The 115,343-nt window shown below is 37.9% G+C and carries 109 protein-coding genes and 2 tRNA genes (2 of these 111 running past the window's edge); 45 read left to right on the top strand and 66 right to left on the bottom strand.

Annotated elements, in window-relative coordinates; all coding sequences use genetic code 11:
- The 8 genes from EG346_RS13300 to EG346_RS13265 form a co-directional block, all read right to left on the bottom strand.
- Positions 1-590 carry the 5' portion of a TPR repeat aerotolerance protein BatC gene (locus tag EG346_RS13300; RefSeq protein WP_083564042.1) on the bottom strand. The gene continues 160 nt to the left of window position 1, outside the view, so 590 of the gene's 750 nt are visible here — the first part of the coding sequence; it begins with the start codon at positions 588-590; its stop codon lies off the left edge, out of view.
- Between the two features lie 102 nt (positions 591-692).
- Positions 693-1,700, bottom strand: coding sequence for a vWA domain-containing protein (locus tag EG346_RS13295; protein WP_123879167.1), 1,008 nt, complete (start codon positions 1,698-1,700; stop codon positions 693-695).
- A complete protein-coding gene (locus tag EG346_RS13290; protein ID WP_123879165.1) occupies positions 1,700-2,692 on the bottom strand; it encodes a VWA domain-containing protein in 993 nt (330 codons plus the stop codon). The genes EG346_RS13295 and EG346_RS13290 overlap by 1 nt, the downstream gene beginning before the upstream one ends.
- Positions 2,685-3,581 (bottom strand): BatD family protein, encoded by an 897-nt coding sequence (locus tag EG346_RS13285; protein WP_123879163.1) that lies wholly within the window; start codon positions 3,579-3,581, stop codon positions 2,685-2,687. The genes EG346_RS13290 and EG346_RS13285 overlap by 8 nt, the downstream gene beginning before the upstream one ends.
- A 44-nt stretch (positions 3,582-3,625) precedes the next feature.
- A complete protein-coding gene (locus tag EG346_RS13280; RefSeq protein WP_073333090.1) occupies positions 3,626-4,489 on the bottom strand; it encodes a DUF58 domain-containing protein in 864 nt (287 codons plus the stop codon).
- Between the two features lie 67 nt (positions 4,490-4,556).
- Entirely contained in the window at positions 4,557-5,015 is a 459-nt protein-coding gene (locus tag EG346_RS13275) for a GNAT family N-acetyltransferase (RefSeq protein ID WP_073333092.1), read from the bottom strand.
- Positions 5,015-6,019 carry an AAA family ATPase gene (locus EG346_RS13270; RefSeq protein WP_073333095.1) on the bottom strand — a complete coding sequence of 335 codons (1,005 nt, stop codon included), beginning with the start codon at positions 6,017-6,019 and terminating at the stop codon, positions 5,015-5,017. Before EG346_RS13270 ends, EG346_RS13275 begins: the two co-directional genes overlap by 1 nt.
- Before the next feature lie 296 nt (positions 6,020-6,315).
- Positions 6,316-7,611, bottom strand: a complete 1,296-nt coding sequence (locus EG346_RS13265; RefSeq protein ID WP_123879161.1) for a hypothetical protein — start codon at positions 7,609-7,611, stop codon at positions 6,316-6,318.
- Between the two features lie 281 nt (positions 7,612-7,892).
- Between EG346_RS13265 and EG346_RS13260 the strand changes: the two genes are divergently transcribed.
- From EG346_RS13260 to EG346_RS13225, 8 genes are all read left to right on the top strand, one after another.
- Complete coding sequence (locus EG346_RS13260) at positions 7,893-9,230, top strand: peptide-N-glycosidase F-related protein (protein WP_164466127.1); 1,338 nt, start codon at positions 7,893-7,895, stop codon at positions 9,228-9,230.
- Positions 9,231-9,473: 243 nt separating this feature from the next.
- On the top strand, positions 9,474-9,944 hold the full coding sequence (locus tag EG346_RS13255; RefSeq protein WP_034728833.1) for a DinB family protein: 471 nt from the start codon (positions 9,474-9,476) through the stop codon (positions 9,942-9,944).
- Between the two features lie 7 nt (positions 9,945-9,951).
- Positions 9,952-10,521, top strand: a complete 570-nt coding sequence (locus EG346_RS13250; RefSeq protein WP_123879157.1) for a hypothetical protein — start codon at positions 9,952-9,954, stop codon at positions 10,519-10,521.
- Positions 10,522-10,545: 24 nt separating this feature from the next.
- Complete coding sequence (gene rlmB, locus EG346_RS13245) at positions 10,546-11,310, top strand: 23S rRNA (guanosine(2251)-2'-O)-methyltransferase RlmB (RefSeq protein ID WP_394343262.1); 765 nt, start codon at positions 10,546-10,548, stop codon at positions 11,308-11,310.
- Between the two features lie 101 nt (positions 11,311-11,411).
- The gene (locus EG346_RS13240) at positions 11,412-12,461 is read left to right on the top strand and encodes a DUF6263 family protein (protein WP_073333327.1); all 1,050 of its coding nucleotides are present in this window, start codon (positions 11,412-11,414) and stop codon (positions 12,459-12,461) included.
- Positions 12,462-12,608: 147 nt separating this feature from the next.
- Positions 12,609-12,839 (top strand): hypothetical protein, encoded by a 231-nt coding sequence (locus EG346_RS13235; RefSeq protein WP_073333111.1) that lies wholly within the window; start codon positions 12,609-12,611, stop codon positions 12,837-12,839.
- Between the two features lie 31 nt (positions 12,840-12,870).
- Entirely contained in the window at positions 12,871-15,411 is a 2,541-nt protein-coding gene (locus EG346_RS13230; RefSeq protein WP_123879155.1) for a YfhO family protein, read from the top strand.
- Positions 15,412-15,437: 26 nt separating this feature from the next.
- Complete coding sequence (locus EG346_RS13225; RefSeq protein WP_123879153.1) at positions 15,438-16,739, top strand: glycosyltransferase family protein; 1,302 nt, start codon at positions 15,438-15,440, stop codon at positions 16,737-16,739.
- 94 nt (positions 16,740-16,833) lie between these two features.
- On the opposite strand, the gene EG346_RS13220 is transcribed toward EG346_RS13225, so the two are convergent.
- The gene (locus tag EG346_RS13220; RefSeq protein ID WP_228429335.1) at positions 16,834-17,553 is read right to left on the bottom strand and encodes a hypothetical protein; all 720 of its coding nucleotides are present in this window, start codon (positions 17,551-17,553) and stop codon (positions 16,834-16,836) included.
- Positions 17,554-17,595: 42 nt separating this feature from the next.
- Between EG346_RS13220 and EG346_RS13215 the strand changes: the two genes are divergently transcribed.
- A complete protein-coding gene (locus EG346_RS13215) occupies positions 17,596-18,564 on the top strand; it encodes a YpdA family putative bacillithiol disulfide reductase (protein WP_123879149.1) in 969 nt (322 codons plus the stop codon).
- 279 nt (positions 18,565-18,843) lie between these two features.
- Here the strand turns inward: EG346_RS13215 and EG346_RS13210 are convergent, their stop codons facing one another.
- Complete coding sequence (locus tag EG346_RS13210; RefSeq protein WP_123882679.1) at positions 18,844-20,010, bottom strand: MFS transporter; 1,167 nt, start codon at positions 20,008-20,010, stop codon at positions 18,844-18,846.
- A 316-nt stretch (positions 20,011-20,326) separates the two neighbouring features.
- On the opposite strand from EG346_RS13210, the gene EG346_RS13205 reads away from it, so the two are divergent.
- Entirely contained in the window at positions 20,327-21,202 is an 876-nt protein-coding gene (locus tag EG346_RS13205) for an AraC family transcriptional regulator (protein ID WP_123879147.1), read from the top strand.
- Positions 21,203-21,293: 91 nt separating this feature from the next.
- Complete coding sequence (locus tag EG346_RS13200; RefSeq protein WP_123879145.1) at positions 21,294-23,234, top strand: oleate hydratase; 1,941 nt, start codon at positions 21,294-21,296, stop codon at positions 23,232-23,234.
- Positions 23,235-23,728: 494 nt separating this feature from the next.
- Here EG346_RS13200 and EG346_RS13195 read toward each other — a convergent pair whose 3' ends face one another.
- Positions 23,729-25,402 carry a glutamine--tRNA ligase/YqeY domain fusion protein gene (locus EG346_RS13195; protein WP_123879143.1) on the bottom strand — a complete coding sequence of 558 codons (1,674 nt, stop codon included), beginning with the start codon at positions 25,400-25,402 and terminating at the stop codon, positions 23,729-23,731.
- A 157-nt stretch (positions 25,403-25,559) separates the two neighbouring features.
- Here EG346_RS13195 and EG346_RS13190 point away from each other — a divergent pair, with 157 nt between their 5' ends.
- Both EG346_RS13190 and EG346_RS13185 read left to right on the top strand, forming a co-directional pair.
- Entirely contained in the window at positions 25,560-26,690 is a 1,131-nt protein-coding gene (locus tag EG346_RS13190; protein ID WP_123879141.1) for an alpha/beta hydrolase, read from the top strand.
- A gap of 451 nt (positions 26,691-27,141) precedes the next feature.
- A complete protein-coding gene (locus EG346_RS13185) occupies positions 27,142-27,321 on the top strand; it encodes a hypothetical protein (RefSeq protein WP_123879139.1) in 180 nt (59 codons plus the stop codon).
- A gap of 15 nt (positions 27,322-27,336) precedes the next feature.
- Here EG346_RS13185 and menC read toward each other — a convergent pair whose 3' ends face one another.
- Both menC and fbp read right to left on the bottom strand, forming a co-directional pair.
- Complete coding sequence (gene menC, locus EG346_RS13180; protein ID WP_123879137.1) at positions 27,337-28,341, bottom strand: o-succinylbenzoate synthase; 1,005 nt, start codon at positions 28,339-28,341, stop codon at positions 27,337-27,339.
- Entirely contained in the window at positions 28,341-29,357 is a 1,017-nt protein-coding gene (gene fbp / locus EG346_RS13175; protein ID WP_073333140.1) for a class 1 fructose-bisphosphatase, read from the bottom strand. Before fbp ends, menC begins: the two co-directional genes overlap by 1 nt.
- 325 nt (positions 29,358-29,682) lie before the next feature.
- On the opposite strand from fbp, the gene EG346_RS13170 reads away from it, so the two are divergent.
- The 8 genes from EG346_RS13170 to EG346_RS13135 all read left to right on the top strand — a co-directional run bounded on the left by EG346_RS13170 (position 29,683) and on the right by EG346_RS13135 (position 36,501).
- Complete coding sequence (locus tag EG346_RS13170) at positions 29,683-30,921, top strand: aspartate kinase (RefSeq protein ID WP_123879135.1); 1,239 nt, start codon at positions 29,683-29,685, stop codon at positions 30,919-30,921.
- A 22-nt stretch (positions 30,922-30,943) separates the two neighbouring features.
- Positions 30,944-32,785 (top strand): bifunctional lysophospholipid acyltransferase family protein/GNAT family N-acetyltransferase, encoded by a 1,842-nt coding sequence (locus tag EG346_RS13165; RefSeq protein WP_073333145.1) that lies wholly within the window; start codon positions 30,944-30,946, stop codon positions 32,783-32,785.
- Between the two features lie 108 nt (positions 32,786-32,893).
- A tRNA-Phe gene (locus EG346_RS13160) sits at positions 32,894-32,966 on the top strand.
- 287 nt (positions 32,967-33,253) lie between these two features.
- On the top strand, positions 33,254-34,138 hold the full coding sequence (locus EG346_RS13155; protein ID WP_123879132.1) for a tetratricopeptide repeat protein: 885 nt from the start codon (positions 33,254-33,256) through the stop codon (positions 34,136-34,138).
- Between the two features lie 128 nt (positions 34,139-34,266).
- Positions 34,267-34,339 (top strand) — tRNA-Phe (locus EG346_RS13150).
- A gap of 151 nt (positions 34,340-34,490) precedes the next feature.
- Positions 34,491-35,666 carry a thioredoxin family protein gene (locus EG346_RS13145; RefSeq protein WP_123879130.1) on the top strand — a complete coding sequence of 392 codons (1,176 nt, stop codon included), beginning with the start codon at positions 34,491-34,493 and terminating at the stop codon, positions 35,664-35,666.
- The gene (locus EG346_RS13140) at positions 35,667-36,290 is read left to right on the top strand and encodes a DUF3575 domain-containing protein (RefSeq protein ID WP_073333153.1); all 624 of its coding nucleotides are present in this window, start codon (positions 35,667-35,669) and stop codon (positions 36,288-36,290) included. It begins immediately after the preceding gene.
- A 4-nt stretch (positions 36,291-36,294) separates the two neighbouring features.
- Entirely contained in the window at positions 36,295-36,501 is a 207-nt protein-coding gene (locus EG346_RS13135) for a hypothetical protein (RefSeq protein WP_073333156.1), read from the top strand.
- Between the two features lie 101 nt (positions 36,502-36,602).
- Here EG346_RS13135 and EG346_RS13130 read toward each other — a convergent pair whose 3' ends face one another.
- Entirely contained in the window at positions 36,603-37,799 is a 1,197-nt protein-coding gene (locus EG346_RS13130) for an exo-beta-N-acetylmuramidase NamZ family protein (protein WP_123879128.1), read from the bottom strand.
- 4 nt (positions 37,800-37,803) lie between these two features.
- Here EG346_RS13130 and EG346_RS13125 point away from each other — a divergent pair, with 4 nt between their 5' ends.
- A complete protein-coding gene (locus tag EG346_RS13125) occupies positions 37,804-39,033 on the top strand; it encodes an ABC transporter permease (RefSeq protein WP_073333158.1) in 1,230 nt (409 codons plus the stop codon).
- Positions 39,034-39,270: 237 nt separating this feature from the next.
- A complete protein-coding gene (locus tag EG346_RS13120; RefSeq protein ID WP_123879126.1) occupies positions 39,271-40,254 on the top strand; it encodes a PLP-dependent cysteine synthase family protein in 984 nt (327 codons plus the stop codon).
- 63 nt (positions 40,255-40,317) lie between these two features.
- On the opposite strand, the gene EG346_RS13115 is transcribed toward EG346_RS13120, so the two are convergent.
- The 3 genes from EG346_RS13115 to EG346_RS13105 are packed head-to-tail and all read right to left on the bottom strand — an operon-like array spanning position 40,318 to position 42,116.
- Positions 40,318-40,845: a hypothetical protein gene (locus tag EG346_RS13115; RefSeq protein WP_123879124.1), complete on the bottom strand. Its 528-nt coding sequence runs from the start codon at positions 40,843-40,845 to the stop codon at positions 40,318-40,320.
- 44 nt (positions 40,846-40,889) lie between these two features.
- A complete protein-coding gene (locus tag EG346_RS13110) occupies positions 40,890-41,192 on the bottom strand; it encodes a chaperone modulator CbpM (RefSeq protein WP_123879123.1) in 303 nt (100 codons plus the stop codon).
- A gap of 3 nt (positions 41,193-41,195) precedes the next feature.
- Positions 41,196-42,116, bottom strand: a complete 921-nt coding sequence (locus EG346_RS13105) for a DnaJ C-terminal domain-containing protein (RefSeq protein WP_073333170.1) — start codon at positions 42,114-42,116, stop codon at positions 41,196-41,198.
- Between the two features lie 93 nt (positions 42,117-42,209).
- On the opposite strand from EG346_RS13105, the gene EG346_RS13100 reads away from it, so the two are divergent.
- Positions 42,210-43,409, top strand: a complete 1,200-nt coding sequence (locus tag EG346_RS13100; protein WP_123879121.1) for a dicarboxylate/amino acid:cation symporter — start codon at positions 42,210-42,212, stop codon at positions 43,407-43,409.
- A 195-nt stretch (positions 43,410-43,604) separates the two neighbouring features.
- On the opposite strand, the gene EG346_RS13095 is transcribed toward EG346_RS13100, so the two are convergent.
- From EG346_RS13095 to EG346_RS13085, 3 genes are all read right to left on the bottom strand, one after another.
- Entirely contained in the window at positions 43,605-43,988 is a 384-nt protein-coding gene (locus EG346_RS13095) for a DUF779 domain-containing protein (protein ID WP_073333175.1), read from the bottom strand.
- Between the two features lie 152 nt (positions 43,989-44,140).
- A complete protein-coding gene (adhP, locus tag EG346_RS13090) occupies positions 44,141-45,175 on the bottom strand; it encodes an alcohol dehydrogenase AdhP (RefSeq protein WP_123879119.1) in 1,035 nt (344 codons plus the stop codon).
- Positions 45,176-45,503: 328 nt separating this feature from the next.
- The gene (locus tag EG346_RS13085) at positions 45,504-47,033 is read right to left on the bottom strand and encodes an aldehyde dehydrogenase family protein (protein ID WP_123879117.1); all 1,530 of its coding nucleotides are present in this window, start codon (positions 47,031-47,033) and stop codon (positions 45,504-45,506) included.
- Positions 47,034-47,213: 180 nt separating this feature from the next.
- On the opposite strand from EG346_RS13085, the gene EG346_RS13080 reads away from it, so the two are divergent.
- Positions 47,214-48,140 (top strand): AraC family transcriptional regulator, encoded by a 927-nt coding sequence (locus tag EG346_RS13080; RefSeq protein WP_123879115.1) that lies wholly within the window; start codon positions 47,214-47,216, stop codon positions 48,138-48,140.
- A gap of 44 nt (positions 48,141-48,184) precedes the next feature.
- Here the strand turns inward: EG346_RS13080 and EG346_RS25115 are convergent, their stop codons facing one another.
- The 12 genes from EG346_RS25115 to EG346_RS13020 all read right to left on the bottom strand — a co-directional run bounded on the left by EG346_RS25115 (position 48,185) and on the right by EG346_RS13020 (position 61,216).
- Positions 48,185-49,219 (bottom strand): hypothetical protein, encoded by a 1,035-nt coding sequence (locus EG346_RS25115; protein WP_228429331.1) that lies wholly within the window; start codon positions 49,217-49,219, stop codon positions 48,185-48,187.
- 119 nt (positions 49,220-49,338) lie between these two features.
- Positions 49,339-50,667, bottom strand: coding sequence for a hydroxymethylglutaryl-CoA synthase family protein (locus EG346_RS13070; protein WP_123879113.1), 1,329 nt, complete (start codon positions 50,665-50,667; stop codon positions 49,339-49,341).
- 149 nt (positions 50,668-50,816) lie between these two features.
- Positions 50,817-53,327 carry a M1 family metallopeptidase gene (locus tag EG346_RS13065; RefSeq protein ID WP_123879111.1) on the bottom strand — a complete coding sequence of 837 codons (2,511 nt, stop codon included), beginning with the start codon at positions 53,325-53,327 and terminating at the stop codon, positions 50,817-50,819.
- 11 nt (positions 53,328-53,338) lie between these two features.
- Positions 53,339-53,569 carry a hypothetical protein gene (locus EG346_RS13060; protein ID WP_123879109.1) on the bottom strand — a complete coding sequence of 77 codons (231 nt, stop codon included), beginning with the start codon at positions 53,567-53,569 and terminating at the stop codon, positions 53,339-53,341.
- A 1-nt stretch (position 53,570) separates the two neighbouring features.
- On the bottom strand, positions 53,571-54,893 hold the full coding sequence (locus EG346_RS13055) for a serine hydrolase domain-containing protein (RefSeq protein ID WP_228425878.1): 1,323 nt from the start codon (positions 54,891-54,893) through the stop codon (positions 53,571-53,573).
- A 372-nt stretch (positions 54,894-55,265) separates the two neighbouring features.
- Complete coding sequence (locus EG346_RS13050) at positions 55,266-56,060, bottom strand: thymidylate synthase (RefSeq protein ID WP_073333200.1); 795 nt, start codon at positions 56,058-56,060, stop codon at positions 55,266-55,268.
- Between the two features lie 120 nt (positions 56,061-56,180).
- A complete protein-coding gene (locus EG346_RS13045; protein ID WP_394343261.1) occupies positions 56,181-56,315 on the bottom strand; it encodes an SDR family oxidoreductase in 135 nt (44 codons plus the stop codon).
- A gap of 204 nt (positions 56,316-56,519) precedes the next feature.
- Positions 56,520-56,960 (bottom strand): GreA/GreB family elongation factor, encoded by a 441-nt coding sequence (locus EG346_RS13040; RefSeq protein ID WP_123879107.1) that lies wholly within the window; start codon positions 56,958-56,960, stop codon positions 56,520-56,522.
- A gap of 189 nt (positions 56,961-57,149) precedes the next feature.
- Positions 57,150-58,496, bottom strand: a complete 1,347-nt coding sequence (locus EG346_RS13035; RefSeq protein ID WP_123879105.1) for an alpha-amylase family glycosyl hydrolase — start codon at positions 58,494-58,496, stop codon at positions 57,150-57,152.
- A 230-nt stretch (positions 58,497-58,726) separates the two neighbouring features.
- Positions 58,727-59,326, bottom strand: a complete 600-nt coding sequence (locus tag EG346_RS13030; RefSeq protein ID WP_123879103.1) for an IS1096 element passenger TnpR family protein — start codon at positions 59,324-59,326, stop codon at positions 58,727-58,729.
- A 134-nt stretch (positions 59,327-59,460) separates the two neighbouring features.
- The gene (locus EG346_RS13025) at positions 59,461-60,492 is read right to left on the bottom strand and encodes a sensor histidine kinase (RefSeq protein WP_123879101.1); all 1,032 of its coding nucleotides are present in this window, start codon (positions 60,490-60,492) and stop codon (positions 59,461-59,463) included.
- 43 nt (positions 60,493-60,535) lie between these two features.
- A complete protein-coding gene (locus EG346_RS13020) occupies positions 60,536-61,216 on the bottom strand; it encodes a response regulator transcription factor (RefSeq protein WP_073333215.1) in 681 nt (226 codons plus the stop codon).
- A 198-nt stretch (positions 61,217-61,414) separates the two neighbouring features.
- On the opposite strand from EG346_RS13020, the gene EG346_RS13015 reads away from it, so the two are divergent.
- The gene (locus tag EG346_RS13015; protein ID WP_123879099.1) at positions 61,415-64,054 is read left to right on the top strand and encodes a TonB-dependent receptor plug domain-containing protein; all 2,640 of its coding nucleotides are present in this window, start codon (positions 61,415-61,417) and stop codon (positions 64,052-64,054) included.
- Between the two features lie 35 nt (positions 64,055-64,089).
- Positions 64,090-65,313, top strand: a complete 1,224-nt coding sequence (locus EG346_RS13010; RefSeq protein WP_123879097.1) for a beta-helix domain-containing protein — start codon at positions 64,090-64,092, stop codon at positions 65,311-65,313.
- Between the two features lie 147 nt (positions 65,314-65,460).
- Here EG346_RS13010 and EG346_RS13005 read toward each other — a convergent pair whose 3' ends face one another.
- From EG346_RS13005 to EG346_RS12995, 3 genes are all read right to left on the bottom strand, one after another.
- Positions 65,461-66,699, bottom strand: coding sequence for an amidohydrolase (locus tag EG346_RS13005; protein ID WP_123879095.1), 1,239 nt, complete (start codon positions 66,697-66,699; stop codon positions 65,461-65,463).
- 82 nt (positions 66,700-66,781) lie between these two features.
- Positions 66,782-67,693 (bottom strand): helix-turn-helix domain-containing protein, encoded by a 912-nt coding sequence (locus EG346_RS13000; RefSeq protein ID WP_228429329.1) that lies wholly within the window; start codon positions 67,691-67,693, stop codon positions 66,782-66,784.
- Between the two features lie 264 nt (positions 67,694-67,957).
- On the bottom strand, positions 67,958-69,292 hold the full coding sequence (locus EG346_RS12995; RefSeq protein ID WP_123879093.1) for an amidohydrolase: 1,335 nt from the start codon (positions 69,290-69,292) through the stop codon (positions 67,958-67,960).
- Positions 69,293-69,797: 505 nt separating this feature from the next.
- Between EG346_RS12995 and EG346_RS12990 the strand changes: the two genes are divergently transcribed.
- The 9 genes from EG346_RS12990 (at position 69,798) to EG346_RS12950 (ending at position 77,998) form a co-directional block, all read left to right on the top strand.
- A complete protein-coding gene (locus EG346_RS12990) occupies positions 69,798-71,063 on the top strand; it encodes a site-specific integrase (protein ID WP_078704261.1) in 1,266 nt (421 codons plus the stop codon).
- Between the two features lie 665 nt (positions 71,064-71,728).
- The gene (locus EG346_RS12985; RefSeq protein ID WP_113264893.1) at positions 71,729-72,106 is read left to right on the top strand and encodes a single-stranded DNA-binding protein; all 378 of its coding nucleotides are present in this window, start codon (positions 71,729-71,731) and stop codon (positions 72,104-72,106) included.
- Positions 72,107-72,150: 44 nt separating this feature from the next.
- On the top strand, positions 72,151-73,224 hold the full coding sequence (locus EG346_RS12980) for a DUF932 domain-containing protein (protein ID WP_123879091.1): 1,074 nt from the start codon (positions 72,151-72,153) through the stop codon (positions 73,222-73,224).
- Positions 73,225-73,276: 52 nt separating this feature from the next.
- Entirely contained in the window at positions 73,277-73,876 is a 600-nt protein-coding gene (locus tag EG346_RS12975; protein WP_078704255.1) for a PRTRC system protein E, read from the top strand.
- Between the two features lie 27 nt (positions 73,877-73,903).
- Positions 73,904-74,122, top strand: a complete 219-nt coding sequence (locus EG346_RS12970; RefSeq protein WP_037438461.1) for a PRTRC system protein C — start codon at positions 73,904-73,906, stop codon at positions 74,120-74,122.
- Between the two features lie 17 nt (positions 74,123-74,139).
- Positions 74,140-75,303 carry a hypothetical protein gene (locus tag EG346_RS12965; RefSeq protein ID WP_123879089.1) on the top strand — a complete coding sequence of 388 codons (1,164 nt, stop codon included), beginning with the start codon at positions 74,140-74,142 and terminating at the stop codon, positions 75,301-75,303.
- Positions 75,300-76,019 (top strand): PRTRC system protein B, encoded by a 720-nt coding sequence (locus tag EG346_RS12960; protein WP_123879087.1) that lies wholly within the window; start codon positions 75,300-75,302, stop codon positions 76,017-76,019. The genes EG346_RS12965 and EG346_RS12960 overlap by 4 nt, the downstream gene beginning before the upstream one ends.
- On the top strand, positions 76,019-76,825 hold the full coding sequence (locus EG346_RS12955) for a PRTRC system ThiF family protein (protein WP_123879085.1): 807 nt from the start codon (positions 76,019-76,021) through the stop codon (positions 76,823-76,825). Before EG346_RS12960 ends, EG346_RS12955 begins: the two co-directional genes overlap by 1 nt.
- 321 nt (positions 76,826-77,146) lie before the next feature.
- Positions 77,147-77,998: a pPIWI-associating nuclease domain-containing protein gene (locus EG346_RS12950; protein ID WP_120181104.1), complete on the top strand. Its 852-nt coding sequence runs from the start codon at positions 77,147-77,149 to the stop codon at positions 77,996-77,998.
- A 2-nt stretch (positions 77,999-78,000) separates the two neighbouring features.
- Here EG346_RS12950 and EG346_RS12945 read toward each other — a convergent pair whose 3' ends face one another.
- From EG346_RS12945 to EG346_RS12845, 21 genes are all read right to left on the bottom strand, one after another.
- Entirely contained in the window at positions 78,001-78,384 is a 384-nt protein-coding gene (locus EG346_RS12945; protein WP_078704250.1) for a response regulator transcription factor, read from the bottom strand.
- 271 nt (positions 78,385-78,655) lie between these two features.
- Positions 78,656-78,955: a helix-turn-helix domain-containing protein gene (locus EG346_RS12940; RefSeq protein ID WP_078704249.1), complete on the bottom strand. Its 300-nt coding sequence runs from the start codon at positions 78,953-78,955 to the stop codon at positions 78,656-78,658.
- On the bottom strand, positions 78,936-79,247 hold the full coding sequence (locus EG346_RS12935) for a helix-turn-helix domain-containing protein (RefSeq protein ID WP_078704248.1): 312 nt from the start codon (positions 79,245-79,247) through the stop codon (positions 78,936-78,938). The genes EG346_RS12940 and EG346_RS12935 overlap by 20 nt, the downstream gene beginning before the upstream one ends.
- A gap of 131 nt (positions 79,248-79,378) precedes the next feature.
- Entirely contained in the window at positions 79,379-80,353 is a 975-nt protein-coding gene (locus tag EG346_RS12930) for an HNH endonuclease (protein WP_078704247.1), read from the bottom strand.
- A gap of 2 nt (positions 80,354-80,355) precedes the next feature.
- The gene (locus EG346_RS12925) at positions 80,356-80,793 is read right to left on the bottom strand and encodes a hypothetical protein (RefSeq protein ID WP_123879083.1); all 438 of its coding nucleotides are present in this window, start codon (positions 80,791-80,793) and stop codon (positions 80,356-80,358) included.
- A gap of 215 nt (positions 80,794-81,008) precedes the next feature.
- Positions 81,009-81,725 carry an IS21-like element helper ATPase IstB gene (istB, locus tag EG346_RS12920; RefSeq protein ID WP_076350964.1) on the bottom strand — a complete coding sequence of 239 codons (717 nt, stop codon included), beginning with the start codon at positions 81,723-81,725 and terminating at the stop codon, positions 81,009-81,011.
- A gap of 56 nt (positions 81,726-81,781) precedes the next feature.
- Positions 81,782-83,359: an IS21 family transposase gene (istA, locus tag EG346_RS12915; RefSeq protein ID WP_228429327.1), complete on the bottom strand. Its 1,578-nt coding sequence runs from the start codon at positions 83,357-83,359 to the stop codon at positions 81,782-81,784.
- 177 nt (positions 83,360-83,536) lie between these two features.
- On the bottom strand, positions 83,537-85,099 hold the full coding sequence (locus EG346_RS12910; protein WP_123879081.1) for a P-loop NTPase family protein: 1,563 nt from the start codon (positions 85,097-85,099) through the stop codon (positions 83,537-83,539).
- Between the two features lie 209 nt (positions 85,100-85,308).
- A complete protein-coding gene (locus EG346_RS12905; protein ID WP_113264901.1) occupies positions 85,309-85,581 on the bottom strand; it encodes a molybdenum ABC transporter permease in 273 nt (90 codons plus the stop codon).
- Between the two features lie 106 nt (positions 85,582-85,687).
- Positions 85,688-86,137, bottom strand: coding sequence for a DUF3872 domain-containing protein (locus EG346_RS12900; RefSeq protein WP_078704244.1), 450 nt, complete (start codon positions 86,135-86,137; stop codon positions 85,688-85,690).
- Positions 86,138-86,149: 12 nt separating this feature from the next.
- The gene (locus EG346_RS12895; RefSeq protein ID WP_123879079.1) at positions 86,150-86,710 is read right to left on the bottom strand and encodes a conjugal transfer protein TraO; all 561 of its coding nucleotides are present in this window, start codon (positions 86,708-86,710) and stop codon (positions 86,150-86,152) included.
- A 20-nt stretch (positions 86,711-86,730) separates the two neighbouring features.
- Positions 86,731-87,624: a conjugative transposon protein TraN gene (gene traN / locus EG346_RS12890; protein ID WP_078704242.1), complete on the bottom strand. Its 894-nt coding sequence runs from the start codon at positions 87,622-87,624 to the stop codon at positions 86,731-86,733.
- A gap of 24 nt (positions 87,625-87,648) precedes the next feature.
- Positions 87,649-88,989: a conjugative transposon protein TraM gene (gene traM / locus EG346_RS12885; RefSeq protein WP_123879077.1), complete on the bottom strand. Its 1,341-nt coding sequence runs from the start codon at positions 88,987-88,989 to the stop codon at positions 87,649-87,651.
- Positions 88,976-89,263 (bottom strand): hypothetical protein, encoded by a 288-nt coding sequence (locus tag EG346_RS12880; protein ID WP_019974903.1) that lies wholly within the window; start codon positions 89,261-89,263, stop codon positions 88,976-88,978. Before EG346_RS12880 ends, traM begins: the two co-directional genes overlap by 14 nt.
- Positions 89,264-89,282: 19 nt before the next feature.
- A complete protein-coding gene (locus EG346_RS12875; protein WP_055133013.1) occupies positions 89,283-89,711 on the bottom strand; it encodes a hypothetical protein in 429 nt (142 codons plus the stop codon).
- Positions 89,712-89,723: 12 nt separating this feature from the next.
- The gene (traK, locus tag EG346_RS12870; protein ID WP_026357463.1) at positions 89,724-90,347 is read right to left on the bottom strand and encodes a conjugative transposon protein TraK; all 624 of its coding nucleotides are present in this window, start codon (positions 90,345-90,347) and stop codon (positions 89,724-89,726) included.
- Between the two features lie 21 nt (positions 90,348-90,368).
- The gene (gene traJ / locus EG346_RS12865; RefSeq protein WP_055133012.1) at positions 90,369-91,364 is read right to left on the bottom strand and encodes a conjugative transposon protein TraJ; all 996 of its coding nucleotides are present in this window, start codon (positions 91,362-91,364) and stop codon (positions 90,369-90,371) included.
- Positions 91,365-91,366: 2 nt separating this feature from the next.
- On the bottom strand, positions 91,367-91,999 hold the full coding sequence (locus EG346_RS12860; RefSeq protein ID WP_019974899.1) for a DUF4141 domain-containing protein: 633 nt from the start codon (positions 91,997-91,999) through the stop codon (positions 91,367-91,369).
- Between the two features lie 26 nt (positions 92,000-92,025).
- The gene (locus EG346_RS12855) at positions 92,026-94,530 is read right to left on the bottom strand and encodes a TraG family conjugative transposon ATPase (RefSeq protein WP_123879075.1); all 2,505 of its coding nucleotides are present in this window, start codon (positions 94,528-94,530) and stop codon (positions 92,026-92,028) included.
- A complete protein-coding gene (locus EG346_RS12850) occupies positions 94,527-94,859 on the bottom strand; it encodes a DUF4133 domain-containing protein (RefSeq protein ID WP_078704236.1) in 333 nt (110 codons plus the stop codon). The genes EG346_RS12855 and EG346_RS12850 overlap by 4 nt, the downstream gene beginning before the upstream one ends.
- A gap of 11 nt (positions 94,860-94,870) precedes the next feature.
- Positions 94,871-95,176 (bottom strand): DUF4134 domain-containing protein, encoded by a 306-nt coding sequence (locus EG346_RS12845; RefSeq protein ID WP_026706465.1) that lies wholly within the window; start codon positions 95,174-95,176, stop codon positions 94,871-94,873.
- Positions 95,177-95,357: 181 nt separating this feature from the next.
- On the opposite strand from EG346_RS12845, the gene EG346_RS12840 reads away from it, so the two are divergent.
- Positions 95,358-96,494: a DUF3800 domain-containing protein gene (locus EG346_RS12840; protein ID WP_120181098.1), complete on the top strand. Its 1,137-nt coding sequence runs from the start codon at positions 95,358-95,360 to the stop codon at positions 96,492-96,494.
- An 86-nt stretch (positions 96,495-96,580) separates the two neighbouring features.
- Here the strand turns inward: EG346_RS12840 and EG346_RS12835 are convergent, their stop codons facing one another.
- From EG346_RS12835 to EG346_RS12790, 10 genes are all read right to left on the bottom strand, one after another.
- A complete protein-coding gene (locus tag EG346_RS12835; protein ID WP_228429325.1) occupies positions 96,581-96,997 on the bottom strand; it encodes a ubiquitination-like system serine protease family protein in 417 nt (138 codons plus the stop codon).
- Entirely contained in the window at positions 96,984-98,162 is a 1,179-nt protein-coding gene (locus EG346_RS12830) for a ThiF family adenylyltransferase (protein WP_055134006.1), read from the bottom strand. Before EG346_RS12830 ends, EG346_RS12835 begins: the two co-directional genes overlap by 14 nt.
- Positions 98,137-98,838, bottom strand: a complete 702-nt coding sequence (locus tag EG346_RS12825; protein WP_123879073.1) for a multiubiquitin domain-containing protein — start codon at positions 98,836-98,838, stop codon at positions 98,137-98,139. The genes EG346_RS12830 and EG346_RS12825 overlap by 26 nt, the downstream gene beginning before the upstream one ends.
- Before the next feature lie 316 nt (positions 98,839-99,154).
- Positions 99,155-99,400 carry a DUF2188 domain-containing protein gene (locus EG346_RS12820; protein ID WP_078704232.1) on the bottom strand — a complete coding sequence of 82 codons (246 nt, stop codon included), beginning with the start codon at positions 99,398-99,400 and terminating at the stop codon, positions 99,155-99,157.
- 27 nt (positions 99,401-99,427) lie between these two features.
- The gene (locus EG346_RS12815; protein WP_123879071.1) at positions 99,428-101,908 is read right to left on the bottom strand and encodes a S8 family peptidase; all 2,481 of its coding nucleotides are present in this window, start codon (positions 101,906-101,908) and stop codon (positions 99,428-99,430) included.
- Positions 101,909-101,911: 3 nt separating this feature from the next.
- Positions 101,912-103,054 carry an AAA family ATPase gene (locus tag EG346_RS12810; protein ID WP_228425870.1) on the bottom strand — a complete coding sequence of 381 codons (1,143 nt, stop codon included), beginning with the start codon at positions 103,052-103,054 and terminating at the stop codon, positions 101,912-101,914.
- A gap of 369 nt (positions 103,055-103,423) precedes the next feature.
- Positions 103,424-104,776, bottom strand: coding sequence for a hypothetical protein (locus EG346_RS12805; RefSeq protein ID WP_123879067.1), 1,353 nt, complete (start codon positions 104,774-104,776; stop codon positions 103,424-103,426).
- A gap of 30 nt (positions 104,777-104,806) precedes the next feature.
- Positions 104,807-105,442: a conjugal transfer protein TraD gene (locus EG346_RS12800; protein WP_123879065.1), complete on the bottom strand. Its 636-nt coding sequence runs from the start codon at positions 105,440-105,442 to the stop codon at positions 104,807-104,809.
- Between the two features lie 2 nt (positions 105,443-105,444).
- The gene (locus EG346_RS12795; RefSeq protein ID WP_045756166.1) at positions 105,445-105,849 is read right to left on the bottom strand and encodes a DUF3408 domain-containing protein; all 405 of its coding nucleotides are present in this window, start codon (positions 105,847-105,849) and stop codon (positions 105,445-105,447) included.
- Positions 105,850-105,861: 12 nt separating this feature from the next.
- Entirely contained in the window at positions 105,862-106,629 is a 768-nt protein-coding gene (locus EG346_RS12790; protein WP_123879063.1) for a ParA family protein, read from the bottom strand.
- A gap of 674 nt (positions 106,630-107,303) precedes the next feature.
- Here EG346_RS12790 and mobA point away from each other — a divergent pair.
- The 8 genes from mobA to EG346_RS12750 form a co-directional block, all read left to right on the top strand.
- Positions 107,304-107,741: a conjugal transfer protein MobA gene (mobA, locus tag EG346_RS12785; protein ID WP_050378358.1), complete on the top strand. Its 438-nt coding sequence runs from the start codon at positions 107,304-107,306 to the stop codon at positions 107,739-107,741.
- A 2-nt stretch (positions 107,742-107,743) separates the two neighbouring features.
- Positions 107,744-109,033 carry a conjugal transfer protein MobB gene (mobB, locus tag EG346_RS12780; RefSeq protein ID WP_050378357.1) on the top strand — a complete coding sequence of 430 codons (1,290 nt, stop codon included), beginning with the start codon at positions 107,744-107,746 and terminating at the stop codon, positions 109,031-109,033.
- A 100-nt stretch (positions 109,034-109,133) separates the two neighbouring features.
- The gene (gene mobC, locus EG346_RS12775) at positions 109,134-111,134 is read left to right on the top strand and encodes a conjugal transfer protein MobC (protein WP_074229978.1); all 2,001 of its coding nucleotides are present in this window, start codon (positions 109,134-109,136) and stop codon (positions 111,132-111,134) included.
- 74 nt (positions 111,135-111,208) lie between these two features.
- The gene (locus EG346_RS12770) at positions 111,209-111,673 is read left to right on the top strand and encodes a hypothetical protein (protein ID WP_228418650.1); all 465 of its coding nucleotides are present in this window, start codon (positions 111,209-111,211) and stop codon (positions 111,671-111,673) included.
- A gap of 85 nt (positions 111,674-111,758) precedes the next feature.
- The gene (locus EG346_RS12765) at positions 111,759-112,016 is read left to right on the top strand and encodes a hypothetical protein (RefSeq protein WP_074229980.1); all 258 of its coding nucleotides are present in this window, start codon (positions 111,759-111,761) and stop codon (positions 112,014-112,016) included.
- Positions 112,017-112,135: 119 nt separating this feature from the next.
- The gene (locus tag EG346_RS12760) at positions 112,136-112,819 is read left to right on the top strand and encodes a HupE/UreJ family protein (protein WP_074229981.1); all 684 of its coding nucleotides are present in this window, start codon (positions 112,136-112,138) and stop codon (positions 112,817-112,819) included.
- Between the two features lie 11 nt (positions 112,820-112,830).
- On the top strand, positions 112,831-113,439 hold the full coding sequence (locus EG346_RS12755) for a hypothetical protein (protein ID WP_074229982.1): 609 nt from the start codon (positions 112,831-112,833) through the stop codon (positions 113,437-113,439).
- Positions 113,440-113,460: 21 nt separating this feature from the next.
- A protein-coding gene (locus tag EG346_RS12750) for a CusA/CzcA family heavy metal efflux RND transporter (protein WP_078674559.1) crosses the window boundary here: on the top strand, positions 113,461-115,343 show its beginning. Its footprint extends 2,512 nt past the window's final position; only the first 1,883 of its 4,395 coding nucleotides appear in the window; the start codon lies at positions 113,461-113,463; its stop codon lies beyond the right edge, outside the window.

Here is a 115,343-nt window from a genome sequence, read left to right as displayed (position 1 = left end):
CCTTTTTCACTCTTCCCTTCTTCCTGCTGGCCACTGCCCTGATCATTCTTTTGATCTTTTTTATCGCCTTTCTGATCATCACTTTTATTCTGATCATCACCGCCACCGCCTTTTCCTGAGTTTTTCTGCTCATTTTTTTGCTGCTGCTCTTTTTCCTTTTCTTTCAGCTTGGCAATTTCGTAATTCTTTCGGGTTGCTTCATTGTAAGGATTCTGCTTCAGAGCCTGCTTATAATAATCAGCTGCTTTTTCAGGCTGGTTCATCTGCATATAGGTATTTCCAAGGTTATGAAGAGCGGCTGTTTTATCAGGCAATGTCTGCGAAAGCTTTTGTGCTTTGTCAAACTCTGCTTTAGCCTCTTCATATTTTTTGCTTTTATACAATGCGTTTCCAAGGTTATAATGCGCTGTGAAATCTTTATCGTTGGTTTTTACAGCCTCCATATACTTAGAGGAAGCTCCGTCATAGTCTTTACCATTGAATTTCTGATTACCTTCATACACTAAAGTTCTATAGTTTTCCTGCCCAAACACTACGCTTGAGAATGAGAAAGCAATAAGAAACGATAAAAAAATGATTTTAGTATTCATTAACTGCAAAATTATTCGTTTATATGTTAATAAACAGACCTCTATTTGTTAAAGTTCGGTTAAAGTATTTATTTAAAATCTTGATAGACAAAGTATCCGACATTATACATTGAAATCTTTTTTTGGGTTCAATATATAAATTAAAAAGAAGAAGAAAATAGATACGATCAAAAAATACTGATAATAGTGATTGGCATTCTGAGACCTTACCAAAGTCTGTGCAGACGAAGATTTTTTGTTCATGGCATCGATGATTTTGTCGGGAGCTTCATTGACATTATTTCCGTCGACATAATCTCCGCCTGTGGACTCTGCCATCTTTTTAAGGGCTTCCGTTTGTCTTTTGGAGATGACTGTTCCGCCATCCATATCCGTTTTGTACCCCATCAGCTGTCCGAAAACATATTCCGGTACCGGTGCTCCTTCATCTGTTCCTATTCCTACCGATGTTATGGAAATACCTTCTTTATTGGCAAGTCTGATGGCTGCATTGTCATTTCCTTCATTATCTTCACCATCACTTAGCAGAATCACCTTTCTTGAGCCTTTGCTAACATTTTTAAACTTATCTGCTGCTGCCTGCATTCCCTTGAGAAAATCTGTACCCTGGATCTTCATGGAATTGGTTTCTATAGCACTGATGTACGTTTCCGCGGTACCGTAATCTGTGGTAAGCGGCATAATAGAAACTGCTTCTCCGGCAAAGATCACGATCCCTATCTTATCATTTTTCATCTTCTGCATGGTATTCATCATCAGATTCTTCGCCTCTGCAAGACGGCTGGGATCAATATCCTCCGCATTCATAGAATTGGAGACATCGAGCATAAAGATAACATTGTTAAGCCTTTGATTGGTTTTCACTTCTTCCGAACCGTTCAGAAGATCGATAATAGAAAATATCAGAAACAGCGTTCCCAAAAGATATAAAGCAGGAAAGAACTTTGTAAATCCTGATCTTTTTTCAAATAAACTTTCATGAAAACGGCTCTCAGCAAAAATCTCCCTTTTCTTCTTTTTCCATTTTAAATAACGGATCATAAAGGAAGCCAGCAGCGGCAAAAGCAGCAGCAAAAGTAAATACCAGTAATTTCCTAAAGACCAATTCATCAGCTTAAAAATTTATATAACACCCATCGCAGCAGCGCATCAAAGAACAGCATTCCTAATGCGATCCAAAGGAAGATTTTAAAATATTCGTCATAATTGTACAGCTTGGAAACTTTGATATCTGATTTTTCCAAATGGTTGATCTCATCATAAACCTCCTCCAGACTGCTGTTGGAAGTCGCTCTGAAATATCTCCCGCCTGTAGTTTGTGCTACTTCTTTCAGTGTATTTTCATCGATCGTCACTTCTGTTTCAGTAAAAATTAAATCACCGAAAATATCCTGAGAGGTAGGCATCAGCGCAAAACCGTTTGTCCCGATTCCAATGGCATATACTTTTATATTATTATTCTTAGCCAGTTCTGCCGCCAGCTGTGGAGGTATCGCATTCTGAATATTGCTTACCCCGTCTGTCATCAGGATCACCACTTTACTTTTAGCTTTGCTTTTGATCAGATGATTGACTGCTACAGAAAGTCCTTCTCCGATGGCTGTTCCCGGTTCAAGACCTGCAGAATTAAGATTTTTAATTTCGTCAATCACCACCTGATGATCTGAAGTCACCGGTACCTTTGTAAATGCTTCCGCTGCATAAGCTACTACTCCTATTCTGTCATTCGGACGTTTCTGTACAAACTTCACAGCAATATCCTTTAATGCCGTAATACGGTCCGGATTGAGGTCTTTCGCAAGCATACTCAGGGAAACATCTATAGAAAGCATAATATCTACTCCTTTGGTATCATCCCTGTCCTGAGATATCGTAAATGTTCTCGGTCTGGCCATCGCAACAATAAGCGCAGAAAGAATGATGTATTTTGAGAGTTTAAGCAAAACAAGCACTGCACGGATGCCTCCGTTTTCTTCCATATTCTGGACCGTCGGAACTTTGATTCCCTTCTTTTTCTTTCCTCCGACATCTTTAATCAATAAAGGAATGAACAGCAAAAAGAGCAGCAGAAACCACGGACTGTAAAATTCAAAATTAAGCATCCTTTCTTAAGTTTTCAAATTCTAAATCTTTTGATGATCTCTTCACAAAATCGCGGATATCTGCAAAATCTTTTTCCATAGTCGCCTGATCAGGGAAGGTTTTGGCAAACTTCACCAGATCTCCTCTTAAAAATACATCTTCCACTATTTTTTCGTTTTCCTGGGAAATCGTGTTGTTCTTTTTCATGACGTCAATAAGATCGTCGGTAAGAAGAACATCCGCCGGCAGCCGGTACTGTGTGGTAATAAAGGTTCTTGATATTTCTATTAATTCCACATAGAAAGATCGGAAATTCCCTCCTTCGATGTATTTTTTCTTTTTCAGGGAATCCAGTTCTTTTAAGGTCTGGTTCGTAGCAACTGCAGGTGAGCTTTTCGATTTTCTACCCCATTTGATGAACATAATGATTGCAATAATCAAAGCGATAACGGCAAGCGCGGCCAGAATATAAAATTTATAAAGCTCCCAATAATCTTTTGTTTCAAGCTTTACCTCTTTATTGTTCATGATATCATTGATCTGATCGGCCTTTTGGGCGGTATTGATCACATCAATTTCATAAGGAATGGTTTTTAAGATCTTTCCTCCTACATTAAATTCCAGTTCAGGAATGGTAAATTTTCCCTCGTCATAGACTGAAAACTCAATTTTTCTTTCGTAAGAATTCTGATTTTGTCCTATGCTGTCCTTAATCTCTTCGAAATGGAAAGGAAGCAATTCGTTTTTAGGAGCAGCAACGACCTGAAGATCATGAACATTGTCAATTCTAATCATTAACCGATTGACTTCACCTAAAGCCAGCGTCTTCTTTTCAAGATTGGAAGACAGTATCTGTGAAAAAGCACTTCCACAAATTAAAAAAGACAGTATGAATAATATTTTTTTCAATTTCTAATAATAGTAGTTAAGGCCAAAGCCTTTGTTATTTTGGTTTACTTCTTCTGGAAATAATTATACAGTAATTTGGAATAATCAGCACCGGTGCTGACATTCATAAAACTGGCCGAACTGGTAGCAAAATCTTCTTCCAGAGCCCGGACTTTCTGTTTCTGGGCTTCCGCGAAGGTATATCTCCATCTCGCACTGGAAGTATTGGCCCAGACTTCTTTTCCTGTTTCAGCATCATGCAAAAGCACATAGCCTACATCGGGAATTTCGTTATCTTTTTCGTCATAAATTCTCAAGCCCAGCAACTGATGCTTCTTTGAAGCTACCCGAAGCATTTTAGAATCGTAGGTATCTTCAAAATCAGAGAACAGAAAAACCAGAGATTTTCTTTTGAAAATCCCCATCATGTATTCCATTGCCTTATCAATCCTGGACACTGCAGGCACATAATCTGCCGTCAGAATATTGCTGATAATGGAAAGAATATGCTTTCTGCCTTTCTGGGGCGGAATTACTTTATACACTTTATCTGCAAACAGAATCAGTCCTACTTTATCATTGTTTCCGGCAGCCGAAAATCCAAGGCTGGCAGCAATTTCTGCAACATATTCTCTTTTCAGCTGGCCTTTGGTTCCGTAATCCATAGACGCTGAAATATCTACGAGAATCATCATCGTCAACTCTCTTTCTTCTTCCATCACTTTGACGAAGGGTTCACGGAAACGGGCTGTTTTATTCCAGTCGATTCTGCGGATCTCATCGCCAAACTGATAGGGACGAACCTCAGAGAAAGTCATTCCCTGACCTTTAAAAGCACTGTGATACTGTCCCATAAGCGAAGCTTCCGTCTTCTTTCGGGTACGGATCTCAATCTGCTTTACTTTCTTTACAATATCTTTTATTTCCATAAATGTGTTGCGGGTTTCGAGATGCAGTGTTTCGGTTATTCCCGTCTTCCATTCTCACCTCTCACTTCTAATCTATCAATTCAATTGAAACATTCAGCCATTCATTATCAAATTTCGGGCTGTATTTCTTATAAAAATTAATCGCGGGTTCATTCCAGTTCAGTACCTGAAAAACCATTCCGCTATACTGGTTTGATTTTCCATAGTCTAAAGTGGCCTCAAACAAAAGTTTTCCGATCTGCTTTCCCCTCATTTTTTCTGTCACTACGAGATCTTCAAGATACAGTCTTCTTCCCTTCCAGGTTGAAAATCTGTCATAATATAATGATATTCCAACAATTTCATTGTTAAGCTCGGCAACAAAAGCTCCCCAAACAGGAGATTTCCCGAAGCCGTCTTCTATAAATTCATCCAAAGTTAAGGTCACTTCATGAAGTGCCTTTTCATATTCTGCAAGCTCTTTGATCAACTCCAACATTGGAGCACAATCTTCCTGAACCGCTTTTCTGATGATCACTCCACTCATTAGGGCGCCTGAATTTTTGCTAAAATTCTATTGATAATCTCTTCTGAAGTAATTTCTTCTGCTTCAGCCTCGAAAGTAAGACCAATTCTATGCCTTAATACATCCTGAGCCAAAGCTTTTACATCTTCAGGAATAACAAAAGCTCTCCCTTTAAGGAATGCATACGTTCTGGATGCTATGGCAAGGTTGATGGATGCTCTTGGTGACGCTCCGAAACCAATGTAATTTTTAAGTTCAGAAAGTCCGTAGTTTTCAGGATAACGGGTGGCAAAAACCATATCCAGAATATATTTTTCGATCTTTTCATCCAGATAAATCTGATTGATCAGTTCTTTAGCATCTACAATATCCTGTAATGAGATCACAGGTTTCACAACAGGCTGATGAGAGGTAGAAACCATTCTCATGACCGTTCTTTCATCCTCAAAACTTGGGTAATCAATTTTACACTTCAGCATAAAACGGTCGCTCTGGGCTTCCGGCAGCAGATAAGTTCCTTCCTGGTCGATCGGGTTTTGGGTAGCGAGTACCAAAAACGGTTTTGGAAGCTTCATGGTTTCATCACCAATGGTGACTTGCTTTTCCTGCATTACTTCCAATAGTGCCGACTGTACCTTAGCCGGCGCACGGTTGATCTCGTCCGCCAATACAAAATTGGCAAAAACAGGTCCTTTTTTTATGGAAAAATCATTGTCCTTGATATTGAAGATCATGGTTCCTACAACGTCTGCAGGGAGTAAATCCGGTGTAAACTGTATTCTGGAGAATTGTCCGTGAACAGCTTCTGCCAGGGTTTTGATCGCCAGAGTTTTTGCCAGTCCGGGTACCCCTTCCAAAAGAACGTGTCCATTCCCCAAAAGGCCAACCAAAAGGCGGTCTATCATGTATTCCTGTCCAATGATCACTTTGTTGATTTCCTGTCTCAGAAGGGAAAATAAGTAGTTTTTTTCTTTTACTTTTTCCGTCAACTGGCGGATATCTTCGGCTTGATATATCTCTGACATAGCTTTAATTAAAATAAGTGGTAAATTTCTGATAAATACTGGCAGTAATCAACATAATGAATGCCATTTTTGAGTTAAAGTTTGTTAAATATTCCGGGATTGGTAAAGCAGTATGATTAATATAAAACAACTTTCACTGTATAAAATCAATTCATACAGTGAAAGTTAAGATAATATTTTCTTATAAAACAGAGTATTAAATGAAGAGTTTTATAGTTAATGGATCAATTTTGCTTGGCAAATCAATGGTAAATGATTCCTACTAACAAAAATTCACCATTCACCATTCACCCCTATTAAAGTTTAATGATTTTAATGGTAAAAACATTTTCCGGCATATCGACTGTTTCTTCGTAAGCCCCTACATTGATAAAATATTCAGTTCCTGCTGTCGTTGTGAATGTATAGGTTTCTGCTGCACCACCGCCACCATTGTCTACTGCCTGAACGCATACCAAGCTACTGCATGTACCCCTGTAAATATCCATCTGAGGATCATAGGTACTGCCTGAAGGCATTGTTATCCCAACGGTAAACTGCCCACCGTCTCCTGTAAATTTAAACCACGTCCCGTCATTCATTGCGTCGGCACATGAGGTTATGAATCCATTATTATTAGTAGCAGATATTGCATCACTTTGAGTATATTCATAGGGGAAAGCAGCTGCTGGTAAGGCTCCAGAACAGGCATCATTGACTGGAATGGGAGGAATGGTTTTAAAGGTAATATCTGTACATCCTAAAGACTCAAGGCCGGCTGAAACAGCATTAACTTTTAAATAGTAGGTCGTATCACGGTTAAGGGGAGTTGATGGAGTAAAATTAACCCCTGTCACAACCTGCTGATTAATAATATCTGTCCCTCCCGGAGTTGTTCCCAGTGAAATTTTATAAGAATCCGCCCCTGAAACCACCAGCCATTTAATAGCAGGAAGCAAAGGTACAAACTGGGTTCCGTTTGTCGGATAATTGACAAAAGGGCATGAAGGACCTAACTTAGGCGTTAATCCTGAAATAGTAACTGCAGATTTGTAATCGGCTCTTATCCCTCCGGGTGGCGTTGCAGGATCAACTACCGCGCGGTCTCCCTTATAATAGAGAGTAGAATACAGAATATGCGGGTAAACGCGAAATGCTTCGTCAAAATTATTAATATCAATACTCTGAGAATTTTCTTTAGCAGCAATTACTAAATTATCGGTGTTATTATAAGCAAATGGAGTCGTGAAAATAACTTCCACCTTATTATTGGTTTTTGTCACAGTACCTGAAAAAACCTGAGTAAGCTGAGCAGCCGGAATCCAGTCGGTACCGGATGTAAATGCTGTTTTTGCAGTATGCCCTACATAGACGCTCCAGTCCGAGGAATCATTGATTGTGGCGGACGGATCCACATAAAATGTAAGACCTGTGATATTTCCTGCAGCTGTAGCATTTAACTCTTGTTTAGGATAGATCTGCTGAACATAAGAATAGGAAAAAAAACTGCTTACAGGCGCAGTGCCTACCGAAGTGCTTGTGATATTCAAATTGATCTGTGCATTAAATGCCGAAACTATCAATAACAGAGATAAAAGTAAAATTCTTTTCATAATTAATAAATTCATCAATAACAATGATGCTAATTTAACAATAAAGTTTTGATATTAATAACAAATATGATTATTTCACTGATCATATTAATTATTTAAACCATTATCAAGAAAACGATGTATAAAAACAATTCTATAAGTCTAATTAATAAAAACCATTCATCAGTATTTATAATTAATTTACGTATTTAATAAAGAAATCAATGTATGATTTAAAATTAATCAAACAACAAACTGCTTTAAATATATATTTTAATATATTTGTATCAAATGCCAATCATATGTATAAAAAGCTATTTTTTGCGGGTCTTTTTTTCGCAGGTCTTTTTAAATCACAGACAACCAATAGAATGAATCTGATTTCAGATGCAGTTTATTATGACGGCTATGCGGCTACAGTCTCTGACCCGGTTCCTGCTGGTCTTATCAGGCTGGGAAACACGAGATATGCAAGGAAACTGACAGATGCTGAGCTTAATTCCTTTAAAGCAAAAATTGCCATGAGAGTAAGCATAGGTGCCCTTTGTGATAACTATGACCGTCTGGGAAGTGTTTATTTAGCGATGGTTCCGAAAAACCAGCCTACCTATACAATGAATGACACTAATGTGAAAAGAATCGAAGTTGGAAGATACATTACTCCGTTTATGAGTAAAAACCGTACTCCTGGTGAGGTTCCTTACACGTATGACCTCAGTAATATGTACAATGTATTTCATGATGCTACCTTACGTACGACCTATGATCTCTACATGGAACTTGATGTTTTCGGTGTTCCTTATGCGGCACAGACACAGGTTGCCGGATGTGCCGGAAGGATTGATGTTTTCTCAGGAAATCTTACTTTCTTTTCAACGGATACAGGGGCCACCATCACAGATCAGAATTCTATTGTTCCTATACTAACCTATAAGACCTTAAACAACTATAACAATACGGATGTTCCTGGTGAAACTGTCAGAATTGTTAATTTCAATCTTCCCAATGCCATTACCAATGCCCGTTTCTATGTCATCTCCACTCCTCACGGCGCCAATACAGGCGGGGAAGAATACGTAAGAAGACAGAATTACACCTATATAGATGATGTCCAAATGCTTACTTACACTCCCGGAGGAATTTCCTGTGAACCGTTCAGAGTATACAATACACAAGGCAACGGAATTTACGGTGCAGCTCCGAAATCAGTTGCAGAATGGACGTCATGGAATAACTGGTGTCCGGGCAACTCTGTTCCGATCAGAGGATTCAGCATGCCCAATCTAAGCGCAGGAAATCATACTTTAAAACATACCATTCCAACGGCCGTTTTCAATCAGCAACAGGGTGATGTATACTTATCGGTCTATATGCAGGGTAAAAGCAGTGCAGTACTGGATGTAAAGGATATTAAGACTGTGGATGTAAGCATCTACCCCAATCCTACTTCAGATTTTGTGAATATAAGATCCAAGTCTGAGGTCGCTTCAATAAGTGTTTTCAGTGTTGATGGTAAAAAATTAGCCGAAACCCGCGGGGAAAACAAAATAGACATTTCAACATATCCTGCAGGAGTCTATTTGCTGAACATTATGTTAAAAGACGGAATAACATTCAAACATAAGATCATCAAAAAATAATCACCTTAAAAATATATTCAGATCTTACGATTTTGAAAAAACAACTCCTTTGAATACTTTTCAGAGGAGTTGGTTTTGTAATTGGCAAAAACAAAAGAGCATCTGATCATTTTACTTATCATGGAAATGATGACAATTAACACTTTTTTTCACGATTTAAGAACATTTAATTTAATCCTTGATCCAAAAAATTGTCACTTCCAGTTTATTAGACTATTTTTGGTGATTAAAAAATTTTGTAAAATGAATTATCATTTTCAAGCACACAGACAGGTGAGAAAGAACCTTTTAGGAATCCTGCAGAATACTTCACATGAAGATCTTTTGCTGATTCCTGACGGTTTCAACAACAATATGTACTGGAATATTGCGCATACAGTAGCTACTCAGCAACTCTTGCATTATTATCTGAGCGGAAATCCTTTCAGAATAGATAAATATTGGATCGAAACCTATAAAAAGGGGACTCTTCCCAACCTGAATGTACAAAAATCTGAAGTGGAAGATCTTGAGTTTTTGCTCACCGAAACTTCAAAGATTTTGATGAAAGATTATGACAGTGACTTCTTTTCAGACTACACCCCGTACACCACCAGTTTCGGAATGGATCTGAAAAGTATTCAGGATGCTATTATCTTTAACAATATGCATGAAAGTCTTCATTACGGCTACATCATGGCACAGAAAAGAGCAATATTGGGCGAGAAATATTAATATTTTGATGAAGAAAGTTTTTTTTCCACAGTTCTTCCTTTTAGGTGCACTCATCATTGTTTTGGTGAGTTGTTCCCCGAAAAGTGATGCTGTAAAAACATCTGCTGGTGACAGCCTTTCAAAAACATCAGAAAGTATCGTTCCAAAAAATCATCAGTCCGAAATAAAGAGCTCCGTTGCTTGGGAGGAAATTTTCAAATCTCTTCCAAAAGAATGGACGATGCTCACCAAAAAAGACTCGAAATACATCATTTATATTCCGTGTGATTATCAGAACCAGAAAATAATTCTGAGCAATAAGGGGAAATATGCATTAGAGCATATCATTGGGCAGGATGCCTATTATTTTCAGATCAAGAATATCAGAAAAGACGGAAATACGTACCTGTTTGAGCTGCAGGAGGAAAATACAGAAAAAGGACAAGAAAATGTAGTTTATACATTGGATATTAAAAAGAACAACCAGGCATTATGGGATGTTTATAATGATGAAAGAAAAATGGCAGGTATCACTACCACCGATTCTCGCTTTGAAAGCAGATACAAAACAGTAGAAGAGCCGCCCTGCCTTGAATAAGTTTAACAACAGAAAAAATAAATTTTGACAAACGAAAACAAAAAAGACGATTTCATTTTCGGACTTCGTCCAGTAATAGAAGCCATTGAAGCGGGAAAAACGATTGATAAGATCTTTGTGCAGAATGCACTTCAGGGTCCTATTTATGCTGAGCTGAAGACTATTTTAGCCCAACATAAAATCCGTCCCAACTATGTGCCGATTGAAAAACTGAACCGTTTTACAAGAAAAAACCACCAGGGTGTGGTTGCTTTTATTTCTGATGTTCCGTTTCACAGAGTGGAAGACATTGTTCCGCAGTTATTTGAAGAGGGAAAAACGCCTTTCTTGCTGATCCTGGACAGACTTACAGATGTGAGAAACTTCGGAGCGATATGCAGAACGGCAGAATGTGTAGGGGTAGATGCCATCATTATTCCTGAAAAAGGAGGAGCGCCTATCAATTCAGATGCCATCAAAACATCTGCGGGTGCCCTTTACAATATCAAAATCTGCAAGGAGCCGAATCTTGCCCACGCGGTAGATTTCCTTCAGCAGAGTGGTATTTCTGTGTTTGCAGCGACTGAAAAGGCTCAGAAACTGATCTATGATGTGAATTTCACAGAACCTTGTGCGATTGTCATGGGAAATGAGGAAACGGGAATTTCTAAAGAAGTAATGCACCATTCTGATGAAAAGATTAAACTTCCTATTGAAGGAAAGACCCAATCTCTAAACGTTTCTGTAGCATGTGGTGCGATTTTATATGAAGCGGTAAGACAAAAAATTGTGGCAGCGGCATCTCTTTAGTAAGTAGCCGGAACATAAGTATTTTATCGTGATGTTTTATGGTATCGTTATTGATGCACAGAACAAAAATATCAGTAAAATTTAAACTTAAAAAAATTAAAATGAAAAACGTAGCAGCATTCATGCTCATCTCATCTATAGCTCTTGTTTCTTGTAAAAAAGAAACGGCAACCATCACTAAAGTAGATCCCAAAACAGGAAAAACAGTGACTGTAGAAGTTCCTGCAGATTCTGTAGCCAAAGTAGCTGAAAATCCTGCAATCAAAGATTCTGCGGGAGTTTTTACTCAGACTTTTAAGCTGGAAAAAGGAAAAACATATCCTCTTACAACGTACCAGAGGGATGTAAAAACGATGGAAGATCCTCAGGGAAAAACAATCACGGCAACAAGTGAGTCTACAGATGAAATGAATTTCACCGTCAACGATATTAAAGGGAATGTATATGACATGACCCTTAATCTTGTGGGTAAAAGAAATTCACAAAGTGCACAGGGCAAAACAGTAATTGTAGATACCAAACAGGCTATTCCGAAAGAAGATGATCTGAAAATGATCTGGAATATCAACAAAGCGCTTACCGGAAACAAGCTGAACATGAAGATGGATACTAAAGGAAATGTAATTTCTATCACAGGTTTTGATGCTGTTTATACCAAAGTGACCAATGCCGTAGGAACGCTGATCAAAGATGCGAACCAAAAGGCAAGCGTTGTAGCGAGTCTTAAAGAAACTTTCAATGAAAAAGTATTGAAAGACCAGCTTAATAAAAACTTAACGATTATTCCTAAAAAAGGAGTAAAGATCGGTGAAAAGTGGACCACTTCTGAAAATGCTGATGCAAGCGGAAGCGTTAAGGTCACTTCCAACTATGTACTGAAAAGTGTAGGAAACGGAACGGCAGAAATTTCAGTAACGGGAGGAATTCCTAAAAAGACTGAAAAGAAAACCCAGGGACCGATCACGCACAGCCTTAGCAGCGAGCTTGCTCAGAACGGAACCATTAAGTTTGACCAAAGTACAGGGTGGATTGCCAACCAGAATATCGATGTAAAAACAACACAGGTTGAGACTATTTCAGACGGAAAACAGTCACAGTCTATGAAAAGCACGTCTAAATCTTCTGTCATGGTGAATCCTTCTGCAAAATAATTGAATTAAAGACGTTTTAGGGTAAGAGTGTTTGAAAATCAGAGAGGTTTGGGGTTTCATGGATCATAAGCATCAGGATACCCTTACCAAATTTGAATTTTAAACACTTAACTTTGAATCTTAAACTTTGAATTTAAATTAGAAATTATGAAGTACATTCTTGAGTTAGTACTCACAGCTATTATTATGTTCTTTGTCTGGAATATCCTGAGAAGGCTCTTTTTCAAAACTTTTTATAGTTACAGGTTTAACAATAATAAAGACAACATTAACAATCAGCAGGATCTTAACAGCTCGAATAAGAATAAACAGAACCTCAACTGGGATGCAGAAACCGTTGACTATGAAGAGGTGAAAGAAACCAAAGACAAAAGGTAAAAATTCCAAGAAATAAAAGATAGTAACCAGCATGGCTAAAAATAAAAACTTAATTTATATTGCAATTTCATTGATTGTCTTTATAGTTTTAGCATTTTTATACTCCACCCCTGTTTTTTCAGGGAAACAACTTTTTCAACATGATATCGTACAGTACAGAGGAGGCGCAAAAGAGCTTCTGGACTACAGAGCCGATACCGGAAACGAAACCTACTGGAGTGATTCCATGTTTGGCGGAATGCCTACCTATCAGATGGGAAGTCAGTTTAAAGGTGACATCATCAAAAAGATAGACAGCAATCTGAATTTCCTGCCAAGACCCGTTAATTATCTTTTCCTGCTTTTTGCAGGATTCTTCTTCCTTGGAATGGTAGCCGTCAGAAACTGGAAATACGCCTTACTAGGTGCCACATTCTTCGGTCTATCCACCTATTTTTATATTATTATTGCGGCCGGGCACAACGGAAAAGTCAATACCATTGAGTATTTCGCACCGCTGCTTGCCGGAATTATACTGGTCTATATCCGGAAACAGTACATCTGGGGATTTATTGCAACGACCCTGTTTATGGGGCTTCAGATTGCAGCCAACCACCCGCAGATGACGTATTACCTGTTTCTGGCTTTAGGATTTTTATTCCTCTCCGAATTGGTAAGAGCAATTCAGAAAAAGATCCCGATGAAGCATTTTCTTATTTCATCAGGAATTATTGCTGCTTCATGTGCCATTGGCGTGGGGATGAACTCTCAAAGGATTATGGCCAATTCCGAATACATTAAAGAAACCGTCCGTGGAAAACAGATCCTGACGAATGACAGTCATACTTCAGGAGAATCAGGATTGGATAAAACGAGTATTCTGATGTGGAGCTACGGAAAACTGGAAACATTGAATCTTTTCATTCCAAGGCTGATGGGTGGCGGAAGTCAGGAACCGGAGGCCAAAGAAATGATGAATAAGGTTCAGGAACTTATCCAGGAAAATGTAGGCTCGCAGGCAGAAATGGACAGGATTTCCAAAGGGTTCAACGGGGTTACCTACTGGGGAGATCAGCCCGGAACTTCAGGTCCTGCTTATCAGGGTGCCGTTGTATGCTTCCTTGCTTTATTAGGATTCTTCTTCGCCTGGAAAAAATACAGATACTGGATTCTCGGAGCTTCTATTCTGACCGTTTTACTGGCATGGGGAAGCAACTTTATGCCACTGTCTGACTTCTTTATCGACTATGTTCCTTTTTACAGCAAATTCAGAGCACCTTCTTCTATCCTCGTGGTGGTAGAGTTATTATTCCCTCTGATTGCCATTATTGGAATTTACCGATTCTTTACCGATGAAAAACTGACAGAGGAATACAAAAAGAAAATCCTTATGTATGTAAGTGGTGGAACTTTAGGACTCCTTCTTATTCTGCTGATTTTTGGAAAATCACTGCTTGGTTTTTATACCGATGGCGAAAAAACATATTTCCCCCCTTTCCTTTTGGATTATCTTGCTGATGAGAGATTCAAATTATTCAGAATTGATGCTATAAAGGCGCTGATCTACGTCGCTATAACGGCAGCTGTTCTTTTCTTAACGATGAAAAAGAAACTAAGCCAGAATGTGGCTTTGATTATCATTGGAGCAGTAAGCTTATTTGATCTCTGGACGGTTAACAAACGTTATCTGAATGATGAGAATTATGTAGACAAAATCTTCGCTGAAAATCCATTCCAGACTGAAGGTTCAGATCTTCTGGCTGAAAAAGTTCAGGGAAATCCGAATTTAGAATCTATCTTAGCGAATGTCAATGTGAATAAAACACTTGAAACGATTGCTGAAAAAGATAAAACACACTATAGAATTTTCAATAATATTTTAGGAACATTCAGTGAAACAAATACGTCTTATTTCAAATCTTCTATCGGAGGTTATCATGCAGTAAAGCTGAGAAGATATGACGACGTGATCAATGAATATTTCCAGGTGATGGATTCTGTAAAAGTACCTAACATTCTTAACCTTCTTAATGCAAAATACTGGGTGATGGGCGGACCGGAAAAACCTCAGGCCATGCCCAATGCAAAAGCTAACGGAAATGCATGGTTTGTAAGTGATCTGAAATTCGTGAATACCCCTGATGAAGAAATCAAGTCTATTGGGGTAATCAACAGTAAGAAAACAGCTGTTATTGCAGCATCAGATAAAGCCTATTTCAACAGTAAACCGGTTCAGGCAGATTCTACGGCATTTATCAGTTTAACGAAATATCAGCCGAATGAGCTTGAATTTAAATCTCAGTCTAAAACGCCTCAACTGGCTGTATTTTCTGAGATCTATTATCCTCATGGCTGGAAAATGTTTGTGGATGAAAAAGAAGTTCCTTACATCAAAGCTGATTATCTTCTGCGCGCTGTACATGTTCCTGCAGGAAACCACAACATCAGAATGATCTTTGAACCTGAAGTGATTGAAAAAGGTAAATGGCTGTCGCTTTTATGCTTCGGATTGTTTATCGCACTGAGTGGATTCGGGATTTTCTGGATGTATAAAAATAAGAAGAAGGAACAGCTTGTTGAAAAAACTGTTTAACGTTTAAAGTATATTGTTCAAACTTAATGGAACAAAAAAAAATACTGATCATCACCTATTACTGGCCTCCTGCGGGAGGTCCTGGTGTTCAAAGGTGGCTGAAGTTTGCCAAATACCTGCCGGAATTCGGCTGGAATCCTGTGATTTACACCCCGGAAAATCCAAGTTATCCCTTACTCGATGAAAGTCTTATGAAAGACATTCCTCAAGATCTGGAGATTATAAAAACCAACATATGGGAACCTTACCAACTGGCTGAAAAACTGAATAAGAGCAATAAAAAATTCAAAGCAGGGCAGTTTGATGTGGGCAAAAATCAGAGCTGGAAATCAAAGCTTTCAATCTGGGTAAGAGGAAACTTCTTCATTCCTGATGCCAGGATATTTTGGGTAAAACCTTCCATAAAATTCTTAGAGCAGTATTTAAAAGACAATAAAATCGATGTGGTAGTGACTTCCGGACCGCCCCACTCTCTTCACCTGATTGGTCTCGGACTGAAAGAGAAATTCCCGGATATGAAATGGATTGCCGATTTCCGTGATCCATGGACAGAGATTTCGTACTATAAACATTTAAAACTCACGAAAAGTTCAGACAGGAAGCACCGTCAGCTTGAAAGTGCGGTTTTTAAAACTGCGGATATCACATTAGCCACAAGCTATACAGATGCTGAAAATTTCAGAAAATCGGGAGCCAATGCGATTTGTATTACGAATGGTTTTGATGAAAGCGATGCTTCGGCTACACACAATGCGACAGGAGAAAACACTCAGGAAAAAGCCTTTACTTTAAGTTATATCGGAGTACTTGAGCAGTTGAGAAATCCTGAAAACCTTTGGAAAATCCTTAATGAGTTAGTAAAGGAAAATAAAGAGTTTACAAACCATTTCACCTTAAAATTTGCTGGCAGAATTGACGATAAAATTCTTCAGTCCTTCGATAATTCAAATCTGAAAAATCATATCCTGAACCTTGGTTATATTTCTCATGACAAAGCAGTACAGGAAATGGCCCAGTCAAATCTTTTACTGATCACGAATTTTCCCAATGAATCTTCTAAAGGAATTATTCCGGGAAAAATATTTGAATATCTTGCCACCGGAAAGCAAATCATTTCTTTTGGTCCCAATGAAGCTGATGTTTCAAGGATCCTTTCTGAAACGGCCTCAGGAAAACATTTCAGCTACGAAGATTCTGAAGTAATTAAAGATTATATTCTGGAACAATTTGAGCAATGGAAAAAAGGAAATCTTTTGGTAAACACTCAGAATATTGAGCAGTTTTCAAGAAGAAATCTGAGTAAAAAGCTTGCTGAGATTTTGGGTTAAACTAAAAATCCTTGTCAAGGTTTTGAACCTTGACAAGGGTAACCAGATTAATAACGTTCAGTCTTTAACTTTAATTCCCTTAGCACAGGTCAGATTAAATCGTCCATTGGTCATTAACAACAGCTATCAGATATTGCTTACCCTGAAATTCTTCAAATACAAAACGGATCGTTTTCCAGTCCATTTCGCTGTTCTTTTCTGTCCCTTTGATATAGTTTTCAGTAAAATCTTTACCGGGATATATTTCTTTTAAATTATTAAGTGAATTACCGCCACCCTGAAATTTGTTTAATGAATATTGTGAGGCTGTAAAATCTTTCGAAAATACCCATTTTGTAAAATAATCATTGATGGTTGCCTTGTAAGGATCTCCGGAACCATCTTGGGCTCCCCAGGTAAATAAAGTTTTTGTCGGCTGGAATTTCTCAAAATCTTCCTTCGAGAAATGTCTGTCTTCTTTCGGATCTACAAATCCATACATTGAAAAGCTGATTCCTTTTTCCGGATGAATTAATGAGGCAAACGTTTTATAATCTTTACCTTTTAAAGCCTGCAGTATTTCATCATTTGCTTTCTTTACCGCGGCTTCATCAGTCTTTTTCTGTTGTTTAGTATTCTCCAGATTTTTTTCCTTAGCCTGAGCCATAGAATCAATGACATTAGGAACAGGTTTTTCAGGATTTTTCTTACACGCAGTCAATAAGGTTAATGCAAATATGGGAATTATCAGGTTTTTCATCTTTTTAATTTTTAATGCATAAGAAACACCAAAACTGGTGCCAATACGATGCTGCTGATAGATAAGTTCTGTCATCAATTTCACGCTTAATCTCAAGGTTTTAAGTAAATTTGTACTATGGAAATTTTAGACATCCTGATCATCGGAGGCGGACCGATCGGCCTTAACTGTGCGCTTGAAGCTCAGAAAAACAATCTGACGTACATGATCATAGAAAAGGGAACCATCGTTAATTCTCTATACCACTATCCTTTATATATGCGTTTTTTCTCAACAGCTGAAAAACTGGAAATTGGAGGTATTCCTTTTATTTCTCCTGCTCCGAAACCCGGCAGACAGGAAGCTCTGGAGTATTATCAGGGAATAGCAAGACAAAAGGAAATCAATATTCGCCTGTATGAAAAGGTCCTCAAAGTTTCCAAAACAGGAGATATTTTTGATATTGAAACCTCAAAAGCAGTCTATAAAGCAAAGAATGTCATTATTTCAACAGGATTTTATGATATTCCCAATCTCATGGATGTTCCGGGAGAAAACCTTCTGAAAGTGAAACATTACTATACAGAACCCTATCCTTATGCCCAACAGAAAATAGTGGTCGTAGGATCAAGTAATTCCGCAGTGGATGCTGCGCTGGAAACTTACAGGAAAGGTTCTGATGTAACGATGATCGTCCGCCACTCTGAAATCTCAAAAAACGTAAAATATTGGGTAAAACCTGATATCGAAAACAGGATCGCAGAAGGAAGCATCAAAGCTTATTTTAATTCTGAAATAGTAGAGATCACAGAAAATACGGTCATTTTTAAAGATGAAAAAGGACAAATCAGTGAAATTGAAAATGATTTTGTACTGGCACTGACCGGTTATCTACCCGATTTTGATTTTCTGAGAAACTCAGGAATAGAATTGCAGGGCGACTGCCTGAATCCGTTGTACCATCCTGAAACTATGGAAACGAATGTTCCGAATTTATATCTTGCAGGCGTGGTTTGCGGAGGAAAGGATACCCATCTTTGGTTTATTGAAAACTCCAGGATTCATGCAGAGATGATTGTGAGGAATATTTTTGGGAGAGAATACTGATTGTAGTAGGTAGATTTCAGACATCAGATCGTAGACCTGAAATGTTCGGATGATAAAAATATGATGCTCTAAAGTCGCAAGGATTTTATCAAAGGTAAAATTGATTGGGGATAATTTATCCTGCACAATCTGCCCAATCTGTGAATCTGCGGGACTTAAAGTTATGAGATTTCAGACATCAGAAATCGTTTACAGGCTTCAATAACCCTCAGACTTTCACCTTCTATCCTAAAAACTCTCAAACCTCAGACTCTAAAAACCTGAAACTCCCGACCTGTACTAACTTCCAGCCTTCTTTTTCAGCATCCATGGAATCACAAAATAAAATCCTGCAGCAATACCTACAGCCAATACTCCTGTTCCGATCCACAAAGTACTGAAGCCTAATTGATCAGCGGTCATTGTTCCGACATAAGGAGTAATGATAAAAGCTAAAGCAACGGCTATCCCGTTCATTCCCATATAAGCTCCTTTATTGTTTTCTCCTGAACGCAGAGCGGTAATGGTCGACATAAAGGGAAGAGTCCAGATTTCACCAATACACAGCAACGTCATCGAAACAATAAGCGTAAGAATGGAATAATCAAAAGCCAGCATGGCATAAGAAATACCACATAATAGGGTTCCTATCAGTAAGGTAAAGGCCAGACTGAAATACTTTTCTGCGATCTGTACAAAACCCATTTCAAGCAGGACAATCAGGAAACCGCTGTATCCAAGGATATAACCGATATTCTGCTGGCTTAAATGAGCCGTATCTTTATAGAAAATAGTCAATGTACTGAATAATTGGAAAAAACAAATCGCGAATAGCATACAGAAGAAACTGTACATCAGAAATTTTCCGTCGCGGTATGGAGAATTTTCTTTTTTAACAGCAATAGCCTCTTTTACTTTTTTAGGTTTCAGTAATGCCTGTTTATTTCGTTTCCCGAAGAAACGGATATACATTAAACCCGCCAGCAATGCGGCTAAAGCATTGCTAAAAAATAAAAATTCATAAGAAATAGCAGATAATATCCCTCCCAGTGCCGGACCTATGGAAAACCCAAGATTAACGGCCATTCGGTTGAGTGAAAAAGCTCTGGTGATGTTTTCAGGTTTAGCATATTTTGTAATGGCTACTGAGTTGGCAGGTCGGAACGTTTCGCTTACAATACTCTGGATCAAAATAATTGCCGCCAGCCCAACTTCCGTTTTGAAAAGTGGAATCAGGCAGAATAAAGGCACACTCAGAAGCAGACTCAGGCTCTGAACGCGGTATTCTCCAATTTTATCTGTGATCAATCCACCCAGCCAAGAGCCCAAAACAGAACCTATTCCAAAAAAGCTCAGAATAATTCCTGAGTTTTCTATGCTGAAATGAAGATGTCCCGTCATGTAGACTCCCAGAAAAGGAAGTACCATAGAACCTGCACGATTGATGAGCATGACCAGCGCCAACATCCAACTTTCTTCCGAGAGTCCTTTAAAAGAACTCGTATATACGCTAATTAATTTCACACTGTTATTTTTTGGGGAGAAAATCCGGTAAGTTGCAAATTTAAGAAAAATGCCCCAGAACACCCTTCAAAAGGTCTTTTATTTATCAATAAGATCCATAGGAATAAAAACATAGGGTATCCGACCGGAATCAGCTGATATTTTAACTTCAACCAGACAATCAACTTTTATAATTTTCGTAAATTGCAGTAACAACGGGATATTTCAACTTGAAATTCTAAAATCATAAGCAAAAATTTAACCGAATCAATACACGCAAATGATAACCTACGAAAATTTACATGATACGCTATCGTTTTACAGTATTGATTGCCGGCAGTCTTACTATATCTCTTCCGGAAATCCTATTTTCGATTTTCCTGAGGCTCCCTTCAGGATGGATTATTATGCGCTGTGCATTTGTACCGCCGGAGAAATAAGTATTGAAATTGACAATCAAAAATACGATGTTGATGCTCACTGTTTCCTTGTTGCCGCCCCATCTACGATCGTGAAGTTTCTGGAGACCAGTAAAGATTTTAAAATGAAACTGCTTTTTTTTGACAAGAACTTTCTGATCAAAAACATATCCAATCCTTTCATTATCGAAAAGATGAACCTGTTCTCCAGCGGGTCTTACAGTATTGTCCGGACGGATGAAAAAAATTCAGCACTGCTGCAGAATCTGCTGGACTATTTAAGGAAGAAATCCAGGCAACAAGGGAAGTTCACAGAAGAAATTGTCCGGACCATTATTTTCAATCTGTTATTGGAAACCGCTGACATTATAGAAACAGAGAATAACAATGTCTTCGAAAAAGAGGAAGGCAAAAAAGATATTTTCTTAAAATTCAGCCAGATGATCCGTGACAATATAAGACAGCACCGGACCGTCCAGTTTTATGCTGACCAGCTTTTCGTTTCCGGCAAATACCTCATTGAAGTGATCAAAAAGGCAAGTGGCAAAACACCTCATCAGGTCATTGATGAAACTCTTCTTAAGGAAGCTTATATGATGCTCGGTAATCCTGACATTACCATTTCGGAGATCGCTTTTGAACTGCAGTTTAATTCTGCTTCTGCTTTCGGACGTTTTTTCAAAAAACACACGTCCATTTCCCCTTCAGAATACCGAAACAGAGAAAGTATTCAGTGATAAGAATTTGGGGACAGTAATTCTGACATTAGGGACATACCCTACATTCTGAATAGAGGTACCTTTATATTGTTAATTAAAACAATAAAAAATGAGTACGATCAATTCAAAATTCGACAAAGTTTTAAATGCTTCTGAGCAATTCGGAAATGTAAACCACGAACCGGATTCCAGTAAGGAAGTTCAGATTAACACTCCTGAAAAGACCATGCCTTTTTCAGATCAGATCGGAAACTATCAGCGTAATAAAGGAATTCCTTTAAAATCTTACGAAAACAGTAAAATCTATATTGTAGGAAGCGGAATTGCCGGAATGTCTGCGGCCTACTATTTCATCCGCGATGGTCATGTTCCGGGAAAAAATATTATTTTTCTTGATCAGCTTAATGTAGAAGGAGGCTCTCTGGACGGCGCCGGAAATGCAAAAGACGGTTACATCATCCGTGGAGGGAGAGAAATGGATATGACCTACGAAAATCTCTGGGACCTGTTCCAGGACATTCCTGCTCTTGAACTTCCTGCTCCATACAGTGTACTGGATGAATACCGTCTGATCAATGACAATGACCCGAATTATTCCAAGGCAAGACTGATTCACAATCAGGGAGAGATTCAGGATTTCAGTCAATTCGGACTTGAGAAAAAAGATCAGCTGGCGATCGTGAAATTGTTACTAAAGAAAAAAGAGGAACTTGATGACCTTACGATTGAAGATTATTTCGCGGAATCTTTCCTTAACAGTAATTTCTGGTTCTTCTGGCGTACTATGTTTGCTTTTGAAAACTGGCACAGCTTACTGGAACTGAAACTGTATATGCACAGATTCCTGCATGCTATCGACGGAATGAAAGACTTCTCTTGTCTCGTCTTCCCAAAATACAACCAATATGACACTTACGTTACGCCTTTAAAAAATTTCCTTGTTGAAAAAGGGGTTCAAATACAGTTCAATACTCTGGTAAAAGACCTGGATATTCATATCAATACGGAAGGGAAAACAGTAGAAGGCATTATCACGGAACAGGATGGTAAGGAAGTGAAAATCCCTGTTGGAAAAGAAGATTATGTAATTGTCACCACAGGATCTATGACTGAAAGTACATTCTATGCGGACAATAATACAGCTCCCGAAATCACACTGGATAACAGCAGTGCAGGACAAGGCCCGGGATGGATGCTTTGGAAAAATCTGGCCGCCAAATCAGAGGTCTTCGGAAAACCGGAAAAATTCTGCAGCAACATCGAAAAATCTTCATGGGAATCTGCTACGCTGACCTGCCGACCTTCTGCTTTTACTGAAAAATTAAAAGAACTGTGTGTCAATGATCCTTATTCCGGAAGAACGGCTACAGGTGGTATCATTACAATCACTGATTCTAACTGGGTGATGAGTTTCACCTGCAACAGACAGCCGCATTTCCCTACTCAGCCTGATGATATCCTCGTTGTATGGGTGTATTCTCTGCTGATGGATAAAGATGGAAATTACATAAAAAAAACAATGCCTGAGTGTACCGGGAACGAAATCCTTGCAGAACTTTGTTATCATTTAGGGATCATTGACCAGTTGGATAATGTCATAGAAAATACGATTGTCCGCATTTCATTTATGCCCTACATTACTTCTATGTTCATGCCGAGAGCTCATGGCGACCGTCCGAGAGTGGTGCCTGAAGGCTGTAAGAATTTAGGATTGGTAGGACAGTTCGTGGAAACGAATAATGATGTGGTATTTACCATGGAAAGTTCTGTGAGAACAGCCAGAATTGCGGTGTACAGTCTGCTAAACCTGAACAAACAGGTTCCGGACATCAATCCTCTGCAATATGATATCCGACATTTATTAAAGGCGACCCAGGCTCTGAACGACTACAAACCGTTCTTAGGCGAAGGTATTCTAAGAAAAGTACTGAAGGGAAGCTACTTTGAACATATTTTAGTAGACCGTCCCGAAGAAAAAGAAGAACATGAATCTTTCCTTATGGAACAGGTTGGCCGATTCCAGGACTGGATCAAAGGAGTGAAAGGATAAAAGGCTGAAAGTTGGAAGAGGGAGATTGAAAGCTATTATCTCACATTAATTTTCGATAGTTGCCGATCAATTCCAAAATAAAGGGAAGCAAATAGTTTTAAAATTTCACGCAGATGATGGAGATGATGCAGATTTTTACCTTTGCTAATCTATTTTTATGCGTACCAGATGCGTGAGCAAAAAATTAAACCATTAAGATTTCTGTTAAGTTTTTAAGAATATCAAGTTTTAGATTCGCTTTAAGACGTACAACTTAAAAAATCATTTGATTTTTTCTTAACTAACCTTACATTCTTCATTGATCTTAATGTTTTAAAAAGCATGAATTAAAATCTGTTCCATCAGCTAAATCTGCGAGAGTAATTATTTTTGTTGGGCCCACAAGTTTTGTAATTGATTCCGGTCACTCCAAAATTTGATCAAACAGTCTTAAACATTTAAAACAAAAAAGCAGGACTTTTTCAAGTCCTGCTTTTATATTGATTATTGTAAGATTATTCCGGTTTAAAAGAATCCTTTAATGTTACTGTACGGTTAAATACCAGTTGAGAATCCGTAGAATCCTGATCTTTTGTAAAGTACCCGATTCTCTGGAACTGAAGTGGCTCTCCTACCTCTACATCTTTTAAGCTTGGCTCAGCAAATCCTTTAATCGTAGTTACGGATTCAGGATTGATGAAGTTAAGGAAATCTACATCTTTCTCGGCATCAGGCTGCTCTACGGTAAAGAGTTTGTCATAAATCCTCACATCTACCGGAATAGCATGGGTAGCAGAAACCCAGTGAAGTGTTCCTTTTACTTTTCTCAAGCTTTCTTCCGTTCCGCTTCCGGACTTGCTCTTTTCATCATAGCTGGCATAGATCGTAGTGATCTCACCGTTTTCATCCTTCTCTACTCTTTCTGCTTTGATAATATACGCAGACTTTAAACGAACTTCTCCGCCTAATTTCAGTCTGAAGAATTTATTATTAGCCTCTTCTTTAAAGTCTTCTCTTTCAATATATAATTCTCTTGAGAAAGGAACTTCTCTTGTCCCTGCATTTTCCTGTTCAGGATTATTTTCAGTTTCAAGCCATTCTTCCTTCCCTTCAGGGTAGTTTTCAATGATTAGTTTTACCGGATCTACCACTGCCATGACACGTTTCGCAACCTTGTTCAGGTCTTCACGCACACAGAAATCAAGCAATTGGATCTCAATAAGGTTTTCTCTTTTGGCTACCCCTACCTTTTCAATGAAGTTTTTGATTGATGTAGGTGTGAAACCTTTTCTTCTCATTCCTGAGATGGTAGGCATTCTTGGATCATCCCAACCCGTCACTGCGTTTTCGGCTACCAGCCTCTGCAATTTTCTTTTGGAAGTGATCATATAAGAAACATTCATTCTTGCGAATTCTCTTTGCTTAGGTGCCACTTTAGATTCGTCATACACCTGCTCCAGATACCAGTTATACAATGGTCTGTGGTTTTCAAATTCCAATGAACAGAGTGAGTGAGACACCTGCTCCAGATAATCTGATTCCCCGTGTGCCCAATCGTACATCGGATAAATTTTCCAGGCTGTTCCTGTTCTGTGGTGAGGTCTCTTAAGGATTCTGTACATGACAGGGTCACGCAAATTCATATTGGGAGACACCATATCGATCTGAGCACGAAGAGACATTGAACCTTCTTCAAATTCTCCGTTTTTCATTCTTTCGAACAGGTCAAGAGACTCTTCTACCGGACGGTTTCTGTACGGTGACTCAATTCCCGGTTCTGCAGGATTCTTTCTCTGCTCGGTGATCACTTCAGATGGCTGCTCATCTACATAAGCTTTTCCATCTTTGATCATCTGTACAGCCCATTCATAAAGTTGCTGGAAGTAGTCAGATGCATACAGCTCTTTATCCCATTTGAAACCTAACCATTCAACGTCTTTCTTGATAGAATCTACGAATTCCTGTTCTTCTTTTTCAGGGTTCGTATCGTCAAAACGAAGGTTTACGGGAGCATTGTATTTTTCGCCAAGACCAAAGTTGATGCAAATGGCTTTTGTATGGCCAATATGCAGGTATCCATTAGGTTCAGGCGGAAAACGGAAACGGATCTGTTCTTTTTTCAGGCCGTTTGCGATATCATCTTCAATAATTTGCTCAATAAAATTGAGTGATTTTTTTTCTTCTTCCATTATTAAATTAGCTTTTATTGTATGCAAAAAAAGTTTGACAAAGTTACGGAAAATTTGGGGCTTACGGAAATGATAATTTAAAAGCTAAACTGATGATAATTCAATATTTTTTACTAATTTAGAGAAAACTAAAAACCGTTTACAAAAATTACTGAGTATGGCTGTTTATATCTTAAGCAATCGTAAAATCGTCCGACATAAGGGCGAAAAAGAAGATTCATTTTCTAATGATGAATACTCTATTCCCAATTTCAGGATTGCAAAATGTGATTTTGACACCTACAAAGAGTCCACTGCTGCAGCCAAAAAGAAGAAAGACTATACCAACCGAAACATTTTAAACTACAAATTATTTTCTGAACCTGAAAAACAAGGCTATCAGGAGGTTCTGGAAGTTCTTCAGAACGAAAAAGGTCTTAAAAAATCTACGCTCACCGCCAGCAATCTCGGTGGAACCCAAAGAATGTTCTATGAACTCTATAAGAATATGTCTTCCACCAAAGACCGGAGCGACGTCCTGATCTTCATTCATGGATATGCCTATGATTTTGATGATGAATTAAAAGCCATCATCGATCTTAAAAAACTATTTATTGATGATCCGGCATCGCCCGTAGAGCATATCTTATTTGTAAGCTGGCCCGCTTCAAGCAGCATTGTGCCACTTACTTATTTCGATGATAAGGCATCGAGTATCAATTCAGGATCATCGCTGATGAGACTCTTTTATTTTTACACCCAGTTTTTAAAAGATATTTTTTCAAACCGTGATCTGGCTCCGTGTAATCAGCGAATACATCTGATGGCCCACTCCATGGGAAACAGAGTACTGCAAAGTATGTTGTACAGTCTAAAAAAAGAAAATATACTGCGCGTTATCGATCAGGTACTTCTTTTAAATGCCGATGTGACTTATAAGGTTTTTGACGATTCTGAGGACTCATTCAATAAGCTTCCCCTGCTGGCCAACCGTGTTTCTATTTATCTAAACAGAAAAGATACTATTCTTGGAATTTCTCAATTTACCAAGAATATTCTGACCCCGCGGTTAGGTAAACATGGCCCAAGTGACATTGATCAATTTAAAGATATTGTTTCTGTGATCGACTGTACTTTCGTAGAAGATGATGTACTGAACAGTTTCAAATATGAAGTGGGAAATCATTGGGGATACCTTTCCAGTTCTAAGGTACAGAATGATATTTATCAAAATTTATATGGTGTAGACCGGAACTTAATAACTGGAAGATCAAAGGATAACGAAAATATTTTCACAATTATTTCTTAACACTCTATTAAAATACTACTATGACATGAATCATATGTTAAACTTTAAACCAATGTTTAAATTGGCATAAAGATTGTAAATTTTCATTAAACAGAGAAATACAAATTTTTTATTATGAAAAGAATTAAAAGCAGGTTTTCTTACATATTAAGTTATATTAAGAAAGCAATTTTCGTAAAAGATGTGATTTAAATTGATAGAATAACCCTTAAAATTGATAGTTTATCCGACCCTAATACTACATTAGCCCAATTTCTAATACCTGATATCTTCCATTATACTTAATGGAGGACTTGATCATTTACTATCTGTATCGTTTTCTGTATAGACAAAAAATATCACATGAATTTCAAATCCCAAGTAAGTGAATTTAGTTAAATTAAGTTAAATTCTTGTACAATAAAAAAAAGAGATTGATATTTACTTACCAAATAAATTAAAATCTTTTATTATGAAAAATCTAACTGACAACATGAGGAAACTCAAAAAGGGAGAATTAAAAACAATTAAAGGAGGAATAGTTCCGCTCGGCTGTAATAGCTGGGATCCCCGAAAAAGATGCTGCAGATCATGGGATTCTGAGCACTCAAGCAATCCAACCTGCGAAGATGCTCCTCCTCCATTTGCTTAATTAGCTATTTTTCTGTTATATTTTAAACCATAGCAACTCATTTTTGAGTTCCAGATCTGATTCAAAATTATTTACAAATAAAGATCCGGTGCCCAAACCTTGTGGCATCGGATTTTTTTTTGTGAAGGTATACTGTGCGATAGCATTCAGACCGATATTACTTTCGAGGGCTGAAGTAATCCACCAACCGATATTCAACTCTTCTGCAAGCGCAATCCATTCGTCTGAACCTGTAAAACCACCAACCAATGCCGGCTTTAGAATTATATATTGAGGCTTAATCGCTTCTAAAAGTTTTTTCTTTTCAATGGGATCTGTAATTCCGATCAGTTCTTCATCTAGAGCAATAGGAGTAGGCGTTTCGGCACACAATGATGCCATATCTTCCCAATGGCCGGCTTTTATGGGCTGTTCAATAGAGTGAATATGAAGATCTGCAAGCTGCTGTAAAACAATTTGCGCTTCTTCTCTATTAAATCCACCATTAGCATCAACCCGAAGTTCCAATTGATCTTTTGAAAATTTTTCTCTTAATTTTTGAAGGATTTTATGCTCAGATTTCCAATCAACTCCAATCTTCAGTTTGATACAGTGAAACCCTTTTTCAAGCTTCTCCCGGATCTGCTCTTCCATATAAGCAATCTCCCCCATCCAGATCAGTCCATTGATCATGATAGCCGATTTTCCTTCTGTAAATTCACTTGGAAAATAAAGATGATCTCCGTGCTTCAGATTCAAAATAGCTTGTTCATATCCAAACCATATGGATGGAAATTCTTTCAGCTCTTCTTTTAAATAATGGTGATCCCGGTTAATATTTTCACAGAGCCATTGTAGCTTTTCTTCATAATCCGGTCTGTCATCAAAACTTAATCCTCTGAAAACGGCACACTCTCCTGTTCCTTTTTTTCCGTTATCTTCAATTTCGAGAATAAAGGTCTCCTTTTCATGCAAAACGCCGCGAGACGTTCCGCTCGGGCGTTTGAATTCTAATAAATACCCAGAATATTTTGCTTTCATTATTTTACACTGTCGATCCGCATAAATTCCTCTGCTTTTTCCACCATCTGAATACTTCCGCAGAAAAATGGAATTCGCTGGTGCAGTTCTGTTGGCTCTACTTCAAGAATTCTCCTGAATCCGTCCGTAGCCTTTCCTCCAGCCTGTTCAGCAAGGAATGCCATAGGATTACATTCATACAATAATCTCAGCTTTCCATTGGGAGACTGGGAGTAAGATGGATAAATATAAATTCCTCCTTTCAGCATATTTCTATGGAAGTCTGCTACTAAAGAACCGATATATCTGGAGGTATAAGGACGGTCGCCTTCTTCCATCTGACAATATTTCAGGTAATTTTTAACGCCTTGCGGGAATTTGATATAGTTTCCTTCATTGATGGAATAAATTTTTCCCATCGCAGGAAATGTCATATTTGGGTGAGAAAGATAATAGGTTCCCAGTGAAGGATCCAAAGTAAATCCGTTCACTCCGTTTCCGGTTGTATAAACAATCATGGTAGAAGAACCGTAGATCACATATCCTGCTGCAATCTGATTGATCCCCTTTTGAAGGAAATCCTCCAACTGAACCGGAGTTCCTGGCTCTGTGACTCTTCTGTAAATAGAGAAAATAGTTCCCACAGACACATTCACGTCAATATTGGAAGAACCGTCTAAAGGATCGATCAGGACGACGTATTTACTTAGATGACCGTTTTCACCACATTTAATGTCAATAAAATCATCATTTTCCTCAGAAGCAATACCACAAACAACCTCTCTTTGAGACAAAGCCGTAATAAAAATTTCATTGGCAATTACATCCAGTTTCTGCTGTTCTTCCCCCTGAATATTCTGGTTTCCGGCAGCTCCTGTTATATCTACAATTCCGGCTTTATTTACTTCTCTGTTTACCACTTTCGAAGCCAATCTTATTGCACTTAGAAGACGAGAAAATTCCCCCGTAGAATATTGAAAATCTTCCTGTTTATCTATAAGAAATTCTCCTAAAGTCTGTAATGGTTGATTTGACATATTTTTCTTTTTACGTTTTCCCCAAATTTCGGAAAATTTATCGGAGAAAGAAAGCTTTTCTTACAAAAGACCTTAACCACTGTCTTCCAAAACGATACAAGGACAATCAAGCTATATACATAAAAATACTCTTCCATTATTAATCCCCATTTGATGACAATAAATCAATGAAATTCTGATAATTTTCATCAAGTCTCAATTTTAATGAAATCTTAATTCCTTCCAACCGTGAGACTCTTTCATATCTCGTTGTAAATTTATAATTTTGACCTCCGTAAAAAACTCATGTAATTTTTAATCTAACAATTTTATTTTAAACAAATTAATGAAAATTTTCAAGTTTGGTGGAGCATCTGTAAAAGATGCGGAGAGTGTAAAAAATGTGTCTATGGTTTTGCAAAGCCAGGGATTTACCAAGTGTTTGCTGGTTATTTCAGCAATGGGTAAGACGACGAATGAATTGGAAAAGGTTGTAGAACTTTATTTCAAGAAGGATAACTATCAAACTGAGATTGAAAAGATAAAACGAAAACACATCGAGATTGCGGAAGGCTTATTTCCTGAAAACCATGCAGTTTTTGCAGAGATTAATGTATTTTTCGATGATATCGATTCTTTTTTAAGAAGAAATAAATCTCCAAATTACAGTTTCGTATATGATCAGGTAGTAAGCTGTGGAGAAATGATCTCTACCAAGATCTTAAGTGAATATCTGAACGAAATCCAGTTTCCGAATCAATGGTTAGATGCCAGAGATTATATTAAAACGGATAATTCTTACAGAGACGGTAACGTAGACTGGGCAAAAACAGAAGAATTTATTTCAACCTTAAATAAAGAAATCTGTTATGTAACACAGGGTTTCATAGGTTCTGATGACAACAATTTTACAGTAACATTAGGAAGAGAAGGCTCTGATTACTCTGCTGCTATTTTTGCCTATTGCCTGAATGCTGATGCCATGACCATCTGGAAAGATGTTCCGGGAGTAATGACGGGAGATCCGAGAAAGTTCAGTGATGTGACTCTTCTTTCTAATATTTCTTATGAAGAAGCGATCGAACTGGCTTATTACGGAGCAAGTGTCATTCACCCGAAAACATTACAGCCGTTACAGCAGAAAGCCATTCCTTTTTATGTAAAATCTTTTGTAGATCCTACCAAAGAAGGAACTAAGGTGGGGGCTTCAGATAAAAACCAACATGAAGAATCTTATATTTTAAAAGAAAACCAGGTTCTTTTACAGATCTCAACCCGGGATTTCTCTTTCATTGCAGAAGATCATATGAGTCTTATATTCGGATACCTTTCGAAATATAAGATCAAGGTATCTCTGATGCAAAATTCTGCTATCTCACTGGCTCTGTGTCTGGAAGATAAATTCAATCAGGTTGACGAGCTTAATGATGAACTTCAAAAAATATTTAAAACCAAAGCGGTTAAAAATGTATCTTTATTCACAGTAAGAAATGCGAAGATGGATCATATTGATAAATTTTACCAGGAAAAAAATGTATTATTGGAACAGATTTCCAAAAATACGGTTCAAATGGTAACACAATAATTTTAACTGCGACTAAACACATATGAGTTTAATTTCGAAAAACGATCTTATCACAGCTTCCGGCTTAAGCAAAATCGGGTTCCTCAAGAACCCGGTTGCATCTGCCGTGATGAGCATTGCCAAAATAAATGAAGTTAATAGATTATACGATAAACTAAAAGACAAGGAAGGCAAAGACTTTTTCGACTCATTTGTAAGAGAAAGAAACTTAAGTTATATCGCTTTTGAAGAAGATCTTGCAAAAATTCCCAAAACAGGACCATTTATCCTTGTTTCCAATCATCCACTGGGTGCTATTGACGGAATTTTAATGTGTAAGATCCTTTCAGAAGTACGTCCGGATTTTAAAGTCATGGGTAATTTCCTTTTGGAAAAGATCAAACCTATGGAGCCGTATGTCATTTCTGTCAATCCTTTCGAAAACAGAAAAGAAGCCCACAGCAGTACTTCCGGAATGCGTGAAACATTGAAACACCTTCAAAACGGAGGTTGTGTAGGTATTTTTCCTGCTGGCGAGGTATCCAATAAAAATAATCCTTACGGTGAAATTCTGGATAAAGAATGGGAAAAGCCAGCGCTTAAGCTGATCAGAATGGCTAAAGTACCGGTGGTTCCTTTATATTTTCACGCTAAAAACAGCCGTATTTTTTATCAGGTCGCTAAACTTCATCCAAGTTTACAAACGCTCATGCTTCCAGCCGAAATGATGAACGACAGGGAAAAACCGATCAGAATCAGGATAGGAAAGCCGATTACTTTAAAGGCTATGGACGAGATGGAAACCATTGAAGAACTTGGTGAATTCCTGAAGCGTAAAGTGTACATGATGAAATCGTATTACGAGAAGAGAAAATCACTTGCGCAAAGCATCAATCTTAAAAATTTAACGGTAAAATTTCCTTTATTAAGAGAAGAAAATATCGTTCAGAATATCATCGATGAAACTCCAAAGGAGGATATCCTTAAAGACATCAACAGGCTGAGAGGTACAGATAAGATGCTGTTCAGTAATGGTAATTATGAGATTTATTTCACTACGTATGAGGAAATCCCTTCCGTAATGAGAGAAATCGGACGCCAGAGAGAACTCACCTTCCGTGCTGTAGGTGAAGGAAGTAATCTCCCGTTCGACCTTGACGAATATGATAAGCATTATCATCATCTTTTCCTTTGGGACAATAGCGCAGAGAAACTTGCCGGAGCCTACAGAATGGCTTTAGGAAAGGACGTTATGAAGAAATACGGCATCAAAGGATTTTATACCAGCTCTTTATTTGAATTTGAGCAGGACATTCATCCATTCTTTAAGAAAGTGATTGAAATGGGCCGTGCTTACATCAGTGAGGAATACCAGCAGAAACCTCTCCCACTCTTCCTTTTATGGAGAGGAATTGTACATGTCTGTTTAAGGAATTCTGATCATAAATTTTTGATGGGTGGCGTAAGTATTTCAAATAAATTTTCGGAATTCTCCAAATCTCTGATGATTGAATTTATGCGTTCGAATTATTTTGATTCAGCTGTAGCTCAATATATCACTCCTAAAAATGAGTATAAGGTAAAACTACGCGACAGGGATAAAAATATCTTTTTTGAAGAAATGGAGTCCGATCTGAATAAACTGGATAAGATTATTGATGATCTTGAACCGGAATTAAGACTGCCTGTTCTTATTAAAAAATATATTAAGCAAAATGCCAAAGTGATTGCTTTTAATGTGGACCCGAACTTCAATGATGCGATCGACGGATTGATGTATATCCGAATCAGTGATCTTCCCGAAAGTACGATAAAGCCTGTATTAGAAGAGATGAGCGATCATATAAGAAAAGAACAGGAAAATAATTCGGCTGAAAATCAGTAAGTTTTATTTTTATTTAAAAAAAGTATGGTTAATACTTGCTTCATATAAGAAAACTTACTACTTTTGCATCACTTTAAAACAACGAAGTAAGTCAAACAAAAATATAATGGTTTCTTAGCTCAGTTGGTAGAGCAATGGATTGAAAATCCATGTGTCCCTGGTTCGATTCCTGGAGAAACCACTTTAAAACCTCTAATTTATTTAGAGGTTTTTTTGTGCTCATAAAACTCACCTTTTTCTGAGTGAAAAGTATTTTCATCTTCATCACAGAGGCTTTTTGGGAAACATAGTTCATGAAAGTTAAATTTCCTGAATTAAAGAGGCGCCCATAAAATTTTTACTTCAAAATATTTTCATCAGTATCTATCTCCTGATATTTTCTATTTTCTATTTTCTATTCTTTATTCTTTATTCTTTATTCTTTAAACTATTTTTATAAATTTAAACACTAAACTAATTCATCAAAACATGAAAAAAATAATTCACTTTTTAACATTTCTTCCAGTTCTGTTTTCTATACAAATATTTTCACAGAGTCATGATAATAATGAACTTCAGAAAATGGCAGATGACGACCAAAATGCAAGAAAGTCTGATCAGATCAACTGGAAAATATTAAGCAGGGAAGACAGTTTAAGACGGGAAAGAATTTTTATTCTCCTGAAAGAAGATAAAATAAAAACAGCAAAGGATCATTTTAACTGCGGAATTGTTTTTCAGCATGGCGGAGACACTATTTCTTCGGGAATGGCCGTAAAAAGCTTTGAAAAAGCGCTAAAAATGGACCCAAGTCTTAACAGATGGTGGTACGCTGCTGCAGTAGACAGAGACCTTATGTACAAGAAGAAGCCACAAATCTACGGAACTCAGTTCATCAGAGACAAAACAACGAACGCCAAATGGGCCAGGTACAAATTAGATTCCTCAAAAATTACTGACGAACAAAGAAAATATTACGGTGTGGAAACACTTAAAGAACAGGAACAGAAAGAAAGAGAAATGAATCAGATTTCATTAAATGATGCTTACAGTTCTGAAAAGTCAATTGACGGGCTTATTAATCTTATTAATACAGAACACAGAAAAGGAGCACTCTCTTCTTACAATACGAGCGAAAATCAGATCAATAGTTTTGGCTACAGACTGGTCAGTGAGAATAAGATCAATGATGCTTTGAAAATATTTAAATTAAACACCCAGCTCTATCCGGACGCATGGAACACTTATGACAGCTATGGTGAAACGCTTTTAAAAAAAGGGCAAAAGAAGGAAGCTTTAGAAAATTATAAAAAATCATTGAAACTGAATCCGGAAAATGAAAATGCAAAAAAAATTTTAACCGAATCCAAATAACTGATGACCAAACTATTGAAAGTCAAAAACGCCCTAACCAAGGCGGATTATTAAAATAAATAGCAAAAAAACTTGCGAGGTATAAGAAAATATTATACTTTTGCCCCACGTTAAACAAACGAACAATTGGTTTCTTAGCTCAGTTGGTAGAGCAATGGATTGAAAATCCATGTGTCCCTGGTTCGATTCCTGGAGAAACCACAAACCGCCTTAATAAAGGCGGTTTTTTTATTTCATATGAACAGTTTTGCAATACTACATCTTAAAATTCGTTAATATAAAGCGTAACCCCACAAATTCGTCGCCTGTTTTTTAGAAAATAACTATCTTCGCCTACAAATCTAATTTGAAAATGAAGAAGATCATCTCCGGGGTATTTGTTTTCTGCTCTGTAGTTATAATGGCTCAGGAAGCTATACAATTTCAGGAATTACCACTCAAAGACGTTATAGCAAAAGCAAAAAAAGAAAAGAAGCTTGTTTTCGTTGATGCTTATACCTCATGGTGTGGACCTTGCAAGATGATGGAAAAAAATGTATTTACAAAGAAATCTGTCGGAGATTACTTCAACGCCAATTTCGTGAATGCAAGATTCGATATGGAAAAAGGGGAAGGACGGGAAATTGCAGCCAAATACGGTGTACGCTCCTATCCTACTTATCTGTTTCTGAACGGTGAAGGTGAACTGGTTTCTCAAAACACAGGATACATGGAAGAAAGCATGTTTGTAACGATGGCTCAGGATATCAATTCGCCGGGTAACAAAAAGGGCTCTCTGAAGGAACGTTTTGCAAAAGGAGATAAAGATCCGGAATTCCTGATCAATATTATGAAACTGAACTCTTCTTCAGATTATGATTTTGCTAAAAAAGCCTCTGAAAGATATTTTGAAAACAAAAAGAAGACGGAAGAAATTTCGAAAGAAGAAATAGGCCTTCTTTTATTCTTTGTAAAGTCTACAGAAGACGTCAATTATAAAACATTCACCTCAAGAAAGGCTGAAATTATCAAATACTTACCGGAAGCCACTTATACCGAATTTGATAACCAGCTCAAACTATCAAAAATAGTGGAACAGTCTATTGATGATAAAAATAAAAGAATCAACGAGGAGTATTTCAGGTCAACGGCAGAACCGTTAGTCGGAAAACAACTTGCCCAATCTAAACTAAACCAAACGAAACTCAGTTACTACGAGCAAAATGCCAATTTCCCCGAATTTGAAAAAGCAGCGCTAGACTATTACAAGAACTCCGATGCATTTGAACCTAATGAGCTACTCAGAGCTGCATGGGTTTTTAGCGATCACATCAAAAATCCTTCTTCATTGAAGAAAGCCGCAGAATGGGCTGAAAAATCTGTGATGCGTGGTGAAACACCGGAAAACACTTATATTCTTGCCAAGCTTTATTTTCTGACCGGAAACAAAGAAATGGCACTAAACTATGCTGAAATGTCTAAAAACATGGCAGTTCAGACAGGAAAAGATGCCCAACTCGCAGAAGAATTACTGAAACAAATAAAATAAATGCTAAAGCACAAATTTCTTACTACCTCTATCACACTCCTTTCTTTAGGAATGTTGACTGCACAAGAACAGGAACCGGAAAAAGGTCTATACATTAAAGGGAATGCACTTCTTGCAACAATTGGTGTTCTTAATGTCGGGTTAGAAAAACAGATCAGCCAAAAGTATACATTACAGGGAGATGTTTTCATTTCTCCTTGGAAATCTTTTGCTGGACATGAATTTCAATATTATTCTCTTTCTCTTGAAGGGCGATACTATTTCAATGAAGCATTCAGCCGCTGGTATATAGGAGCAAATATTGCAGCTTCGGCGTTTGTACTTCAAAAGTGGAACTATTGGAATGATACCCTGTATGTAAATGATAGAGATGAAGTATTCGTCTCGTCTAACTTATACCAAAAAGGTGTTTCATTTATATTAGGTGTTACAGGCGGATATCAATTTAAGGTATCAGACCGCTGGAATATTGATATATATGCAACAGTGGGTACATCCCAAGATTTCTACAAAGGATATGATCGTGTTACTGGACAGCGTTACGAGTTAGCACAGAAATATAACAAAAGTGGAGAAATTCTTCCTTACAGAGGAGGTATCATGATCTCTTATAAACTAAAATAGCAGCATGAAACTGTTTGGAAAAAATCATATTATCATCTCAGTGATTACTTTTGTGATCCTTTTTTTAATGAATTACATAGGAAATGACCTTCCCGACAAAACGGAGAGAGCATTAATGACTGCTTTTGCCGGAGTAATCGGATTATCACTGGGACTTTTCATTCTTAATAAAGGAAAAAACGACAAGAATCCTCCACAGAATTTTGATTGATAAAAAGTGAATTGTGAGTTTGACTTCGCCAGTGAATTTTATAACAGACGAATTCACTCATCATTGAATGGCGAAGCTAGATTGAGCATTGACGTAAAAAATCAATTTTCGTACATAATATATTTGCTGCGGATCTTCTCAAATTTCTCCAGATCCCCTTTCCAGGAATCTTTGATTTCCTGAGCTGATTTTCCGGCGATGATTTGTTTTCTGAATTCATCAGTTCCCGCCAGCTTATCAAAAAATAAATTATCAAGGAAGAAGCTTTGTTGTGGGTTTTTGTAGCTTTTATATGACTTGATCAGCCATTCAAGATTAAGTTCTTTTAAATTTTTTGAATATGATGAAAGGTCTTCACCGTAACACAATTTCCCGTTTAAGAAAGGATCTTTAGCTCCAAAATTGGGTTTAGGTGTAAATTGATAAGGTAATTCCTGCGTCCATGGAGATCCGTAAATCTGAAACGGCAAACTTGTTCCTCTCCCTACAGAAACCTGAGTTCCTTCAAAAAAGCACAAGCTTGGATATAAATTGATTGATTGATCATTGGGCAGATTTGGGGAAGGTTTGTCTAAAATCGGATAACGCTGTTTTTTGTGGTAATTTTTCATTGGAATCAGCGTATATTTTGCCTGAACTCCATTTTTTAGCCATTTTTCACCATTAACCATTTTACCATACTCACCTATCGTTAATCCGTAAACCACAGGAACTTCATGCATTCCTACAAAACTTGACCACTTTTTGTTTAAAACAGGTCCGTCTGTATATCCGTCATGAGGATTAGGACGGTCCAGCACCATGATCTCTACATTATTTTCCGCTCCGGCTTCCATTAAATATGCTAAAGTTGAAATATAAGTATAGAACCGCACCCCAACATCCTGAATATCAAAAACAACAATATCAATTCCTTTTAACTGTTCCGGTTTTGGTTTTTTATTGTTTCCGTATAAAGAAATAATTGGGATTCCAGTTTTGGTATCTACTCCATTTTTCACTTTTTCTCCGGCATCTGCATCTCCTCTGAAGCCGTGTTCAGGTGCGAAAATCGTTTTTATCTTGATATTATTTTTAACTAAAAAATCGACCACATACGTTTTATCGCTCATCAGCCCGGTCTGGTTCGTTACCACACCGATTGTTTTATTTTTTAACAGGGGCAAATAAAGTTCCGATTGGTCTGCACCGGTCTTGAAATCAGGTTGAACAAGGCCCTGAGAATAATATTGATTGAATACACCTAAAAAAATTAGGCAAATAAGAAGTAAATTTTTAATTTTGAAATCTAAATTCATAAGCTTGAAATTTCCTTTATATTTCTCTAGAAAAATAGCGTTTTCCAAAGATAACAAAAATAACCTTTCAAGAGTTATCATCTTCATCGGCAGGCTTTCTGTTGCTTTGGGGATCATTGTTTCTTTGATTACTGTATCTACGGGCTTCGGTTCAAAGAAAGCCATCAAAGAGAGACTGGCAGATTTCAGCGGACACATTACCGTACGGTCTACAAGGTCCAATTCCTCATACAATACTTCTGTCCTTGACAATCAGGGATTGAATATTCAGAAGATTAAAGAACTTCCTGATGTGGAAAGTGTTCAGAAATACGCTACGGTAACAGGAATTATGCGTAATGAACACAATTTTTCAGGGATTATATTTAAAGGAATCGGAAAGGATTTTGACAGTTTGAGATTCAAAAAATTTCTTGTAGCCGGAACGACTCCAAAAGTTACAGAGAAAGGCTTTAACAATGATGTGACAATCTCACAGAAGATCGCTAATGATCTCCATCTTAAAGTGAATGACAGCATTGTTACCGTATTTTCAAAAGCAGATCAGAAACCGATATACCGTAAATTCAGAATTATAGGAATTTATAAGACGGATATTAAAATGATTGATGAACAATTCGTGATCGGCGGCATCAATCATGTAAGAAAAATTCAGGAAATGAAACCTGATGAAATAGGCGGTATTGATATTTTTCTGAAAAACGTGAATGACATCGACAAAGATTTTCCGGAAATTGAGAAACTGATCGGTTACAAGAATTATGCTGAAAAAGCCACGGAAAAGTTCCCGCAGATCAATGACTGGATCAGTATTTTTGATACCAATATCGCATTGATTATCATTATTATGCTGGTTGTTGTAGTCATCAATATTATTATGGTGCTTCTTATCCTGATCATCGAAAGAACCAATTCTATCGGCCTTTTAAAAACGCTGGGAGCAAGCAATTCACAGATAAGGGCTACTTTCATCAATTATACCCTGATCATCATGATTCCGGGACTTTTGTATGGAAATGCAATTGGTCTGGGTCTGATTTTGCTTCAGAAATTTTTTGGCATTATTAAACTTAATCCAGAAAACTATTATGTAAGCACAGTTCCTGTAGATCTAAATCCGATTGCCATCATCTCTATTTCAGTAGGAATTCTTATTATTTCAGGATTGGCTCTGATTATTCCTAGCTACCTGATCAGCAAGATATCTCCGGTGAAAGCGATTAAGTATAACTAGAAGAAATGTGAAGGGTCAATTGTCAATGACATAAACAGTGATCAATTCTATTTTAGTTTAAAAAATTCATTATTCACTTTGAAAAATCAATAACGAACCGCAGACAATAAATCCATTTCTACGTCTGTAATTAAAAATTCATCAGTGCCCATTCACCATTCGCATTTATAAATCATAATCTTTAAATTACGTCGCTAATTTTTAAAGCATTATCTTTGCACCGCTTATAAACCATTTATGAAATACGCAAAAAATATTCTTGAAACGATAGGGAATACGCCTCTTGTAAAGCTTAATAAAGTATTAGGAGAAGACTTTCCTGCCTTAGTTTTAGCAAAAGTAGAGACATTCAATCCGGGAAATTCTGTAAAAGACAGAATGGCTCTTAAAATGATAGAAGATGCCGAAAAAGACGGCAGATTAAAACCTGGAGGGACCATTATTGAAGGAACTTCGGGAAATACAGGAATGGGGCTGGCTCTTGCTGCCATCATCAAAGGATACAAATGTATTTTTGTAACCAATTCCAAACAATCTAAAGAGAAATGTGATATCCTTCGTGCTGTGGGAGCAGAAGTTATTGTATGCCCTACCGATGTGAAGCCTACAGATCCGCGTTCTTATTATTCAGTTTCCAAGAGACTGGCTAAGGAAACAGAAAACGGATGGTACGTAAACCAATATGACAACCTATCCAACAGAACGGCTCATTACGAGTCTACCGCTCCTGAAATCTGGGAACAGACAGGCGGAAAGCTGACGCATTTTGTGGCTGGTGCAGGAACAGGAGGCACCGTTACAGGTTGTGGAACATTCTTCAAGGAAAAAAATCCGGATATCAAAGTAATCGGTGTGGATACGTACGGTTCTATTTTGAAGGAATTCCACGAGACAGGAGAACTTCATTACGATCATGCCTATACTTACATTACGGAGGGAATCGGGGAAGACATTATTCCTGAGAACTATGATATGTCAGTAATCGATCATTTTGAAAAGGTGACTGATAAAGATGGTGCTGTTTACGCAAGAAAACTGGCTAAAGAAGAAGGAATTTTCTGTGGATACTCTGCAGGAAGTGCTATTGCTTCTCTGATCCAAATGAAAGACCAGTTCACAAAAGATGATGTGATTGTGGTTCTTCTTCACGACCATGGTTCAAGATATGTAGGAAAAATCTACAATGACGAGTGGATGAAAGAAATGGGTTGGTTAGATTAATCAAACATAGAAGGTCAAAAGCCTTTTTACATAAATAAAAAATCAGAGCGTTGCTCTGATTTTTTATTGCTTGATATTTTTCTTTACTGCTTGCTTCAGAATTTCGTAATCTGCTTTACTCATTGATTTTTTGGGGAACATATAATTGAATTTCCCTTCTAAAGAAATAAATTCATCATTGACCTCAAAGTCCTTAAAATCTTCCCACTTACTCAGCTCTTCCTGATGATTAAGATTAACATTAAAAATTTCACTGTTAAATCTGATCTCATAGATCTCAGCATCTTCCAGTGACTTTAAATACCTGTTCACCTCTTTTTTCCATCGCGAAACCTTGTTGATGCTTAAAGAAAGATACACGGTACAAAGCAAAAACAGAAAGCTGACGAAATATAGAATTCCAAACTTTTCTTTGCTTAAATCATCTTTGAAAAAGAATAAAATCAACAGAATTAATCCTACAACGGCAGTAGTAACGGTTTTGCCTTTGGTCGTCTGTGAAAAAAAAAGGCTTCCCTGATTACCACTGAAATAAATTTCTTCAAAATCTTTTCTGCTTACATTTAATTTGATGACTTTATCTCCATTCATTTTTTAGAATTATTTAGTTTGTTTTTAAAGGTTACAAAACTAAATCAAATATCTTCATATTGATCACTTATTGCAGAAAGTTTATTCATCAGATCACGATTTCTTTGCTTTAAATCTTCCATTTTTCTGAGCATATTACTGATCACTTCTAAACCGGGAAGATTGATTTCCAGATCGTAATGCCAATTGGTGAATCTTTCAAAAACAGGCAGATCTTCGTACAATAAATAATGAATTTCATTCTCAGTTTCCACATTCAGTAAACCTCCATCTACCAGTTCATCAAAAAAAGTAATCTCTATATTGTAAATTTTTACGAGTTCTTCTCGCGATATTCTTTCACTCATGGCTTAGGAATTTTTAAGTTGTTCAAAAAGTTCTTTCTGCTTGTCTGTAAGATCTGTAGGTAATTTCACTTCATAAGTCACAAAAAGATCCCCGGACTGTCCTTCTTTTTTATACACCGGAAAGCCTTTTCCCTTTAGTCTGACTGTTGTTCCGTTCTGGGTTTCTGGTTTTACTTTAAGATTCACACTTCCATCAAGTGTATTTACTTTTACATCTCCCCCTAAAAGAGCCGTATAGAGGTCAATTGAAACTTTGGTTTTAAGATCATCACCTATTCTTTCAAAATCGGGATCAACCGGAATATTGAATGTGATGTACAGATCTCCGTTTGGTCCACCGTTAAAACCAGGACTTCCGTGTCCTTTCAGTTTGATCTGCTGCCCGTCATATACCCCTGCAGGAATAGTAATTCTCACTTTCTTACCATTGATTTCAAAAGTCTGCGGATGGGTTTGTGCAGCATCCTTTAAGTTTAAATTCAATTCCGCATGGACATCCTGGCCTTTGAACTTTCCTGAAGAACTTCCTCGTGAATTTTTACTAAAACCTCCACTTCCTCCTGCACCACCAAACATACTTTGAAAAAAATCAGAAAAATCTTCCCCTTCCCCGAAGTCTGCACCGGAAAACCCACCACCACCGTAATTCTGTTGCTGGTATTGCCTTTGTTGCTGTTGGGCTTTTTCGTATTCTTCACCATGTTTCCAGTTTTCTCCGTATTTGTCATACTTCGCCCGGTTTTCAGGATTACTGAGCACTTCATTGGCTTCATTCAGCTCTTTGAATTTTCTCTCTGCTTCTTTGTCGTCGGGATTGAGATCAGGATGCAGTTTTCTGGCCTGTTTTCGGTAGGCTTTTTTGATGTCATCCTGTTTTGCGCTTTTATCTACGCCTAAAATTTTATAGTAATCTATATAAGCCATAGAATCGATATTTACTCAAATTTATGAAATTTGCGCCTGAAATTTATATAAGAGAATGTTAAAAATAAGCCTATCTTTGATAAAAAGCGTTGAATGAAAGAGGTACTGAAAAACTACTCAGGAATTATACTTTTGCTCTTAGGAATTGCTATAGGAAGCATTATAGGAGTAACTGCTCCCGGTATTGTAGACTATATTAAACCTTTGGGAGATATCTTCCTGAATCTTCTTTTTGTAAGTGTAGTACCATTGGTATTCTTTGCTGTATCCAATTCTATTGCTTCCCTGGAACAAGGGTCTAAATTTGGGAAAATCATTTTAGTGATGTCCTTTACTTTTCTGTTTTTCATTTTAACGGCAGCCGTTTTTACGATTTGTGCGGTGTATGTATTTCCCGTTTCAGGAGTTTCAGGCAGTTCTGAAATGATAACTGAAGCGGCCAGTGAAGATAGCTGGGGAAACAGGATTGTCAGTTTCTTTACGGTTGGAGAATTTACTCAACTTTTTTCAAGACAGAATATGCTAGCTCTTCTTATTTTCGCTTTTATGACTGGATTTGCAGCTCGTAAAGCCGGAGATAAAGGACAGCCATTCAGGGTTTTTATTGCTTCAGGATATGAGGTGATGAAGGAACTTCTTTTACTGATCATGAAACTGGCACCTATTGGTCTTGGGGCTTATTTTGCCTATCAGGTCGCTACGCTGGGACCTCAGCTTTTTGGTTTCTATGCAAAACCATTGGGGCTTTATTACGTTGCTGGAATTGTATATTTCTTTGTCTTCTTTTCGTTATACGCTTTTATGGCAGACGGGCAAAATGGGATCAGAAGTTTCTGGAAAAATGCGGTCTATCCTACCCTAACCGCCCTAAGTACCTGCAGCAGCTTTGCTACCATGCCAGCTAATCTTCAGGCAGCCTCGAAGATCGGTATTCCCAATTCCATTGCCAACCTGGTTATTCCAATTGGAACAACATTGCATAAAAACGGATCTTCCATGTCTTCCATCATCAAAATATATGTGGCTTTTCTGATCATTGGAAAAGATTTCTTTGATCCTGCCAATTTACTGCTGGCTTTAGGAATCACAGTTTTTGTAAGTATTGTTGCGGGTGGGATTCCAAACGGTGGATATATTGGTGAAATGCTTATGATTTCGGTCTATAAATTACCTCAGGAAGCTATCCCCGCAGTGATGATTATCGGGACACTGGTGGATCCTTTAGCTACAGTTCTGAATGCTGTGGGAGATATTGTCGCAGCCATGTTTGTGAACCGGTTTGTGAAAGTATAGAGAGAGGGAGAGAAAAGAATGAAGAACAGGAAACAATACCTATATATCTGAAATTAGATTTAAATTTATAGATACATATGCCTGATCTATTCAATTTTTGAAAGTTTGAGGTATCATTATTTTTCTCATTGAGTAATCAATTGAAAATGTTTTCGATAACAGATTGTTATAAAGTTCCGTTGATGATCAATATTTTTACTCACTCCGTTTTACGGGTTCAAGGTTTTCATATTCTTCTTTAGTGAAGAGTCTGTATTGAACCTTGAATGTTTTACCTAACGGAGTTTCCAATGAAAATCCGCCCGGACCGAAACCATCTGTAACATCCAAAGTAAAATGGGAATATTTCCAGTATTCGAATAAATCACGGTCTATCCAGAATTCATGACCATTAATCGTTCCTATCATGGCGTCATTCATTCTTGGAAAGAATCCTCCTTTCTCAAAACATTGCGGCTGGGTACCTTCACAGCATCCTCCTGCCTGGTAAAACATCAGGGCACCATATTGATCTTCCAGCTGATAAATAACGTCAAGTGCTTTTTCTGTAGCGGATAATCTTGATATCGTAGTTTCCATTTTTTTCTTTTTATATTTAAAACTTAGACGGGCCAAGTTTGTTTCTTTTAAGGTACGAAGATTTAATTAAAACCATAAGAAATTATTTTATTTGCTTCTTTGAATAAAAAGCCCGGCAAAATAATTCTACCGGGATTTTTAACTCATCATGCTTACATGGAGCCGGCAATATCGAGTACGATTCTGCCATCTATCTGCCCTTTCTTCATTTTATCAAAAACATCATTGATATCTTCCAGTTTTGCAGAGGTCACCGTTGCTTTCACAAGGCCTTCATTGGCGAAATCCAGTGCTTCCTGAAGATCTTTCCTTGTACCGACAATAGACCCTCTCACGGTTATTCTCTTTAATACAGTTTCAAAAATCGGGAGTTCAAAAGAGCCTGGTGGAAGACCATTCAATGCGATCGTTCCTTTTCTTCTCAGAACATCAATTCCCTGTTTGAAGGCAATCGGGGATACTGCTGTAATGAGCGCGCCATGCATACCACCAACTTCTTTATGCAGATATTGTCCCGGATCGGTAGTTTTTGCATTCACAACCAGATCGGCTCCCAGTTTTTTTGCTAATTCCAGTTTGTCATCTGATACATCAATGGCTGCTACATGCATTCCCATTGCTTTTGCATATTGTACCGCTACATGCCCCAATCCGCCTATTCCTGAAATAGCTACCCATTCTCCTGGTTTCGTTTCTGTTTCTTTCAATCCTTTATACACTGTCACTCCTGCACACAAAATAGGGGCAATTTCTAAAAAGTTGACATCCGATTTTAAATGTCCTACATATCTTGAATCTGCAATCACATATTCCGCAAAAGCCCCATCTACACTATAACCTCCATTTTTCTGAGCTTCACACAGTGTTTCCCATCCTGTAATGCAATAATCACAGCACCCGCAGGCACTATACAACCATGGAACTCCCACTGCATCGCCTTCTTTTACATATGCTTCAGGTCCGCAGGCTACTACGATTCCTACTCCTTCATGTCCGGGAATTAAAGGCATTTTTGGTTTTGCCGGCCAATCGCCATCGATCGCATGTAAGTCTGTGTGGCAAACTCCACAGGCGATTACTTTTACCAGCACTTCATATCTTCCGGGCTCTCTTACCGGAACTTCTTCTATTTTTAGCGGTTGCCCGTAGCCCTGAACTACTGCGGCTTTCATTGTTTTTGGAATCATATTATTTGAGTTTAGTTTTTGGTTGATATTGGTTGTTAAAAGTGAGTTGTCAATTGTGAATCTTAATCGTTGGTCATTCACTATTGAATTGCGGAGCAAAATTGACTTTTCACATTGAAAATTGTTTCCTTAACGATAATAGAATTCCTTCTTACCCAAATATTTCAGATAAGGACGTCTATTTTTCGCGTGAGGGATGGAAAGGGAGGTGAGGAACGAGCCGGTGCAGAATGAAATGGATCACCGAAACGAAGTGAAGCCCTGGAAAAGCCCGACCGTTTTGCCCCGGCAGAGCCGGGGCAAACGGGCACGCCCTAATATTTAAAAATTAAAAGAAACCTAATTTGTTTTTGTTGTAGGAGATCAGCATATTTTTAGTCTGACGGTAGTGATCAAGCATCATTTTATGATTTTCTCTACCGATTCCAGACTGCTTATACCCTCCGAAAGGTGCTCCTGCCGGATAAGAATGGTATTGATTTACCCAAACTCTTCCTGCCTGAATCTGGCGTGGAACATTGTAAAGCTGGTGTGCATCTCTTGTCCAAACCCCTGCACCAAGTCCATAGATTGTGTCGTTGGCAATTTTTATTCCCTCTTCTTCGTCTTTGAAAGTCGTAAATGCCAATACCGGCCCGAAGATCTCTTCCTGGAAAATTCTCATTCTGTTGTTTCCTTTGAAAATAGTCGGCTGAATATAGAATCCGTCCTCTAAGTTTTCTCCTACATTGTTTACTTCTCCACCTACAAGAACTTCAGCACCTTCTTCTTTTCCCAGCTGAATGTAGGAAAGGATTTTGTCTTTCTGGATCTGAGAAGCCTGAGCTCCCATCATAACGGTTTTATCCAGCGGATTTCCTACTTTGATGGCTTTCACTCTTTCGATCACTTTTGCAATGAATGCATCGGCAATATCTTCCTGAACCAGCAATCTTGAAGGACATGTACAGATTTCTCCCTGATTAAGGGCGAAAAGAACAGCTCCTTCAATGGCTTTATCAAGGAACTCATCGTCTGCATCCATTACTGAACTGAAGAAAACATTTGGAGATTTTCCTCCTAACTCAAGTGTTACCGGGATAATATTTTCTGTGGCGTATTGCATCACAAGACGTCCTGTAGCGGTAGAACCTGTAAAAGCTGCTTTTGCTACTTTTGGGTTGGTAACCAAAGCTCTTCCCAGCTCTGCTCCGAAACCGTTCACAATATTAATAACTCCTGCAGGCAAAAGATCACCGATAATTTCCATTAAAACCAGAATAGAAACCGGAGTGCTTTCTGCAGGTTTCAACACGACACAGTTCCCTGCTGCCAGTGCCGGAGCCAGCTTCCATACGGCCATCAATATCGGGAAGTTCCAGGGAATGATCTGGGCAATGACTCCCAGAGGCTCATGAACAATCAGAGATACGGTATCCTTATCCAGTTCATTGTGAGAACCTTCGTCTGCACGGATCACGGAAGCAAAGTATCTGAAATGGTCTATGGCAAGAGGTAAGTCAGCCGCTAAAGTTTCTCTTACTGCTTTTCCGTTGTCAATAGTTTCAACAATAGCAAGGTATTCCAGATTCTGCTCGATTCTGTCTGCAATTTTGTTCAGGATAATACTTCTTTCCGTAGATGAAGTATTTTTCCAGGTTTGAAAAGCTTTTTCTGCAGCATTGACTGCCAACTCCAAATCTTCCTTGGATGAGTGGGCTACCTGAGTAAAGTTTTTACCGTTAACAGGTGAAACTACATTAAAGTACTGCCCGTTAACTGGAGGCGTAAATTTACCGTCAATGTAATTATCATATTTGTTTTTAAATTCAGGCCACTGAAACGTAGTATCTGATTTTGGTTCTGTAATCGTGCTCATATTGATATAATTTTATTTTTTTCTTAATGCCAAGTTACATTTTGAAATGAAAAAGCAATAGCACAATCGTACAAAAAAACATTAAAATAGTACAGATGCCGAATTTTATAATTTTATTAACAACAGTGTAGGTCTAAAATTTATATATTTGAGTTATTGGGTTTTACAAAATGTTTAGAAATGAATAACAATAATAAATTTTTATTAAATACTCCTGAATTAAAAAAGGAGAGCCAGTTATTGAATCTTGTTGAGAACCAGACAAAATTCAGTCTAAACAACTGTGAATTTAATATTTATGAAACCCATCAAGCTGCTTATGGCGTAAAACTTCACTTTGAAAATATTGCTTTTACGTCTATGCTGAGAGGAAAAAAGCATATGAAGCTGGATAATAAAACGAATTATTTTGATTATTTCCCGGGTGAAAGTATTTTGGTAGCACCTGGAGAAACAATGGTGATCGACTTTCCTGAAGCAGACGAGGCGCCAACCCAATGTATTTCTTTAAGCCTTAATCCGGATTTTATAGAGGATTCTCTTAATTACTTAAACTATACTCTTCCTAAAGTGGATGACTCCTCACAATGGAATATCCAGCTGGATGAGTTTTTTCTTTTTAATAACAAGTCTCTGGCCTCAGCAACCAACAACATTATGAGAATTGCAATGGATGATAATTCCCAAAAGGATATCATGGCAGATTTTGCACTGAAAGAACTGTTGATCAGACTTATGCAAACCCAGGCAAGAAGTATGGTGGAAAAAAATATCGCTAAAAATAAATCAAGAATAGGATTCGCGGTAGACTACATCAGAAAAAATCTTCACCAAAAGCTCTCGATTGATAGTATTGCTAAACTGGCTTATGTAAGTAAGTCGAATTTCTTCAAAATGTTCAAAGACGAGCTAGGAACTTCTCCGAACGATTTTATCCTGCAGGAAAGAATCAACAGGGCAAAGGAATTATTAGCGGGCCAAAACAGCATTAAGGAAACAGCTTACCAGACCGGTTTTTCGGATACTAATTATTTTACCCGAGTATTTAAGCAATTGGTAGGAGTTACTCCTAAGAGTTATCAAAACAAAACAGTGTTTTTTAAATAAACTAAAAAGAGCAGATTCTTCTGCTCTTTTTAGTTATAAACCAATTATTTTTTTTTTGAAACAATCTGCTCTAACTGCTTCTCCAGTTTATTAATCTTTTCGGATTGAGACTTTAAAGTCTTATTTTCTTCCTGAAGTTTTTTGATTTGCTTGTTCTGCTCTATGGAGTAAAGAGTAAGTTCTTCTATCTTTTGTAAAAGTTTGATCTGAAATTCGCCAATATTCACCCCATCTTTCTCCATTACTTTTGCAGAAGCAATTTCCGGCAAATGTTTCTTTTCTTTAATGTGCTTTTCAACATCTTCTAACTTTGGAAGATTGTATTCATTTTCAAACACAAAATCAGCAGTTGGCGTAAGAGTTACTTTTACTTCTTTTGCTTCAAATTTCCCATTTAATAATGCATTTCCATTATCTCCATTTATTATTAATGCTTTACTCCAATCCCAATCATTATTCGCTACATTTTTTGGAGCAAGATGCATTAATTTTCCACCACCATCAGGAGTATGAAAAATCCAGGAATTTGTTCCACCGCTTATAATATCCTGAAATTGAGCATCCCCAACAACATCCAATTTATATTGAGGAGTATTTGTTCCAATTCCCACATTACCGTTAGGAATAAATCTTACTTTTTCTTCGCCATTAAATCTGAATCCGAGTCCGATAATATTATCTGAATCTCCTCTAATAATACCCATATCTGCATGATTATTATACCATGTAAACATAAGGGAAGAAACCAATGTATTAATAGGATTTTGCGCGGCAAAAGGCTGAAAGAATCTAATCGCTTTTTCTTCGTTTCCAAAATTAACATCGAACTTAGTCTTAGGAGTTGAAGTGCCAATTCCAACATTCCCAATTTCTGTTAATTGAAAACCGACTCCAGTAGATGTACGAAGCCTTACCCCACCATACCAATTAATATCCAACCCATCTGAACCTGATACAGGATAATGACCCAAATAAAAATTTATAGGATCACCATTACCATATAATTTGTTGAATGGGATATCTTGAGAAAATAGTAGTTCACAAATAACTAGACCTAGAACTGATAATGCTTTTTTCATAAAGTTTGTGTTTAAAATTATTGATCACTCCTATCAAACTAAAACAGCTCAATAAAAGTTGGCAAATTTAAATATTTTTTCAAGAATATCAGAATAATTTATCAGTATATATAATTTTTTTAATCCTGGTAATGATAATATCTTGCTCCTTTCAATACAGGATTTTCTGATTCTACAGATTTCAACCCAAAGCCTTTATAGCTTGTATTGACCGATCTTTTAAGTTGTTTCCGATGCAACTTTTCATAGGTTTCAAAATCAATGGATATTCTGTTTTTTAAGTTTTCAAACAAATTCCATTTTGAAACGACGGTTTTCCAGTTTTTGGATATTTTGCCGGCAAAGACTTTAGATTTAGAACCACTTCCATATCCTAAGAATCCTACCTGAGCACCCGCCATTTCTTCTCCCTCATTATAAGAAACCTGAAGAGCAGACAATAGCGCCATAAAAATAGAAGCGGTATACATATTTCCTATTTCTGAAGATGCTCTCTGTGATCTCTCAATTTTTTCACTGATGAAATTAAGATATCCTTCAGATTTGGCAACCGCTTTCTGTTCATCGGGAGTTTCGTAAGAAAGCCCGTTTTCAAGGCTATAGATCTCGGTAAAAACTCTTTTGCCATGAAGCGCATAGGGAAGATGGAAGATAAGATACCGCCATGCTTCATAGGGTTTATCTTCTCCCGTAATTTCTTTGTAATGCTGATAGGCTTCCCTGATCCTGTCCTGATAACATTGGTTTGAATACTGTCCGTCAAAAACCGGCTCATCCGTAAATACTTCTATGGTATCAGGGAAATTCTCCGGCGCTGTAGTTAAATCTTCTTTGTCATATACTCTTCTTGGTTTGAAAAAGTCAAAAACACTTTCTGTAGCTACGCCCCAATTATTTTCGATTTCAAGAAGGTCCGGTTTTGATGAGATCATAAGTGCCACAGCACCTCCGCCCTGAGTATATTCACCTGAAGAAGCAAGTTCGTATTTAGCATAATCACTGGCAATAACAACTGCTTTTTTGTCTGGATTTACTCTTACAAAATCAAGAGAATTATGTAAAGCATCCACTGCTCCAATGCAGGCAAAGGTCATATCTACCACATCACAGTTTCTGAAACATCTTTCGCCAAACTCTTTTTCCAGCACTTTCTCTACCATCTGCATGGCATAGGACGCGGTAGGTTTTGCAGCATCCAGGGCGCTTTCTGTTCCTAAATAAATCCTTGCTATCTCTTTCGGATTGATTTCATAATCTCTGATCATCTTCAATAAAGCTTCGGCTGCCAGTGTAGCCGCATCTTCATGAACATCGGGAAATCCCATTTTATGCAGTCCCAATCCTTTTTCCAGTTTTGCAGATTCAATTCCTCTTTTCTCCGCCAGGTCTTTGATTTCTAAATACAAAGACGGCACATAATAGCCCGCAGCCTCAATTCCAAAAGTCATTTTATTCTAAATTTTTATACGAATTTATAAAATGATGTTTGAATATACCCTCATTTCTCAGGCATAATTTGTCTTTTAAATACAAAAATCATAAAAAAACCGCTGTTCGATACAGCGGTTTTACATTCTTATCAATTTTAATGATCTTTTTACTTAAAATCTTCAATGGCTTTGTTGATGGCATCAATCTGTTTGTTGATACTGGCCGCATTCTGAGGATTTTGTCTCAAGAGCTCCATTTTCTTATTTAAGCCGTCTTTAAGCATCTGGGAAATCATCATTTTTACCTGAGGATTATCTCCCATCTGTCCTTTTGCATTACTGATTATTTTTGTAATGTTTTCCGTAGCTTTGAGATTGTCCGAGCTCATGATCCAGTTATAGCCTTCTTCCGCAGACTTACCTAATTCCGGGTTCTGGAATTTAATGAAGGGATAAAATGCGACAAGCGGCGTGATATTAGACATTTGTGAAGTCACTTTATTCTTGACAATTACCGGAAGAAGCTGGCTCAGCAATTCTTCTGAAGCGCCTTCAAGATCTATTTTATCTGCGAGTGCATTGGCTTTTGACGGATCTACTGTTAAAACAGCATTTAATGAAGTCCCTTTTACAGCATTGGAAACAGCATTAACGCCTTTTTCAAACATCGGCAGGTATTTCTTATCCTTAGTTTTAGTTAATGCAGCAATCGCAGCAGCCTGAACCAGTGTTTTCGGATCATTGGACGCCAGTTTCTCTACATCAGCACCTAAAGCTTTCATTTGTTCAGGATTCGAAAGATCCATTAACTGAAGAGCTTTGATTCGGGTTCTGAAGTAAGGATCTTTAAGGGCTGCAGCTAACAATTTTGTAGCAGCAGGATTTTTTCCTACCTGATCTTTTATCGCTGTTAAAGCTTTATATCTGCTTTTAAATTCCTTAGAATTCGTAAACTGCATCAGGTTTTGCTCCGGAGTTTTCGTATCAATAATATCTGCCAGCAAAATTCCGTCTGCATTGATATTGATCAGGTCAGGATTTTTAGAAACATCAAAATTGAATGTGTTTTTAGCTTCTGCATTGACCCAAACATTATATCTTTTCGGCTTTCCGTTGTCGTATACATCTATTGCAAGAGGAAATTCAAACATCTGCTCCTGAGTTTGATTGAGGGTTAATGTCACCTGCTTTTTCACAGGCTCAAAAGTAAATGAATAATTCAGTTTTGGATTTCCGCTTCCGAAATACCATTGGTTGAAGAACCAGTTCAGGTCTTTTCCGGAAACTTTTTCAAAAGACAATCTTAGCTGATGCGCTTCTGCATTCTGATATTCATTGGTTTTCAGGTAATCATTCATTCCGGCAAAGAAAGCATCATCTCCCAGATAGTTTCTCAACATATGAAGGATTCCTCCTCCTTTTTGATAGGTTACCAGATCAAAAACATCTTCACGGGAATCGTAATTGAATCTTACGAGATTTTTCTTGAAGTCAGACGGATTATGGATATACATATTTACATCCGACATCTGGTGGTAATCTGCCTGATCTTTTCCGTATTTATATTCATTCCAAAGGTACTCGGAGTAATTGGCAAAAGATTCATTTACAGTAAGGTTACTCCAGCTTTCTGCTGTTACCAGGTCTCCAAACCAGTGGTGGAAGAGTTCATGGGCAATGGTATCTTCCCATTTGTTCTCATCGATAAGCTGTCCCGGTTTCTGAAGGATATCACTTCCATGAAGGGTTGCCGTCGTGTTTTCCATGGCACCGCTTACATAATCTCTTCCTGAGATCTGTGCATATTTTGCCCACGGATAATCATAGCCTATTTTTTTTGAGAAAAACTCGATCATTTCGGGAGTGTTTCCGTAGATCTGTTTTGCATAAGGTTCGTATTCTTTTTCGATATAATAATCTACCGGAATATTTTTCCATTTGTCTTTAACGATGGCATATTCACCGACTCCCATAAAGAAAAGGTAGGTAGCATGTCTTTTATCCATTACCCAGTGGTCTGTTCTCAAGTTGTTGCCTTCTTTCTGGGAATCTTTTAAAATTCCGTTGGAAAGGGTGACATACTTGTCAGGAACCGTCATATAAATCTCCTGGGTGGTCTTCTGATTCGGTTTATCAATGGTTGGGAACCATGCGGAAGAAGATTCTGTCTCCCCTTGTGTCCAGATCTGTGTTGGCATATCCGGATTTTTACCCTGTGCATTGATGAAATAAAGTCCTTTGGCATCATTAATGGCCATACTTCCTTTCTGTTTTACCTCATTAGGACGTGCTGTATATTTGATATAGACCGTATATTCCTGATTTTTCTGATAGGTTTTATCAAGATTTATCTTTAGAATTTCATCTTTATATTCATATTTCAGAGGTGATCTTTTTCCGTTGTTATCAAGTGCTACTTCATGAATCAGCATTCCTTTTGCATCCAGCGTCAACTCATTGGTAGGATAGAAATAGGGAGAGGCTGTCAGCCATTCTTCTCCGCCCATCTGTTCTTTCTGATAATCGAAATTGACTTTAAGCTTGGTATGTTTAAGCTCCGTCACTTTGGTGTGGGTAGCTCTGTACACCTTTTCTCTTCCTGAAGTTTCGGTTTGTGCTGATACGTTTGCGGAAAAGAAGATTCCCAGTATAGCAATCGATAAAATCGCCTTTTTCATCTGTTACTTTATTATTTTTTAGAATTATTTTTTGTTATGATATCAAAAATATCATTTACCAAGGTTTCGTAGTCGCCTGTTTTAAGCTGTTCTTTGGTTTTAGCAAAAGCTTTTTTCAGTTCACTTTCCGGATTTTCGTCATCAATGATTTCAGCCGAAGCGACTCCTTTTAACTGAAGAACTGCATTTTGTAGTGCTTCAAGGTCTGCATTTTGCTCTGTATTGATTTTTAAATATTTCATTTTATTGTTTCTTAAAGGTAAAATTATTGGCACCCTGCGAAAAATCCATTGTCGCTTTTGCGGTATTGAATTTCATTTTAATGCCTGCCATTTCAAACTTAAATTCATTTTCAGAGACTGCCTGAAGAGGAAATTTACCTTGCCCTGTAGCTTGTCCCATCAGTTTTCCGTTTTCCGAAAATATTTTTATATCCAAAGGAAAGCCTTCTGCCTTATATAATCCTTCATATTTTTTAAGGAGTTCTTCTGAAACAGAAATTTCCTTAAAATTAGGCATTTTAAAATCTTTACCAAGGACTGTCTGTATCATTTTAATTGAAATATCATTATTATCGTAGTCGGACTGGTTGGTAACAAAGCTTACTGCTACTTTCAGTTCGGGAAAATAATACAGTACTGACCGGAAATTATCAATTCCTCCTGTATGTCCATATCCTGAATATTGCTCAAACGGCACTTTGGCAATTCCGTAGCCGTAGTTATCTACAAAGCCTTTCATCTGCTCAAGACTGTTTTTGCTAATTAATTTCCCATTTTCCAGACCAATGATCAATTTGATAAGTTCGGTAGGGGTAGAAATAATATTCCCTGCGCCAACCGGAATGCTCATATCCGTTTCCTGCGAAAGTTGATAGTTTCCATTGGTATATTGGTAGGAAAGCGCCTGATTTTTGGATGGATCAATTTTCCCGCCCACTTCAGTCAGTGTTAATTTTAAGGGGCGTGCAATTTTATCTTTAATCAGCCTGATATAACTTTTTTCGTAAACTTTTTCTAAAATAAATCCCAGAATTATATAGTTTGAATTGCTGTATACATATTTTGTTCCCGGAGAAAAATCACTTTTATATTTTTTGATGATAGAGAGCAAGGATTCTTCTGTCTGCGGTTTTGTATTGTAGGTCCAGTATTCTTCTTCATTGGTGAGATTATGAATTCCGCTTCGATGCTGTAAAAGATTTCCGATGGTTATCTTATCCGCATATTCTATTTCGGGATAGAACAGGGATAGTTTTGTACTAAGTGAAAGTTTCTTGTCTTCGACAGCCTTCATGATAAGTACTGCGGTAAATATTTTGGAAATAGAACCTATGCGATATTGGGTATTGATATTAGCCTTCTGCTGTTTTGCAGCATCGGAAAATCCGGTTGTCTTCAGAAAAGCAGGCCGATCGTTCTCTGCAATAGCAAAACTTCCCATTAATTTATGATGAACAGAAAGTGAATCTAGATAATCCATTAATTTCTGTTTGCTGGCATTTTGAGAAAATACCAGGCAGGAAACACTTGTCGCTGCAATGAAAAACATTTTTTTCAGAATCATATTGTCTATTTTACAATCAGTAGTAAAATAAGAGATTCTGTTACATAATGTATTATGAGAATATTAGTTGTAATCTTTGGAAGTAATCCTGCTCTGAAGCTTTGGTATATAATTTTTGAAAGTTTTTAAAATTAGCGGGCGTTCCTATTGCTCCTTTTCCTCGCTGGTCCGTCTCATAGACATTTAAAGAGGAAATATCTTTTACTATTTTTCTGAGATGCTGAGACACATTTAAAGTATCAAAAACAGCATCTTTTGTACAATCAAAGTCTTCAACCAACAGATCTGATAGGACTGGTTCTTTTTCATCCTTTTTATGACAACTAAAAAGAAAAACAATAAAAACGGCGCCAAAAATCCCCGAAAGTTTCATCAGATCGCTACCGGAGCCTTGATTCCCGGATGCGGATCATAATTTTCAAGGGTAAAATCTTCAAAAGTAAAGCTGAAGATATCTTTGATGTCTGGATTCAGTTTCATTACCGGAAGCGGTCTTGGCTCTCTGGAAAGCTGTCTGTTCACCTGCTCAAAATGGTTGTTGTAAATATGAACATCTCCGAAGCTGTGGACATAATCTCCAACTTCAAGATCGCATACCTGTGCTACCATCATGAGTAATAACGCATAACTAGCGATATTGAAAGGTACGCCCAAAAACACATCAGCACTTCTCTGATACAACTGCAGTGAAAGTTTTCCATCTGCTACATAAAACTGGAATAGTGCATGGCATGGTGCCAGTGCCATATTAGGAATTTCAGCAGCATTCCATGCAGAAACGATCAGTCTTCTGGAATCAGGGTTTTTCTTGATCTGATCAATTACTTCTGTGATCTGATCCACCACTTTTCCGTCAGCTCCCTGCCAGCTTCTCCACTGTGCACCATAAACGGGACCTAGATCACCATTTTCGTTTGCCCATTCATCCCAGATGCTTACGCCATTATCATTCAGATATTTGACATTGGTATCGCCTTTCAAAAACCAAAGCAATTCATAGATAATGGATTTCAAATGTACTTTTTTGGTGGTCACCATAGGAAAACCTTTTGACAGATCATACCTCAGCTGGTACCCGAAAACACTTCTGGTTCCGGTTCCGGTTCTGTCGGTTTTATCTGTTCCATTGTCAAGAATATGCTGTAAAAGGTCTAGGTAGTTCTGCATTTTGAAAGCGCTTTTGATGGCTCAAATTTAGAAAAAACTAAACGATTTACAGGTATCATGGGTCATAAAAAAGCACTCACTTTCATGAATGCTTTGTATGTGGGTGATGTTAATTCTCTATTAAACAGCTGTATATCCGCCGTCTATAAGATAATAGGCTCCCGTAATAAATGAAGATTTATCTGAGCTTAGGAACAAAACCAATTCTGCCACTTCCTGTGCGGTCCCGAGACGACGTATGGGATGTGTACCCATCAAAAAATCACTATTATTGAAAATTTCAACAATAAAGTTTTTTTTAAATTTTACAACAATAATACCTAATTATTTAAAAATCCATTTAAAAATTAAACAAATCATAATTCAAAAACAATAAAGCAGTACATCCTGGCTGATTTTATTAAATATTTATTATGAAAATAGAAACCTAATTATAATTAAAGAGATCAGATGATACGGTTATTCTATGCTTTGGATCGTTTGAGATATTGTATTGACTGAAAACATTTCACCTGCTTTCTTGCCAAACATCGCTTTTACAAGTGGAGATTCTGCAGAGATAGCCATAAGCTTTTGATTTTCATACACAATTTCTCCTACAGAGGCTGCAATATAAAAGAAGCCCTTATCGGTTTTAACGAGAGCGCCATTCTGTACTTTATCCATAGGTTCAGCAGATATTTTCTGAATAACGGAAAGTTGGTTCAACGATTCGTTAAGCTGTCTCTGAAGATTATTGATCTCCTGCTGAAGCATTTCACGCCCGGTTTCATATTTATCCCCCATTGAACTTTTAGTATCATTACTGGAAGCACGGGTTTCTGCGATCAGGTTTTCAAAATTGCGGATTTTATCTGTGATCTTTGTTTTTATGATGTTTAATAATTCCTGTTTATTCATGTCTTCCTGTTTTTCTTATCCAATGATTTTTCATCTTCATTCTCCTAACGGCTGTTTCCCGATGCATGAAAAATGCACATATAAAGATTATGCTGACTGCAAATATGCAAAAAATAAGCGGGCAAAAGCCCGCCCTTATTGAATAGATAGATCAAATTGAAGAATATTTCAACTTTTACTTATGAATTTTTATTTTTCAAAAACTGAATAATCTGAAACTTTAAAATTGAAATCTTTTCCACTATTAAAATCTCTTTTTGTCCGGTCAAAAATATTTCTGAAAGTTCCTGAAAGATTTTCGTCTTCGATGGTAAAGTTGATTGGTTCTTTTGACATATTGAGAACTACGAGCACCTCATCATTTCCATTCTTTCTTAGGTAAGCTAAGATTTTATCATTGGCTGTTGTATTCAGCAGATACGTAGCGACATTGGCATCTCCCCCTCTTAATGCAGGATTGGAGGTTTTTAATTCAAGCAGGGTTTTATAAAACTCTGCCATCTGGTAGGTATTGGTCCATTTGATCGCATCTTTTTCAAAAAACTCAAGTCTTTTCATATTGGGAAGCTCCTGACCTGAATACATCAGTGGCACACCGTTCCAGGTTGCAGAGAATACGGCCATCGGTTTAGCAATGACTGCGTATTTTTCATATTCTGTTCCGTTCCATGAGTTTTCATCATGATTGGCCGTAAACCATGCTCTCATTGAATGATCGCCAATCTTCGAATATTGAAGCAGCAGATCTTTAAGTTCCTGAAGCGGTTCATTTTTTTTGTAGTAGTCTGCAGATTTATGCATCCATTTCCATGAATAGCTGGCATCAAATACTTTTCCGTATTCAGGACTTTCCAGCTCATCAAATTCTCCTAACCAGAAAAGTGGTTTTATTTTTTCCACTTCCGGACGTGCCTGTTGCCAGAAATCAACTTCCACCCATGAAGCAAGGTCACATCTGAAACCATCAATACCTGTTTCCTTTACCCAGAATTTCATTGCATCAATCATGGCGAGCCTCATTTCCTGATTCTTATAATCCAGTTCAATGATATCATCCATTCCGGAAGCGATATGGAATTTTCCATCCGGATCTTTCAGATAAAATTCGGGATGCGTCTTTGTCCAGACATGATCCCAACCTGTATGATTGGCAACCCAATCGATAATCACTTTAAAGCCTAATCTGTGAGCTTCATTGATCATGTGTTTGAAATCATTCATTGTTCCAAATTCAGGATTAATGGAAGTATAATCTGAGGCTGCATAAGGACTTCCGAGACTTCCTTTTTTATTCTGTTGGGCAATAGGGGTTACAGGCATCAACCAAAGGGTCCGGACACCCATTTTTTTCAGGCGTGGCATTTCTTTCTCAAATGCTTTGAAGGTTCCTTCAGGGGTATATTGTCTTATATTGACTTCGTAGATATTCGTTGTGTGTTTCCATTCTTTAGGCAGATCCATAGTGTTTTTTGTATTTTGAGTGGTACAGGAAACAATTCCCAGACCTATTATTGCTAATAGAATTAATTTCTTCATCGCTCTATTTTTAACAAAAGTAAGGAAAAATGAAGTGTGTGAAGGTGAATTGTGAGTTGTGAAACGTGAATTTTGCTTCCCAAGTGAATCGTCAATGGTCAATTAATCAATATACTGTCTTAAAATTCGTCATTGGGGACCTTCCTGTCTGATGTCTGATATCTTGAATCTAAAATATTACATAAAAAAAGCCCGGGAAAAAATCCAGGGCTATATATTGTATTCAGATATTATCTATCATCCTCGTTGTCTTCTTCATCCTCGAAAACATCATCATCGAAGCTGTCCTCTTCATCATCATCGAAGCTGTCATCATCTTCATCTTCAAAACTGGTGCTTACGCCAAAGTCATCATCAAAGTTAAAATCATCATCCAAAAGAGGCATTGCTGATCTTTTCTTTGATCCTCCGCCATTTCCACTTTTGCTTGGTGCTTTTAACGGAACGTTTCCGAATCTGTATACGGTAATAGGATAATTGACCCCTTTTGTTTCTTCGATAATCTCTACCAGCTCGCAGAAAAATTCCCAAAGATCTAGAAGCCCGTACTGGAACTGTGCTTTATCGCCTACATTTCCAAAAGCCTCATCAATGTACACATCCGACATAATTTCGCCATCACCATCGTCGCTCATATCTTCCAGGGGAACACTTTTAAGTATTGTTCCGTCATCTTCCAACATATTAAAGGTGGAAAGCTCATCTCCCTGCAGATTGAACGCACTTTTAATTCCCAAATGTAAGTTCCATAGTGATTGTTTTCCTCTTACTTCAATATCACGGAAAATATCCTCTTTCGCATCTAATATTACGCGGATCTTGTAAACCATATCAGTTTCTTAAATTACTTTTTTGCCTTAATTATTATGATAAATCTCTGTTGCAAATATATAATAAATGAGAGGTGACAAAAAAATATTTCACGATTTTTTAAAATATTTTTTTTTCATACATTTTACCGGAATTATTTACTTTTTTCCAGCATAAAGCTAAATTTAGTTCCTTCGAGATAAACACTTTCTACCGTGATATTTTCATTATGGGCTTCGAGGATATGTTTTACGATAGCAAGCCCAAGTCCTGAACCCCCTTCCCTTCTGCTTCTGCTGGTTTCCACGCGGTAGAATCTTTCAAAAATTCTGGGAAGAATTTCTGCTTTAATTCCCATTCCGTTATCAATGACCTCGATCAGTACCTTATTTTTGAGGACACTGGTTTTTACCACAACTTTTGCTTCCTGCCGGTTGGCATAATGGATCGCATTGGAAATTAAATTAATAAAAACCTGTGAAATTTTCTGCTTATCGGCATCTACAAAAATCTGAGGGTGAAGGGTTTGTATCTGAAGTGTTGTATTATGCTTTTCTGCTTCAAATTCAAGAAGGTCGAAAATTTCCTTAATCAGAAGGTTGACATCAAATTTTGAGGTATTAATGCTGATTTCTCCAGCTTCAAGACGATTGATCATATCGAGATCTGTAACAATCGCAATCAGTCTTTCAACGGATTTATCGATTCTTTCCAGATATTTGTCGCGGATGGTAAGATTTTCAACACCACCATCTCTGAGGGTTTCTACATATCCCTGAATGGAAAACAAGGGGGTTTTAAGTTCATGCGAAACGTTGCCAATGTATTCTTTACGGTAGCTTTCCATTTCCTTCATCATGTCGATCTCCGTTATCTGCTGCTGGTTAAGATCTGAAAATCTTTCTCCGAGTTCCCGAATAGTAATATTCTCGTTATTATCATTAACAATTTCCTGTGGAAGCATCTGTGAAAGTCCACGAACCTGCTTTTTTCCATAATAGTTGAAGAGAAGCTCCAGCACTACATAGTTGATCATAAAAATGAGGATCAGGCAGATGAAAAGACCCATTTTAAAAAAAGGGGTCCGGTAATAAATATCCTTCAGTGAATCAAAGATGATGACTAAAAGAAACATCACCAGTGTCAGAAGACACGAGGCGACGAGTGTAAGTCTGTAAAATTTCAATTTTACAAGTTTTTATAGGTTATGTAAAGGTCAGGAATTTAAGTTATAAAACGATAAGTTTATAGCCGATTCCCTTTAATGTCTGAATGGTATTAATTCCCAGTTTTTCTCTTAATCTTCTGATGTGCACATCAATGGTTCTTTCTCCTACGATCACATCATTACCCCAAACTTTTTCCAGAATTTCTTCTCTTTTAAATACTTTTTCTGTATTTGAAGCCAGAAGATAAAGCAGGTCGAATTCTTTTTTAGGAAGAAGGAACTGCTGTCCGCTCTTGGAAACCCTGAAGTTATCTTTATCGATGACCAAATCTCCGATTTCTATTAATTTAGCATTATCAGAAACCTGGGAAGTCAATTGCAATAAAGCATTTACTTTAGAAGTAAGGATTTTCGGTTTGATCAGCTTCACGATATAATCGTTGGCTCCAGCCTGAAATCCTGCTAATTGTGAGAACTCTTCACTTCTGGCGGAAAGAAAAACAATCAGTGTTTTATGAAGTTCTTTTACTTTACGGAGTTCCTGACAGGTTTCGATCCCATCTTTTTCAGGCATCATCACATCTAACAGGATAAGGTCCGGGATGATCTCCTTGGCTTTTTCTATCCCTTCGTTACCATTGGTAGCAGTATAGATGTCGTAGCCTTCTTTTTCCAGGTTGTAAGACAGAATCTCTAAAATATCCAGTTCGTCGTCTATTAAGAGTATTTTCTTTTGGTTCATTTTAAATTTTTACTGAGTCAAAGTTAATAAATTTTAAAGCACAGATGAACAAATCTATTATCGTTCACATAAAGTTAACAATAATGGTCTTTTCTTAATGTTTAGTTAAGGAAAAATTAAAATTCACTAAACCACTTACCCCACTTATCTTTTATTCCTTTGCACCGAAAGAATCTAGTAAATAAAGTAAGTAAGATAATGAAAATTAATAAACTTAGCATTGCGGTCTTATTTTTATCCGGATCAATGTTTTACGCTCAGGAAACGAAGCAGGACACGATCATTAAGGAGAAAAAAATTGATGGCGTAGTAATCCAGGGAAGCAGCAACAAGAAAACTGAAACTGCGGTATTAGGAGAACAAAGAAAAGCGATTATTCAAAAGCAGGCTGTAAGTGCTGAAGAGATTTCCAGAAAAGGAATTTCCAACGTAGAACAAGGACTTACGAAAGTAACGGGAATCACTACGGTAGAAGGAAGAGGACTTTTCGTAAGAGGTCTTGAAGAGCGATACAATTATTTATTAATCAACGGTCTTGGATCACCTTCCAACAACCCGTTCCAAAAGATCATTGCCTTAAAGCAGTTCCCAACAGATGTAGTGGGAAAACTGAATATCTATAAAACCTTCAACTCTAACCTTTACGGAGATTTTGCGGGAGCTACTTTTGATATTGAAACACTTACTATTGATAAGCCTTTTACAAAAGTGGAATTCAGTGTAGGGGTAAATACTTTAAGTACATTCAGAAACAATTTCAAAATAGCTGAAGGTGCAGACGGAATGAACGGATATTTAGGTTTGAATTCCAAAGACAGAAGACTTCCGGATGAGATTAGAAACTCAAGACCGGATAACTATAAATTCACACCGGGTCAATCATTAAATTCTTTTAAAGATTCCTGGAACGTAGACAACGTAAAATCAATGCCGAATACAAGCATCGGATTTACGACTGCCCAAAAAGTAAAAATGGGAGATACAGGGAATTTAGGAATTTTATTCTCTTTAAACCAAGGAAGCAAATTTGAATATAAAGAAGGTGATAACCATCAGTTCAAAGGACAAGGTCAAGGCTCATTTATCGAAAATATGAATTTTCTTAACCGTAAGCAATATAATTACGAAATAGAATCTTCAGTTTTATTAGGTTTAGGGTATAAAAACAAAGGAACCAATGTTAACCTAAACGCTATTTATTTACAGAACGTCAATAATATTATAGAAGATAACTACGGCTACAAAGACGGACAGGTTCTTAATAAGACTACCTTCTTTAGAACAAACCAGTTGGATATTTCAAGATTTTTAGACTTGCAGCTAACAGCTTCTCAAAAAATAAATGAAAGACATCAAGTAAAAGCAGGAGCCAGCTATGTTATTAATAATTATCAGCAACCTGACAGAAAAATCATAGAAGGTAACCGTATTGATCCCACTACCGGAACAAGACTTTCGGATGAAAACATCGCAATGCGTTACGGGGGGAATAACATTATCCGTCAGTATCTAGATGTAGACTCCAGATTCTACGGTTCAGCTTTTGCGGAATATCAATTGTCTTTAGGAGAAAAAGGAGACAGAAAAGACTTTCCTATTCAAATTGCCGTAGGTTATAATGGTTTCTCAGATTTCAGAAAAACGTCTTACCGATTTATTTTCGGACGTACATCAACTTCATCAGCTCCTTTTGTTATTAATATTGATACTCCTCAGGATGTTTTCAATGCTTCACTTAGAAATGGAGATTTATATTATCAGGAAGGTTCAGATGTTTCTCAGTTTTATTCAAGCTTCTATCAAATTATTAATGGGGGTTATGCTAACGTTAACCTTAAACCAAGTGATTCATGGGATATCTTATTGGGAGCAAGATATGAGAATGATATGACGCTAATCCGTTATTCTGAACAGAGTGCCGAAAATAAAATTAATCTGGATAAAAATAAAGATTTCTTCTTACCATCATTATCTGTAAAAAAGGCACTTAATAATAAGAATAATTTAAGGTTCTCTTTCAGTAAGACAGTTACACGTCCTATCCTTATCGAGACGATGCCAATTACTTATATCAATCCTGATAACGTAAATATTGTAGGTAACCCTGCCATTAAAAATAGTGAAAACTATAACTTCGATTTGAAGTGGGAATACTTCCCTACCAATAAAGAGATGTTTGCTGTTAACTTATTTGCCAAAAGAATTGACAATGCCATTGAGCGTTCACTGGTAGCTTCAGGAAATGCAACAGGTTCAACGATCACCTTCTTCAATGCAAAAAAAGCAGATCTATTCGGGATAGAATTAGAAGGAATTTTCAGTTTGGGGAGAATATCTGAAGCTTTAAGAAGTTTTACTTTAGGCGCTAATGCAACCATTATGCATTCAGATGTAGAGAGAAGCCAGGATCAGCTAAACATGGAAAGACCTGATTGGTTTGCCCTTACAGGGGAAACGTTACGCAAAAGAGGTTTACAGGGAGCTTCTCCTTATACCATCAATGCTGATTTAAAATACGAACTAAAAAACCGCAATAATTTAGCCCATACATTCTCTCTTGTTTATAATGTATCCGGAAGTAAAATCTATGCAACAGGAGGTGCAGGTACGGATAACTACTACGAAAAACCATTCAATCAGATAGATTTTGTATACCAGGGCCAATTGACTAAAAACTGGAATGTAAAATTTGCTGTACAGAATATTTTAGACAGCAAGTATAAAATCTTAATTGGTGATAAAAATTACCTCCCAACTAATTTTGAACAAGGTAACAATACACTTACCAACTATTACAGAGGTACTACATTTAATCTTACTGTAGGCTATACATTCTAAAAATAATTTAATAAAAAATAAAAATAAGTATAAAAATGAAAAGAAGAGTTTTATCATTATTATCGTTAACAGCCGTGTTAACATTAGCCTTAAATTCATGTACTATCGAGGTAAATGATGGCCTAGGAGACGGTACTACAGTTACTACTCCGGGAACTACTGAAAGTGTACTAAGCGGAAGCGGAACATTATCAGGAACTATTTCAAAAGATATCCTTATCAAAAAGGGAAGCTATACATTAGACGGAATCGTAAAAATTACGAATAACGCTACCATTACCATTGAAGCAGGAGCTACTTTCAATGTAGTGACTTCTAAAACAAGTGGTTTAGTAATTCTTCAGGACGGAAAGATCAATGCGGTTGGTACAGCTGCTGAACCTATTGTATTTACAACAGCTACTAAGGTTCCTGGAGACTGGGGCGGTATTACAATCTATGGGACAGCTCCAATCAAAGCTGTCAATGGAAATACTCAAGCTCTTTCTGAAGACGGAAACAATGTATATTACGGAGGAAGTGATGCTAATTCAAATTCAGGTACCATGAAGTTTGTACGAGTTGAATATGCAGGAAAAAAGATCGGTGACGGTACTTCTGAAACCAATTCAATGACTTTCTACGCTGTAGGAGCAGGAACTGTTTTAGAAAATCTTGTAACGTATAAAGGAACTGATGACGGGTATGAATTCTTCGGAGGTACAGTAAGTGCCAAGAACATTGTTTCTTATGGTAACTATGATGATTCTTTCGACTGGCAGGATGCATGGAGCGGACAAAACAATACGAACTGGTACGCTTTCCAGACAGGGACAGGTAACTTCGGAATGGAAATTGAAGCTTCTGGTAATGCCGATAATGTGGCACCAAAAATATCAAATATCACCCTTATCAGAGACGCAAATACTCTTCCTGAAACAGCTAACTCACCTGAAATTACTGCTATTCAGTTCAAAAAACAGGGAACAGGAATTTTCTCTAATGTGTACATCAGCGGTTATAAAAATATCGGAACTCAGAAAGCTTATAGCGTACTGATTCAGGATGCAGCTACAGAGACAAGCCAGGTAAATACCGGAAAAGTAGTGGTTGCTCCCCTTACTTATCTAAACTCTGACAATGCCGGAGTTTGGGGGTATGCTTACACTCCAAACGGTGCTAAAACTTTCACCAATACGACTACTGTTACCAAAGTATCTCTAACTCCTGGAGCTTGGGCTACCGTAGACGGAGTTAATCTTTTAGCAGGATTACAATAAGTAACTAGTTTCTTCATATCAAATTTTAAAAGCCATCAGAATCTCTTCTGGTGGCTTTTGATTATTCATATAACTATACAGAAAAAGCCATCAGAAGATCCAATGGCTTTATTCACAAAAAACAAGTATATAAAAAATATATTTCAATTAATGTCTCCAGAAAAGATTCCCTTCATTCATGAAAGCTTCTATTCCGGACACTCTGGAAACCGCTTCGGCAGAGCATGAGGCATCAGCCAGTACAATGGAAGCATCGTCCCCGGCTTTTGGCCACTGCTGTTTTCCCTGATCATCCAGAGGAAGAATATTCTGAGTCGCAAACTGTAATGTTCTTGACAACTTCAATTCAGTTTCATATCCGTACAGTTCAGCGATAAGATTGGCTTTCTGAAGCATATTTCCTGATCCGAAAGTACTCCAGTAATCCTGCACATTATCATTTCCGATCAGGACATTAACCCCGTACTTTTTCAATACAGGAATCGGCATTACCTTTCCTCTGAAGGGTACGGAAGACGCAATTCCAACCTTTCCTTCTGCCAGCCTTTCTGCAATCCTTTCTGTTTCTTTTGGAGAAAGATAAGCTAAAGCAAAGGCATGGCTTATAAATATTTTCCCTTGCAGTTCCGGATTTTCAATCGCCTTATCAATCAGATAATTGATCGTTTTCATGCCGGACTCTCCTGCTTCATGCAAGTGAATATCAATTCCTTTTTGATGATCAAGCGCTAATTGTACCGTAAAGTCAAGTACTTTTTCAATATTACCATCTATACTTAAAGGATCCAGGCCTCCTATAAAACCTACACTTTTCAATTGGGCTGCTTCTTTCATCAAAGGAGCAGCATCTGTATAAAATAAACCGTGCTGTGGAAAAGCCACAAGCTCTGCTTTAAAAGAATCTTTTTTATGTTCCAATGCTTTTTCAAGATTCTCCAATGATTGTAAACCTGAAGTAGGATCAATATTAAAATGAGTCCTTGCAAAATGAGTCCCATAATGCTGTAACAGACTGATCAGCTGCTCTGCCCTTTCTACAGATGTTTTTAAAAGTTCAGGGATGATTTCCTGTTCATACGCAATCATATCCTTCACCGTTCTGCGTTTCGGTGAAAGCGCCTGCCATGGAAGTCCATATAGTGTTTTATCCAGATGAATATGCATATCCCTGAAGGCAGGAAGCATCAGAAAACCTTTAGCATCCAACGCATCAGAGGCTACATCATTTGCTGTTACAGATTTGATCTTTCCATTCTCTATTTCAATACTGAAAAGGTCGGTTTTGGTTCCGATCACTTCTTCTTCATCGTATTCAAATCCCGTTTCGAGGCGGACATTTTTGAGTGAATATTTTCCTTTTGCGGTCAGTTGATAGGGAAACTGCATAACTTATCTTTTAAAAAGACAAAGTTACGCCCCCTTTATAATGACACAGGTGTATCAATTATGCTTTGTTTTGTACGGATTATTATTTAAACTGTGAAGGAGTCATTCCCGTCTGTGCTTTGAAAAATTTGGAAAAACTGGCATGATCATAGAAACCGAGATCGTAGACAATATCTTTCACAGACATTTCCGATACTTTTAAAAGGCGTTTTGCCTCCAGCAGAATACGGTCCTGAATGAGCGATGATGCAGAAGAGTTCAGATTCTTTTTACAGACGATGTTTAAATAATTAGCAGAAATATTAAGCTTCTCTGCATAGAAGGAGACCGATCTTTCTGTTCGGAAATGCTCATCAATAAGCTGTAAAAATTTAGAGATAATAGGGTTGGAATGGTACATTTCAAAATCTTTAAAAGTCCCTTCCACCGATTTGCTGACCAACAGACCAATCAGCTCGCTCCGTTTCTGAATGACTTCCCAAAATACATTCGTTTCACTTATCTCTTTCCGGATGGCCTGAAATTCGTACAGGAAAGTCTGAAAAGTTTCTTTGGAAAGATGAATAACAGGATGATTCTGATAATAAGAAGCAGAAAATCTCAGAGAAGGCAGAAAACTTTCAAACCAGCCTCTGCTGATCATCAGCTGATAACCCACGGTTTCCTTTTCGATCACCCATTGATGTACCTGATCCGGAAAAACAAGATGGATCTGGCTGTTTCCCACTTCATATTCCGTAAAATCGATCGTGTGGCTGCCTTTCCCATGTTCAAAAAGATTGATGATAAAAAAATCATGTTTGTGGGGTTCATCAATGGAACGTTCCCCATGGAGTTCATTAAACAGCAAATGACAGCCCTGAAGCTGATTATCACTGAACTCCTGAATTCCTAAAACGGGAAAATGATCTGTATGAAAACCCACGTATCCTGATTTTCTCCTAAAATTAGTGAAATTTATACGAGAAATCTGAACGGAGGGAGCTATTTTCATTTTTTATACAGCCTTGAAGTTTTTAAAGACAAATAATCAAAAGTATTTTTGTTGACCCATTAGTAATTGTAAGCCAAAAAAGACCACTTAAGTTTTGTGAAAATCAAAGATTTTCTTGGTGAAGATCAATAATCCGTGCAAAATTCCCCTCCCGTAGAGGGGTGGCGAAAATTCAAAGAATTTTTGACGGGGTGGTTTAAGAGAAAGCATTTTACCGTAATATCCTTTGAAACAAAATAAATCAAATGTTCATAGTACAGTCATTTAATACACTGCATTTCCCTGGTAAACCAATGATTCCACGTTTGAAATTCTGGATACGGCTTCTGCCGAGCAGCTGGCATTCATCAGTACAAAATCAGCCTGATCTCCTGCTTTTGGCCACTGCTGGTTTCCTTTATCGTCCAGGGGAAGAATATTTGCTGTTGCCAGTTTGAGACTTCTTGATAATAAAAATTCTGTGGAATATCCATACAGTTGCGCCATGAGATTGGCTTTCTGGAGAACACTTCCTGTTCCAAAAGTATTCCAGTGGTCTACGATACTGTCGTTCCCTGTAAGAACCGTTACATTATGCTTATATAAAGTAGGAATTGGCATCACTAGATTTCCAAAAGGGATCGTAGAAACAATTCCGATCTGTGCTTCAGCCAGTTTTTCTGCCATGTCTTCCTGTTTTACTTTATCTAATTTTGCTAAAATAAAACAGTGACTCAGATAGGTTTTGCCTTTTAGAGAAGGATTTTCATTCACTTTTTTAATGAGATATTCCACTGTATTCAACCCGGATTCACCCGTTTCATGAAGGTGGATATCAATTCCTTTTTTATGGTCTAATGCCAGCTGAACCGTAAAATCAATGGTTTTCTCAATGGCACCGTCAATGGTAAACGGATCTACGCCTCCAATAAAATCAATATCCATTTGAGCAGCTTCTTTCAGATAAGTTGCTGAATCGGTATAAAACACACCGTGCTGTGGAAAAGCTACCAGCTCAGCGCCGAAACTTTTCTTCTTAGCCTCTAAAGCCTTATGAAGGTTTTTTAATGAATCTAATTTTGAAGTCGGTTCAATATTGACATGGCTTCTCGCAAAAGAAGTTCCCTTAGACTGTAACAGCTCAATCATCCTTTCTGCTTTGAACGTTGAGTTTTTGAGCATTTCCTGAAGCATTTTCTGCTCAAGTGCGATCATTCCTTTGACACCACCTGTTCTTTTTCTAACCGCCTGCCATTGATCGCCATACAATGTTTTGTCCAAATGAATATGCATGTCTTTAAATGCAGGAAGCATCAGCATTCCTTTAGCATCAATCGCTTTTGCATTGGGTTGATTGGGAGCTATACTTTTGATTTTTCCGTTTTCGATTTCTACATAAAAGAGCCCGGTTTTAGTAGCTACAACCTCTCCTTCTTCATAGTCAAAGCCGGTTTCCAGACGAACATTTTTAAGGTTTAATTTTCCTTTTGCCGAAACATTTTGTTTTTCAAACAAAGGAGATGCTGCCAGAATATTGGGCATTAAACTAAGTCCGGCTGCCGCCAGTGCTGAACTTTTAATAAAATCTTTACGGGATATTGCATTGTCAGAGGTCTTCATTTCCAATCTATTTTATACAAAAATAGAAAGAACGGAAAGGATGAAGGGGTATGGTTTATCACAATATTTGTATGATTTATTGGATGGTTTAATTTACAGATGGTTTTCCTGGACCACCCCGTCAAAAATTCTTTGAATTTTCGTCACCCCTTCAGAGGATGGGAACTTCTATTTTCATAAGGATTCTCTTGTCAATAATTTAACTTTAATGGCATGAATAAGTTTAAAAAATTCTATTTTTAGGATAAAAAGATTAGTAGAAAGCAAAAATAAGCAAAACGGTTAAAACCGTTTATATACAATGCTTTATAAAACAGTAGTCTTAGTTTGAAACTCGGTGTCTGATAGGTTTTGGTCTTAAAAATACAAAGATAGGTTACTAATTCGTTACCGATTAGCAAAGGTAATTAAAGGTGTAACAGATTACATTTCAGTGTTTTGCCCTATTTTTCATATTCCCTTGTAACTCAATACAATTTAATTTTAAACATTAAACATTTGAGTTATGGAGCAGACAAAAAAATCTACGTTCAAATTACTTTTCTACCTGAAAAAGAACGAGCCGAAAAAGAACGGTAATGCCCCGATTATGGCACGTATTACTATTGATGGAACACCTAAGACTTTAGGAACAAAGTTAGAAATCAACCCAAATAATTGGGATTTAAAGTATGGAAGAGTTGAAGGCAAGAGTGCAAAAGCACTAGGTATTAACCAAAAATTGGATAATATACGGGCACGTATTGATACCCTTTATGAAGATATGCTGAAACACGAGGGTTTTGTAACGGCACAAAAGCTGAAACTTGCATTTCTCGGTGTTGGTATTATGGAAGATTCCTTGCTGAAAGTCTTTAAGAAGAACAATGACGATTTTGGGAAAATGGTAGTACAAGGAGAACGCTCCGAAAGTACCTACTACAAATACAAAATTGTCTATAACCACGTTACTGAATTTATCAAAAGCAGGTATCATCGTGATGACATGGCGTTCAGGGAATTGACGTGTGATTTTATCAGAGAGTTTGATTTCTTCCTTAGAATAGACAAAAAGTGCACACACAATACTGTTTGGGTATATACTATGCCACTCTATCGTGTTGCGGAAATAGCTGTCAAAAACGGTCTTATCAGGAAAAATCCTTTTGAAGATTATGAAATAGCGATGAAGGAAAATGACCGTAGCTATTTACTCAAGGAAAACGTTGAGTCCCTGTTATTACACAATCCTTCAAAACAAAATTATGAAATTGTAAAGGATCTTTTTGTATTCAGCTGTTTTACAGGACTATCTTATATAGATATTAAACAACTTAAAAGTACTAACATACAATCCTTTTTTGATGGTCACGATTGGATTATAAGCCGAAGACAAAAATCTGATGTTGCCTCTAATGTTAGGCTTATGGAAATACCCAAACGTATTATTGAAAAATATAAAGGTACTACCCGAAATGATTTTATTTTTCCTGTTCCAACTAATAAAATTTGTAATAGCCATATAGACAAACTTGTTCAAGAATTAGAGATTGTTACAGAACAAAAAGTAACCTTTCACACCGCAAGGCACACATTTGGAACAATGTTTTTAACAGAGGGTGTACCCCTTGAAAGCCTTAGCAAAATGATGGGACATAAAAACATTTCTACCACTCAAATCTATGCCAAGATTACCAGTCAGAAAATTAGCAAGGATATGGATTTGGTATCGCATAAATTTGCAGGAATGGAAGCCGCATTTTCTGAAATGGAGAAAGAGGTTATCATTTAGAATTTATATACACACAGAGCGAAGCAGGATTATGTCCTGCTTTTTTTATGCCCATACTTAATCCTCAAAAGCACATTTATTCCTCCAGCACCCATCCCATGCAATAAAAGAGCTTTGGCAGGATGACTTAATAAACCATACTGAAAAACTATCCAATCTTATCCCTCAACAAATATTTTCAGTACCGTTTACGTGGCCTCCAAAGCCACAATACTTTGAGATACTAAAATAAATTCTGCTAAATGTAATTGCAGGTTTTGTAATCATAAGGCCATTTCCTCAATGCCTTTTTCAAGTGCTTCCACATGATTTTTTATTCAAGAACCGATATGCTTTTTTGTTCCATTTCAAGAGCAAAGGTATTTCCGTGTTCTTAACGCAGAAACAAGGTCGTGCCTTCCTGGTTTGCAAAAAAAATCTCCACCCATTCGGGTCGTATTTTTTTGACAAAACCTTGTTCCTGCTAAACACTAACCTTTTTATGCTCGTGAAACGAAACAAAGCATACTCCGGCTCTTTAGACGAATAAAAAAAATGTCAGAAATGAAAAAATACAGCATTGGAAATGGCAAAAGAGTGAAACGAAACTTCAGCACCTCCTCTCATTGCCGAATAAATCAAGGGAAAAATCAGAACAAAATTAATAACGCAAAAAAGTAGAAATCATGAACATTACAGGAAGACTGACAAGAGATGCGGAAGTACGCACAACGTCACAGGACAAACAAGTAGTAAATTTTTCAGTAGCGACCAACGACAGCTACCGTAACAAACAAGGTGAGCGTGTAGAGCAAACAACCTATTTTGATTGCTCCTATTGGATAACCCCAAATGTAGCCAAGCTACTTACAAAAGGCACTTTGGTAGAACTATCGGGAAGAGTAAGTACAAGAGCGTGGACAGGCAATGACGGAGAGCCAAGAGCAGGACTGAATTTCCATACCTCACAAATCAAACTGCACGGCGGTGGCAAAAAAACGGAAACGGTACAAGCCACCACAGGCACAAACAATAATAAGACAGAAGACGACCTACCATTTTAACAACGAGTATTCAATCATTTTTTAACATCAAAATTTTAAGCATTATGGCACATAATATCAATTTCAACGAGAGAACAGGACGTTATTCATTTTTTAGCGTTCAGCAAAAAGCGTGGCACGGTTTGGGGCAAATCGTAGAACAGTACCCGACAAGCGAAGAAGCTATCAAGCACGCAGGGTTAGATTACGAAGTCGTAAAATCCCCACTATTTACAAAAGGTTCGGGCATTATCGAAACGGCTAACGGTATTGAGATAGGCAGTAGTGAATTGGAAGTACCTAACTATTTTGCTAACATACGCACCGATAACAATGCAGTATTGGGAGTAGTCGGAAAGGATTACCACATAGTACAAAATCGTGAAGCCTTTAATTTCTTTGATGCAATTGTAGGTGGTGGCGAGGGTATTCTCTATGAAACCGCAGGAGCATTAGGAAACGGAGAACGTATTTTCATCACAGCCAAATTGCCTGACTACATCCGTGTCGGTAATGGCGATGATGTTACGGAAAAGTACATCTTCCTAACCACTTCGCACGATGGTAGCGGAAGTATCACAGCCGCATTTACTCCTATCCGTATAGTTTGCCAAAACACCTTAAACGCTTCGTTACGCAGTATGACCAATGTGGTTCGTATCAAACATACTTCGGGAGCAAAACAACGTATAGAAAATGCCCACAAGATTATGGGACTTGCCAACACATTGAGCAACCAATTAGAGGGAATTTTCAATGAGTGGGCAAAAGTGAAGGTAACAGACCAAGAGGTTAAAAAGCTAATCCAATTGGCACTTTGCCCGAATAAGGAAACCTTTGATTTGCTAAAAAAGGGTGCTATGGATGAAATTTCCACCGTGTTCAAAAATACCGTTGAGGACGCATTTGCATACGCAATGATAAGCGATACACAGCAAATGGACACAGCAAAAGGCACTTTGTTCGGAGCGTATAACGCTGTTACAGGCTACTATCAGAACGTGAGAAATTACAAGAATGACGAAGCCAAATTACAAAGCATTGTATTGGGTGGTACTGCTCAACTCAAATCACAGAAAGCATTTGACTTGTGTAATGGTTTTGCTTTAGATGGTGCAGAAATCCTAAACCTTAATTAAATAACAACAGGCTACCGCCTTAATCGGTGGTAGCCTACAAAATTTCATAACAATGAATACAAATTTTTTCAACCAGATACAGCAGTTGGACTTTACAGGAGTATTACAACTGAACATTTCAAAAGGAATAGAAAGCAACCTAATCGTAACAGTATTGCTTAACAACGAACAATGCGGAGATAGTGCCAAAAACGGTATTCCCCCATTGACATTTAACGCCACGCCCCAAGAGTTTGACGAGGGATTTTTTGAACAGATTACCAAACCTATACAAAAAATATCAGGCTTAATGGTGGATATGGAAAAATTCTTAAAGCAATTGGAAGAAGTTAAAAAACAATCGGCAATCGAGAAAGAAAAAGCCGAAAAGGAGAAAAAGGAAAAAGAAGCCAAAGACAAGAAATTTAAAGATGCTATAGTAAAGGCTGACGAGTTGGAGAAAGAGGGTAAGTTCCGTGAAGCGTGGATGAAAGTACCCGATATAACGGAGTTTCCCGAAAAAGCGGACGAGATACGCAAACGCAAAACATCATTATCCGACAAGTTTGCCACACCGAGCCTTTTCGGAACAATGGAAGAAGCACCACATGAATCGCCAGAGGAAGCAGTTACTGCCGATTATCCTATTGATGAAGCGGACGAAGAAGAATAAAAGTGTTAACCCCAAAATCAGAAAGTTATGTTATTAGCAACGCAATTAGAGCGAGTTTTCATACTCAAAGATAAAGGACAGGACATCAGACTGACCGACCCCGAACCACGTTGGAGCGTGGAAGCCGTAATGAATTTTTACGCCAATATGTACCCGATTTTGACAACCGCAAAAGTATCAGCACCACAAATAAAAGATGATGCAGTCGAGTACAAATTTGAGAGCGTAATGGGTACGAAAGGTTAAACCAAAATTTTAAAACGATGAATTATGCAACGCAACATCATATCGGGAACTATCAGCATACCCGAACAGAAACGACAACGGCAATTGCACCGACAGTTGGGCGAGTTTGCCAATTGGATGCAAAGACCAAAGGATGCAAACCAAGTGCAGAAAGACAAGCAGAAATCCGTACCAATAGCAATGCTACCAATGGTATTCTAAAGTGTACGTTTCTGCCCAAACTGAAAACAGCAAAATCCGTACAGGCTTGTCAGAAAACGGCGAGGGATTTTCACAAGTCCCTTTCCAAACTTGCCGAGCATCACAGCATTGAGCCAATGCAGACCCAAGATTTTGAGTTTCCATACAATATAGTATTGTCTATGTGGGATATGGAAACCAAAGTAAAACGTACCAATATCAATTGGGAAGGTTTTAAATTGATACAGGATAGCAAGAAAACCTACTTTACAAGTGAGGAACGGTACAACACAGGTACAACCTTGTATTACATTCCAGTTGTGCCACTCTTTCAAATACTCAAAGACCAGAAGCGTAAAAAGACCGCACAGCTTTTACTATCAGTATGCAGTTATCTGTACCACATTGCCCAAATTCCCTATTACAGACAAGAAGAAAGTTATTTGTATTGGCTTTACGAAATGATGAACGATTGGGTTGAACAGGACGAGGAAACGGCAGAAACCGAAACCAACAAACGTGAGTTGAGAAATGCCGAATACATTGGCGATAAGGTGGAACAGAAGTTATTCAACCTCATCAATCTAAAGGTATTTGAAAAGCGTTTGAACCGATTTAAAAGTGTTGATACGTTCGATAGCGAATGTTGGAAAATTGCTCGCAATGCGTTTGCCCTTTATACTGAATATCCAAGCGAAAATATTTTCAGAAACGCAACATTGCCCGAAAAAGACCCTTATGATAATGACGAGAATGAAATAATCGGAATGGAAAAGTACATTTCATTTATTGCAGATACTAAAGGCTGGTTATACGAAAGTCTTTCAGATACAATCAACAATGAATTTAACGAGTACGGAGCAATGGAAGAGCCAACTATTTCCAAGCAATTTGACGGAAGCGAAATACCAACAGCCAACCTCGATTTTGAGAACCGTTTGTTTGATTTATTAAATGATTTGAGTGGATTATTATACGAATACAAAACGATAGAAAAATGAACACAACAACAGATATAACAGACCATTTCGGAACATTGTACCACCCAAAATCTGCTTTGGTTTTCTACGAAGCCAAAGGAACAGATACCGATATGTACGTGGAGCATTTTGATATGGATAGCAATGGAACGCCTATAAATGCCCACCCACTGACAGTAAAAGAAGCTAACATTTTGGCAAAGGCTTTACAGACGGATGAAGAAAAAAACACAGCCTTTTTAAAGCCAAAGGGAATTTTGCCTACCAACATTCTGCATATTAATCCGAGCGAAAAAGGTACGGTGCTATGGTACACCAAAACACAGCAAAGGCAGATATATTTTGTGGATAGTTTGGGCATACCCAACGGAAAGGCACAAGTACCGCCAATGCTTTGGTTAGCGAGCAAAAGCAGTCTTACGGTATTTGCTTTGGCAAGCGACAGAAGACCTACCGAGAAAATGCCATTGCATTACGTCCCATTTTTCAATATCTACGAAAAAGGCAACGTATGTATGGGTACTGTTAGTATTGACATTAAAAATTCGGCTTCGGTTGAGGAATTTATACAGGCTTGGGAACATTATTTTTTCAATTCCTATTTCAGCCATTCATTATGCGAAAACTTGACGAAAAAAAACATTGTAAACCTTTGGAAAGACCTTATCAACACAGACAAACCCTTTCCTAAAGAAGTATTAAAAAAGAATAACAAAACCCTTAAAAATCTATTGTGATGAATACAGCAAAAACAGCAATCCATTTTACGGACAATTATCTGCTCAATCCGACAAACCCGATTTCGGTAAACCTTATCGGAGCAGGTGGCACAGGCTCAAAAGTATTGACCGCTTTAATGGAAATAAACGAAAGTTTGATAGCATTAGGACACGCAGGGTTGCAAGTCCGCCTTTGGGATGATGATGTTATCACGAGTGCTAATTTAGGCAGACAGCGTTTTGCAGAAAGTGAAACAGGATTATACAAATCCGTTGCTTTAATCAACCGATGCAACCGTTGGGCAGGTACAAATTGGAAAGCCGAAACGGTAAAATTTGAAAAAGATAATTTTGGCAGATTGCCCGAAGAAGCAAGGGCAGTTATTACCATTACTTGTGTGGATGGCGTACAGGCAAGGTTTGGCGTTGCTGAAATTTTAAAAGAAATAAGCTACCTCAGACACTATCAAGATGAGCCAAAATATTGGGTTGACTTTGGAAATAGCCAACACACAGGGCAAGTTATATTATCCACCATCGGAGAGATAAAGCAACCCAATTCCGAGAAATACCAAACGGTGGCAAGCCTGCCATTTGTTACCGATGAATTTGGCGAATTGCTGAAGCAATCCGAACAAGAAGACAACACGCCAAGTTGCTCCCTTGCCAAAGCATTGGAATACCAGGACTTGTTTATCAATTCCTCATTGACACAAATGGGTTGTTCCTTATTGTGGAACTTATTCCGCAGAGGAATGACCGAATACAAGGGATTTTTTCATAATCTGAAAGATTTCCGTACCCACCCGATAAAAGTCGCCTGACCCGAAAAATCGGGCGGGCAAAAATGCAATTCCTCACTTTGGTCGGAAACGCATTTTTGCATTTAGAATAGGTGCAACCCCCTTGTCAAAATGCACCACTACACAATTCCCTTTCCTTACATTTTACCAAACAGGTTGCGAGTTTTTGCTTGGGATATTTAGTATCCCATTTGTTGTATTTAGCACTGACTTCTTTTCTTTTCACACAGCGACCAAAGAAAAGAAGCAAAAGAACGTCGCATGATTAGATTTGATCGTCACATTAAAAATCGCGCCATATTATTTTTTAAATTTGACTATATCCTAAATAAAATAGACAATATGGAAAAAGCAGAAAAAATAAAGCAATTATTATCAAATCAATTTGAACAGGATTTATTTGAAGCTTCACTTGCTAGCCTAAATGATCGAACAAACAAACTTCGCTTTAATAATTTTGCATACTCTATAAGGGAGTTATCACGACATTTTTTATATAACCTTGCACCTGAAGAACGTGTGAAAAATTGTGTTTGGTTTAGTCCCGAAACTACTGACGGAAAGCCTACAAGAAACCAAAGGATTAAATACGCAGTTCAAGGTGGAATAGAAGACGCTTTATTAGATAGCTGGGGATTTGATGTTGACGAACTTAAAGACATGATAAAGGAGGTAAAAGAAACAATCAATACTTTAAGCAAGTACACTCATATTAATCCTGAGGTGTTCGATATTAGCGATTCTGAAGTTGAGCGTATGAGCCAAGATGTACTTAACTCCTTCATTGCTTTAGTAGAAACAATTGAGAACTATCGTGAAGATCTTAAACAATTCCTTGATGGACATATTGAAGAGCATATGATATCATCCGTTGTAACTAATTTTTTTGAGAATGTTGATCGACTCGCACCTCATCATTCATTGGAATATAGTGAGGTGTCAGAATATCATATTTCAGAAATTAATGAATATGAAATTGTAGTGGAAGTTTTTGGAGATTTACATGTGATTCTTGAATATGGATCTAATAGAGAAAGACGTGAAGGTGATGGATTAGACTTGCCAGAAACATTTCCTTTTGAAACGAAGATACGCTATCAAATCGATGATGATTTTCCATCCACTAAGTTTGAGGTTGATGATTACGATGTAGATACTTCAAGCTGGTATGGAGATGATGAAGATGAAATATAGTCTTAAGCGTTGAAAATCAATTTCTTAAAATTCATAGTATCACTACCAACAAGAAGGTAACTTGAAAACCCTATATTTAAAATTGCCTTTCCTACTTTCTCATCATCAATATCACTATGGGCAATCAGTTTTATGGTTGGATATTTTGTCCTCAATTCTTGAAGCTGTGTCAGCACATTCTTGTCGTAAAAATCAAGGTCAATAATGCAAACATAGGGAAGTTCATTCAATGAAAACAATTGCGATAGTCCATCTTCAATGCTTTCCGAACGAAATAAGACTTCAGTTCCTGAAGCGACAAGGTCTTGGCAGATACCATTTAAAATAGGGCTTTTGTCGTTGATAAATGCGAGAGTGATTTTTTGTTGTGCTGTACCAGTTTCCATAATATTGTCAGATTTTGAGTTAATGGAGTTTCCTGCACAAAAAGAAAGCGCAGGCAACTACACTTACCGCACATTGAGGTACTGGTATACCCGACAACAAATAAGCGAGCGCCCACGCCTATGGCATGAGCGTTCTTCCTTATCGTCCCGTTGTCTAAAAATTACCAGTTTTCAATGTGGGACTTAAAGTAAAAACACTTTAAGATTCTATATTTTATATAGCAAATATACTAAACTCATTCCTTTTTGAACAGATATAAGATACAAAAGGTTACCGTAAGCCTGTTTTATTGACTATATAATTCTGTTCCAAGATAGTCAGGATATCACTTTCCTTGTAGATGATCTTTCCGCCAATCTGTATAAATGGCAATATATTATCATCACGGTACTGCTGTAAAGTCCGTTTGCTGATATGCAATAACCGGCACATATCCTCGCCGGATAGGTATATTTCTCCATTCATTACAGGACGGTAGTTTTTCAATATTTCTTCAATACGGTTTCTCAACTGCATTATTATCTCCTGATGGGCGATGATTTCTTCGGCTTCATTCGTCAGTAAATCCATTGTCATTGTTATTGTACGGCTGTCCGGCTTCGAGTAAAGCCTGTACGTCCGATCGTTTGTAATAATTCTTGCGGTTCAGTTTGGAATATGGTAATAAGCCTTTGTCCTTGTAGGTCTGCAAAGTCCGTTTGGTAATATCCATCATCAGGCACACTTCCTGGTTATCGAGCCACTTTTCTTCTTTGAAAATCGGAGTGTATTTCTGTACAACATTTTCGGTCATTTCCAAAAGTTCCCATAGCTCATTCTTCATTTCGTCCAATGCGGATTTTTGTATTGCAATAACTTCCATAGTTTGCTTGTTTTTTCCGTGGAAGTCTAAATTAAAGAGGCTTAATGCAGTTTTGGCAGTTGTGGTATTGATTGGCTTTGAAAGGAAGTGTTTGGCTTAAAACTAGGATTCAATTTTGTTTACAATGCGTTTTATTTAATCAGCCCCAATTGTTTAGCAATGTCCATTGTCATTTTGCTAAATGGTCTTTTATGGATATCTTTTTCTTTGGTATAATTACCTACAATTACTCTATCAAAATCATTTTGACTTAATGATAATTTTGAAAAGCTCTTTTGAAGAATGTCTTTGAAACTTTCATTATAAATTTGGTTTTTGACAATCAATTCTGCTATAATATCCTTTTGAGTATCGTGAATTTCTTTTATACTGAACATATTTTGTAGCGATTGATGACCAGCTACTGTTGTAGATACATCATTAAATAGAATTTCAATGCTTTCAGCATCTTTCGTCACTAAATAATCACATTCGGAAGACTTAGTGATTTTAAAGTTATAATCGGATTTTGATAGTTTTGATGTGATATCTGTATAAAGAAAAAAATTGATTGGTGTAGAACTTTTTCTTTTGTTACAAGAAGCACAACAGGGATATAAATTAAATAACGAAATGCTTAAAAACGGAAAATCACTTTTAGGATAGTGGTGGTCAACTTCGAGTCTTGCGTCAATTTCGTTGTTCTTTTTAGTGATAACAACAGTTAATTGAGAATTACAATAAACACAAGATTTTATTCCAATCTTTCTGAAATATTTTGGATAAAATTTATCTCGGCAATTTGTATAGTTAAGGGCATTTTGAATAAAATGAGTTAGTTGTTTTTTCATGGGCTTGAGTACTCCATTAACCGTCTCAAAACGGGAATTTGCAGGCAATGACCCAACCATTCCTTTGATAGCTTCTATTTCTAAAGGGCTTTTTGTTAAAAATGAAATATCTTGAAATTGAGTAATGACGTTGTTAAGGTAAGTTTGTTCAGCTTGATCAAATATGTTTGCGTTAATTGCCTGAAGTTTTTGCAGTGCAGAACTTCTTTGTTCTTCTATTTCTACTTTAAAAAATTCCTGAACACTTTTTGCTTTATTTATATGTAACGAAATCATGATTATTTGTTTAATAGTTTAGTTAGCTTGTCAATTTGTGATTGAATGAAATTAGTTTCATCATTTGGAAATGCTTGACTGTACAGTTCCATTAAACTATTATACAAAACTGGTTCACCAACTATTGATATAATAGAAGAGCATTGACTTTGATCTATCTCTTTGTACCTAGAATTTTCAATTTCAATAGATTTAATCTCACCTTTTATTATAGCAATTTTATTTTTTTCGGTCTCTTCATTTAATAGACCGTTGAGCGATTCTATCTTTTTATTGTTAATCTTCAATGTGAGACTTTCAATAACCAATTTTATTTGACTTTTTGCCCATTCCCCCATAAACCCCTTTTGCATAAAAAAGTCATTTGCTAAGAGGTCGTGTACATTTGCGCCAAAGGTTTCGTTGCCTTCTATATAAGGCTCTCCTTTGATTAATTTCAAAACAAAAGCATTCGGAATGTCTGATAAAATATATGGGGAGTGCGTTAAAAATGTTATGTTTAATCCTTTAATGTGTTTTAAATTTTCAGGATTAATTTTACCAATATAATCTAATAGATCAGCAATATGGATATAATGGTGATATTGACCCCTCTGCTGGACATACTGACCCCTCTGTTTAGGATTTCTTCAGTCCAACTGATGACCTGACAATATTACTTCTTTTTTCTTAGACTTTCGCCTTTTAACTCAATTCTATATGAGCCATGAATTAGCCTATCGAGTATTGCATCCGCAATTGTATCTTCTCCAATTACATCATACCAACTTGCAACCGGTAGCTGGCTTGCAATCACTGTAGATGCCTTAGCATGTCTATCTTCAATTATTTCCATCATGTCCAATCTTTGATGCTGGTCTAGGTTTACCAGGCCGAAATCGTCAATAATAAGAAGGTCTGTTTTTGATATTTTATCCATTAACTTATGTAGCGTACCTTCCAAACGAGCCATTTTCGTCTTTAGAAGTAGCTTTTGCAGATTAAAGTACAGTACCTTATAACCTTGTGCACAAGCTTGATGACCTAAGGCAGAGGCTAGAAAACTCTTCCCGCAGCCTGTAGCGCCACTGATCAGTATCGGATCTCCTTTTTTGATGTACTCGCCCGTAGCTAGGGCAGTGATCATTCCCTTATCCAACCCTCTGGTAGCTACCATGTTTATCTCTTCTATTGAAGCCTGATAGCGGAACCCCGCATTCTGCTTAAGGCGGTCAAACCGCTTTTCGTCCCTTTCATCTGCTTCTGCCTGCAACAATAGGGTTAACCCTTCAGAAAGAGTGAGTTCAGTGCTCCGGCGTGTTTCGTTCAGAGCTTTCCAGTTACGTTCCATACCGTGTAGGCGTAACGCTCTCATTTGTGTTTCAATGTTCATTTTAGTGTATTTATATCATGTATTATGTTCATTATGTTCATTCTGCTATTTCTTGGTCATTGCGCACCCAATCCGTCCTTTGGTTGATCAAAGTGTGTCGGCTGGCTACTTGCATAATATGCTCTACCTCGTATATTGGCATGTTCTGGCAATGCGTCTTTTACCAACGGTTCTTCTTCGCTGTTAGCGATGCCGTTTTCAAGTACGTTCTTAAAGAAATAGTAAGTGTAAAGCTTGTTTTTTAGAACATACTTACATGCTTTATCAAACTCCTCTACTGGAAAGTCCCGCTTTAACTTGAATAGACCGTCGCAGGTACGGTATAACTGTTCAGGGTAGCGGGCTCGCTTAAAAAGAACTTGCATAAGCTCATGGAATTCTGGTGAGTGCTCTCTAGCTCGGGCTAAATAGGTCTCATGACTTCGTTTCTTGTAGGCCTGATGTTCGGACTTTAAGTGTTCTGCAACAGTGGTATAGGCATTTTCCCTATAACTCCGTATATGCACAGCGATCTGTTTTCCTTGACAATAGATCGATACCATAGTACGCGTATAGATAAGCTTCACTTTCATTCCGATGTAGGTAAATGGGACACTGTAATAGTGTTTGTTGCGCTGCAGGTAGATATGGCCATTGTTTCCTACTTTGAGTTCTGCGTAGTACTTTAACTCGAATCGCTCACTTGGAAGCTCATCCAGTGTAGACTTTTCTGCACTTAAGAAACGCTCTTCTCGGCAATATGGTTTTTGTTGCATGCGCGTCTGGTTATGCTTTACCATACAGGTGTTTATAGCTTGATTAAGTGCATGTATATCGAAGAACTGCTGGTTTCGAAGGGGTGCAAATACGCGGCTATAAATCATTTTTACCTGGTTTTCTACCAGCGACTTATCCTTAGGACGAGCTGAACGGGCCGGGACTACAACTGTGCCGTAATGGTTGGCAAAGTCTTCCATGGATTGGTTCAGGACTGGTTCATATTTATCTGCTTTGATCACTGCTGCTTTTAGGTTATCGGGAACAATGGCTTTTGGTACACCTCCCATAGCCTCCAGGCAACAGCTCAGCGCGTAAAGAAAGTCGGGAGTTTGTTGAGAGCGTACGGCGATGGCAAACGCGTAATCTGAGAAAGGAAGACAGGCAACAAAAACTTCACAGGCAATCAGTTCACCTGTGGACCGATCGATATAATGGAGTTTCTTTCCAGAAAAGTCAATATACAGTTTGTCGCCAGCGATGTGTTCCATCACCATGCTGCCTTTTCTGGAGACAAGCTGTTGCCTTAGGTGGTATGTGAACTGTGGATAGCTATAACCGGTGGGGTCGCTCTCAATATACTCTTGCCAGAGCAACTGTTTGGTGACCCCGGTACGCTTAAGTTCTTTTTCGTAATAATCAAGACGGCTCTTCAGGTATTCAAACTTATCTGCCTTATATGCAGGATTACCTGAATGAAAAGATTTTTCTAATAAAGGGTCCTCTTGCTTAAGCAGTTCTTCGGTATTGAACCCGCCATCGGCCATCTTTTTCAGGTAAGACCGAACTGTATTCTTACTCATTCCAAGAATGCGGGCAATCGTTTTTATTCCACTGCCGCTCTGATACAATCTAATTAATTGCTTTATCTGACTCATTTGTTTTGGTTTTCCAGCCATCAGTGATCCAAAATTGTTTGATCACTAAGTAACAAAAACTACTCGCAAAGGGGTCAGCATGCTCCAGCACAATGAACTAATAATGAATTTAGGGGGTCAACATGAGCCAGTATGGCAGTTGAATATGGGCATTAAACGCAATATGCATCCCTAAAATTAATTCGATTTTGAGGGGTCAATATGCTCCAGTATATCCACAATATATGTCCTTTGCCATTCAGGGTGATAATAAAGTTCTATTTCGTCTAATATGATGTTGATATAGTTGTAATGAATTATTTTTTCGGACTCTTCTGCTTTTTCTTCCTTTAGCTGTTCAACAGAATTGAGGTTAATAAGATGATATACAATAGAACTAATACTATGTATTTTTTGTTTTTCTCCAGAACTTAAAGAACCAAATGAAGAACCATCTTTTGGGACTATGTTAATGTAGAAAAAAGAAGGAGGTGACATCATAAAGGTATTCACCATAAATGATTCTTTTTTCTGTATCTCCTGTATCGTTTTTGACAATCCATCAATTTCTAAACTGAAAGGTTTTTTTAAATCGAGATTGGGTAACAAGGTCTGATAATATTTTAAGTAAAGAATAGCTCCTTTTACTTTGAAAACGGCGTGACTGTCACTTTCTTTTATTCTCCTGATATACGCATTTATATTTTTTATATTTCTTTCTTTCGGTTCTCTATATCTTTTGAATATTTTATAATCAGAAAAAGCCATTTTAATGAGCTTCTTATGAATGTACGAAAGTGTAACATTCACAAATAAATCATTATTAAGTTGTTGTTCTGTTATTTGAAATTCAAAATGTTGCTGAAAGGCTTCAATTAATTTTTCTCTTACTGTTGAATCTATGGGCTCTTCTAGGGTTGCATTAGGATTAGGATTGTATGACAGTTCCAAAGCAGATGCAATTTTATTGTTTGCAATATTGCGTAAACTGTTTTCTTCTTGCCCTTCGGTTATAGGTTCAAGAAGATTGGCTAATAATCTTCTTGTGAGCAAATATTTTTCTTTATTGATGTCAATAATACCATCGGTTCGCATTGGATTTAATACAATAGGTGTTTGATATCCATCGTTTTTGTGAAATAAAGGATTAATCCAATCTCCAATTTCTAAAGAGTTCAAAGCAAAATGAGAGTAATTAACAACTATCGTATAAAAGAACTGTTTTAAGTCATCAATGCTTTTAATCTCTTGCTTTGAAACATTCGCGACAAACTTATTGTTGTTTCGTTTATAGGTTTGTTGATAAACATTACCTTCTTTAAAAACAACATTTATTAGAGTGTTCAAATCAACAGAATACAAAAGTTCAAAATCTAAAAATTTAAAAGGTTTCCGTTTTCTACGGTTCTCATCTTCTAATAAATTTAGAATACTTCCAATATTGTAATTTGCCCAGTATATTAATTCTATTAAAGTACTTTTACCTGAACCGTTTCCACCTACAACAGCATTAATGTTAATTGGAATATTATTTATTGAGGTTTTTAGTTCATATAAATTGACATCTGTTTTAGGTATGTATTCTACCTCTGAAAAGTCATTTTTCCGAAATTGATACTCATTTCGGAATTGGTAAATTTGATTGTTTTTTAAATTTTTTGAAGCATCTAAAGTCAATAAAGAATTTTTACGAGTGTCTTTGGTTGGTAGCATTTTACCAACATTAATAGCTATAATTTTGAAGTTTTCTTTGTTACTCATTCTGTACCATAATTGTAATTATTAGTGATCTAAATTACATTATTTTTTCCTCTACAGTGAGATCATAAAGGTTTAATTAATCATTCTGGTACTATAAAAGTGCTAGATTTGCTCAATTAGCTTTATATTTTTACCGAAAACTCGTAATATCTATACCATCTACTATATAAATTTGAATAATTGCTGTTTGATGAGTTTCAATTATTGTTCTACCGAATACTTTCCACTGCTACCTTCTGCTTTTCCATTTCTTTTTTCTCACGAGAATAAACCCAAAGCGATAACAGCCCAAAAATAATCAGTGCATAAGCTACCCACTTACCAAATTTTTCAAGCAGTTTAATGATAACCGAACTTTCATAAGATGAAAATCCTTCTGCTCCCATAGGACCACGCCTGTAAAACTTTCGCCGATTAATCCAGTAGCGAAGTCCCAAGCCTGCAACCAAAAATATGATGCCTATTATCAATGATGCGATCATAACAAAAACACTTTAAATTCACCTTTTAAATTTACAAAAATTTAGCTTCGATCACTCCAAAAAAAGAAATCCTGCTTTTGCGGCAGGACTTCTTTTTGATACTATACTAATCACTACTGTTAAACTGAAAACTTATCTGCTTTTCGTTTCCGAAGCTGTCCGAAATCCAAACCTCAAAGGACTGTGACACGGCAGATGTTGAAGTGTAATACAAGCGAAACTGCTCTGTCGGTAAGGGGTATAAATCGTTCGGCAGGTATGGCGGTTCATCGTAGTATTGCAACGTTCCCTGTCCGTCAAACTGAAAGTAACGGAGAAAATACTGCGTGTTGCTGTAATTCCCTTTACGTTGTATGGTAATGCGTATTTCTACAGTCTGCCCGTTGGCTACATCTTTGGGAACTGGCATCACGTTTACTTCAAAAGGAAAATCGTTCTGTATTTCGAGTTCATCGTCTTTGCTACAAGATACCAGAGAAACCGAAGCTGTTAGGATTGCCAGCATTACATATATAGGCAGTAATGCTATTCTGAATTTATTGAAGATTGCTATCATCGTTTTTACGTTTTAAAAATTAAACCTTAATCCCACACCTGCGGATGGTCGGAACTGTTGCAAATCCGTACCCCATAAAACCTTTGTACGCCCTTGAAGAACTAACACAAATCGGTCGGACAGGTATATTTCAAATGTGAGGCGACCGCCTGCTCCGTAGATGAAATTGTCCTCGCTCAAAATCTTTGCTCCGTCATACAACATCGCTTCGCCACGATTGATGCTTTCATAACCGACTACGCCTGTTATCCCGAAGTTCAGTGTGATGTTCTTACGAACATCGCCCAGCAGGAAGAAGCTGTAACCACCTTCGGCAGTAAAGGTTTCCTGTGGTATGCGGAGATCTTTATAATCGTGGTATTGGTGCGTGTATTCCAACGCCCAAAGCTGGTAGGTACCATTTTTACCGTTCACGGTCATTCCGATGTTGAGGTAATAATCATTGCCGATTTTATCATCGGATAATACGCCTGCACTTATTTCCAATCCTTTCTGTTTTGGAAGCATTCTTTGTGCCTGTGTAACCGTGATGGCCATCAAGATGAGCATCACGGTATAGATATACTTTTTCATATAATTGCTTTAAAGGGTTATTAAAATTTTAGGTGCATATCATTAACCAAACGAGCCTTGATTAAATCGGAATTTTCTATCTGTAGTGTCTGATGTCTGCCTCCGTTTTTTTCGAAAATTTCAATCAGCAGTACCTTGTCATCTGCAATGGTAAATTGATCTAACAGGAACACGTTTTGTTCGGTCGATTTACCACCAATCTCGTCCAATGGCTTGTAAGTGCGTAACGGTATCAGCGGGCGTTCCTGTACTACGGTACGTTTGGCTACCTTTTTATCCACTACTTTGAAATTGATAAAATCAATCCCGAAAGGCACATTAGTTTTATTTCTTAATTCTGTATGGAAATAGTATTTGCCGTTATGTATGTAAATGCCTTTAAGAATAAACTGTATACCAAAACTCTTAGCCCCGATATGCTTTACAATACGCTTATCCTTTTTGTAAATGGTTTCCAATAGCAAGCCTGCCAACGAGGGAGAATTGTTGCCCAATTCCTCAAAAAGCACATCGTTACCGTTGGCTTTATCCACCGCCTTTTGCATCGTAAGCAGGTCATAACTCAATGCTTCGGGATAGGAACTGTAATACACATTGAAACTGTAAAAACGTCCGTCATTCGTAATGACTGAAAAATTGGTTTCCGCTTCAAAATCCTTAACCGTTGCTTTTACACGCAAAACGTTTTCCGCATCTTCCGCTTTCCCTGCAATCAGGTATTCGCTACCCAAATCCACGTAACGAATGGCAGTCGGGAAAATCAGGTGCGAAGTCTTATCGTAGGTCACTTCCATTTTGTAAGGTTCTATCTTGCCTAATGCAAGCGGAGTTCTGATGCTGTCCTGTGCATAAGATTGTACGGCAAAGCCGAGTATCAGGGCAAAAGCCCAAAAGGTTTTTAAATGATTTTTCATTGTTTTATTTATTTGAGTTCAACATTATTTTTTAGACACAAGAAAGACCTGATGTCCTGCTTTCAGCGTAACTTTTGGGGTTCTTACCTTTTTGGCGAAATAGCCCGAAATTCCCTGTACTACTCCTTTGCTTAAATCTGCGGCAACCTGTTGTCCGGCATTCTGTGTGAGCATTACGCTTGTACCCCCTGTCTGGCTCATATTGCCTGCCATTTCGGTAAGGGCATTCATTTCGGGCGAATATGGAACGTATAAGCCTTGCTGCCCGTCCAAATCGTAAATTGTTATATCTACCGGAATGATATTGCCCTCCAGTTCTATCGAGGTAATTTTTAGTTGTAGCCTTCCATTCTGAAATTTGGCATTTGCCGTTACAATCGTTCCTTTTGGAATGGTACGTTGTGGCGTTTGGGCAGACTCTAACAATCGTAAACGCACACCCGTTTCGCCAACTACTGTTTGAGCATCGTGTACGCAGGCTTTGATGCTGTTTTTCGGTTGTACCGCTTGCTGGGTAGAACCGGCAGTATAAAACCCTCGGTTTCTTGTTTCGCTCCAATCGGCTAAAAAAGCACTGTCCGTAGGCTCACGGTAGAGGGCTGATACGGCATTCTTTCTTGCAGGCGTAAACGATACAAAATGCTCTTTTTGGTTAGTACCCGCAGCACTAACAGCACCCGGAATAGCACCATTAGCAGGTGTTGCATTTTCAGTAGTCGTATTTTTCGGCAGATACTTTGCTGCCATTTCATAGGATTTCTCCATTAGTTTAAGTTGGTCATCTACAGTAGCAACGGGTGGCACATCTTTTTCAGCCAGCTTTTCTTTCATTTCGTCCAGTTGCCTGCGGAGCTCCATTGTTTCCGAGTTATCATCCTGATAAAAAGAACTCAATGCACTTTGGGTATTTCGATAGCTGTTCAACCCAGGATTGTTGTTTCTTCCTAAATTTCTGCCATAGCTGTTGCTTTGGTCTTCTTCAGGAAGTTGTTCGGCAATCGGTTCTTCTTTGTCTTCGGTATTCCAATAGTCAGAAAGCGTAGTTAAAGCATTACGCTTTTCCTGTTCTTTGCTTTCCAGCATTTCCTGCTCGTACGCCTTGCCTTTGTCGGCAGGCATTCCGGCTCCGGTAGCTTCTGGTACTGCATCGTTCAGCCCAATGTTCTCGATTTCCTTTTTGTCTGCGGATGGTTTAAATATGAGGTACATACAACCTACGAAGACAATTCCCATTAAGCCAAAGATGAGCGGCTTTTTGAGCTTTTCGGCTTTGTTCTGTGTACCGTCTTGCGGTACATCAGCGGTTGCTGCCTGGTTCCCTTCCGTTACCCGAACAACCGACTTTTTGTTCTCATTTTCTTTCATAAATCTTGTTTTTTAGAATTGTTGATAATGTGTCCTGCAATCTTGCAGGGCTTTCACTTTTTTTGAGGACAGGGTTTTCGATATGCTCAATGACCATATCGTTACCCGACTTTGAGGTATCGTACCATACTTTGCAAATGACCCCTGCCGTAAGCAGTAGATACCCCACAAAAAAGTAAAGTGTGTATTGGTGCTGTTTCCGCAAGGGCAATGCCCGCCAGCGTTCGTCCAGCTTGTCAAAGTACCTGTCCATATTTGCTCTTAGTTTTTTCATAACCTTACTGTTTCTGTTGTTATAGCTTGAAACGCTTAGGACTTTGACCTGCCTTTTGCTTCGGTTCTTCATTGACCAAAGCGACTGCCTCAACCGCTTTGGGTGCGGATATTACAGACAGGTTTGTCAGTTCCGATTTTTTCAGCAGTTGCCCAAATTGGTCTTTCCTTGTAACCTCCATTCTGTTGAGCGAGAATTTGCCGTTCAGGTATTTTACCCACATACTGCATTCTACACTTGGCTTGTCTTCGCCCGACCATTGCAGGTAGCCCGTCAGCAACAAGTCCTGTTTAGGCAAACTATCTGTACCTTTTTGGCAGTTTTCGAGGTATTCGCCGATACTTTTCTTCAACTTTCCGGCATACGCTCCCTGCGTATGGAAATAGCCGTTATATCCTTTATCGGTAAGGATTTTTGCAAACGTGTTTAAATCTGATAATGCTTCCATAAGATTGTTTTTTTAGCGTTCGATAACTTCTATATCCCTGTTTTCTATCACTGCAAACTTTTCGATGTTGAAGCCTTGCGGGTTGTTGTCCGAACGGACAGAGTTCACGAGATAGCAGGAAGTAATCAGGTTACGCCTGGTCACGTTGCTCGAACGGATAATGAATTGTTTGGCGTAAGTACGCACCGCATACGGATAGGTGTCGAAATTGCACACGACACTATCCACCTCAATGCGTTGCTGTACATTCCCCGAAATAATCCTGCTGTAATAACCCTTTTCAGATAAGTCTTTGTAATAGTCAAAAGCACTTTTATCCGCAAGGTTAAATGCCCTGCTCATATTGCTTTCGATAGCATTTTTATCGGGTGCCAGTGTAAAAAAAAGCTCGTGAAAACGTCTGACGTGTTCCCTTGCTTCCACAGGTCGGTTGATGCTCGCATCTTGTGATAAGGCAAGCATCAAAGATTTGCCGTTATCCAATACATAGATTTTTTGGCGTTGTTCGTCTGCAAAGCTGTAAGATTTCCAAAGTGAAAATCCTACCACGCTTAGGCAGAGAACGGCAAATACAATGGCATACAGCCGTATTTGCCTAAAACTGTTTTCGATATTTCTTAATGTTTTAAATTCCATTTTTAAATGATTTGATTGTTTTTATTTCCCCATTAACCTGCCACCGATATTTCCAACAGCCGAACCTGTTCCTGCTCCGGCGATATTTCCGGTTTTCATTGCCGCTTGGTTTACGTTACGGGTAAAGTTTCCTGCACCGCCTGCCTGAATAATCCAGCCTGTTACCGTTGGGATAGTGAAGTAACCCACGATACCGATTATCATAAAGATGATGTACACGGTATTGGATGTGTCGGGTATATAGGTCGGGTCGGCAAGCATTGCTATATCCTTTTCGATAATGAGGGATTGTATTTTGGCAAGCATAGAGCTGAACAGGTCTGCCACGGGCAACCACAGGTAAACGCTGACGTATCGGGTCAGCCATTGCGTGAGCGTGGACTGAAAACCGTCCCACACGCTTATCGCAAAGGCTATCGGCCCGAGTATGGACAGGACGATGAGAAAGAACGTCCTTATGGTATCAATAACCAAAGCTGCCGCCTGAAACAGTACCTCTAACAGATTGCGAAACCAATTCTTAATAGCTTGTTCGGTTTGGTAGGCAAACCTATCCATATACATTCCCGACATCGTAATCAAATCGCCGGGCGACCAGCCCAATTCTTCGAGCTTTTTATCAAATTCCTCATTTGATACGAGATAGGCTGTTTCAGGATTTCGTAGCATAGCTTCCCGTTCCAACAGGTCTTTTTTCGCCTGCAAATCGTTGAGGTCAAGCACCTGATTTTCGAGGATTGTGTGAGTACCCTGTACCACCGGACTTAACACGGCATTGATTGTTCCCAATACGATAGTTGGGAAAAACATAATGCAAAGCCCCAAAGCGAAAGGACGGAGCAAGGGGTACATATCAATGGGTTCAGCCCTGCTCAAAGCCTGCCATACTTTTATGGCAACATAGAACAAAGCCCCCAATCCGGCTATCCCTTTAGCCACTGCCGCCATATCGGCGGACAGTGGGAGCATCTCATCATATAATGAGCGTAGGACTTCGTGAAGATTTTGAAATTCCATAACTACCAGTATTTTTGGTTAGGAGTTCCATAGAGGTCAAGCACTCTTTTGGTATTGTTCTGCTTTTTTGCTCTTAGAATACTTACAGAGATATTCTTATTGGTATAGTAGCGTACCAAGCTGTGGTATTCCTTTACTTCTTTGTACACTCTATCAATAATATCCATACGCTCTTTGTCGTTCAGCGAAAGGCTTGATGAGGTTACAATCTGTTTGAGTTCTTTCAGCAGTTCGGTACTTTCATTCAGCAATGCCGAATAACCATTGCTGATAGCTGCCAATTCCTGTGCAGAAAAATTCGGGTCGTTCATCATCTTACCGAAGTTGGTAACATACATTTCGGATACGTCACCGACAAGCAATACAGTCTGCTGTACCTTACGTGCATCTTTTACAAGATTATTTACAGCTTGTAGCTTGTCGTAATACTCCTTACCCTGTTTATACACCTTTTCCACTTCCTTGAAATTTTTAATTACATTGGATACCGTGGAAGAAGTCTGTACGATTTCATTCGCACTGTTGAGAATACCCGATGCCAGATTTGTGGGGTCGGTTACTACCCATTGTGCTTTTGCGGACGGTGCTACGGCGAGCATTAGTGCCGTACACACCATAAAAAGGAACTTTTTCATTTTTATGAATTTTAAAATGTTAATGACTATTGATTTGCTTTGTCACGCCTTTGCATTGCGATATGCTTAATGGCGAGTTCTACGTTACCGTCCAATTCGGAAGCTAATTGCATTACCTCCATTTTTTCGGTTTCTTCTGTCGTGTATGCGAGGTATTCCTCCAAACTAACTTCGGTGGCATAGACTGCCGAGTTCGTACCACCTAAGCCAATCCAAACCTCTTTGTACAGTCGGCTTGCATCGTTGTTCATATTGATTGAAAGTACCTGACCTTTTTCCTTATCTGTAAGCCCCAACATTGCCTGTATGTCATCGAATTTATTCATATACTTACGTTGGTCTAAGAGTATTTTACAATCGGAATTATTGATGATACTTTCTTTCACAATGGGCGACTGGATAATATCATCGACCTCTTGTGTAACGACAATCGCTTCTCCGAAGAATTTCCTAACTGTTTTAAAGAGGTATTTTATGTATTCTGCCATTCCCTCTTTCGCTATCGCTTTCCACGCTTCTTCAATCAGAATGAGTTTGCGGATACCTTTCAGCCTACGCATCTTGTTGATGAAGACTTCCATAATGATGATTGTGACTATGGGAAAGAGGATTTTGTGGTCTTTAATCGCATCAATTTCAAACACGATAAAGCGTTTGGAAAGCAGGTCTAACTGCTTATCGGAGTTCAGTAAATAATCATACTCGCCACCTTTGTAGTAAGGTTCCAGTACGTTGAGAAAATTGGCAATGTCAAAATCTTTTTCTCTTACCTGTTTCTCTTCCAATACTTTACGGTAATCTCCTTTTACATACTCATAGAAGCCGTTGAATGATGGGTAAACATCGTCCGATTTTATTCTTTCGATATATCCACTTACCGCATTGGATAAAGCCACTTCTTCTGAACGGGTTGGCGGTTCATCATCACGTTTCCAGAGTGTGAGTATCAAAGTCTTGACACTTTCTCTCTTTTCAATGTCGAAAACGCCGTCATCGGTATAGAAAGGGTTAAAGGCAATGGGATTGTCTTCTGTATAAGTGAAGTACACACCGTCTTCACCTTTCGTCTTTCCTTTGATGAGTTCACATAAACCCTGATACGAATTACCTGTATCTACCAGCAATACGTGAGCTCCCTGCTCGTAATACTGCCGTACCATATGGTTTGTGAAGAACGATTTACCACTTCCCGAGGGACCAAGTATGAACTTGTTCCTGTTCGTGATAATTCCACGCTTCATCGGTAAATCCGAAATATCTAAATGGATAGGCTTTCCGGTCAAACGGTCGGCCATCTTGATGCCAAATGGCGATGGCGAATTGTGGTAATTGGTTTCTTCTGTGAATAAGCACAAAGCAGGTTCAATAAAAGTGTAAAAACTTTCCTCACTCGGAAAATCGCCTGCATTGCCAGGCATTCCAGCCCAATACAATGTGGCTACATCCGTAGTGTTGTGGCGTGGTTTGCATTCCATCAGTGCCAACGCACTACCACAATCGTTCTTTAACTGTTTCAGTTCCGCAGGGTCATCCGACCACGCCATAATGTTGAAGTGAGCACGAACAGAAGACAGTCCAAAGCTGTGGGCTTCGTTCAGATATTTTTCTATCCACTCTTTGTTAATCTGATTGGCACGGCTGTAACGAGCAAGTGAGTGCATATTCCTTGCGGATTTCTCAAACTTTTGCAGGTTGTCTTCGCTGTTGTCTATAAACAAATATTGGTTGTAGATATGGTTACAGCTTAACAGCAAGCCCACCGGTGCGGCGAATGACAAACGGCAGTCGCTACGGTCGGTAGATAGCTTTTCAAAACGGGTATCGGCAGATACCGTTCCGGGTAGGTCGTCCGTGTCCGAAAGCGTGTGCAGGCTTAACCTTTTGTTCCCGACACGGACTTCTTCTGTTCCGAGTGCGATGTCCTGCATCGGTGTTCCCGCATCCCTCGATAGCGTAAGGTATTGTTCCAGTAATCCCTGCTTTTCGTCAGTTCCGATGATGTCATCTTCGGTAAGGCGTTGCAGCGTTATAAAACCACTATCGTTTACGATACGTTCAAACTGTGTCACCGCTTCCATAAAGCGGTGTATCGGTTCCTTGTTCCTGATTTCCTTTGGTATCAGCGAACCTTTGCAAAGCGATGAAAAATTACTTTGCATACGCATACGCTCTTTGGTTGTCTTGGTTAAAAAGAGGTAGCAGTAATGGTTTAAGAACGGTCGCTCATTGAAATGGCGTTGGTAGGATTTAGCCAAAAAACTTTGGTCTTCCTGTGATAGATCCGGAGCATAATTTTCCTTGATGTACCAATCCTGCTTGTGGACCACGGTAAAATCTGGCAAGGTCTTGATGGCCTTGTGCCAGGCAGAATGAATGGCTTCGTATTCTGCCGAAGCTACGGTAAACAGTTCCGGCAAACGAACCTCAAAGCAGGCGGTAATGTCTGCATCTTTGGAAAGAATGCAGTTGTTTTCTACTGCCAGCAAAGGAAACTTGCTTTCCAATGTGGTGGTCTTTGCTACATTTCTCATACGGCATTCTGTTTAGAAGTGAATTTCAAATAGCGGTTTACAGGCTTGCGACAGATGATGTAGCGGGGATGCCTTTTATTGGCGGCTATCTTCATCAGTCCGTGTTCGCCATACTTTCTGTTCAGTGAAAAGGTCTGCCACACGATTAGGGAAGCACCGCCAGCTCCAAGTATTAGGCAGATGTAAGAGTTTACTCCTGCCATATACAGTATCATCACCAGGATAAGCGTACCGAGAAGTCCGCCAGCGAAGATGAACAGATATTGTGCTTTCAATCCTTTAAATTCCACCGTTCTTCCGATGCCTTTGTTTATGTTGTAACTGTTCATAAAGCAAAGGATTAAAGAAAGAATGAACGCAGGATGGTAGCTGCAACAATCAAGAAGATACACGCACCGAACCAGCTCGCCGCAGTTTTGGATGTATCGGGGTCGCCCGAACTGAATTTGTTGTACACCTTAACACCTCCTATTAGCCCGACCACTGCACCGATGGCGTAAATTAATTGGGTTGCGGGGTCGAAATACGACGTTACCATTTGGGTAGCCTCGTTGATACCTGCTGTACCGTTTCCCTGTGCGAAAGCACCAATTCCTGACAGCATAGCCACGGCTGCCAGCAAAACTTTTTTTCTTTGTTTTTCCATAATTGAAACACATAAATTTGTTACTGTTATCCCACACCTTGTGAGCTTTAGGTACAAAAGTGTTTCAGAAAATGAGGCGGTCTAACAAAGTGGCAGTCAGAGGAATTGTTTGGCGGTGAGTGGCTTTGTAAGAGGTGTTTTTATAACTTAGTCACTTATTTATTTTTAATATGCTAACAATATGATTGATTTTGAAATAGCAGAAATAGAAGCTGCTAATCAATTTGCCCGATTACTCAATCCAAGAGTTGATTTTACAACACCATATATATTTTATTATGATGAAACCAATAATATCAAAACGTTCTATGTAAAAGAAAACGATTTCAATTATACGTTTACAGCTAACTTTGTTTTGGGCGGACTTCTACATCAGGGAGCAGTGTCAGATGTACAACCTTTGATAGATAGCTTTAAATTGCAAAAAACAGCCAAGGAAGTTAAATTCAAACATATCGCATTTGGAGATTTTCTTGATTGTCTCAAATCCCAGAAGTTAAATCTCTTCTTTCGCTTTTTAAAAGATAACGATCTTTATGTCCATTATTCAAGCTTAAATATTCTGTACTGGTCTGTAGTGGATATTGTAGATTCTGCGATAATGAATTCGGACGCAGCTATGCAATTAGGACCTGGATTTGACAATCGAATGAAGAATGACCTGTACAAACTCTGTCGTCTTGAAATAGATGCTGTCGTTCAACTTTTTTATGCTTTCGAATATCCTAATGTTAAACCTGAGAAAATTGTTGATTTCATAGAAGCATTGAGTAGTCTTTTTGAAGCATATCTTGAGTTACCTGAATTTAATTTTGGGTTGGAATCGTTACGGCAGATATTGAAAGAGTCTAAAAAGAAAGGCGAACTAGCTTTTGTTATGGATGAAAAAGATTATGTTCTGCTGGCAGATCTGACACATTTTTATCTTAGACCCATCTACACTTTCAAGAATTCAACTCATATATTCGATAATGAGGATTCCATCCGAGAAGCTTTGAATGAGTATAGAATCCTAGATAAAGGAGTAGAGTTTAAAAACTATTCTTTTGTTGATTCTCAGGATAGCCGTTTGACACAACTATCTGATATTTTCGTTGGTTTCATGGGTAAATATACCAATTACAGGAATACACACAATATGGAAGAAATTAAAGCGGATATCGACTCTTTCTCAGCTTTACAATTAGAAAATATGAAGTTATTTATTGATATTATTATTAAATCAGACCAGAAAAACCCCGCCTTTCTGCACGCAACAGATAGTTATGAAGAGGTAATGAAATTTGGAGAGTTATGCGAGATTATTTCTGGGAAATAACCTAATTAGTATCAGATAACCTAAGGTCAATTATAAAAATAAAGCCGAAGAATTACCCTCGGCTTTATAGAGATAAAATTAAAGTTCTACAATCGAAAGAGTTTGGAGATTTTCTGCCAAATAGTAAGTTTAGGGATTTCTTGAACAACAGGTTCTTTTTTTGGAATATCTGGCATTTCAAAATATTCTTCTTTATGTTTTAGATCGTTTTCTCTACCTAAATGGATTTCTCTTTCTGTCCAACGACCAGCAAACTCAACTTTATTGTTCCTTATCCAGTAGTGGGACTGACATTCAAAATTCCAATTGCCTATAGAGGGGTGAAGCGTAACTGCTTTACCGTTAAAAGTCAGTTTCCAATCTGTCGGAGATAACGGGGTCACCACTTCATTACCGCATCCGCATACACATTTGTGTATTGCAGTACAGTATTCTATTGATACATACAAAACGCCCTCCTCAACCTTTTCAGGAATGAACTCAACAAATTTATGGTGTAACATCCTCATTGAAAATTTTAGACACACTAATGGAATATGAGCTGTGATATTCATTTTCCAGATCAACATAAATTCCAGATAACTTCTTCCATTTCAGGATAGCAAAAACAGCATTTAATGCATTCAGTTCAGCTACCTGAATGTTGGTAGCGTATTCATTATTATCAGAGTCTTCCGAAAAAATGCGGAGGGGCAGATGATCATTTTTATCACGAGAAGCAGAAGTAACCCTTACAGCACCTGTAAGTTTATCATCAACTACGTTAACCCCTAGACCTACATCGGAAAAAGCGACATCTACACTTACCAAATAATCCGTTATTATCTTCCTTACGGCATTCTTGTCTACACATACAAATACATAATCCATTTGATCCAACTCTTGTAAGTTCTCTTTCTTTACATAGTAGTCATGCCCATGGATATACTTGCGCATGTTTGAATACAACTTTTGATAATAAGACACCTTTCTCGGGTTTTCGTACAGATCATTCATTGACGCTGCACCGGGAGAACGGAAAGCATTGTGCTGGTCAAAGGTGTCCCCATCGTATATATGGATTTCTTTTACCGGAGTTTTAGCTACCAAATCCAGAATATATGCTCCAGTACCGCCCAGCCCAATAATTGCTATTTTCTGCCTTTCTAACTTTGCATTAATCATTTCGATGTTTGCGCGGCTGGAATTGGTGTCAATATATTCAAATACTGTTTCATTACCACTGTCCGGTATGACCTTAAAAGTCTTTTCCGTAACTGAAGGGTCCAGATATTTAGCAGGTGCGGAAATGATGTCTGCATACCTCTTGACTTTTTCATAGTAGTTCGGATATCCAGCAGCAGGCTTATTTGAAAAAGATCTGTTTACCGTAACCTGATGGTTTAGTACAGAAGTAGTATTGCTATGCTGGATTGCTGTAATGACTGTACCATCAATTTCACAGGGGTTATCCCCAATAAAATGTATAACATGGTTATCCGGAGTTCCCGTTCGTTCATTACAACTTAATGTAAGCGTAGTTACCAATATTCCATATTGGATTTGATTGTTTTGATCTACAAAGGGTATATGATGGATAAGTAAATATCCACCACGTACCTCGATCTCATAACCTTCGTCTCTTAGACGTTTAAGGTCAGGACTATGATTTATCAGTTGCTGTGACATCGAAGATCATTTTATTTTTTACACGAACAATCGAACCTTTAACCATTGTGCCTTCCGGTTTTGGTTCCCAACCTCTGCTATAAGTAACCGTATAACCCTTGTTTGGGTTATTATCGTATGATCCGAAAGCCAACACAACCAACTGCTCAAAAGAGATGTGTGCTTCTTTCCAAGTATGTGGACGAGCATTCACAATGATTGTAAACTCCGTTGGTCTAGGCTTAGAGAAAAACTTCTCTTTACCCGGACGAGCTAAATCAACGACTTCATCATCTAATATTTGATCGTCTTGCCAACCTTCCTTGATGTCAAGGAAGATATCATCTTCAACAGGTATATTACCCAGTTCTCTGATTTGAGCACCTCTGATGTATTGCTTATACCAAGTAAAGGGCTTGTAATTAATGAAAAACTGAAGCTTTTTCTTTACAAAGAAATACTCGGTTTCAGGTCGAGCCAAGTTAACTTGTTTCTCATTTTCAATAAGCTCATCCTGATAAGGTTTGCTAATTGACAAAAACAACTCGGTATCTAAAGGTATCCCAGCAAGCTGTTTTAATTCTGCTCCTGTTTTGTACTGGTCAAAGGCTTCATACTCTTTACCTTCTATTACAAATGTTAGAGGTGCTTTTGGATTTTGGGAATGTGATTCCCCTTCATGTTTATTTGAATTCATCTTGAATTTAAATTGATATTAATTAATATTTAATTGCTTATTGCTTATCATTTCGGCAATAAATAGGGCGTACCCTGCGATAGTTTAATTCTGATGCAATTGAAATTTTATACTATTAATACCAAGCCCCACTACCTGAATTGTACCGGCAGGAGGTTTAAAATCACGAAAAGCTTGTTTATTTCAAATAAAGGAGGTAGTTTTGAAGTGCAAAAACATTACTACCAAGAGCCTTGCAAGGGCTTTTGTTTCCTTTAAGGAATCAAGCCAGGTGATTTTCGCCTGGTTTTTTATTTTCTTACCCGCCTCTTTCTCATTAAAATTTTGTGTCTTTTACTGATTTTGGATCGTTTCCGGGTTTAACAGTGTCACTATCTCTAATTGGTCCACCATTTGGGCGATGTATTCTAACTTCTCCTCCGCCATTATTTGATGAAAACTGTTTTGCTAGTTGTTCAGCTTGCTTTTGAGTACTGGCAATTGCTGAAGCTTTCTTGCCGCCTTCCTTCTGGACATTCCATCCGTCTTGCCCTTTTTTTTGTGTTACATGGTAATTTGCCATAATTATATGTTTTTTTAAATTCTTAAATTAAACTCTTGGTATAATTCGAGCTGCAGTTTTGATGTCAACCGCCTGGACTCCAAGCGACTGTAGCATTTGTCGCATGTCATTAAATACTGGTTTCTCACTATTAGGATCTGAAATTGTTAGTATTGCTGTAAATGGTACACCCGCAGCTGGTATAGTTACACCATCTCTTGACAAGTACTCTACATCTAGTTTCCATTCTGTCGATGGTCCAACTCCTCGGGGGAAAGTTTTTTCATAAACTTTCACTGGACTCCATTTGAAAGAATGTTCAATCTGATCTTTCTCATATAAACTTCCGTCACCATCTTCTGGCGTATAAATTGCATTCAACCTTCCTTTATAGTTACCATTATTTTGTAGCTGTCTCAGAGCTGCGTCGATATTTATTCTGACAAACTCAGATCCAAATCTGTAATCAAATCTTGGAGTGCTTACAATGGTGAGTTTTGCGTGCCCAAAGCATTTACCATCCCTTACTAAACTTGACGGCCATGAAAATTTAAAACTCATTTTATGGCCACTTATGGCTCGGTTTGCAAATACTAATGTTATTGCAGATGAATTTCCGTTCAAAATGTCTTCAGAACCATCCGGCATACCGAATCCAATCAAGTGTTTGGAGACATTTCTCAAATTTTTGTCGTTGAGGGACTCTGGCAATACAGCATGATGGATTCCAAGAGCGATTAGTGTTTCCCTTGAAACTATACCTTCAATCGAATGATCAAGACTTGCTAAAGTCTTTGCTACATTAGGAGCTGCGTAACTAGTTCCGCAACCATCTACAATATTACTCGTTGGGTCTAAAGATAGAAGACCATGTCCTAAAGTTGGGTGACTAGTCCCAGAACCACCAATATGAGCAAAATCAGGTTTGAGTCCTACTCGTAGTCCAGGTCCTCGACAACTGTAACTGCTTAGAGCATAAGGAACAACACCTTCAAGATGCGGAGGGTTTAAAGCTGAAACACTAATATTACGACAGCTTTCAGCTGGTTTTTTAATAGCGTCATTTCTCGAAGAAGCTAATATTTTTAATGCATCGAAATGATCCACAGGCCATTCTTTTCTAATATCTCTAGGATGCGTATTACCCGCCGAAATAACAAAAACGACATCGTTTTCTTCTGCAATTTTGTCCAAAATTTGTGCAGGAACGCTATAGCCTGTAGTTGATGCATGCTCTTCTATATTCAGGCTGAAATTAAATATTCGAACTCCAGTTCTAGCTTTTAATTCCTGAACAGCAGTTTCAAGTTCATTAAAAAATTCTAGAGGTTTTGAATAGTACGAGCTATATCTATCAGCACGAGGTAATATATCAAGATCTATAATTTTACAACCATCAATTTCCCTGCAAATAGCCTTTCCATTTAATTGTTGGCCAAATATTGCTAATCCAGCTATAAAAGTACCGTGATTTTCGTCTTTGTCCATGCTGCTAATTAATCCCCAACGATCTTCTATCCAGTCACCATAAACATCTGAAACACCTCCGTCTACAACGCATATTTTTGGATATGAGCCTTTATGATCAGGAGCAAGAACAGTAAAGTTTTCACCTTTGACCTGAGACTTGACAGTTGAGCTTTGTGTAATGATAGGAGGAAGAGTAACTTTTTTTACCAATGGATGATTTCCCAAATATTCTAATAATTCGTTATGTCTCTCCAAGTTTAGGTCAATAGATTTTTTCTCTCCTGATTTGCCTGCTGTTGATGATGAGTAAAGCTGTATTACGGGAGTTGAATCGGTTTTTTCTAATTTGACACCAAACACAACAGATGAGCCTTGACCGGTAGTAATTCTTGACACAAATAAGCCTGTGCCTAAAATGGTTAGCCCTCCAAAAAAGCTATCAAACAAATCGAATTTGTATTTACTTAGTAAATCCCAATCTTGCCTCGCCGGAGGAGCTTCAAACAATTCTACCATATACGAACCGCCAGTTTGAGGATTAGATAGCCATTTTACGGCTTCTTTAACAGAAAAATTTCTTTTGTCACTTGCAGTATATGGGCTAATTCCTTCAATTGCACCGACTTCACTTCTTAATCTTGAAGGATTAGGTTCATTCTTCCCATTCTTTTCTTTATATCTTGTTTCGGGTTCAGCCTGTCCAACTTTAGTATTTATTTTATCAATACTTTCTGGCGTCAGTTCGACAAATAATTCTCCCAAATCTCCAGCTCCAATTATAGGAGCAACATCCCTTTTAAAAACTTGTGAAGTTGGACGATGACTTTTTGCTAATGCCGTTTGCTTTAATGTAACTTTCGCATAAGAAACCTTAGCAAAACTATTTACCAATTGCATGCTCTTTATCTCACTAAGCTGATTTTGAATATTATCTCGATGCTCGATGAATTCAGTATCATTTCCGGCAAAAAAGTCTTTAGAACCACCGCCTCCATTATTTTCTAATGCCTCGATAAAAGCATCGCTATTTAATACTATTTGAACAGGACTATTTGCCATAACTTATATTTTTTCAGAATCTTTAAATTTCGATAGCTGCTTACTCAAAGTTGACGGGGTCATTCCGAACAATGATGCCAGATTTTTCTGTTTAAAAGAGTAAACCTTATCGTTTAACAGCATGTTTATAAAATCTTCATCACTGTGAACCATAACATTTCTCTTTTTTGTGTCTACCCTTCCAGAGTTGAGCACAGCAAATTGCTTCATTACTTCTACGATATTGCTTTTCTTTTCTAAGACAAAAGCTCTCTTTAGCCATTTCGAAAGCATTTCTGCATCAGCACCTGATGAACCATCAAGGCACCATGCTAAAAATTTAATCTCACTTTCATTAAATTCTAAAGGCGTAATAAAATTCTTGAGTAATTGAATCATTACTTCGGGAGAAGGTTTAGGAATTTCAACCTGTATATCAAACCTTCTCCAAATAGCGGGATCAAGAAGACTTTCATGGTTGGTTACACCAATGGTAAAACCTTTTTCATGACGCGAATCTAGACTTTGCAACAACGTATTGACTACTCTTTTTACTTCACCAACCTCCTGTGGATCGTTACGGAGTTTAGCAATTGCATCAAACTCATCAAGAAGTAAGATGCATTTATACCTATTAGCAAAAGCGAACAGATTACCAATATTTCGAGATGTAGTTCCTAAATACGAAGACATAAGCCCTTCTAACCTTGCCAGTACTACAGGTAGTCCAATTTGTTTTGCAATCCATTTTGCTAAATGTGTTTTACCAGTTCCTGGCGCACCATAAATTAAGCAGGAACTAGCAGGGGTAGCATTAATTTCTAAAAGTTGATCGAATTTACTCCATTCATTTACAATTGAGTGAATAGCAAGCTGGATATTACCATCAAACATTGGGGCTTTTTCTGGTAGATCATCAGGGAAAAAAATCTCTGCCAATGGTGTTGATGTCTCCTTATCTACAGGGATCGATGTCTTAGGAGTTACTTCCTCGCCTTTTAAAACAACGAAAGATCTTTGGATTTTACTTGGAGACATGTCAAGCGATGATTCAGAAGCAGTCAACAAAGCCTCCAATGACTTTGCCTCTTTAGCAAACCCATCTTTTTCCAGACTTTCTTTTAATCTTCTAATTTGATGCGTGACAGCTTCATTCGGCGTTGCCAATGCGGATCTGCTTAGAGCTTGTACTATACTGAAATATTTGAGCATTTGCTTATTTGTTTCTTAAGTTATAAATGCAAATATAGTAATAAATTTCTAAAACAAGATTTTTATTTCCATTTTTTAATATAAATTTCCAAAAAAAGATTTTAGTTTCTATTTTCTATTAAAAATAAGTTTAACGACATGAAAGTGAGTATGTTTCATGAATATTAATAAATGGGGAGCATTGCAAATAGAAAAGGGAGCTTGCTATCAAACAAACTCCCAATGTCAAAATTCTCCAAAATCATTTTCCACAAAACAAAAGAATAAACTTCAGTTTCAAAGAAAAGGTAACTGCCCAATAGCTAGCTTTTTAGCATGCTGAATTCACATTCTGCGACCTTTTCTTTTGCTGAATTCACTTTCCTCTTGCTTTGTACTAGTGGATTTTTTTTGCTCAGTTTTAATTTCTTGTCCATTGTTACGCTTTACAGTTTCCGCAAAACGGGTCTGATGCCACGGTATTACTTTGGCTTCAAATTGCAGTTGCACTCCATTTTTTTTTAAATAGTCCGAAGTATTCAGGTCACTTGTCTTATTCTGCCCAATTGGGTCAAGGGTACGTTTGCCGGGAATTTGTACAACAATAAGGTCTTTGGGAATCTCCTTGACATTGAGGCTCACTTCCTGAAAGGTATATGTCCCTTGATTGAACGGAATTGTATAGGTGTCGTCTTTGTACGAATAATAATGTTTGAGTTCGGAAAAGATGATGCCCCGTGACCAGATATCATCTTTAGGGTGCAATTTGTCATTGAATAAGTCAATATAGAAGGTATGCCCCGCAATATCTATCGTTGGAATAATACCTTTGTAAGCAATTTTATCGAACGCATCCTGATCAACCATTAGTTTGAAATCGTCCATAGCATCGATTTTGTCTTCTGAAATGTTATGCTTTTTTGCCATTCCGATCGGGTCAAGTTTTACAAAGTCAGGTATCTCTGCCAATTTTGCTCCCGGTTCGGCGTACGTTGTCAAGCCCTTAGTGTTTGGGCTATACCAAAATCTGTAACCTTGTACTGCTTTTTCTTCCATATCGGATAGAGAAATTACATTTTTCGGATTGGCTTTTTCACGGAGTTCCAATTGATTTACATCCACTATAAATTCTGTTCCGAATACTTTATGTGTCGGAAGTCCCCTTTGTGTATCCGTGGGTATCTTATACAGATTGTCCTTTGGTTGGTTGACAATATATTCTTCTTTTGGTTGTAGCTGTTCAGCGACATTACGTTTTATATGCTCAATCACATTGGTATCTATCCACGGCAGGGTACGCGCTTCAAAGTGCATTTGTTTCACATCCTGATCAGTTAGGCTATTATCATGCTTTCTATTCCATCCCACTATATCCAATTCATACTGATTGGGAAACTGCACTATGATAATATCAGTAGGCAGTTCGGTCATTTTAGAAACATCGTCCTGTTGAAATTCGCGTTTTGTTGGATTATAGGGAATAACAAATGCCCGTCTGTCACGATCATAGTAGTCTTTTATTTCAGTAAAGTCTATGCCTTTGGATATAAAGTCGTCCTTTGGCCGTAGTTTGTTCATGCGTAAATCCACATAGAATGTATGACCTGCAATATCAATAGTAGGTAGTATGCCTTTATTCAAATGCAGATCAAGCAAACTGCCCGGTTCTATATTAGTATTTGGCAATCCATTTTCCATATTTTCTTATTTTAAAAGACAAAGGAAAGTCTATACAAACTCCCCAATGTCAAAATCACTCAAATCACTTTTCCGCAAAGTGGAAGAACTGTCTTCCGTTTCAGATGAAAGGGTGCTATCCAAAAGCTCGGCTATTCTTCGGGAAGCATCTTCCATAGAATTTTCCAATAGGCTGAATAATTCGGTTCCCTGTATTTTTTGAACTATGGCTATCGCTGTTTCCTTTTGGGCTGGTTCCAATTCTTCTTTTTGGAGCAACACCCCCACGGAGCTTAGTTCTTCAAAGGTAACCCCTTGGGCAAAACCGTCATCACCACCGGATATTCCGTACCTGTTCCATTCTTCTTCCTCTTCTTCCAAATCAGGTATCTTTCTGAAAACTTCGTCCAGCTCTTCCTGCGGAATTTGAATACCTACGTTTTCATTTTCGTCGTATTCAATGTCTAAATTAGCAGGGTTTATCTCCGGTTCCTGAATTTGGCGTTCAGTGGCAGTGTTTGGCACTGAAAGGCGTTCTACGGGTTTTGGTTGGCCCATAATATCGGGCAGGTTCGGATTGACTTTCTTATGCGGAGGTTCTTGTTTCGACCTTTTATGAATGACAATCTTATCCTGCAATAGCAGTACAATGACAATCAGCAGGCATATCACAATTACTATTTCCATAGCTACAAAATGGGTTTAAAATGTTCGTTGAAATAATCGGTAATATCGTCCCCGTACTCCCTAAAGTGGTGTTCAAGGATATTGTCAATATAAGAGTAGAGCGTTGTTCTTTCTTCCCTTGTCAGTTGAACGATGCGGAGCAATCTTTCGTGGTATTCAGGGCGAATGTAAACGACCTTGCCGTTACGTCCCGATGGAAATCGATTGACCAAAAATGTTTCCTCGTAGTCCGCTTTCTTTGATGAACTGTTTCGAGCTTTTTCCCTGGGCTTTGTTTCCTTTGTTATATCCTGCTGTCTATTATTGCTCGATGGAGCAACAGGCTCATCGCCACTTATGACGTTCATAAGGTATTCCTCATCAACATTGGGCTTTTCAAAATCGTTGTTTTTGTTATTTGAAGCCATACATTACTATTTTTATAGATGAGTGATTTTTAAAAATTCCTCGACAAACAAATCCATTTTAGTTGCTTTCATTAACTGTGGTTCGGCGGGCAGCAAACTTGACCGGAATACATAACTACCTGTATCGTCTGTTTCCTTTCGGAAACGCTTGCTATCCATTATTCTTGTTTCCATTATAGGCAGGTTGAGTTCTTTGATGACACTTTGATAAGCATCATACAAACCTGTTTTTTCCCTGCCGTCCACTTGGTTCCAGAACAGCCACATCTCTTGTTCGGGATTGCCCTCGTCCGTTTGGGGAAGTCCGAGAAAGGCTTTGGTAAAGCCCAATGTACTTTCCACTACCAAACGGTCGGCAGTAATGGGCGAAAAGATGAAGTCCATTTTTTTTAAGGTCGTCAGTACACCTTTGGTATTGGCTGTTCCCGGCAGGTCGAAGAAAACCACATCCGGTACAACGGCCGACTGGCTTCTATATTCCGATGCTTTTTCCAAAGCCGTTTCAGCTTTGCATTTGATAATCGGGTATGCTTTTTTGTTGATAGCTTGGAACTGCTTCATTGCTGCCTTTTTATGGTAGTCGTTCTGCATTATGGTTCTCTTGTCCCGTTCACGCATATTGGTCAGGCTGTGCTGTGGAAAGTCGCAGTCCATCACCAGCACATTAAAACCTAAACGGTAGTGAAGCACGCTTGCCAGCAAGGTGGTCATCGTAGATTTCCCCACACCACCTTTTTGGGTGGAGAAGCTGATTTTTAAAGTTTTCTTTGTTGTTTCCATTATTTAAAAATTTATTGTTACACACTTTATTTGTTTTGCAGGATTGAATATTTGACTATTACCTCATTACAATATTCCTGCATTCCCTTTTGGGTACTTTCCAGAACAGGTATTTGCTTTCATTTTTGCCTTGTAAGGCACATTCTTTGGCAAGTGGCAAAACTTACAATAGGTAAATTGCTTTACCGCTTTTATTGTTTTATTCTTTTAAAACCTTATGCTTTTATTCCAAACTGTCTGTTTGCAAACCTGATTTTCTTCTTTGTTGAAATACATTTTTTACTACCTGCACTAAAATTATACGGCAAATAAAGCGATTGATTTAACCGCTGATTGCGGTGTGGCAGTGTTTGGCGTTCAAAGGCAGTGTTTGGCACTGCTATACAGTACAATGCTTTCGTAAACAGGGCTTTACTTTGTACAATGATTTTTATTAATGGATTTATGCAAAATTCTTTTGACAAATCGGAGGGCAACGGGAACGGCATCGAGCCGTTTTTCCCTGTTACATTTAATCCGTCCCGCAGGGCGGATTTTTGTGTTCGACAGAACACGGCAAGTTGTGTTTTGAGGCACTCGAAACCGAGTTCGTGCCTCAAAACAACTTGCCCTGCCGGGAGCTGAAAAAACCACTCCGAAGTCGAGGTTTTGTATGAATTTAAAATGGATTAGTGATGAATGAGAATAATAAAAGAAAACAAAATAAAGGCGGACGGAAGGCAAAAATCGACCCAAGCATCCACCGCCACGTTTTTCGTCTTACTGATGAAGAAAATGCCAAACTTTTATCGCTTTTTGAAACATCGGGAATGCCCAATAAAGCAAAGTTTATCATTTCTCTGTTGTTTGGTAACGAGATGAAATCAGTTAAAATAGATAAAGGCACGGTTGATTTTTATATGAGATTGACTTCGTTTCATAGTCAATTTCGTTCTGTGGGTGTCAATTACAACCAAATAGTGAAGCTTTTGTATAAGAATTTTTCCGAGAAAAAAGCCGCAGCGTTTCTATACAAATTAGAAAAACAAACGGCTGAAATGGCAATGTTGTGTCAAAAAATCATTCAGATTAGCGAAGAATTTGAAACAAAGTATCTGAAAAAACAGCCTTAGAAATGATAGCAAAAATTGGCAGAAGCGGAAATCTATATGGAGCATTGGCGTACAATCAACTGAAAGTGGAGAATGAGAACGGACAGATTTTGTTCACCAATAAGATGATTGAAACCGCTAATGGTCATTATTCCGTTTCGCAATTGGCTCAATCTTTTGCACCTTATCTCATAGCGAACCGCAATACCGAGAAACACACCTTGCATATTTCGCTCAATCCTGACCCGAGAGATGAGGTAAGTGATGACAAGTTTCGAGAAATGGCGGAAGAATATATGCGTGAAATGGGCTATGGCGAACAGCCTTTTGTGATTTTCAAACATACCGATATTGACCGCAGCCATATCCATATTGTTTCGGTTTGCGTGGATGAAGAAGGTAAAAAGATTTCTGATAAATTCGAGAAAATGCGGTCTATGAATGTGTGCCGGGAACTCGAAAGGAAACACGGATTGATAGCTGCTACAGATAAAGAACATAAGCTGAATGACAAGATTTTTAGTCCCATAAATTACAAAGCAGGCGATGTAAAAAGTCAGATAGCTTCAGTTATTCGCCATTTGCCAAACTATTATCAATACCAAACTTTGGGAGAATACAACGCCTTGCTTTCTTTGTTTAACATTACCACCGAAAAGGTAGAAGGAGAATTGCAAGGGCAGTTGCAGAAGGGTTTATTGTACATTCCCTTAAATGAAAAAGGAGAAAAAGCAGGTCATCCGTTCAAGGCATCTTTGTTTGGGAAAAGTGCTGGACTTCCAGCTTTGGAATTGCATTTTGAGCAAAGTAAAATTGCATTAAAAAATAATCCTGTTCAAAAAACTTTAAAATCTGCTATAAACATTGCTTTACAATCAACAACTGATGAATTGAGTTTTAAGAAACAATTAACCGAACAAGGAATTAATGTAGTGGTGCGCAGAAATGATGTAGGACGAATTTACGGAATAACTTTTATAGACCATAATTCTAAGACAATTTGGAATGGTTCACGATTGGGAAAAGAACTTTCTGCTAATACTTTTAACGATTATTGGAATAACAACATCAAACCGGAAATTAAAGAACCAGTTCAATCACAAATAAAAGCTTCTAAGTCAAACGATGCGGAAAATTTACCTGTGGAAAAACCTCATCATTTCTTCGATTTTTTAAATACTGAAAAACACGAAGATGGTTTGGTCGAAGCATTGGGCGGCTTATTGCCTGAAATACAAGGAGAAGATTATGAAGAACAAGATTTTGCAAATAAAATGAAGAAGAAAAGGAAACGCCATAGAGGACAGCAATAGCAATCCGCCAAACAATGCCATTCGCAGACATTGACTACCACATTTTAAAAACCAATATTTACAACTTTTAAATTCACGCCCGAACATTAAAACTAAAATAATGCAGGGAGAAGACGATTTAAGAGGTCTTGCCAAAATAATGGCATTTATGCGGGCAGTAAGTATCCTTTTGGTACTGATGCACCTTTATTGGTTCTGCTACGGTTTCTTTTTGGAACGTGGCTGGACGCTGGAAATAATCAACAAAATCTTAGGCAATTTTGACCGAACAGCCGGTTTGTTTTCGCACAATTTATACACCAAAATTTTTGCTTTGGTACTGTTGGCATTAAGCTGTTTGGGAACAAAAGGCGTTAAAAATGAGAAGATAACTTGGTCTAAAATATATGTAGCTTTGTCGATTGGAATTATTTTGTTTTTTCTGAATTTTCCTTTGTTGAAACTACCTTTATTAACTGCCACATTTCTGTATATTTTTACCACTGCTTTAGGTTATATTGCTTTGATGGTAGCAGGAGTTTGGATGAGCCGTTTACTCCGTACCAATTTAATGGAAGATGTTTTCAACAATGAGAATGAGAGTTTTCAGCAGGAAACTAAATTGATGGAAAACGAGTATTCTGTCAATCTTCCTACAAAGTTTTATTATAAGGGCAAATGGAATAATGGCTGGATAAATATTGTCAATCCTTTCCGGGCGACTATTGTTTTGGGAACACCCGGTTCTGGAAAATCTTATGCGATTGTAAATAATTATATAAAGCAACAAATTGAAAAAGGGTTTTCAATGTACATCTACGATTTTAAATTTGATGACCTTTCTACCATTGCATACAATCATTTATTAAAACATCGGGATAAATACAAAGTTCAGCCAAAATTTTATGTGATAAATTTTGACGACCCACGAAAAAGCCACCGTTGCAATCCGCTCAATCCTGATTTTATGACGGATATTTCTGATGCCTACGAAGCTGCTTATACCATAATGCTAAACCTCAACCGAAGTTGGATACAGAAACAAGGCGATTTTTTTGTAGAAAGTCCGATAATTTTGTTAGCTGCCATTATTTGGTATTTGAAAATTTACGATGACGGAAAATATTGCACATTTCCGCACGCTATTGAATTGCTGAACAAAAAATATTCAGATGTTTTCACGATTTTAACTTCATATCCCGATTTGGAAAACTATTTATCTCCTTTTATGGATGCGTGGCAAGGTGGCGCACAAGACCAATTGCAAGGACAAATTGCATCGGCAAAAATCCCTTTATCAAGAATGATTTCTCCGCAGTTGTATTGGGTTATGACTGGCGATGATTTTTCTTTGGATATTAATAATCCTGAAGAACCTAAAATTTTATGTGTAGGTAATAATCCCGACCGACAGAATATTTATTCCGCAGCGTTGGGATTATACAATTCAAGGATTGTAAAGCTAATCAACAAAAAAGGGCAATTAAAAAGTTCGGTTATCATAGACGAATTGCCAACTATTTACTTTAGAGGATTGGATAATTTGATTGCAACTGCAAGAAGTAATAAAGTGGCTGTTTGTTTAGGTTTTCAAGATTTTTCACAATTGACGAGAGATTATGGCGACAAGGAAAGCAAGGTTATTCAGAATACGGTTGGTAATATTTTCAGCGGACAAGTGGTGGGAGAAACTGCAAAAAGCCTTTCGGAACGTTTCGGAAAGGTGTTGCAGAAAAGACAAAGTTTAACCATCAACCGAAGCGACAAATCAACTTCCATTTCTACGCAATTGGACAGTTTAATCCCAGCTTCAAAAATTTCAACTTTAACACAAGGGATGTTTGTTGGTGCAGTTTCGGATAACTTCGATGAGCGAATTGAACAGAAAATCTTTCACGCTGAAATTGTGGTGGACAATGAAAGTGTAGCATCAGAAACCAAAGCGTACCAAAAGATACCACAAATATTATCTTTCGTAAACCAGCAGGGCGAAGATGAAATGAAAAAACAGATTGAAGGGAATTACCGACAAATAAAGATGGACATTTTGAATATTGTAGAAAATGAATTGGAAAGAATTAAGAACGACCCAGATTTACAACATTTATTACAGCAGGCATAAAATGTTCTTACAACTACTTCAGTAAGCAGACAAATTTAAAAATGGTTGGTTAGGGAGTTATTATTAAATTTATTATGGTTCTTAAATTCTTTTTTTTGCTTTCTTTTGTTACCAACAAAACTTATTTGTATATCTTTGTCAAAATGTTGCGTAGATACACTGCCATATTATTCTTAATTGTTGCCCAAATAATGATTTTGGGGCACGGCATTGTATCGCACCATCACCACCTTGAAATTGTTAATGACGAACATCATAACGGCAAAAACAATGGCGAAACACCCTTAGAGATTGCATTTTCGGGTTTTATACACGCTGGTGAAAACATATCCTTTACAAATTCAAGCGAAACTAAAATTGTCATTTCCAAGGACGACGTAAAATCTATTAAGGCTCTGCCTATTCATTTTACTGCGCCCGTTGAATATATAGTTGACTATCAGAAAAATACTTTTCCACCAGATAGGCATATTATTTATCTACCACCGCTCCACGGAGCCTATTCCCTTCGGGGTCCCCCTTCATTCATTGTTGCTTAACTTTCAATCCTCGAAAGTTAAAATTTGACGTATGCCCATTTTTTCGGGCAAATTATTTATTTCTTACTATCAAATTTTTTAAACAATGAAAAAATCATTCATTATAGCGGCTTTTGCTGCCCTTACCTTAGTTGCCTGCAATACCAACGAGAAAAAATCTTCAGATAATACTGATCAAGTGACACCTGTGGAAACAGCAAATCAAGATAGCATTGATAAAGCACACGGGCATTCCCACGATCCTTCCGGTAATCATACTGCACCTGCTGCAAAAGCAGATAGTTCAACTGTAGCTCCTTTAAAGCAGGACAGTATTGATAAAGCACACGGACATAAGCATTAATTAATTTTTTAAGCAAAGTCTTATAATCATTGTAGCAAAGCCTGCGACTGTTTGGTATTGCGTACCCTTGTACGCAGTACTGCCAGGCTTTTATTGCCTAACTAAAAAATTAATTTCAAATGCAGTATGTAAAAATTGTTTTATCAATAGCCTTATTGCTATTGGTTTCAGGGTCGGCGTATGCTCACGGAGTAGATGAGGATACCCAAACTTTTTTAAGTGGAAATTCAGGCGTTGCTTTTGTACCGTTCCTGTATATAGGGGCAAAACATATGCTTACAGGTTACGACCACTTATTATTTCTTGTGGGCGTTATCTTTTTTCTTTATCGTCCAAAAGAAGTGCTTTTGTATGTGAGTTTTTTTACCATTGGTCATAGTATTACCCTTTTATTAGGTGTACTGGCAGATATGGCTATCAACGCTTACCTCATCGATGCTATTATAGCACTTTCAATCGTTTACAAAGGTTTTGATAATTTAGGTGGCTTTCAAAAATTCCTTGGTCGCCAGCCTAATACAAAAGCGGCTGTCTTAATCTTTGGACTTTTTCACGGTTTCGGTTTAGCCAGTAAATTACAGGAATTGAGTTTTGACCGAACAGGATTATTGACCAACCTGCTTGGTTTCAATATCGGTGTAGAGATAGGTCAATTCATCGCCTTAGCTCTTGTATTATTTGTTATCACCCTTTGGAGAAAATCACCGAGCTTTTTCAAATTCTCTACAGTTACCAATATGTTGCTTATGGCAGCGGGCTTTTTATTATTCGGCTACCAGTTAGTCGGTTATTTTAACTCTTAACAATTATCAAAATGTCAGAAATAGCACATAAAGTTTTAGATAAAAAATCTATCATAAAGCAGGTAATCATTGCTTTAATTATTGGAACCACCCTTCTCGTAAGTGCAGTATTACCAGCTGAATATGGTATAGACCCCTTAGGAATAGGAAAGGCAACCGGTTTCAGCAAGTTATATGTACCAGAAGGAAGTACAGAAAATCTAAGTTCAGAACCGCACAAGATATTGAAAATGGAAAATGTAGGTTCGCCGGCGGATGTGGCAAAGCCTGATGCCGCAAACAACCCTGCGCCTGCTACACAATTGGCAGAACGTACAGATGATGTAAGCGTAGTTATTCCTGCCGGTAAAGGATTGGAGTACAAAGTAAATATGTTGAAATACGGACAATTAAAATATGAGTGGATTACCGATAAAGGTGAACTGTACTTTGATTTTCACGGAGAGGTAAAAAACAACAGCAACTACTTTGAAAGCTACACCATTGCTTATTCAAACAATATGGCAGGTTCATTTCTTGCTCCGTTTGAAGGTCCGCAAGGATGGTATTTCAAAAACAATTCAAATGAGGACATTACTGTCAAAATCAAAATGAAAGGACAGTATCTCCTTAAACAATAACCATTCAAACAAGATTATGATATGTTAAACAACATCATTCATTTTTCAATAAAAAATAAGTTGGTAATAGGATTATTTACCCTGGCATTAATTTGCTGGGGTTCCTATTCCGTTACCAAACTTCCTATTGATGCAACGCCCGATATTACAGACAATCAGGTAATGGTAATCACAGTATCGCCCACATTGGCAGCGCAGGAAGTAGAACAGCTCGTAACCTTTCCGGTAGAGCAAACAATGGTAAGTATTCCCGGCATAAAAGATATGCGTTCTTTTTCTCGCTTTGGTCTTTCCATAGTTACAATTGTCTTTGAAGAAAAAGTAGACATTTATTGGGGAAGACAACAAGTTCAGGAGCGGTTGACCTTGGCTGCTAAAAACATACCCGAAGGTGTCGGTGTTCCTGAAATGGCACCGCTTACCACAGGTTTAGGCGAAATTTACCAATACGTCATCCATCCTAAAAAAGGATATGAAGACAAATACGATGCTACCGAATTAAGAACTATTCAGGATTGGATTATTAAAAGACAACTTTTAGGAACACCGGGAGTAGCAGAAGTAAGCGGGTTTGGCGGATTTGTAAAACAGTATGAAATAGCCATAGAGCCAGACAGGCTCGCCAGCCAAAACATCAATATATCCGATATTTTCACCGCTTTAGAAAAGAATAATCAAAACACTGGTGGTGCTTATATCGATAAAGGCCCAAATGCTTTCTTTATTCGAAGCGAAGGTTTGGTAAAGAATATTGAGGAAATTAAAAAAATCGTAGTTAAAAACGAAGGGGGCATTCCTGTTTTGTTAAGGGATGTGGCAGATGTCCGTTTCGGAAATGGGGCAAGATATGGGGCAGCAACAAGAAATGCGCAGGGAGAAACCGTTACCGGAATTGTGATGATGCTAAAAGGTGCCAACTCTTCTGAAGTAATTACCAATGTAAAAGCAAAGATTGAAGAAATTCAAAAAAGTTTGCCCGAAGGTGTAGAGATAGAGCCGTTTCTTGACAGGAAAAAATTAGTAGATGGCGCCATATCAACAGTATCAACCAACTTGGTAGAAGGTGCTTTAATTGTAATTTTTGTTTTGATACTTTTCCTTGGTAATCTGCGTGGCGGTCTTGTGGTAGCCTCGGTTATTCCATTGGCAATGCTGTTTGCCATAGCGATGATGAACCTTTTTGGCGTATCCGGAAACCTAATGAGCCTTGGTGCCATCGATTTCGGAATTATTGTCGACGGAACGGTAATCATTGTAGAAGCAGTACTACACCGAATAACAACCAGCAAAAACCGGTACGGCGGAGTAGAAAAACTTACACAAGAACAAATGGATGAAGAAGTGTTTCAGTCTTCAACCAAAATTCGTTCGGCAGCAGCATTTGGAGAAATCATCATTCTTATTGTTTACCTACCGTTACTGGCATTGGTAGGTGTAGAAGGCAAGATGTTTACACCAATGGCGCAAACCGTTTCATTTGCTATTATGGGCGCATTCCTATTGTCATTCACTTATGTTCCGATGATGTCTGCATTAGTCCTCAGCAAAAAGACCACGCACAAAGACAACTTTTCGGATAAAATGATGAGAGCCATTCAAAGAGTGTACAGCCCCATCATTGAAGGAGCAATGAAACGAAAGCTGTTGGTAATATCTATTGCCGTGGCAATGTTTGTTATAACCCTTTTTGCATTCAACAGAATGGGCGGAGAATTTATACCCCAATTAGATGAGGGTGACTTTGCAGTAGAAACAAGAGTTCCCGTGGGCAGTTCCATTAACCAGATGATAGATGTATCCCAAAAAGCGCAAGATATTTTACTGAAAAATTATCCCGAAGTAAAGCAGGTAGTGAATAAGATAGGTTCGGGAGAAATCCCTACAGACCCAATGCCGATTGAAGC

Source organism: Chryseobacterium carnipullorum, assembly GCF_003815695.1.
In the GTDB taxonomy this organism is placed as follows: Bacteria; Bacteroidota; Bacteroidia; order Flavobacteriales; family Weeksellaceae; genus Chryseobacterium; species Chryseobacterium carnipullorum.
This window is presented reverse-complemented; position numbering and strand designations above follow the sequence as displayed.

Coding starts and splice junctions, on each gene's coding strand:
- EG346_RS12980 (WP_123879091.1), top strand. CDS start 72,151: ATGGCACATAATATCAATTTCAACGAGAGAACAGGACGTTATTCATTT.
- EG346_RS13265 (WP_123879161.1), bottom strand. CDS start 7,611: ATGAAAAGAATTTTACTTTTATCTCTGTTATTGATAGTTTCGGCATTT.
- EG346_RS13155 (WP_123879132.1), top strand. CDS start 33,254: ATGAAAAAAATAATTCACTTTTTAACATTTCTTCCAGTTCTGTTTTCT.
- EG346_RS13135 (WP_073333156.1), top strand. CDS start 36,295: ATGAAACTGTTTGGAAAAAATCATATTATCATCTCAGTGATTACTTTT.
- EG346_RS12945 (WP_078704250.1), bottom strand. CDS start 78,384: ATGGAAACTGGTACAGCACAACAAAAAATCACTCTCGCATTTATCAAC.
- EG346_RS13145 (WP_123879130.1), top strand. CDS start 34,491: ATGAAGAAGATCATCTCCGGGGTATTTGTTTTCTGCTCTGTAGTTATA.
- EG346_RS12790 (WP_123879063.1), bottom strand. CDS start 106,629: ATGGAAACAACAAAGAAAACTTTAAAAATCAGCTTCTCCACCCAAAAA.
- mobA (WP_050378358.1), top strand. CDS start 107,304: ATGAATGAGAATAATAAAAGAAAACAAAATAAAGGCGGACGGAAGGCA.
- EG346_RS12910 (WP_123879081.1), bottom strand. CDS start 85,099: ATGAGTAACAAAGAAAACTTCAAAATTATAGCTATTAATGTTGGTAAA.
- EG346_RS12995 (WP_123879093.1), bottom strand. CDS start 69,292: ATGAAGACCTCTGACAATGCAATATCCCGTAAAGATTTTATTAAAAGT.
- EG346_RS12985 (WP_113264893.1), top strand. CDS start 71,729: ATGAACATTACAGGAAGACTGACAAGAGATGCGGAAGTACGCACAACG.
- EG346_RS13170 (WP_123879135.1), top strand. CDS start 29,683: ATGAAAATTTTCAAGTTTGGTGGAGCATCTGTAAAAGATGCGGAGAGT.
- EG346_RS13185 (WP_123879139.1), top strand. CDS start 27,142: ATGAAAAATCTAACTGACAACATGAGGAAACTCAAAAAGGGAGAATTA.
- EG346_RS13060 (WP_123879109.1), bottom strand. CDS start 53,569: ATGAAATATTTAAAAATCAATACAGAGCAAAATGCAGACCTTGAAGCA.
- EG346_RS12840 (WP_120181098.1), top strand. CDS start 95,358: ATGATTGATTTTGAAATAGCAGAAATAGAAGCTGCTAATCAATTTGCC.
- EG346_RS13250 (WP_123879157.1), top strand. CDS start 9,952: ATGAAGAAAGTTTTTTTTCCACAGTTCTTCCTTTTAGGTGCACTCATC.
- EG346_RS13035 (WP_123879105.1), bottom strand. CDS start 58,496: ATGAAGAAATTAATTCTATTAGCAATAATAGGTCTGGGAATTGTTTCC.
- mobC (WP_074229978.1), top strand. CDS start 109,134: ATGCAGGGAGAAGACGATTTAAGAGGTCTTGCCAAAATAATGGCATTT.
- EG346_RS12830 (WP_055134006.1), bottom strand. CDS start 98,162: ATGTCACAGCAACTGATAAATCATAGTCCTGACCTTAAACGTCTAAGA.
- EG346_RS12895 (WP_123879079.1), bottom strand. CDS start 86,710: ATGAAAAAGTATATCTATACCGTGATGCTCATCTTGATGGCCATCACG.
- EG346_RS13275 (WP_073333092.1), bottom strand. CDS start 5,015: ATGAGTGGAGTGATCATCAGAAAAGCGGTTCAGGAAGATTGTGCTCCA.
- EG346_RS12770 (WP_228418650.1), top strand. CDS start 111,209: ATGGTTCTTAAATTCTTTTTTTTGCTTTCTTTTGTTACCAACAAAACT.
- EG346_RS12805 (WP_123879067.1), bottom strand. CDS start 104,776: ATGGAAAATGGATTGCCAAATACTAATATAGAACCGGGCAGTTTGCTT.
- EG346_RS12955 (WP_123879085.1), top strand. CDS start 76,019: ATGAATACAGCAAAAACAGCAATCCATTTTACGGACAATTATCTGCTC.
- EG346_RS12970 (WP_037438461.1), top strand. CDS start 73,904: ATGTTATTAGCAACGCAATTAGAGCGAGTTTTCATACTCAAAGATAAA.
- EG346_RS12765 (WP_074229980.1), top strand. CDS start 111,759: ATGAAAAAATCATTCATTATAGCGGCTTTTGCTGCCCTTACCTTAGTT.
- EG346_RS13165 (WP_073333145.1), top strand. CDS start 30,944: ATGAGTTTAATTTCGAAAAACGATCTTATCACAGCTTCCGGCTTAAGC.
- traJ (WP_055133012.1), bottom strand. CDS start 91,364: ATGGAATTTCAAAATCTTCACGAAGTCCTACGCTCATTATATGATGAG.
- EG346_RS13110 (WP_123879123.1), bottom strand. CDS start 41,192: ATGAGTGAAAGAATATCGCGAGAAGAACTCGTAAAAATTTACAATATA.
- EG346_RS13230 (WP_123879155.1), top strand. CDS start 12,871: ATGGCTAAAAATAAAAACTTAATTTATATTGCAATTTCATTGATTGTC.
- EG346_RS12935 (WP_078704248.1), bottom strand. CDS start 79,247: ATGGAAGTTATTGCAATACAAAAATCCGCATTGGACGAAATGAAGAAT.
- EG346_RS25115 (WP_228429331.1), bottom strand. CDS start 49,219: ATGAAAAAAGCATTATCAGTTCTAGGTCTAGTTATTTGTGAACTACTA.
- EG346_RS13215 (WP_123879149.1), top strand. CDS start 17,596: ATGGAAATTTTAGACATCCTGATCATCGGAGGCGGACCGATCGGCCTT.
- EG346_RS12825 (WP_123879073.1), bottom strand. CDS start 98,838: ATGAATTCAAATAAACATGAAGGGGAATCACATTCCCAAAATCCAAAA.
- EG346_RS12845 (WP_026706465.1), bottom strand. CDS start 95,176: ATGGAAAAACAAAGAAAAAAAGTTTTGCTGGCAGCCGTGGCTATGCTG.
- EG346_RS12760 (WP_074229981.1), top strand. CDS start 112,136: ATGCAGTATGTAAAAATTGTTTTATCAATAGCCTTATTGCTATTGGTT.
- EG346_RS12875 (WP_055133013.1), bottom strand. CDS start 89,711: ATGGAAGCATTATCAGATTTAAACACGTTTGCAAAAATCCTTACCGAT.
- EG346_RS13255 (WP_034728833.1), top strand. CDS start 9,474: ATGAATTATCATTTTCAAGCACACAGACAGGTGAGAAAGAACCTTTTA.
- EG346_RS13200 (WP_123879145.1), top strand. CDS start 21,294: ATGAGTACGATCAATTCAAAATTCGACAAAGTTTTAAATGCTTCTGAG.
- EG346_RS12835 (WP_228429325.1), bottom strand. CDS start 96,997: ATGTTACACCATAAATTTGTTGAGTTCATTCCTGAAAAGGTTGAGGAG.
- EG346_RS13020 (WP_073333215.1), bottom strand. CDS start 61,216: ATGAACCAAAAGAAAATACTCTTAATAGACGACGAACTGGATATTTTA.
- EG346_RS13210 (WP_123882679.1), bottom strand. CDS start 20,010: ATGTTGGCGCTGGTCATGCTCATCAATCGTGCAGGTTCTATGGTACTT.
- EG346_RS12950 (WP_120181104.1), top strand. CDS start 77,147: ATGGAAAAAGCAGAAAAAATAAAGCAATTATTATCAAATCAATTTGAA.
- EG346_RS12930 (WP_078704247.1), bottom strand. CDS start 80,353: ATGATTTCGTTACATATAAATAAAGCAAAAAGTGTTCAGGAATTTTTT.
- fbp (WP_073333140.1), bottom strand. CDS start 29,357: ATGTCAAATCAACCATTACAGACTTTAGGAGAATTTCTTATAGATAAA.
- EG346_RS13195 (WP_123879143.1), bottom strand. CDS start 25,402: ATGGAAGAAGAAAAAAAATCACTCAATTTTATTGAGCAAATTATTGAA.
- EG346_RS13095 (WP_073333175.1), bottom strand. CDS start 43,988: ATGGAAACTACGATATCAAGATTATCCGCTACAGAAAAAGCACTTGAC.
- EG346_RS13205 (WP_123879147.1), top strand. CDS start 20,327: ATGATAACCTACGAAAATTTACATGATACGCTATCGTTTTACAGTATT.
- EG346_RS13115 (WP_123879124.1), bottom strand. CDS start 40,845: ATGAATGGAGATAAAGTCATCAAATTAAATGTAAGCAGAAAAGATTTT.
- EG346_RS13140 (WP_073333153.1), top strand. CDS start 35,667: ATGCTAAAGCACAAATTTCTTACTACCTCTATCACACTCCTTTCTTTA.
- EG346_RS12900 (WP_078704244.1), bottom strand. CDS start 86,137: ATGATAGCAATCTTCAATAAATTCAGAATAGCATTACTGCCTATATAT.
- EG346_RS12795 (WP_045756166.1), bottom strand. CDS start 105,849: ATGGCTTCAAATAACAAAAACAACGATTTTGAAAAGCCCAATGTTGAT.
- EG346_RS12975 (WP_078704255.1), top strand. CDS start 73,277: ATGAATACAAATTTTTTCAACCAGATACAGCAGTTGGACTTTACAGGA.
- istA (WP_228429327.1), bottom strand. CDS start 83,359: ATGAGTCAGATAAAGCAATTAATTAGATTGTATCAGAGCGGCAGTGGA.
- EG346_RS13030 (WP_123879103.1), bottom strand. CDS start 59,326: ATGGTTTACAAGATCCGCGTAATATTAGATGCGAAAGAGGATATTTTC.
- adhP (WP_123879119.1), bottom strand. CDS start 45,175: ATGATTCCAAAAACAATGAAAGCCGCAGTAGTTCAGGGCTACGGGCAA.
- EG346_RS13050 (WP_073333200.1), bottom strand. CDS start 56,060: ATGCAGAACTACCTAGACCTTTTACAGCATATTCTTGACAATGGAACA.
- EG346_RS13290 (WP_123879165.1), bottom strand. CDS start 2,692: ATGCTTAATTTTGAATTTTACAGTCCGTGGTTTCTGCTGCTCTTTTTG.
- menC (WP_123879137.1), bottom strand. CDS start 28,341: ATGAAAGCAAAATATTCTGGGTATTTATTAGAATTCAAACGCCCGAGC.
- EG346_RS12880 (WP_019974903.1), bottom strand. CDS start 89,263: ATGAAAAAACTAAGAGCAAATATGGACAGGTACTTTGACAAGCTGGAC.
- EG346_RS13010 (WP_123879097.1), top strand. CDS start 64,090: ATGAAAAGAAGAGTTTTATCATTATTATCGTTAACAGCCGTGTTAACA.
- EG346_RS13260 (WP_164466127.1), top strand. CDS start 7,893: ATGTATAAAAAGCTATTTTTTGCGGGTCTTTTTTTCGCAGGTCTTTTT.
- EG346_RS13220 (WP_228429335.1), bottom strand. CDS start 17,553: ATGACAGAACTTATCTATCAGCAGCATCGTATTGGCACCAGTTTTGGT.
- EG346_RS13235 (WP_073333111.1), top strand. CDS start 12,609: ATGAAGTACATTCTTGAGTTAGTACTCACAGCTATTATTATGTTCTTT.
- traN (WP_078704242.1), bottom strand. CDS start 87,624: ATGAAAAATCATTTAAAAACCTTTTGGGCTTTTGCCCTGATACTCGGC.
- EG346_RS13045 (WP_394343261.1), bottom strand. CDS start 56,315: ATGGGTACACATCCCATACGTCGTCTCGGGACCGCACAGGAAGTGGCA.
- EG346_RS12815 (WP_123879071.1), bottom strand. CDS start 101,908: ATGGCAAATAGTCCTGTTCAAATAGTATTAAATAGCGATGCTTTTATC.
- EG346_RS12755 (WP_074229982.1), top strand. CDS start 112,831: ATGTCAGAAATAGCACATAAAGTTTTAGATAAAAAATCTATCATAAAG.
- EG346_RS13070 (WP_123879113.1), bottom strand. CDS start 50,667: ATGACTTTTGGAATTGAGGCTGCGGGCTATTATGTGCCGTCTTTGTAT.
- EG346_RS13080 (WP_123879115.1), top strand. CDS start 47,214: ATGAATAACAATAATAAATTTTTATTAAATACTCCTGAATTAAAAAAG.
- EG346_RS13130 (WP_123879128.1), bottom strand. CDS start 37,799: ATGAATTTAGATTTCAAAATTAAAAATTTACTTCTTATTTGCCTAATT.
- EG346_RS13270 (WP_073333095.1), bottom strand. CDS start 6,019: ATGTCAGAGATATATCAAGCCGAAGATATCCGCCAGTTGACGGAAAAA.
- EG346_RS13240 (WP_073333327.1), top strand. CDS start 11,412: ATGAAAAACGTAGCAGCATTCATGCTCATCTCATCTATAGCTCTTGTT.
- EG346_RS13085 (WP_123879117.1), bottom strand. CDS start 47,033: ATGAGCACGATTACAGAACCAAAATCAGATACTACGTTTCAGTGGCCT.
- EG346_RS12990 (WP_078704261.1), top strand. CDS start 69,798: ATGGAGCAGACAAAAAAATCTACGTTCAAATTACTTTTCTACCTGAAA.
- EG346_RS13040 (WP_123879107.1), bottom strand. CDS start 56,960: ATGAATAAACAGGAATTATTAAACATCATAAAAACAAAGATCACAGAT.
- EG346_RS12850 (WP_078704236.1), bottom strand. CDS start 94,859: ATGAACAGTTACAACATAAACAAAGGCATCGGAAGAACGGTGGAATTT.
- EG346_RS12940 (WP_078704249.1), bottom strand. CDS start 78,955: ATGGATTTACTGACGAATGAAGCCGAAGAAATCATCGCCCATCAGGAG.
- EG346_RS13295 (WP_123879167.1), bottom strand. CDS start 1,700: ATGAATTGGTCTTTAGGAAATTACTGGTATTTACTTTTGCTGCTGCTT.
- EG346_RS13015 (WP_123879099.1), top strand. CDS start 61,415: ATGAAAATTAATAAACTTAGCATTGCGGTCTTATTTTTATCCGGATCA.
- EG346_RS12965 (WP_123879089.1), top strand. CDS start 74,140: ATGAATTATGCAACGCAACATCATATCGGGAACTATCAGCATACCCGA.
- EG346_RS12905 (WP_113264901.1), bottom strand. CDS start 85,581: ATGATCGCATCATTGATAATAGGCATCATATTTTTGGTTGCAGGCTTG.
- EG346_RS12860 (WP_019974899.1), bottom strand. CDS start 91,999: ATGAAAAAGTTCCTTTTTATGGTGTGTACGGCACTAATGCTCGCCGTA.
- EG346_RS13105 (WP_073333170.1), bottom strand. CDS start 42,116: ATGGCTTATATAGATTACTATAAAATTTTAGGCGTAGATAAAAGCGCA.
- EG346_RS13190 (WP_123879141.1), top strand. CDS start 25,560: ATGGCTGTTTATATCTTAAGCAATCGTAAAATCGTCCGACATAAGGGC.
- traK (WP_026357463.1), bottom strand. CDS start 90,347: ATGGAATTTAAAACATTAAGAAATATCGAAAACAGTTTTAGGCAAATA.
- traM (WP_123879077.1), bottom strand. CDS start 88,989: ATGAAAGAAAATGAGAACAAAAAGTCGGTTGTTCGGGTAACGGAAGGG.
- EG346_RS13100 (WP_123879121.1), top strand. CDS start 42,210: ATGAAAGAGGTACTGAAAAACTACTCAGGAATTATACTTTTGCTCTTA.
- EG346_RS13225 (WP_123879153.1), top strand. CDS start 15,438: ATGGAACAAAAAAAAATACTGATCATCACCTATTACTGGCCTCCTGCG.
- EG346_RS12855 (WP_123879075.1), bottom strand. CDS start 94,530: ATGAGAAATGTAGCAAAGACCACCACATTGGAAAGCAAGTTTCCTTTG.
- mobB (WP_050378357.1), top strand. CDS start 107,744: ATGATAGCAAAAATTGGCAGAAGCGGAAATCTATATGGAGCATTGGCG.
- EG346_RS13000 (WP_228429329.1), bottom strand. CDS start 67,693: ATGAAAATAGCTCCCTCCGTTCAGATTTCTCGTATAAATTTCACTAAT.
- istB (WP_076350964.1), bottom strand. CDS start 81,725: ATGAACATTGAAACACAAATGAGAGCGTTACGCCTACACGGTATGGAA.
- EG346_RS12960 (WP_123879087.1), top strand. CDS start 75,300: ATGAACACAACAACAGATATAACAGACCATTTCGGAACATTGTACCAC.
- EG346_RS13280 (WP_073333090.1), bottom strand. CDS start 4,489: ATGGAAATAAAAGATATTGTAAAGAAAGTAAAGCAGATTGAGATCCGT.
- EG346_RS13005 (WP_123879095.1), bottom strand. CDS start 66,699: ATGCAGTTTCCCTATCAACTGACCGCAAAAGGAAAATATTCACTCAAA.
- EG346_RS13065 (WP_123879111.1), bottom strand. CDS start 53,327: ATGAAAAAGGCGATTTTATCGATTGCTATACTGGGAATCTTCTTTTCC.
- EG346_RS12820 (WP_078704232.1), bottom strand. CDS start 99,400: ATGGCAAATTACCATGTAACACAAAAAAAAGGGCAAGACGGATGGAAT.
- EG346_RS12800 (WP_123879065.1), bottom strand. CDS start 105,442: ATGGAAATAGTAATTGTGATATGCCTGCTGATTGTCATTGTACTGCTA.
- EG346_RS13120 (WP_123879126.1), top strand. CDS start 39,271: ATGAAATACGCAAAAAATATTCTTGAAACGATAGGGAATACGCCTCTT.
- EG346_RS13055 (WP_228425878.1), bottom strand. CDS start 54,893: ATGATTCTGAAAAAAATGTTTTTCATTGCAGCGACAAGTGTTTCCTGC.